At 68.8% G+C, this 108,406-nt stretch carries 111 protein-coding genes, 1 tRNA gene and 1 riboswitch (2 of these 113 running past the window's edge); of the genes, 64 read left to right on the top strand and 48 right to left on the bottom strand.

The window, feature by feature from the left end; all coding sequences use genetic code 11:
• Both ACYQ0J_RS02375 and greA read left to right on the top strand, forming a co-directional pair.
• Positions 1-18, top strand: the 3' end of a protein-coding gene (locus ACYQ0J_RS02375; RefSeq protein WP_460170590.1) for an aminotransferase class IV. Its footprint begins 729 nt before the window's first position; only the last 18 of its 747 coding nucleotides appear in the window; its start codon lies beyond the left edge, outside the window; it ends in the stop codon at positions 16-18.
• A 56-nt stretch (positions 19-74) separates the two neighbouring features.
• Complete coding sequence (gene greA, locus ACYQ0J_RS02370) at positions 75-545, top strand: transcription elongation factor GreA (RefSeq protein WP_460170589.1); 471 nt, start codon at positions 75-77, stop codon at positions 543-545.
• On the opposite strand, the gene recO is transcribed toward greA, so the two are convergent.
• On the bottom strand, positions 540-1,208 hold the full coding sequence (recO, locus tag ACYQ0J_RS02365; RefSeq protein WP_460170588.1) for a DNA repair protein RecO: 669 nt from the start codon (positions 1,206-1,208) through the stop codon (positions 540-542). The genes greA and recO overlap by 6 nt on opposite strands.
• A gap of 22 nt (positions 1,209-1,230) precedes the next feature.
• On the opposite strand from recO, the gene ACYQ0J_RS02360 reads away from it, so the two are divergent.
• From ACYQ0J_RS02360 to queA, 6 genes are all read left to right on the top strand, one after another.
• Complete coding sequence (locus ACYQ0J_RS02360) at positions 1,231-1,461, top strand: hypothetical protein (protein ID WP_460170587.1); 231 nt, start codon at positions 1,231-1,233, stop codon at positions 1,459-1,461.
• A gap of 83 nt (positions 1,462-1,544) precedes the next feature.
• On the top strand, positions 1,545-2,033 hold the full coding sequence (locus tag ACYQ0J_RS02355) for a DsrE family protein (protein WP_460170586.1): 489 nt from the start codon (positions 1,545-1,547) through the stop codon (positions 2,031-2,033).
• Between the two features lie 37 nt (positions 2,034-2,070).
• Positions 2,071-2,829, top strand: coding sequence for a TIGR00282 family metallophosphoesterase (locus ACYQ0J_RS02350; protein ID WP_460170585.1), 759 nt, complete (start codon positions 2,071-2,073; stop codon positions 2,827-2,829).
• A gap of 5 nt (positions 2,830-2,834) precedes the next feature.
• On the top strand, positions 2,835-5,408 hold the full coding sequence (locus tag ACYQ0J_RS02345; protein ID WP_460170690.1) for a phosphoenolpyruvate carboxylase: 2,574 nt from the start codon (positions 2,835-2,837) through the stop codon (positions 5,406-5,408).
• A gap of 37 nt (positions 5,409-5,445) precedes the next feature.
• Entirely contained in the window at positions 5,446-5,982 is a 537-nt protein-coding gene (locus ACYQ0J_RS02340) for a LabA-like NYN domain-containing protein (protein ID WP_460170584.1), read from the top strand.
• Positions 5,979-7,016, top strand: a complete 1,038-nt coding sequence (queA, locus tag ACYQ0J_RS02335; protein WP_460170583.1) for a tRNA preQ1(34) S-adenosylmethionine ribosyltransferase-isomerase QueA — start codon at positions 5,979-5,981, stop codon at positions 7,014-7,016. The genes ACYQ0J_RS02340 and queA overlap by 4 nt, the downstream gene beginning before the upstream one ends.
• On the opposite strand, the gene ACYQ0J_RS02330 is transcribed toward queA, so the two are convergent.
• Positions 6,983-8,248 carry an ADP-ribosylglycohydrolase family protein gene (locus tag ACYQ0J_RS02330; RefSeq protein WP_460170582.1) on the bottom strand — a complete coding sequence of 422 codons (1,266 nt, stop codon included), beginning with the start codon at positions 8,246-8,248 and terminating at the stop codon, positions 6,983-6,985. The genes queA and ACYQ0J_RS02330 overlap by 34 nt on opposite strands.
• A gap of 11 nt (positions 8,249-8,259) precedes the next feature.
• Positions 8,260-9,609 (bottom strand): magnesium transporter, encoded by a 1,350-nt coding sequence (gene mgtE / locus ACYQ0J_RS02325; RefSeq protein ID WP_460170581.1) that lies wholly within the window; start codon positions 9,607-9,609, stop codon positions 8,260-8,262.
• Positions 9,610-9,817: 208 nt separating this feature from the next.
• Between mgtE and ffh the strand changes: the two genes are divergently transcribed.
• From ffh to rplS, 6 genes are all read left to right on the top strand, one after another.
• Positions 9,818-11,122, top strand: a complete 1,305-nt coding sequence (ffh, locus tag ACYQ0J_RS02320) for a signal recognition particle protein (protein WP_460170689.1) — start codon at positions 9,818-9,820, stop codon at positions 11,120-11,122.
• Positions 11,123-11,129: 7 nt separating this feature from the next.
• A complete protein-coding gene (gene rpsP, locus ACYQ0J_RS02315; RefSeq protein WP_460170580.1) occupies positions 11,130-11,384 on the top strand; it encodes a 30S ribosomal protein S16 in 255 nt (84 codons plus the stop codon).
• Between the two features lie 86 nt (positions 11,385-11,470).
• Positions 11,471-11,689 (top strand): KH domain-containing protein, encoded by a 219-nt coding sequence (locus ACYQ0J_RS02310; protein ID WP_460170579.1) that lies wholly within the window; start codon positions 11,471-11,473, stop codon positions 11,687-11,689.
• Positions 11,690-11,728: 39 nt separating this feature from the next.
• Entirely contained in the window at positions 11,729-12,217 is a 489-nt protein-coding gene (gene rimM / locus ACYQ0J_RS02305; RefSeq protein WP_460170578.1) for a ribosome maturation factor RimM, read from the top strand.
• Complete coding sequence (gene trmD, locus ACYQ0J_RS02300; RefSeq protein ID WP_460170577.1) at positions 12,218-12,937, top strand: tRNA (guanosine(37)-N1)-methyltransferase TrmD; 720 nt, start codon at positions 12,218-12,220, stop codon at positions 12,935-12,937.
• A gap of 56 nt (positions 12,938-12,993) precedes the next feature.
• Entirely contained in the window at positions 12,994-13,425 is a 432-nt protein-coding gene (gene rplS, locus ACYQ0J_RS02295) for a 50S ribosomal protein L19 (protein ID WP_460170688.1), read from the top strand.
• 101 nt (positions 13,426-13,526) lie between these two features.
• Here the strand turns inward: rplS and ACYQ0J_RS02290 are convergent, their stop codons facing one another.
• Positions 13,527-14,132 (bottom strand): response regulator, encoded by a 606-nt coding sequence (locus ACYQ0J_RS02290; RefSeq protein ID WP_460170576.1) that lies wholly within the window; start codon positions 14,130-14,132, stop codon positions 13,527-13,529.
• A 46-nt stretch (positions 14,133-14,178) separates the two neighbouring features.
• Here ACYQ0J_RS02290 and sdaAA point away from each other — a divergent pair, with 46 nt between their 5' ends.
• Positions 14,179-15,051 (top strand): L-serine ammonia-lyase, iron-sulfur-dependent, subunit alpha, encoded by an 873-nt coding sequence (gene sdaAA / locus ACYQ0J_RS02285; protein WP_460170575.1) that lies wholly within the window; start codon positions 14,179-14,181, stop codon positions 15,049-15,051.
• Between the two features lie 21 nt (positions 15,052-15,072).
• Here the strand turns inward: sdaAA and ACYQ0J_RS02280 are convergent, their stop codons facing one another.
• Positions 15,073-15,930 carry a sulfurtransferase gene (locus tag ACYQ0J_RS02280; RefSeq protein ID WP_460170574.1) on the bottom strand — a complete coding sequence of 286 codons (858 nt, stop codon included), beginning with the start codon at positions 15,928-15,930 and terminating at the stop codon, positions 15,073-15,075.
• A 254-nt stretch (positions 15,931-16,184) separates the two neighbouring features.
• Between ACYQ0J_RS02280 and ACYQ0J_RS02275 the strand changes: the two genes are divergently transcribed.
• Complete coding sequence (locus ACYQ0J_RS02275) at positions 16,185-16,865, top strand: zinc metallopeptidase (protein ID WP_460170573.1); 681 nt, start codon at positions 16,185-16,187, stop codon at positions 16,863-16,865.
• Entirely contained in the window at positions 16,866-17,114 is a 249-nt protein-coding gene (locus ACYQ0J_RS02270) for a TFIIB-type zinc ribbon-containing protein (protein ID WP_460170572.1), read from the top strand. It abuts the gene before it with no gap.
• A gap of 48 nt (positions 17,115-17,162) precedes the next feature.
• Here ACYQ0J_RS02270 and ACYQ0J_RS02265 read toward each other — a convergent pair whose 3' ends face one another.
• From ACYQ0J_RS02265 to ACYQ0J_RS02230, 8 genes are all read right to left on the bottom strand, one after another.
• Positions 17,163-17,813 carry a peroxiredoxin gene (locus ACYQ0J_RS02265; RefSeq protein WP_460170571.1) on the bottom strand — a complete coding sequence of 217 codons (651 nt, stop codon included), beginning with the start codon at positions 17,811-17,813 and terminating at the stop codon, positions 17,163-17,165.
• Between the two features lie 76 nt (positions 17,814-17,889).
• Entirely contained in the window at positions 17,890-18,216 is a 327-nt protein-coding gene (locus ACYQ0J_RS02260; RefSeq protein WP_460170570.1) for a nucleoside triphosphate pyrophosphohydrolase family protein, read from the bottom strand.
• Positions 18,206-21,241: an AAA family ATPase gene (locus ACYQ0J_RS02255; protein WP_460170569.1), complete on the bottom strand. Its 3,036-nt coding sequence runs from the start codon at positions 21,239-21,241 to the stop codon at positions 18,206-18,208. Before ACYQ0J_RS02255 ends, ACYQ0J_RS02260 begins: the two co-directional genes overlap by 11 nt.
• A complete protein-coding gene (locus ACYQ0J_RS02250; RefSeq protein ID WP_460170568.1) occupies positions 21,238-21,735 on the bottom strand; it encodes a GerMN domain-containing protein in 498 nt (165 codons plus the stop codon). The genes ACYQ0J_RS02255 and ACYQ0J_RS02250 overlap by 4 nt, the downstream gene beginning before the upstream one ends.
• Before the next feature lie 2 nt (positions 21,736-21,737).
• A complete protein-coding gene (locus ACYQ0J_RS02245; RefSeq protein ID WP_460170567.1) occupies positions 21,738-22,883 on the bottom strand; it encodes an N-acetylmuramoyl-L-alanine amidase family protein in 1,146 nt (381 codons plus the stop codon).
• On the bottom strand, positions 22,880-23,314 hold the full coding sequence (gene smpB, locus ACYQ0J_RS02240; protein WP_460170687.1) for an SsrA-binding protein SmpB: 435 nt from the start codon (positions 23,312-23,314) through the stop codon (positions 22,880-22,882). Before smpB ends, ACYQ0J_RS02245 begins: the two co-directional genes overlap by 4 nt.
• Complete coding sequence (locus tag ACYQ0J_RS02235; RefSeq protein ID WP_460170566.1) at positions 23,311-24,021, bottom strand: carbon-nitrogen hydrolase family protein; 711 nt, start codon at positions 24,019-24,021, stop codon at positions 23,311-23,313. Before ACYQ0J_RS02235 ends, smpB begins: the two co-directional genes overlap by 4 nt.
• The gene (locus ACYQ0J_RS02230) at positions 24,022-24,627 is read right to left on the bottom strand and encodes a biotin transporter BioY (RefSeq protein ID WP_460170565.1); all 606 of its coding nucleotides are present in this window, start codon (positions 24,625-24,627) and stop codon (positions 24,022-24,024) included.
• A 201-nt stretch (positions 24,628-24,828) separates the two neighbouring features.
• Here ACYQ0J_RS02230 and gap point away from each other — a divergent pair, with 201 nt between their 5' ends.
• Genes gap through tpiA form a run of 3 tightly spaced genes read left to right on the top strand, consistent with a single transcriptional unit; the run spans position 24,829 to position 27,779 of the window.
• On the top strand, positions 24,829-25,824 hold the full coding sequence (gene gap / locus ACYQ0J_RS02225) for a type I glyceraldehyde-3-phosphate dehydrogenase (protein WP_460170564.1): 996 nt from the start codon (positions 24,829-24,831) through the stop codon (positions 25,822-25,824).
• Positions 25,825-26,994 carry a phosphoglycerate kinase gene (locus ACYQ0J_RS02220; RefSeq protein WP_460170563.1) on the top strand — a complete coding sequence of 390 codons (1,170 nt, stop codon included), beginning with the start codon at positions 25,825-25,827 and terminating at the stop codon, positions 26,992-26,994.
• 32 nt (positions 26,995-27,026) lie between these two features.
• Positions 27,027-27,779: a triose-phosphate isomerase gene (gene tpiA / locus ACYQ0J_RS02215; protein WP_460170562.1), complete on the top strand. Its 753-nt coding sequence runs from the start codon at positions 27,027-27,029 to the stop codon at positions 27,777-27,779.
• Here the strand turns inward: tpiA and ACYQ0J_RS02210 are convergent.
• Positions 27,776-28,171 carry a type II toxin-antitoxin system VapC family toxin gene (locus tag ACYQ0J_RS02210; protein ID WP_460170561.1) on the bottom strand — a complete coding sequence of 132 codons (396 nt, stop codon included), beginning with the start codon at positions 28,169-28,171 and terminating at the stop codon, positions 27,776-27,778. The two genes, tpiA and ACYQ0J_RS02210, sit on opposite strands and share 4 nt — an antisense overlap.
• Positions 28,168-28,392 (bottom strand): ribbon-helix-helix domain-containing protein, encoded by a 225-nt coding sequence (locus ACYQ0J_RS02205; RefSeq protein WP_460170560.1) that lies wholly within the window; start codon positions 28,390-28,392, stop codon positions 28,168-28,170. Before ACYQ0J_RS02205 ends, ACYQ0J_RS02210 begins: the two co-directional genes overlap by 4 nt.
• A gap of 466 nt (positions 28,393-28,858) precedes the next feature.
• Between ACYQ0J_RS02205 and ACYQ0J_RS02200 the strand changes: the two genes are divergently transcribed.
• From ACYQ0J_RS02200 to mnmE, 13 genes are all read left to right on the top strand, one after another.
• Positions 28,859-29,602: a c-type cytochrome gene (locus ACYQ0J_RS02200; protein WP_460170559.1), complete on the top strand. Its 744-nt coding sequence runs from the start codon at positions 28,859-28,861 to the stop codon at positions 29,600-29,602.
• A gap of 139 nt (positions 29,603-29,741) precedes the next feature.
• Positions 29,742-31,205, top strand: coding sequence for a hypothetical protein (locus tag ACYQ0J_RS02195; RefSeq protein WP_460170558.1), 1,464 nt, complete (start codon positions 29,742-29,744; stop codon positions 31,203-31,205).
• 230 nt (positions 31,206-31,435) lie between these two features.
• Positions 31,436-32,545 carry a radical SAM protein gene (locus ACYQ0J_RS02190; protein WP_460170557.1) on the top strand — a complete coding sequence of 370 codons (1,110 nt, stop codon included), beginning with the start codon at positions 31,436-31,438 and terminating at the stop codon, positions 32,543-32,545.
• 715 nt (positions 32,546-33,260) lie between these two features.
• Positions 33,261-33,503 carry a hypothetical protein gene (locus ACYQ0J_RS02185; RefSeq protein ID WP_460170556.1) on the top strand — a complete coding sequence of 81 codons (243 nt, stop codon included), beginning with the start codon at positions 33,261-33,263 and terminating at the stop codon, positions 33,501-33,503.
• Positions 33,503-34,417 carry an ABC transporter ATP-binding protein gene (locus ACYQ0J_RS02180; RefSeq protein ID WP_460170555.1) on the top strand — a complete coding sequence of 305 codons (915 nt, stop codon included), beginning with the start codon at positions 33,503-33,505 and terminating at the stop codon, positions 34,415-34,417. Before ACYQ0J_RS02185 ends, ACYQ0J_RS02180 begins: the two co-directional genes overlap by 1 nt.
• 45 nt (positions 34,418-34,462) lie before the next feature.
• On the top strand, positions 34,463-35,581 hold the full coding sequence (locus ACYQ0J_RS02175; RefSeq protein ID WP_460170554.1) for a pyridoxal phosphate-dependent aminotransferase: 1,119 nt from the start codon (positions 34,463-34,465) through the stop codon (positions 35,579-35,581).
• Positions 35,578-36,618, top strand: coding sequence for a pyruvate dehydrogenase (acetyl-transferring) E1 component subunit alpha (gene pdhA, locus ACYQ0J_RS02170; protein WP_460170553.1), 1,041 nt, complete (start codon positions 35,578-35,580; stop codon positions 36,616-36,618). Before ACYQ0J_RS02175 ends, pdhA begins: the two co-directional genes overlap by 4 nt.
• Positions 36,612-37,607, top strand: a complete 996-nt coding sequence (locus tag ACYQ0J_RS02165) for an alpha-ketoacid dehydrogenase subunit beta (protein ID WP_460170552.1) — start codon at positions 36,612-36,614, stop codon at positions 37,605-37,607. Before pdhA ends, ACYQ0J_RS02165 begins: the two co-directional genes overlap by 7 nt.
• Before the next feature lie 12 nt (positions 37,608-37,619).
• Positions 37,620-38,153, top strand: a complete 534-nt coding sequence (locus ACYQ0J_RS02160) for a Uma2 family endonuclease (RefSeq protein WP_460170551.1) — start codon at positions 37,620-37,622, stop codon at positions 38,151-38,153.
• Positions 38,154-38,205: 52 nt separating this feature from the next.
• On the top strand, positions 38,206-39,183 hold the full coding sequence (locus tag ACYQ0J_RS02155) for an arsenic resistance protein (RefSeq protein WP_460170550.1): 978 nt from the start codon (positions 38,206-38,208) through the stop codon (positions 39,181-39,183).
• 50 nt (positions 39,184-39,233) lie between these two features.
• Positions 39,234-40,508 (top strand): glutamate-1-semialdehyde 2,1-aminomutase, encoded by a 1,275-nt coding sequence (hemL, locus tag ACYQ0J_RS02150; RefSeq protein WP_460170549.1) that lies wholly within the window; start codon positions 39,234-39,236, stop codon positions 40,506-40,508.
• 9 nt (positions 40,509-40,517) lie between these two features.
• Entirely contained in the window at positions 40,518-41,729 is a 1,212-nt protein-coding gene (locus ACYQ0J_RS02145; RefSeq protein ID WP_460170548.1) for a potassium/proton antiporter, read from the top strand.
• The gene (gene mnmE / locus ACYQ0J_RS02140) at positions 41,713-43,017 is read left to right on the top strand and encodes a tRNA uridine-5-carboxymethylaminomethyl(34) synthesis GTPase MnmE (RefSeq protein ID WP_460170547.1); all 1,305 of its coding nucleotides are present in this window, start codon (positions 41,713-41,715) and stop codon (positions 43,015-43,017) included. The genes ACYQ0J_RS02145 and mnmE overlap by 17 nt, the downstream gene beginning before the upstream one ends.
• A 6-nt stretch (positions 43,018-43,023) precedes the next feature.
• Here mnmE and metX read toward each other — a convergent pair whose 3' ends face one another.
• Positions 43,024-44,166: a homoserine O-acetyltransferase MetX gene (gene metX / locus ACYQ0J_RS02135; protein ID WP_460170546.1), complete on the bottom strand. Its 1,143-nt coding sequence runs from the start codon at positions 44,164-44,166 to the stop codon at positions 43,024-43,026.
• Complete coding sequence (locus ACYQ0J_RS02130) at positions 44,163-45,428, bottom strand: O-acetylhomoserine aminocarboxypropyltransferase/cysteine synthase family protein (RefSeq protein ID WP_460170545.1); 1,266 nt, start codon at positions 45,426-45,428, stop codon at positions 44,163-44,165. The genes metX and ACYQ0J_RS02130 overlap by 4 nt, the downstream gene beginning before the upstream one ends.
• Before the next feature lie 122 nt (positions 45,429-45,550).
• A riboswitch (SAM riboswitch) is annotated at positions 45,551-45,687 on the bottom strand.
• Between the two features lie 115 nt (positions 45,688-45,802).
• On the opposite strand from ACYQ0J_RS02130, the gene ACYQ0J_RS02125 reads away from it, so the two are divergent.
• From ACYQ0J_RS02125 to ACYQ0J_RS02105, 5 genes are all read left to right on the top strand, one after another.
• Positions 45,803-45,879 (top strand) — tRNA-Pro (locus ACYQ0J_RS02125).
• Positions 45,880-45,919: 40 nt separating this feature from the next.
• Positions 45,920-47,410 carry a PhoU domain-containing protein gene (locus ACYQ0J_RS02120; RefSeq protein WP_460170544.1) on the top strand — a complete coding sequence of 497 codons (1,491 nt, stop codon included), beginning with the start codon at positions 45,920-45,922 and terminating at the stop codon, positions 47,408-47,410.
• 115 nt (positions 47,411-47,525) lie between these two features.
• Entirely contained in the window at positions 47,526-48,041 is a 516-nt protein-coding gene (locus ACYQ0J_RS02115) for an RsmD family RNA methyltransferase (RefSeq protein WP_460170543.1), read from the top strand.
• Positions 48,042-48,521, top strand: coding sequence for a pantetheine-phosphate adenylyltransferase (coaD, locus tag ACYQ0J_RS02110; RefSeq protein WP_460170542.1), 480 nt, complete (start codon positions 48,042-48,044; stop codon positions 48,519-48,521).
• 39 nt (positions 48,522-48,560) lie between these two features.
• Positions 48,561-50,153, top strand: coding sequence for an aldehyde dehydrogenase family protein (locus tag ACYQ0J_RS02105; protein WP_460170541.1), 1,593 nt, complete (start codon positions 48,561-48,563; stop codon positions 50,151-50,153).
• 7 nt (positions 50,154-50,160) lie between these two features.
• Here ACYQ0J_RS02105 and aroH read toward each other — a convergent pair whose 3' ends face one another.
• Entirely contained in the window at positions 50,161-50,529 is a 369-nt protein-coding gene (gene aroH, locus ACYQ0J_RS02100; protein ID WP_460170540.1) for a chorismate mutase, read from the bottom strand.
• A gap of 59 nt (positions 50,530-50,588) precedes the next feature.
• On the opposite strand from aroH, the gene ACYQ0J_RS02095 reads away from it, so the two are divergent.
• Positions 50,589-51,251, top strand: coding sequence for a PIG-L deacetylase family protein (locus ACYQ0J_RS02095; protein WP_460170539.1), 663 nt, complete (start codon positions 50,589-50,591; stop codon positions 51,249-51,251).
• Here the strand turns inward: ACYQ0J_RS02095 and ACYQ0J_RS02090 are convergent.
• The 7 genes from ACYQ0J_RS02090 to ACYQ0J_RS02060 are packed head-to-tail and all read right to left on the bottom strand — an operon-like array spanning position 51,139 to position 57,797.
• Positions 51,139-52,515, bottom strand: coding sequence for a chloride channel protein (locus tag ACYQ0J_RS02090; RefSeq protein WP_460170538.1), 1,377 nt, complete (start codon positions 52,513-52,515; stop codon positions 51,139-51,141). The genes ACYQ0J_RS02095 and ACYQ0J_RS02090 overlap by 113 nt on opposite strands.
• Entirely contained in the window at positions 52,515-53,624 is a 1,110-nt protein-coding gene (locus tag ACYQ0J_RS02085; RefSeq protein WP_460170537.1) for an amidohydrolase family protein, read from the bottom strand. The genes ACYQ0J_RS02090 and ACYQ0J_RS02085 overlap by 1 nt, the downstream gene beginning before the upstream one ends.
• Positions 53,605-54,387 carry a GNAT family N-acetyltransferase gene (locus ACYQ0J_RS02080; RefSeq protein ID WP_460170536.1) on the bottom strand — a complete coding sequence of 261 codons (783 nt, stop codon included), beginning with the start codon at positions 54,385-54,387 and terminating at the stop codon, positions 53,605-53,607. The genes ACYQ0J_RS02085 and ACYQ0J_RS02080 overlap by 20 nt, the downstream gene beginning before the upstream one ends.
• A complete protein-coding gene (gene menC, locus ACYQ0J_RS02075) occupies positions 54,360-55,469 on the bottom strand; it encodes an o-succinylbenzoate synthase (protein ID WP_460170535.1) in 1,110 nt (369 codons plus the stop codon). Before menC ends, ACYQ0J_RS02080 begins: the two co-directional genes overlap by 28 nt.
• Positions 55,460-56,728, bottom strand: a complete 1,269-nt coding sequence (gene serS, locus ACYQ0J_RS02070) for a serine--tRNA ligase (protein WP_460170534.1) — start codon at positions 56,726-56,728, stop codon at positions 55,460-55,462. Before serS ends, menC begins: the two co-directional genes overlap by 10 nt.
• Positions 56,729-56,730: 2 nt before the next feature.
• Complete coding sequence (gene gatC / locus ACYQ0J_RS02065) at positions 56,731-57,003, bottom strand: Asp-tRNA(Asn)/Glu-tRNA(Gln) amidotransferase subunit GatC (protein ID WP_460170533.1); 273 nt, start codon at positions 57,001-57,003, stop codon at positions 56,731-56,733.
• A 50-nt stretch (positions 57,004-57,053) separates the two neighbouring features.
• A complete protein-coding gene (locus ACYQ0J_RS02060) occupies positions 57,054-57,797 on the bottom strand; it encodes a DUF554 domain-containing protein (protein ID WP_460170532.1) in 744 nt (247 codons plus the stop codon).
• Between the two features lie 20 nt (positions 57,798-57,817).
• Between ACYQ0J_RS02060 and mnmD the strand changes: the two genes are divergently transcribed.
• A complete protein-coding gene (mnmD, locus tag ACYQ0J_RS02055) occupies positions 57,818-58,471 on the top strand; it encodes a tRNA (5-methylaminomethyl-2-thiouridine)(34)-methyltransferase MnmD (RefSeq protein ID WP_460170531.1) in 654 nt (217 codons plus the stop codon).
• Here the strand turns inward: mnmD and ACYQ0J_RS02050 are convergent.
• Both ACYQ0J_RS02050 and ACYQ0J_RS02045 read right to left on the bottom strand, forming a co-directional pair.
• A complete protein-coding gene (locus ACYQ0J_RS02050) occupies positions 58,368-59,561 on the bottom strand; it encodes a polysaccharide deacetylase family protein (protein WP_460170530.1) in 1,194 nt (397 codons plus the stop codon). The two genes, mnmD and ACYQ0J_RS02050, sit on opposite strands and share 104 nt — an antisense overlap.
• Positions 59,552-60,718: an MFS transporter gene (locus tag ACYQ0J_RS02045; RefSeq protein ID WP_460170529.1), complete on the bottom strand. Its 1,167-nt coding sequence runs from the start codon at positions 60,716-60,718 to the stop codon at positions 59,552-59,554. Before ACYQ0J_RS02045 ends, ACYQ0J_RS02050 begins: the two co-directional genes overlap by 10 nt.
• A 14-nt stretch (positions 60,719-60,732) precedes the next feature.
• Between ACYQ0J_RS02045 and ACYQ0J_RS02040 the strand changes: the two genes are divergently transcribed.
• Positions 60,733-61,416 carry a glycosyltransferase family 2 protein gene (locus ACYQ0J_RS02040; protein ID WP_460170528.1) on the top strand — a complete coding sequence of 228 codons (684 nt, stop codon included), beginning with the start codon at positions 60,733-60,735 and terminating at the stop codon, positions 61,414-61,416.
• Here ACYQ0J_RS02040 and ACYQ0J_RS02035 read toward each other — a convergent pair.
• The 3 genes from ACYQ0J_RS02035 to ACYQ0J_RS02025 are packed head-to-tail and all read right to left on the bottom strand — an operon-like array spanning position 61,355 to position 64,324.
• Positions 61,355-62,566: a glycosyltransferase family 4 protein gene (locus ACYQ0J_RS02035; protein WP_460170527.1), complete on the bottom strand. Its 1,212-nt coding sequence runs from the start codon at positions 62,564-62,566 to the stop codon at positions 61,355-61,357. The genes ACYQ0J_RS02040 and ACYQ0J_RS02035 overlap by 62 nt on opposite strands.
• Positions 62,567-62,573: 7 nt before the next feature.
• Positions 62,574-63,749, bottom strand: a complete 1,176-nt coding sequence (locus ACYQ0J_RS02030) for a lipid-A-disaccharide synthase-related protein (RefSeq protein ID WP_460170526.1) — start codon at positions 63,747-63,749, stop codon at positions 62,574-62,576.
• A complete protein-coding gene (locus ACYQ0J_RS02025; RefSeq protein ID WP_460170525.1) occupies positions 63,746-64,324 on the bottom strand; it encodes a pyroglutamyl-peptidase I in 579 nt (192 codons plus the stop codon). The genes ACYQ0J_RS02030 and ACYQ0J_RS02025 overlap by 4 nt, the downstream gene beginning before the upstream one ends.
• Before the next feature lie 61 nt (positions 64,325-64,385).
• On the opposite strand from ACYQ0J_RS02025, the gene ACYQ0J_RS02020 reads away from it, so the two are divergent.
• Complete coding sequence (locus tag ACYQ0J_RS02020) at positions 64,386-65,222, top strand: DegV family protein (RefSeq protein WP_460170524.1); 837 nt, start codon at positions 64,386-64,388, stop codon at positions 65,220-65,222.
• Between the two features lie 25 nt (positions 65,223-65,247).
• A complete protein-coding gene (mfd, locus tag ACYQ0J_RS02015) occupies positions 65,248-68,184 on the top strand; it encodes a transcription-repair coupling factor (RefSeq protein ID WP_460170523.1) in 2,937 nt (978 codons plus the stop codon).
• Here the strand turns inward: mfd and ACYQ0J_RS02010 are convergent.
• Positions 68,181-68,735, bottom strand: coding sequence for a lipoprotein (locus ACYQ0J_RS02010; RefSeq protein ID WP_460170522.1), 555 nt, complete (start codon positions 68,733-68,735; stop codon positions 68,181-68,183). The two genes, mfd and ACYQ0J_RS02010, sit on opposite strands and share 4 nt — an antisense overlap.
• A gap of 10 nt (positions 68,736-68,745) precedes the next feature.
• Positions 68,746-70,092: a hypothetical protein gene (locus ACYQ0J_RS02005; protein WP_460170521.1), complete on the bottom strand. Its 1,347-nt coding sequence runs from the start codon at positions 70,090-70,092 to the stop codon at positions 68,746-68,748.
• Between the two features lie 121 nt (positions 70,093-70,213).
• On the opposite strand from ACYQ0J_RS02005, the gene ACYQ0J_RS02000 reads away from it, so the two are divergent.
• The 4 genes from ACYQ0J_RS02000 (at position 70,214) to ACYQ0J_RS01985 (ending at position 76,493) form a co-directional block, all read left to right on the top strand.
• Positions 70,214-72,505, top strand: coding sequence for a 3-hydroxyacyl-CoA dehydrogenase/enoyl-CoA hydratase family protein (locus ACYQ0J_RS02000; protein ID WP_460170520.1), 2,292 nt, complete (start codon positions 70,214-70,216; stop codon positions 72,503-72,505).
• Between the two features lie 10 nt (positions 72,506-72,515).
• Entirely contained in the window at positions 72,516-73,709 is a 1,194-nt protein-coding gene (locus ACYQ0J_RS01995; protein ID WP_460170519.1) for a thiolase family protein, read from the top strand.
• 10 nt (positions 73,710-73,719) lie between these two features.
• Complete coding sequence (locus ACYQ0J_RS01990; protein WP_460170518.1) at positions 73,720-75,453, top strand: acyl-CoA dehydrogenase family protein; 1,734 nt, start codon at positions 73,720-73,722, stop codon at positions 75,451-75,453.
• Positions 75,454-75,770: 317 nt separating this feature from the next.
• Positions 75,771-76,493: a hypothetical protein gene (locus ACYQ0J_RS01985; protein ID WP_460170517.1), complete on the top strand. Its 723-nt coding sequence runs from the start codon at positions 75,771-75,773 to the stop codon at positions 76,491-76,493.
• A 344-nt stretch (positions 76,494-76,837) separates the two neighbouring features.
• On the opposite strand, the gene ACYQ0J_RS01980 is transcribed toward ACYQ0J_RS01985, so the two are convergent.
• The 6 genes from ACYQ0J_RS01980 to cysS all read right to left on the bottom strand — a co-directional run bounded on the left by ACYQ0J_RS01980 (position 76,838) and on the right by cysS (position 85,134).
• Positions 76,838-78,085, bottom strand: a complete 1,248-nt coding sequence (locus tag ACYQ0J_RS01980; protein ID WP_460170516.1) for an ArsR family transcriptional regulator — start codon at positions 78,083-78,085, stop codon at positions 76,838-76,840.
• 11 nt (positions 78,086-78,096) lie between these two features.
• Positions 78,097-78,867 (bottom strand): LamG-like jellyroll fold domain-containing protein, encoded by a 771-nt coding sequence (locus ACYQ0J_RS01975; protein ID WP_460170515.1) that lies wholly within the window; start codon positions 78,865-78,867, stop codon positions 78,097-78,099.
• Between the two features lie 131 nt (positions 78,868-78,998).
• Positions 78,999-80,309: a S8 family peptidase gene (locus ACYQ0J_RS01970; protein WP_460170514.1), complete on the bottom strand. Its 1,311-nt coding sequence runs from the start codon at positions 80,307-80,309 to the stop codon at positions 78,999-79,001.
• Between the two features lie 63 nt (positions 80,310-80,372).
• A complete protein-coding gene (locus ACYQ0J_RS01965) occupies positions 80,373-81,500 on the bottom strand; it encodes a peptidase S8 and S53 subtilisin kexin sedolisin (RefSeq protein WP_460170513.1) in 1,128 nt (375 codons plus the stop codon).
• A 202-nt stretch (positions 81,501-81,702) separates the two neighbouring features.
• Positions 81,703-83,412 carry a tetratricopeptide repeat protein gene (locus ACYQ0J_RS01960; RefSeq protein WP_460170512.1) on the bottom strand — a complete coding sequence of 570 codons (1,710 nt, stop codon included), beginning with the start codon at positions 83,410-83,412 and terminating at the stop codon, positions 81,703-81,705.
• Positions 83,413-83,688: 276 nt separating this feature from the next.
• Complete coding sequence (gene cysS, locus ACYQ0J_RS01955; protein WP_460170511.1) at positions 83,689-85,134, bottom strand: cysteine--tRNA ligase; 1,446 nt, start codon at positions 85,132-85,134, stop codon at positions 83,689-83,691.
• Between the two features lie 36 nt (positions 85,135-85,170).
• On the opposite strand from cysS, the gene hslO reads away from it, so the two are divergent.
• The 11 genes from hslO to ACYQ0J_RS01900 all read left to right on the top strand — a co-directional run bounded on the left by hslO (position 85,171) and on the right by ACYQ0J_RS01900 (position 92,628).
• Positions 85,171-86,196 (top strand): Hsp33 family molecular chaperone HslO, encoded by a 1,026-nt coding sequence (gene hslO, locus ACYQ0J_RS01950; RefSeq protein WP_460170510.1) that lies wholly within the window; start codon positions 85,171-85,173, stop codon positions 86,194-86,196.
• A 94-nt stretch (positions 86,197-86,290) separates the two neighbouring features.
• Positions 86,291-86,704, top strand: a complete 414-nt coding sequence (locus ACYQ0J_RS01945) for a universal stress protein (protein WP_460170509.1) — start codon at positions 86,291-86,293, stop codon at positions 86,702-86,704.
• Positions 86,705-86,713: 9 nt separating this feature from the next.
• Positions 86,714-87,952 (top strand): aminotransferase class I/II-fold pyridoxal phosphate-dependent enzyme, encoded by a 1,239-nt coding sequence (locus tag ACYQ0J_RS01940; protein WP_460170508.1) that lies wholly within the window; start codon positions 86,714-86,716, stop codon positions 87,950-87,952.
• On the top strand, positions 87,953-88,381 hold the full coding sequence (locus ACYQ0J_RS01935) for a heavy metal-responsive transcriptional regulator (RefSeq protein WP_460170507.1): 429 nt from the start codon (positions 87,953-87,955) through the stop codon (positions 88,379-88,381). It abuts the gene before it with no gap.
• A gap of 9 nt (positions 88,382-88,390) precedes the next feature.
• On the top strand, positions 88,391-88,600 hold the full coding sequence (locus tag ACYQ0J_RS01930) for a heavy-metal-associated domain-containing protein (RefSeq protein ID WP_460170506.1): 210 nt from the start codon (positions 88,391-88,393) through the stop codon (positions 88,598-88,600).
• Positions 88,597-89,970, top strand: coding sequence for a mercury(II) reductase (merA, locus tag ACYQ0J_RS01925; RefSeq protein WP_460170505.1), 1,374 nt, complete (start codon positions 88,597-88,599; stop codon positions 89,968-89,970). The genes ACYQ0J_RS01930 and merA overlap by 4 nt, the downstream gene beginning before the upstream one ends.
• 413 nt (positions 89,971-90,383) lie before the next feature.
• Positions 90,384-90,563, top strand: coding sequence for a YHS domain-containing protein (locus tag ACYQ0J_RS01920; RefSeq protein WP_460170504.1), 180 nt, complete (start codon positions 90,384-90,386; stop codon positions 90,561-90,563).
• The gene (gene merB, locus ACYQ0J_RS01915) at positions 90,544-91,026 is read left to right on the top strand and encodes an organomercurial lyase (protein WP_460170503.1); all 483 of its coding nucleotides are present in this window, start codon (positions 90,544-90,546) and stop codon (positions 91,024-91,026) included. Before ACYQ0J_RS01920 ends, merB begins: the two co-directional genes overlap by 20 nt.
• Before the next feature lie 9 nt (positions 91,027-91,035).
• Entirely contained in the window at positions 91,036-91,572 is a 537-nt protein-coding gene (locus ACYQ0J_RS01910) for a TlpA family protein disulfide reductase (protein WP_460170502.1), read from the top strand.
• 10 nt (positions 91,573-91,582) lie between these two features.
• Positions 91,583-91,882: a TlpA family protein disulfide reductase gene (locus tag ACYQ0J_RS01905; protein WP_460170501.1), complete on the top strand. Its 300-nt coding sequence runs from the start codon at positions 91,583-91,585 to the stop codon at positions 91,880-91,882.
• A complete protein-coding gene (locus ACYQ0J_RS01900; protein ID WP_460170500.1) occupies positions 91,879-92,628 on the top strand; it encodes a cytochrome c biogenesis CcdA family protein in 750 nt (249 codons plus the stop codon). The genes ACYQ0J_RS01905 and ACYQ0J_RS01900 overlap by 4 nt, the downstream gene beginning before the upstream one ends.
• Before the next feature lie 393 nt (positions 92,629-93,021).
• Here the strand turns inward: ACYQ0J_RS01900 and ACYQ0J_RS01895 are convergent, their stop codons facing one another.
• Positions 93,022-93,378: a DsrE family protein gene (locus ACYQ0J_RS01895; RefSeq protein WP_460170499.1), complete on the bottom strand. Its 357-nt coding sequence runs from the start codon at positions 93,376-93,378 to the stop codon at positions 93,022-93,024.
• Positions 93,379-93,452: 74 nt separating this feature from the next.
• Between ACYQ0J_RS01895 and ACYQ0J_RS01890 the strand changes: the two genes are divergently transcribed.
• Positions 93,453-94,199, top strand: a complete 747-nt coding sequence (locus ACYQ0J_RS01890) for a Crp/Fnr family transcriptional regulator (protein ID WP_460170498.1) — start codon at positions 93,453-93,455, stop codon at positions 94,197-94,199.
• On the opposite strand, the gene ACYQ0J_RS01885 is transcribed toward ACYQ0J_RS01890, so the two are convergent.
• The 3 genes from ACYQ0J_RS01885 to ACYQ0J_RS01875 are packed head-to-tail and all read right to left on the bottom strand — an operon-like array spanning position 94,196 to position 96,134.
• Entirely contained in the window at positions 94,196-94,678 is a 483-nt protein-coding gene (locus tag ACYQ0J_RS01885) for a cytochrome P460 family protein (RefSeq protein WP_460170497.1), read from the bottom strand. The genes ACYQ0J_RS01890 and ACYQ0J_RS01885 overlap by 4 nt on opposite strands.
• A 56-nt stretch (positions 94,679-94,734) precedes the next feature.
• Entirely contained in the window at positions 94,735-95,961 is a 1,227-nt protein-coding gene (locus tag ACYQ0J_RS01880) for an aminopeptidase (protein WP_460170496.1), read from the bottom strand.
• 32 nt (positions 95,962-95,993) lie between these two features.
• Positions 95,994-96,134 carry a hypothetical protein gene (locus tag ACYQ0J_RS01875; protein WP_460170495.1) on the bottom strand — a complete coding sequence of 47 codons (141 nt, stop codon included), beginning with the start codon at positions 96,132-96,134 and terminating at the stop codon, positions 95,994-95,996.
• An 84-nt stretch (positions 96,135-96,218) separates the two neighbouring features.
• On the opposite strand from ACYQ0J_RS01875, the gene nifJ reads away from it, so the two are divergent.
• Both nifJ and ACYQ0J_RS01865 read left to right on the top strand, forming a co-directional pair.
• Positions 96,219-99,722, top strand: a complete 3,504-nt coding sequence (gene nifJ, locus ACYQ0J_RS01870; protein ID WP_460170494.1) for a pyruvate:ferredoxin (flavodoxin) oxidoreductase — start codon at positions 96,219-96,221, stop codon at positions 99,720-99,722.
• 9 nt (positions 99,723-99,731) lie between these two features.
• Positions 99,732-100,730 (top strand): dihydroorotate dehydrogenase-like protein, encoded by a 999-nt coding sequence (locus tag ACYQ0J_RS01865; RefSeq protein ID WP_460170493.1) that lies wholly within the window; start codon positions 99,732-99,734, stop codon positions 100,728-100,730.
• Here the strand turns inward: ACYQ0J_RS01865 and ACYQ0J_RS01860 are convergent.
• Entirely contained in the window at positions 100,696-100,944 is a 249-nt protein-coding gene (locus tag ACYQ0J_RS01860) for an HTH domain-containing protein (protein WP_460170492.1), read from the bottom strand. The genes ACYQ0J_RS01865 and ACYQ0J_RS01860 overlap by 35 nt on opposite strands.
• Before the next feature lie 32 nt (positions 100,945-100,976).
• Between ACYQ0J_RS01860 and polX the strand changes: the two genes are divergently transcribed.
• Positions 100,977-102,704 carry a DNA polymerase/3'-5' exonuclease PolX gene (gene polX, locus ACYQ0J_RS01855; protein ID WP_460170491.1) on the top strand — a complete coding sequence of 576 codons (1,728 nt, stop codon included), beginning with the start codon at positions 100,977-100,979 and terminating at the stop codon, positions 102,702-102,704.
• Here polX and ACYQ0J_RS01850 read toward each other — a convergent pair.
• Entirely contained in the window at positions 102,682-103,341 is a 660-nt protein-coding gene (locus tag ACYQ0J_RS01850; RefSeq protein WP_460170490.1) for a type-5 uracil-DNA glycosylase, read from the bottom strand. The genes polX and ACYQ0J_RS01850 overlap by 23 nt on opposite strands.
• A complete protein-coding gene (locus ACYQ0J_RS01845) occupies positions 103,341-104,906 on the bottom strand; it encodes an acyl-CoA carboxylase subunit beta (RefSeq protein WP_460170489.1) in 1,566 nt (521 codons plus the stop codon). Before ACYQ0J_RS01845 ends, ACYQ0J_RS01850 begins: the two co-directional genes overlap by 1 nt.
• A gap of 70 nt (positions 104,907-104,976) precedes the next feature.
• Here ACYQ0J_RS01845 and ACYQ0J_RS01840 point away from each other — a divergent pair, with 70 nt between their 5' ends.
• Entirely contained in the window at positions 104,977-105,396 is a 420-nt protein-coding gene (locus ACYQ0J_RS01840; protein WP_460170488.1) for a hypothetical protein, read from the top strand.
• A 24-nt stretch (positions 105,397-105,420) separates the two neighbouring features.
• On the opposite strand, the gene ACYQ0J_RS01835 is transcribed toward ACYQ0J_RS01840, so the two are convergent.
• The 3 genes from ACYQ0J_RS01835 to ACYQ0J_RS01825 are packed head-to-tail and all read right to left on the bottom strand — an operon-like array spanning position 105,421 to position 108,277.
• Positions 105,421-106,365, bottom strand: coding sequence for an electron transfer flavoprotein subunit alpha/FixB family protein (locus tag ACYQ0J_RS01835; RefSeq protein ID WP_460170487.1), 945 nt, complete (start codon positions 106,363-106,365; stop codon positions 105,421-105,423).
• A 9-nt stretch (positions 106,366-106,374) separates the two neighbouring features.
• Positions 106,375-107,118 (bottom strand): electron transfer flavoprotein subunit beta/FixA family protein, encoded by a 744-nt coding sequence (locus ACYQ0J_RS01830; RefSeq protein ID WP_460170486.1) that lies wholly within the window; start codon positions 107,116-107,118, stop codon positions 106,375-106,377.
• 13 nt (positions 107,119-107,131) lie between these two features.
• Positions 107,132-108,277, bottom strand: coding sequence for an acyl-CoA dehydrogenase family protein (locus ACYQ0J_RS01825; RefSeq protein WP_460170485.1), 1,146 nt, complete (start codon positions 108,275-108,277; stop codon positions 107,132-107,134).
• Between the two features lie 101 nt (positions 108,278-108,378).
• Between ACYQ0J_RS01825 and ACYQ0J_RS01820 the strand changes: the two genes are divergently transcribed.
• Positions 108,379-108,406, top strand: the 5' end (the start) of a protein-coding gene (locus tag ACYQ0J_RS01820; protein ID WP_460170484.1) for an ATP-binding protein. It continues 2,867 nt past the right edge of the window; only the first 28 of its 2,895 coding nucleotides appear in the window; its start codon is at positions 108,379-108,381; the stop codon falls past the right edge of the window.

Below are 108,406 nucleotides of genomic sequence, written 5' to 3'. Positions count from 1 at the left end.
GGCTGCTATACTAAGTAGCGGTACCTCCAGCCCAGCGCCTTGGGCTGGTGCCCCTTTTTACGCGGAGGGAAGGGATGAAGAAACCGGTCTACCTCACCCCGGAAGGCTACAGGCGCCTTCAGGAGGAGCTCCACCACCTTAAGACCACCAAGCGGCAGGAGATCTCCGCCGACTTTGAACAGGCCCTGGAGGAAGGGGACCTCAGGGAGAACGCAGGCTACGACGAGGCCCGGCGGGCCATGTGGCAGAACGAGGCCCGGATCGCCCAGCTGGAGGACCTCCTCGCCCGGGCGGTGGTGGTGGAGGGAAACGGCTCCTACGACCAGGTGGCCCTGGGTTGCCAGGTGGAGCTGGAGACCGAGGCCGGGGAGAGGCTTTCCCTGGCCATCGTGGGCAGCCACGAGGCCGACATCTTCAGCGGCAAGATCTCCGACGAGTCCCCCCTGGGCCAGGCCCTTCTGGGCAAGAAGGTGGGGGATGTGGTGGAGATCCGCGGCAAACGGGGGGCCCAGGTCTACACCATCCTGGAGATCAGGCCCCTATAGGGCGGAGGCGGTGCGCAAGGGGCCCACGGTCTCCTCGGCGTGCGCCTTGAGGGCCAGGAAGAGGCGATCCAAAGGCGCCGCTTCCAGGTAGGGTAGGGCCTCTCCCCCAGGGAGGTGGAGGATGGCCCTGAGGGCTTCCACCCCCTTCTCCCCCAGGTAAACCCCTTCCCCTCCCAGGCGCCCCCCCTGCAGGTGGAGGCCTTGGCCCAGGAGGCTTGGGGCGAGCCCCCCCGCCTTCACCACCCGCCAGCCCGCCCAGACCAGGGGAAGGAGGGGGTTTTCCCACTTGGCGATGCCCCTCAGGCCGGAGACGAAGACGGGGTAGAGCCTGGGGGCCGCCTCCGGGGAGGCCAGGCGGTAGGCGAGTTCGGCCAGAAAGGAGGCGAGGAGGAAGCGCCGGGGCTCCTCCAGGCCGTGGAGCCTGCCCAGGAGCTCCACCTGGGTGAGGGTGGGCAGGCCCTCCGCCTTACCCTCCTTGGCGTACACCTGGAAGCGCACGTGGTGGAAGAGGGAGAGCCGCCCCGAGCGGCCCGAGGGGCGCAGGCCCTTCTTGGCCACGGCCTCGAGGCTCCCCTTTGGGGTCAGGAAGCGGAGGAGCAAGTCGCCCTGCGGTAGGGCTCGCCGCCCCACCACGATGCCCTCCTCCAGGCGGTAGCGCTCCACCTTTCCAGTGTATGCTGGAGGCATGGAACGGAGCCTGCGCGACATCCTGGAGTGGGTGGTCCTGGGCCTTTTGGTGGTGGTGGGGGTCCTGCTCGCCCTCTTTGTGGGAGGGTGGGTCTTCACCTTCTTGGGCAAGGTTCTTCTAGCCCTCTCCGGGCTTATCTGGAAGCTTCTCCAGTACGCTATTCCCCTCCTCATCCTGGCGGGGATCGGCTACGGGGTGGTCTACTTCTTGCAAAAGCGGAACGCCTAAACCCTTGACACCTTATGGCAAAAGGGTATACCCTCCTTTCTGACCGAAAGGGGGAAGGGATGGGACCCATTGACCGCCGGTTCTTGTTCAGGCTGAGCGCGCTTCTCGGGGCGGGCGCTTTACTCCGCGCCCAGGCCAACGAGCGGGTGGAGTACCGGGAGTTCAAAAAGGAGACCCCCATAGCCGTGGTCTATCACCTGGACTTCGGTGACCCGGGCCGCTTCGGGCAGATGCTCACCAACATCAGCAACCACCTGTCCGTCTACGACAACGATCCCTTCAAGATCAAGATCGTGGTGGTGGCCCACGGGGCGGGGGTGCAGTTCTTCCTGAAGGACCTGGAGGGCACGCCCTGGGCTTCGGCCCAGTACGACCGGGAGGCCCTCTTTAGCCGCGTGAAACAGCTGGCCCAGCTGGGGGTGGAGTACTACCTCTGCGAGATCACCTTCAGCCGCAACAACATCCCCAAGGACAAGCTCCGCCCCGAGGACTTCCTCAAGTGGGTGCCCTCTGGGGTGGGTGCCTTGGGGGAACTCCAGGCTAAGGGGTATGCCTACATCAAGGTAGGGTGAACCTCCCGGGGCCCCTGGGGGTGCGTATAATGCCCCCATGCGGGTTCTTTTCATCGGGGACGTCATGGCCGAGCCCGGCCTCCGGGCGGTAAGCCTGCACCTGCCCGACATCCGCGACCGCTACGACCTGGTCATCGCCAACGGGGAGAACGCCGCCAAGGGGAAGGGGCTGGACAAGCGAGCCTACCGCCTCCTGAGGGAAGCGGGGGTAGACCTCGTCTCCTTGGGCAACCATGCCTGGGACCACAAGGAGGTCTACGAGCTCTTGGAGAAGGAGCCGGTGGTGCGCCCCCTCAACTATCCCCCCGGCACCCCGGGGCGGGGGTGGTGGCGGCTTAGCGCAGGGGGCGAGAGCCTCCTCTTCGTCCAGGTGATGGGGCGCGTCTTCATGGACCCCCTGGACGACCCCTTCCGCGCCCTGGACCGCCTCTTGGAGGAGGAGAAGGCGGATTACATCCTGGTGGAGGTGCACGCCGAGGCCAGCAGCGAGAAGATGGCCCTGGCCCATTACCTGGACGGCCGGGTCTCCGCCGTCCTCGGCACCCACACCCACGTGCCCACCCTGGACACCCTCCGCTTCCCCAAGGGCACCCTCTACCAGACGGACGTGGGCATGACCGGCACCTACCAGTCCATCATCGGGGGGGAGGTGGAAACCTTCCTGGCCCGCTTCCTCACGGGGCGCCCCCAGCCCTTTCGGCCCGCCCAGGGCAAGGCCCGCTTCCACGCCACGGAGCTCTTCTTTGAGGGGGGTAAGCCCGCGTCCCTGAGCCCGTACGTTTGGGAAGAGCCGTGAGGGGGATGGACCAGGCCTTTGACCAGCTGCGCGCGGAGGTGGACCTCCTGGGCCGCCTCCTGGGGGAGGCCATCCAGGCCATCTCGGGGGAGCGCTTCTTCCGGCTGGTGGAGGAGGTCCGGCTTTTGGCCAAGTCCCGGCGGCAGGGGGAGGAAGGGGCGGGGGAGGCCCTGCTGCGGCGGGTGGAGGGGTTGTCCGTGGAGGAGGCCGAGGCCTTGGTGCGGGCCTTCACCCACTACTTTCACCTGGTGAACCTGGCGGAGGAACGCCACCGGGTGCGGGTGAACCGCCTGCGGGCGAAGGCGGAGACCCTGGAAAACCCCAGGCCCGAGGGCTTCCTGGCCCTGGCCAAGGCCCTAAAGGAGCGGGGGCTCTCCCTGGAGGAGGCCGAGGCCCACCTCAACCGCCTGGAGCTCCTCCTCACCTTCACCGCCCACCCCACGGAGACCCGCCGCCGCACCCTCAGGCACCACTTGGAGAGGCTTCAGGAGGAGTTGGAGGCGGAAGACCGCGGCCCTTTGGCGGCCAGGGTGGCGCTCCTTTACGCCACCGAGGAGGTGCGCAAGGCGCGCCCCAGCGTGGAGGACGAGATCAAGGGGGGGCTCTATTACCTGCCCACCTCCTTGTGGCAGGCCATTCCCAAGGTGGTGGCGGGCCTCGAGGCCGCCCTGGAGAGGGTCTACGGCAAGCGCCCCCGCCTGCGGAGCCCGGTACGCTTCAGGAGCTGGATCGGCGGCGACCGGGACGGCAACCCCTTCGTCACCCCCGAGGTCACCGCCTTCGCCGCCCGCTACGCCCGCCAGGTGGCGCGGGAGAAATTCTTGGAGGCCTTGGAGAACCTGGTGCGGGACCTTTCCCTCTCCGAGGCCAAGGTGCCCGTGCCCCGGGAGGTGCGGGAGGGGGGCGAGGGGGTGGGGCGCTTTCCGGGCGAACCCTACCGCCGCTTCTTCGCCCGGCTCTACGCCCGGCTGGAAGGGGGGGAGGCCAGCACCGAGGAGCTCTTGCGCGCCTTCCGCGTGGCGGAGGCGGGTTTGGCCTCGGTGGGCCTGGGGGCGGTGGCGGCGAGCCTCCTCCGGCCCGTGGAGGCCCGCCTATGGGCCTTCGGCCTGGAGCTCGCTCCCTTGGACCTCAGGGAGGAGTCAGGGAAGCTTCTAGAGGCGGCGGCGGAACTCCTCGCCCGGGGTGGGGTCCACCCCGACTTGCTCGCCCTCTCCCCCGAGGCCCAGGAGGACCTCCTCACCCGGGAGCTAAAGACCGCCCGCCCCCTCCTCCCCGTGGGGGAGGCCCCCCAGGGGGAGGCCCTGCGGAGGGCCCTGGGGGCCCTCGGGGCCTGGCAGGACAAGGGGGCCCACGTGGTCTCCATGACCCACCATCCCGCAGACCTCCTCGCCGTCTTCCTCCTGGCCCGGGAGGTGGGCCTCTACCGCCCGGGCCGGCCCCTGCCCTTTGACGTGGTCCCCCTCTTTGAGACCCTGGAGGACCTGCGCCGGGCCCCGGAGGTACTCCGCCGCCTCCTCAAGAACCCCGTCTTCCTGGCCCACGCCCGGGGGCGGGGCGGGGTGGAGGTGATGATCGGCTACTCCGACTCCAACAAGGACGCGGGCTTTCTCATGGCCAACCTGGCCCTCTACCAGGCCCAGGAGGCCTTGAGCCAGGTGGGGCGGGAGGTGGGGCTTTCCGTCCACTTCTTCCACGGGCGGGGCACCTCCACGGCCCGGGGTGGGGGTTCGGCGGGGCGGGCCATCGCGAGCCTCCCCCCCCGGAGCGTGGGCCACCGCCTGCGGCTCACGGAGCAGGGGGAGGCCCTGGCGGACCGCTACGCCCACCCGGACCTGGCGGTGCGCCACCTGGAGCAACTCCTCTTCCACTTCGCCCAGGCGGCCCTGGGGGAGGGGGTGGAGCCCAAGCCCCCCTGGCGGGAGGCCCTGGCCCAGGCGGCCGAGGAGAGCATGGCCCGCTACCGGGCCCTCCTCGCCGAGGAGGGCTTCTTTCCCTTCTTCGAGGCCTTCACCCCCATCCGGGAGATCGGGGAGCTCCCCATCGCCAGCCGCCCCGTGTACCGCCACGGCCGGGTGCGGGACGTGCGGGACCTCAGGGCCATCCCCTGGGTCATGGCCTGGACCCAGGTGCGCCTCCTCCTGCCGGGATGGTACGGCCTTTCCGCCCTGGAGGTCCTCCCTTTGGACCTGTTGCGGACCATGTACCGGGAGTGGCCCTTCTTCGCCTCCACCCTGGAGAGCGCCGCCATGGCCTTGGCCAAGGCCGACCTGGGGGTGGCAAGGCTCTACCTGCGCCTGGTGCCCGAGGCGCTTCACCCCCTTTTCCACCGCATCGCCGAGGAGTATGGGAAGGCCTTTTCCCTCCTGGAGGCCATCTTCCAGGCCCCCCTCCTCCACAATCAGAAGACCCTGGAGCGGCAGATCGCCCTGCGCAACCCCTACGTGGACCCCATCAACTTCGTGCAGGTGGAGCTTTTGCGCCGCTACCGCGCCCCGGGGGGCCGGGAGGACGAGGCCCTGAGGCGGGCCCTCCTTCTCTCCCTCCTGGGGGTGGCGGCGGGCCTCAGGAACGCGGGCTAGGGGCCTCCCACCCCCAGGCCCCGTATGATGGGAGCCGATGGAGATCCTCGGCCAGCACCCCGAGCAGCGGGTGGGCGTCTTCGTGGACACCCAGAACCTCTACCACTCGGCCCGGGACTACTACGAGCGTAACGTGAACTTTGAGAGCCTCCTGCGCTTTGCCGTGGGGGGAAGGCGCCTGGTCCGGGCCACCGCCTACGTGGTGGAGAAGGAGGGGGACACCTCCGCCTGGCCCTTCATCTACAAGCTCTCCACCATCGGCTACAAGGTGCGGCGCATGTACCTCACGGTGAAGGAGCTGGGGGAGGGGGGCAGGCCCATCTACGAGGGGAACTGGGACATGGGCATCGCCGCGGACATGGTGCGGCTCATGCCCCACCTGGACGTGGTGGTCCTGGGGAGCGGGGACGGGGACTTCGTGGAGATCCTCGAGGTCCTCATGGAGCGGGGTATCCGGGTGGAGGTGATCGCCTTCCGGGAGACCACGGCCCAGAGGCTCATCGACGCGGTGGACCGCTTCACCCACCTCCCCGAGATCCCTAACCCCTTCATGGAGCCCAAGAACCAAGGATGACGGACCTTTCCCTTTACGACTACCCCCTCCCCCCGGAGCAGATCGCCCAGGAGGGGGTGGAGCCCCGGGACATGGCCCGGATGCTGGTGGTCTACCGGGAAGGCCCCTTCCGGGTGGCCCACAAGCGGGTGCGGGACCTCCCCGAGTTCCTGCGCCCGGGGGACGTCCTGGTCTTCAACGAGAGCAAGGTGATCCCGGCGAGGCTTCTCGCCAGGAAGCCCACGGGGGGAAAGGTGGAGGTCCTCCTGGTCCGGGAAAGGGTCCCCGGGCTTTGGGAGGCCCTTCTGGGCCCCGCGCGGAAGGCTCCCCTTGGCACGAGGCTTCTCCTCCTCTCCCCCAAGGACCTGGCCCCGGTCCCGGGCCTCGATGCGGAGGTGGTGGGGGTGGAGGAGGACGGTGTCCGCCTCCTCCGCTTCCGGGGGGACCTCCTGGCCCACCTGGAGGCGGTGGGGGAGGTGCCCCTCCCCCCCTACATCAAGGCCAAGGTCCCCATGGAGCGCTACCAGACGGTCTACGCCCGGCGGCCGGGCTCCGTGGCCGCCCCCACCGCCGGGCTCCACTTCACCCCTGAGCTTCTGGAAAGACTTCGTGAAATGGGGGTGGAGCTTCGCTTCCTCACCCTCCACGTGGGTCCCGGCACCTTCCGCCCGGTGAAGGGGGATCCCGAGAAGCACGAGATGCACGCCGAGCCCTACGCCATCCCCGAGGAGGTGGCGGAGGCTGTCAACCGGGCCAAGCGGGAGGGGAGGCGGGTGGTGGCGGTGGGCACCACGGTGGTCCGGGCCCTGGAGAGCGCCTACCGGGAAGGGGTCAGGGTGGTGGCGGGCGAGGGGGAGACGCAGCTCTTCATCCGCCCCCCCTATACCTTCAAGGCCATAGACGCCCTCTTCACCAACTTCCATCTGCCCCGCTCCACCCTCCTCATGCTGGTGGCGGCCTTTTTGGGGAGAGAGCGCACCCTTGAGGCCTACCGCCTGGCGGTGGGGGCGGGCTACCGCTTCTACTCCCTGGGGGACGCCATGCTCATCCTGTAGAGCGCGAGGGCCAGGGCCTCCATCTCCTCCCGCAGGTGGAGGGCCTTAAGCCACCTCTCGGGGATGGCCTCCTTGCCGTAGTACGCTCCGGCGAGCTCGCCGTAGACCGCCCCCACCGTGTCCGCGTCCCCGCCCAGGTTCACGGCCAGGACCATGCCTTCCTCAAAGTCCCGCCCCCGGGCGAAGGCCCAAAGGGCCGCGGCCAGGGTGCCCGGGGCGTAGCCCGGCCCCTCCTCCGGCGCCTCCCAAAACCCTCCTGCCACCACCCGCCTCAGGGCGGGATGGAGGTCGGCTTCCCGGAAGGGCTCCAGGGCGAGGAGGTCCGCCTTGGAGGCCCCTTCCAGGGCCCCCTGGAGGAGCCAGGCCAGGATCTCCGTGGCCTCGAGGGCCTCCCTCGCCCCGTGGGTGGTGCGGGCGGAGAGGCGGGCCAGCTCCCGGAGCCTTGGGCTTTTCCGGTAGGCCAGGACCAGGGGGGCGAGGCGCATGAGGGGGCCGTTTCCCGCCCCCTCCTCGTCCCCGGCGTAGGGCTCGCCCGTGGTCGCATACCGCTCCAGGGCCCTCCTGGTGGCGTGGCCTATGTCAAAGCAGGTCCCCGTGGCGCTCCGGTACCCCTCCCGGTACCAGCGCAGGTAACGGTCCATCTGGTCCTTGGGGTCGAACCCCTTCTCCAAGAGGCTTTCCGCCAGGCACAAGGCCTGGCTCGTGTCATCCGTCCAGAAGCCAGGGGGCAGGCGGTGGGGCCCTCCGCCCCGCATCTCCCTGACCTCCGGGAAGGTCCCCCTCGCCTGGAACTCCACCTGGGCCCCCAGGGCGTCCCCCACCGCCAGGCCCAGGAGGGCCCCCAGGTAGCGGTCCTGCTCCTCCTTTAGACCCTTCACCCACGCCTCCGCCTCCTCAGGCCCCAAGAGGGTGGGCCTGCGTTCCGGGGGAAACCAGGCGAGGAGGCGGGCGGCCTCCTGGGGGTCCAGGCCCCGGGGGCTTCGGGCCAGGAGGAGCTTGTGGTCCCCGTCCGCCAGGGCCACCATGCCCAGCAAAAAGCCCTCCACCCCCGCTCCCGGGGGAAGGGGAGGCCCCAGGTAGACGGCGTCCACCTCCTCCCCGTCGGCGGGGTTCAGGAGGCCCGGGATGAGGCCGTAGTTCACCGGGGCCGGGCTTTCCACCCGGTCCAAGAGGAGCCTTCCCCCCTTCCAGGCGTAGCGCAGGGGGCTATCCTTGCTCCACTCCACGCGCATGCTCAGCCGCCTCATACCAGCCTCAGGAGGGCCTGGGCCACGGAGAGGTAGATGAGGAGGCCCGTCACGTCGGTGAGGGTGGCGATCAGGGGGTTGGAGAGGAGGGCCGGGTCCACCCCCAGCCGCCTCAGGAGGAAGGGCAGGAGGGCCCCCACCAGGTTGGCGAAGAGCACGATGAGGAAGAGGGCGAGGCCCACCACGGGCAGGAGGAGGGGGTGGCCGTCCCAGTAGACCTTGCCCAGGAGGAGGAGGCCCAGGGTGAGGCCCAGGAGGAGGCCCACCGCGCTCTCCTTGGCGGCCACCCGCCGCCAGTCCCTCAGGTCCAGGTCCCGGGTGGCCAGGGCCCGGATGATGAGGGTGGCCGACTGGTTGCCGGTGTTGCCCCCGGTGCCCAGGAGGACGGGCACGTAGAAGGCCAGGGCGGTGGCCGCCTCCAAGACCCTCTCAAAGCCCTGGAGAATGGTGCTGGTAACCATTCCCGTGAAGATCAGGATCACGAGCCAGCGCACCCGGGCCAGCCAGAGCTGCACCGGGGAGGCTTGGCTGTAGACCAGGTCGGGGACGTCCACCGCCGCCAGCCGGTGGATGTCCTCCGTGGCCTCCTCCTCCAGCACGTCCAGGACGTCGTCCACCGTGACGATGCCCACCAGCCGCCCCTCCTCGTCCACCACGGGGAGCACGGTGAAGTCGTAGTCGGCCATGAGGCGGGCCACCTCTTCCTGGTCGGTGTCCGTGCGCACGAACACCACCTTGGGGTTCATGATCTCCGCCACCCGCGTCCTGGGGTCGGCCACGATCAGGTCCCGTAAGGAGAGCACCCCCTTCAGGCGGCCCTCCCCGTCCACCACGTAGATGTAGTAGATGGTCTCGGCATCGGGGGCGGCCCGGCGCAGGAAGCGGATCACCTCCTCCACGGTCATCCCCTCCCGCACCGCCACGTACTCCGGGGTCATGAGGCCGCCCGCCTCGTCCTCCTCGTAGCGGGTGAGCTCCTCCACCTCGGCCCGGGTCTTGGGGTCCAGGGCTTCCTTGAGGCGGTGGGCGAGCACGGGGTCCTCCTCCTCCACCGCCTGGAGGGCGTCCGCCAGGTCGTCCAGGGAGAGCTCCTCCAAAAGCTCCTGCACCCGCCAGGGCGGGAGGGTCTTCAGGTACTCCGCCTGCTCCTCCGGTGGGAGGTTGGAGAAGACCTCGGCCGCGCGGTCTTTGGGAAGGAGGGTGAGGACCACGTAGCGGTGCTCCCCCCGGAGGTCGTCCCAAAGCGCCAAGAGGTCCTGGGGATGGGTGTCTTCCAGGAGCTTCTGCAGGGTCAGGGTGTCGCCCTCTTCCAGGGCTTGGCGAAGGGGGGAAAGGGTCGTCTCCACAGGCGGCCTCCTTTCTTCAGCGAAGGCCGCCCGGGGGCGGCCTTCAGGGCCTAGGACTCGAGGGCAGAGCCTCTGGCATACCACTTCTAGCCTAGGGGGCCGGGCCGGGAGCGTCAACCGCGCCCACTAGAAATGTCGGAAAAATTGAGGTTGACACGCTCAAGGGGTGTGCCCTATCCTGGAGCCCGGCCTTGGGGCCGGGAGGCGCATGTTCGGACAGCTGGCGGCACGACTGCAGGAGGCCATAGACCGGCTAAGGGGCCGGGGCCGGATCGGCGAGGAGGACCTGAAGGCGACCCTCCGGGAGATCCGCCGCGCCCTCATGGACGCCGACGTGAACCTGGAGGTGGCCCGGGCCTTCGTGGAAGGGGTACGGGAGCGGGCCTTGGGGCAGAAGGTCCTGGAGTCCCTGACCCCCGCCGAGGTGATCCTGGCCACGGTCTACGAGGCCCTGAAGGAGGCCTTGGGCGCCGAGCCCCGCTACCCCGTCCTCAAGGACAAGAACCTCTGGTTCCTGGTGGGCCTCCAGGGCTCGGGCAAGACCACCACCGCCGCCAAGCTTGCCCTCCACTACAAGGGGAAGGGGCGCCGGCCCCTCTTGGTGGCCGCGGACACCCAGCGCCCCGCCGCCCGGGAGCAGCTTAGGCTTCTGGGGGAGAAGGTGGGGGTGCCCGTGCTGGAGGTGATGGACGGGGAACCCCCGGAGTCCATCCGCCGCCGGGTGGAGGAGAAGGCGAGGGCGGAGGTGCGGGACCTCATTCTGGTGGATACCGCAGGCCGCCTCCAGATCGACGAGCCCCTCATGGAGGAGCTCGCCCGCCTGAAGGCGGCCCTGAAGCCGGACGAGGTCTTGCTGGTGCTGGACGCCATGACCGGCCAGGAGGCCCTCTCCGTGGCCCGGGCCTTCGACGAGCGGGTGGGGGTCACGGGCCTGGTCCTCACCAAGCTGGACGGGGACGCCCGGGGCGGGGCGGCCCTCTCCGCCCGGCACGTCACCGGGAAGCCCATCTACTTTGCCGGCGTCTCCGAGCGCCCCGAGGGCCTCGAGCCCTTCTATCCGGACCGCCTGGCGAGCCGCATCCTGGGCATGGGGGACGTGGCCACCCTGGCCGAGAAGGTCAAGGCGGCGGGGTTAGAGGCGGAGGCGCCCAGGTCCGCCAAGGAGCTCACCCTGGAGGACTTCCTCAGGCAGATGCAGAACCTCAAGCGCCTGGGCTCCTTCTCGGAGGTCCTGGGGATGCTCCCCGGGATGGGACGGCTTTTGCCCCAGGGGGTCCAGGTGGACGACCGGGCCCTGAAGCGCCTCGAGGCCATCGTCCTCTCCATGACCCCCGAGGAGCGGAGGGACCCCCGTATCCTAAACGGCTCCCGCCGCAAGCGCATCGCCAGGGGAAGCGGCACCACGGTTCAGGAGATCAACCGCTTCATCAAGGCCTTTGAGGAGACCAAAGCCCTGATGAAGTCCCTGGAAAAGAAGCGTGGCCGGGGACTCATGGGAATGTTCAGGAGGTAGGAGGAAAATGGTCAAGATCAGGCTTTCCCGGTTCGGCTCCAAGCACAACCCCCATTACCGCATCGTGGTCAGCGACAGCCGCAAGAAGCGGGATGGGGCCTATATAGAGAAGATCGGTTACTACGACCCCCGCAAGACCACCCCGGACTGGCTCAAGGTGGACGTGGAGCGGGCCAAGTACTGGCTCTCCGTGGGGGCAAAGCCCACGGACACCGCCCGGAGGCTCCTCCGCCAGGCGGGGGTTTTCCGGCAGGAAGGCTGACACCCCCCATGCTGGCCTGGGCCAGCATGGGGCCCCCGAGCGCCGGACGGGTTTCCCGTGCGGCCTTTTCCCGTTAGCATGGGGCCATGAGGGACCTGGTGGAGTACCTGGCGAAAAACGTGGTGGACCAGCCGGAGCGGGTCCGGGTGCAGGAGCGGCGCACCCGGGAGGGGCCGGTCTACGTGGTGGAGGTGGCTCCCGAGGACAAGGGCCGCCTGATCGGCAAGCAGGGCCGGGTCATCGAGGCCATCCGCACCCTGGTGCGGGCCTACGCCAAGCGCAAGGTGGGGGTAGAAGTCCGCTGAAGCGCCCCCTTGTGCCATAATGCGTATTGGGCTAAAGGCATGCGCCTGGTGGAGATCGGCCGGTTCGGTGCCCCCTACGCCCTCCAGGGGGGCTTAAGGTTCCGCGGTGAGCCGGTGGTGGCTCACCTGGAGCGGGTCTACGTGGAAGGGCATGGCTGGCGGGCGGTGGAGGACCTCTACCCGGTGGGCGGGGACCTGGTGGTCCACCTGGCGGGGGTCGGCACCCGGGAGCTGGCCGAGGCCCTGGTGGGGCTCCGGGTGTACGCGGAGGTGGCGGACCTCCCTCCCTTGGAGGAGGGGCAGTACTACTACTTCGCCCTCATGGGCCTCCCCGTTTACGTGGAAGGGCGGCAGGTGGGGGAGGTGGCGGACATCCTGGACGCCGGGGCCCAGGACGTGCTGGTCATCCGGGGGGTGGGGGAGAGGCTCCGCGATCAGCGGGAGCGCCTTGTCCCCCTGCAGGCCCCCTACGTGCGGGTGGCGGAGGATGGGATCCACGTGGAGCCCATCCCGGGGCTCTTTGACTAGATGCGCTACTCCATCCTGACCCTCTTCCCCGGCCTTATCCGGCCTTGGCTCTCCGAGTCCCTCCTGAAGCGGGCGGCGGCAGAGGGGCTGATTCAGGTGGAGGTGGTGGACCTAAGGGCCTTCGGACTCGGCCGCCACCGCAGCGTGGACGACACCCCTTACGGGGGTGGGGCGGGCATGGTGATCCGGCCCGACGTGGCCGTGGCGGCGGTGGAGTCCGTCCTTCCCGCCGACGAGGTGATCCTCCTCTCCCCGGCGGGGGAGCCCTTCACCCAGAGGGTGGCCGAGGAGCTCGCCACCCGGGAGCACCTGGTCCTCCTCTCCGGGCGGTACGAGGGGTTTGACGCCCGGGTGGAGGCCTTCGTGACCCGCGCCCTCTCCATCGGGGACTACGTGCTCATGGGGGGGGAGGTGGCGGCCTTGGCGGTCCTGGAGGCCACGGCCCGCCTCATCCCCGGGGTCATCGGCGATCCGGAAAGCCACCGCCAGGACTCCTTCGTGCGCGGCCTCCTGGACTACCCCCAGTACACCCGTCCCCCGGAGTTCCGAGGCCTCGTTGTCCCTCTGGTCCTGCGCTCCGGAAACCACCAGGAGGTGGAGAGGTGGCGGCGGAAGGAGGCGCTGAGGCGCACCCTGGCCCTGCGCCCGGAGCTCGTGCGGCAGGCCAGGCTGGGGGCGGCCGAGGCCCTTTGGCTTGCAGAACTGGACCGGGAGGGCTAAACTTAGGGCTGTTGCCCATGAACCCCTTAGGGTTCCTCTGGGGCGGGAGGCGAGCGATGAACCGAGGAGCGCTTTTAAAAGTGGTGGAGTCCCGATACACCCGCACCGACCTGCCCGAGTTCCGCCCGGGGGACACCGTGCGGGTGGCCTACCGGGTGAAGGAGGGTAACCGCACCCGGGTGCAGAACTTTGAGGGGATCGTCATCAAGGTCAAGCGGAACGGCTACAACACCAGCTTCACCGTGCGCAAGGTGAGCTACGGGGTGGGGGTGGAGCGCATCTTCCCCCTCAACTCCCCCTTGATTGAGAAGGTGGAGATCGTCCAGCGGGGACGGGCCCGCCGGGCCAAGCTCTACTTCATCCGGGAGCTTTCCGAAAGGGAGATCCGCCGCAAGCTTCGCGCCGACCGCAAGCGCATCGGCCAGGACCAGGAGCAGGCCAGGGCCGCCAAGGAGGCCGCCGCCGAAGGGGAAGCGCCCCAGGAATAGCCCGGGGCCACCTCATACCACCCCATGCTGGCTTGGGCCAGCATGGGGCCCCGGTCGAAGGGCTTCTGGAGTGCGGAGGGCGCAGGGGGTGAGGCCGCCCCCTAGTTCTTTTCCTTGAGAAACCCCAGGGCCCTGGCCCTCTCCAGGGCTTCCACACGGTTCTTGGCCAGGAGTTTTCCGTAGATGCTTTCCAGGTGGTCCTTCACCGTGTCCGGGGAAAGGCGGAGGGCCTTGGCCATTTCCTTCACGGAAAGCCCCTGGGCTAAGAGCCCGAGCACCTCCATTTCCCTGGGGGTGAGGGTGGGGAGGTCCGGGGGGCGGAGGCGCTCTTCCCCTCGAGCCACCCGCAGCAGGCGCCTTTTCAGCTCGGCGGCGGAGAGCTCCTTGGAGAAGTAGGCGTCTGCCCCGGCCAGGAAGGCCTCCCGCACCAGGGCCGGCTCCTGGTAGGTGGTGAGGAGGGCGATGAGCCCCCCGTAGCGGGCCTCTCGGAGCCTCCGGGTGCACTCCAGGCCGTCCATGCCGGGCATCTTAAGGTCCAGGAGGACGGCCTCGGGGGCTAGGGCCAGGGTCTTGGCCAGGGCCTCCTGGCCCGTGGCCGCCTCCCCCACCACCAGAAGCCCCTCGCCCTCGAGGCCCGCCCGCAGGCCCAGGCGGAAGAGGGGGTGGTCGTCGGCGATGAGCACCCGGAGGCTTTCCACGGCCCCCATCTCCCCCCTAGCATACCCGCGCCAAGGCGGGGCCTATACTGGAGGCATGTCCTTGACCCTGAACGGCCTGGCCCAGCTCTCCGGCCGGGCCTCGGAACACGTGCTCCGGGAGGAGGTGGAGGAGACCGGCCTCGCCCCCGAGGTAATCCTGGAAAAGCTTCGGGAGCGCCTTCTCGTCATGCGGGACTCCATCCGGCGGGGCCTGGCCTCGGATGCCCCCAGCGTGGCCGGGTTGGTGGGCAAGAACGCCAAGACCCTCTGGGAGGCCCCAGATCCCCTGCGGGACCCCCTCCTCAAACGGGTCCAGGCCTACGCCATGGCGGTGAACGAGGAGAACGCCCGCATGGGGCGCATCGTGGCCGCCCCCACCGCGGGAAGCGCGGGCACCCTGCCCGGAGCCCTCCTGGGGGTGGCCGACCACCTGGGCATCCCCGACGAGGAGTTGCTCCTGCCCATGGTGCTGGCGGCGGGGGTGGCCAAGATCATCAGCCGGCAGATCTACATCGCCGGGGCCAGCGGGGGGTGCCAGGCGGAGATCGGCTCCTCCGCGGCCATGGCCGCGGCCGCGGTGACCGAGCTCCTCGGGGGTAGCCCGGAGGCCTGCGCCCACGCGGCCGCCCTGGCCCTGCAGAACACCCTGGGCTTGGTCTGCGATCCCGTGGGGGGGTTCGTGGAGGTGCCCTGCGTGATGCGGAACGGTTTTTATGCGGTCCACGCGGTGAGCGCCGCCTCCATGGCCCTGGCCGGGATCCGGAGCGTCATCCCCCCAGACGAGGTCATCCTGGCCATGGCGGGGATCGGGCGCTTGCTGCCCTTGGAACTCAAGGAAACGGGCCTGGGAGGGCTCGCAGACACCCCCACGGGGCGGAGGCTTGCGGCCAGGGCCCAGGAGGGGAAGCCGGAGGACACCCCCTCCTGAGCCCCGAGACCCTTGGCCAGGCTACTCCTCGCCCTTGGCCACGGGCACCCCCACCAGGTTTCCCCACTCCGTCCAGGAGCCGTCGTAGTTCTTCACGCGGGGGTAGCCCAGGAGGTACTTGAGCACGAACCAGGAGTGGCTGGAGCGCTCGGCGATGCGGCAGTAGACCACCACGTCCTTTTCCCGGGTGACCCCCAGGGGTTCGTAGAGGGCCCGAAGTTCCTCGGCGCTCTTGAAGGTGCCGTCGGGGTTCACCGCCTTGGCCCAGGGGATGTTCTTGGCCCCGGGGATGTGGCCGGCGCGGAGGGCCCCCTCCTGGGGGTAGTTGGGCATGTGGGTGAGCTCGCCCCGGTACTCCTCCGGGCTCCGCACGTCCACCAGCACCCCCTTGCCCTCCTTTACCTTGAGGATGTGCTTTAACACCTCGTCCCGGTACGCGCGGATGGACTCGTCCCGGTAGGGCACCTGGTACTGGCCCCGGGGGTAGCTGGGCACCTCCGTGGTGAGGGGGCGGCCCTCCTCCAACCACTTCTGTCTTCCCCCGTTCATGAGGCGCACGTCCGGGTGGCCGTTGTACTTGAAGAACCAGAAGGCGTAAGCCGCCCACCAGTTGTTCTTGTCCCCGTAGAGGACCACGGTGGTGTCGTTGGAGATGCCCAAACGCTCCATGAGGGCGGCAAACCCCTCCTCGTCCACGAAGTCCCGCACCACCGGGTCCCAGAAGTCCCGTTGCCAGTCTATCTTCTGCGCCCCCGGGATGTGGCCGGTCTCGTAGAGGAGGATGTCCTCGTCCACCTCCAGGATCCGCACCTGGGGGTCGTCCAGGTGGTTCGCCACCCATTCGGTGCTCACCAAGACCTCGGGATGGGCGTAGCCCATGGCCTCACCTCCTCAGGGCACTATACCCCTGAGCAAGGTGGTGGCAATGGCGGGGCTCACATTTGCCCCAGAAGGGCTTGTGGCGGGGGGTGGTTTTTGGTATAAAGACCCCTGGGGAGTAGCCGCCCCGAAACGGGGCCAGCCGGCCGTCAGTACGGGAGGTTTCCCCGGTCGGCTGGGGCGCCTAAAGGCGCATGGCGAGACCACCTGTACGGGTGGCCTCGAGGTTTTTGCTACTCCCAAAGGAGGTGGCGATGGACGTACTGGCGCTGGTACTCATGGGGTTGGTCTTCGTGGCCAGCCTGCTCATCCAAGGTGGTCTGCAGGCGACCTTTGCCCGCTTCAGCCGGGTGGCCAACAGCCGGGGCCTCACCGGGGCCCAGGTGGCCCGGGCCATCCTGGACGCCCACGGGTTAAGCCACGTGCGGGTGGAAGCGGTGCCCGGGGCCCTCACGGACCACTACGACCCCCATGCCAAGGCGGTGCGGCTCTCCGAGCCCAACTACGCCTCGCCGAGCCTGGCCGCCCTGGCGGTGGCCGCCCACGAGGTGGGGCACGCGGTGCAGGATGCGCACGGGTACGCCTGGCTGAGGGTGCGGGCAAGCCTCTGGCCCGCGGCCAGCCTCGGGAGCAACCTGGGGCCCATCCTGGTCCTGGCGGGGTTGATGCTGGGGGCCTTTGGCCTCGCCAAGCTGGGCCTCTACCTCTACCTGGCCGTGGCCCTCTTCCAGCTCGTCACCCTGCCCGTGGAGTTCGACGCTTCCCGCAGGGCCTTGGAGTTCCTCCGGCGCATGGGCTTCCTGAGCCAGGGGGAGATGGGCCCTGCCCGCCAGGTGCTCACCTGGGCCGCCCTCACCTACGTGGCCGCCTTGGCCAGCTCCTTGGCCACCATCCTCTACTACGCCAGCCTGCTCATGGGCCGGCGGGAGGAGTAGATGCCCCTGCTCCTCTGCCCCAACTGCCAGGTGGGCATGAGGGAGGTGGAGCGGCGCGGCGTCCTGATAGATGTCTGCCCCCGGTGCGGCGGGGTGTGGCTGGACAAGGGGGAGCTGGAAAAGCTCCTTGCCGAGGCCAAGGAGGTGGAGCGCCGCTACGAGGAGGAGCTGGAGGGCTTCTACCGCAAGGAGGGTAAGCCCTACAAGAAGAAAAGGGGATTTTTTGACCTCTTTGACCTCTTGGACTAGGCCTTGGAAAGGAACCCCCGGGGAGCTTGCCCCGGGGGTTTAGCCGCTCTACTCCGCCTTTTTAAGCCGCAGGTACCAGCGGCGGTACTCGGCGTACTCGCCCTTCTTGGCCTCGTCGGCCTTCAGCTCGGAGAGGGTGGCCGGGGGCTTGACGATGCCGGGGTCGCCGGGCTGCCAGTCGGCGGGGGTGTTGAGGCCGGTGCGGTCCGTGAACTGAAGGGCGCGGATGAAGCGCAGGATCTCGTCTATGTTGCGGCCCGTGGTGAGGGGGTAGTAGAGCATGCCCCGGAGGATGCCGTTGGCGTCGATGATGAACACGGCCCGCACCGCAGCCGTTTCGCTGGCGGCGGGGTGGATCATGCCGTAAAGCTTGGACACCTTCATGTCCAGGTCGGCGATGACCGGGAAGCCGATGGTGATTCCCGACATCTCCTCCAGGTCCTTGAGCCAGGCCAGGTGGGCGTGGATGGAGTCAATGGAGAGGCCCACGAGCTGTACCCCCAGCTCCTCAAACTCCTTCTGCCTCCGGGCGAAGGCCAGGAACTCCGTGGAGCAGACCGGGGTGAAGTCCGCGGGGTGGCTGAAGAGGACCACCCACTTGCCCTTAAGGTCGGAGAGGCGGAGCTCTCCCGCGGTGGTTTTGGCCACGAAGTCGGGGGCCGGCTCGTTCAGACGGGGTAGGGTGAAGGTTTCCTCCATGGGTTTCCTCCTTCGGCTGGTGGGCCAGCCGAAGGCCACTATACCCCATCGGGGTATAGTGTGCAAGTGATTCTCGTTAGCGAAAGTCGCCCGAGCCGCCGATCTGCCCCCGTTCCCACCGGGAGCGGAGCTTTTCCAGGTTGGCCTGGGCCACGGCCTCGAGGCTCACCCCCAGGTCGGTGGCCACCTGGGCCACGTACCAAAGCACGTCCCCAAGCTCGGCCAGGAGGGCCTCCCGGGCCTTGGGGGTGAGGCTTCCGCCCTCATCCCGCAACACCTTCTTCACCTTGTTGGCCAGCTCCCCCGCCTCCCCCACCAGGCCCAAGGTGGGGTAGAGGAGGCGGTAGGCCTCGGGATAAAGGGCCGTCTTCTGGGCTTCCCTCTGGTACTCCTCAAGGGTCATGGGCCACCTCCTTGCGGATGGAATACACCCGGCTCACCCCTCCCTCCGCGGTCACGCCGTAAAGGGCGTGGCAGGCCTCCATGGTGCGCTTCTGGTGGGTCACCAGGAGGAACTGCCGCCCCGAGGCCAAAAAGCGGGTGAAGCGGAGGAGGTTGGCCTCGTCCAGGGCCGCATCCACCTCGTCCAAAACCGCCAAGGGCAGGCCCCCTTGCAGCTCCCCCAGGGCGAAGAGGAAGGCCAAGGCCCCCAGGGTCTTCTCCCCCAGGGAGAGGAGGCGCAGGTCCTGGGTGCGCTTGCCCGGGGGGACCAGGAGGAGGCGCAGGCCAGGGCCTTCCCGCCGGGCCTCGGCCCTGGCCCCGAGGAGGGCCAGGGCATGGGTCCGAAAAGCTTCCTGGAAGCGCAGAAAGCTTTCCCTCAGGCGCTCCCCGTATTCCCGCTCCACCCCCTTGACCTCGGCCTCGAGGCGGAGGAGGGCCTCTGAGGCCTCGGCCACCTCCCGCTCCTTGGCCTCCAGGAGGGGCCTAAGGGTTTCCAGCTCCCGTTCCGCCAGGGCGTTCAGCGGGCCCAGGGCCGCCTGTTCCCGCTCCACCTGGGCGAGCCGGGCCTGCAGGGCCCTAGGGGTGCCGGGGTGGCGGGGGCCAGGGGGGAGGGCGGCCACCTCCCGGGCGAGTTCCTCCGCCAGGGCCTCCCTTCGGGCCAGGGTGAGGCCCAGGCCTTCCCGTTCCGCCAGGAGGCCGTTCCAGCGGGCCAGGGCCTGGGCCAGGGCCTCCTCCGTGCGGCGCCTTTCCCGGCGCACCTGGGCCAGGGCCTCCTCCAGGGCCCCTGCCTCCGCCTCCAGGGGGGCGAAGGCCTTCAGGCGGGCTTCCAGCCCTTCCAGGCGCTCCCGCACCCGGCGGGCCTCCGCCTGGGCCGCTTCCCAGGCCTCCCGGGCCTGGGCGAGGAGGCGCCAGCGCTCGTGGGCCTCCGCCTGGGCCAGGGCCTCCTCCAGGGCCGCCCTTTCCCGCCAGAGGGCCTCCAGGCGCCCCTCGTCCCAGCGCGCCTCGGGGGGGCTTGGGGGCCTGGGAGGAGGGGGGGGCGGGGTGGCGAGCCGGCCCCTTAGGGCGGCCACCTGGACCCGCAGGCCCTCCAGGGCCCGGGGCTCGGGGAGGGGGGCCAGGGCCTCCCGGAGGGACCCCGCCTCCTCCTCCAGGCGGGCGAGTTCCCGGGAGGCCTCCTCCAGCCGCAGGCGGAGGCGCAGAGCCTCCCCGCCCCCCCGCACCCTCCCTCCCGTGAGGGCCCCGCTCCGCTCCAGGACCTCGCCCTCCAGGGTCACCAGGCGCTCCCACCCCCCCGCCTTCCGGTAGGCCAGGGCCGCCTCCAGGTCCCGGAAGACCAGGGTGTCGGCGAGGAGGGTGCGGAGGACGGCCTCCTCGGGGAGGCCCGAAAGCCGCAGCCGGGCCAGTCGGTAGGCCGGGCCCAAAAGCCCCTCGGCCCGGCGGGGCGGGGGCGGGGGTGGGGGGTCTAGGAGGGTGAGGGGCAGGAAGGTGGCCCGCCCCCCGTGGGCCTTGAGGTGGGCGATGGCCCCCTTGGCCGCCTCCTCGTCCTGGGCCAGGACCCACTGGAGCCTGGGGCCCAAGGCCACCTCCAGGGCCAGCTCCAGGCCGGGCTCGGGGCGGACCAGATCGGCCACCACGCCCAGGATGCCGGGAAGGCTTCGGGCCCGCCTCGGGCCTTCCTGGAGGTCGGCGCCCGAGGCCAGGAGGTCTTGCAGCCGGGCCACCTCCCGCCTCAGGGCCTCCGCCTGGGCCAGGGCTTCCCGAAGCCGCGCCTCCAGGGGTTGCCGCCGCCCCACCTCCTTCTCCAGGGCCTTAAGGGCCCCCTCCTTGGCCGCGAGTTCCGCCTCGAGGCGGGCCCGCTCCGCCAGGGCCTCCTGGTGGGCGCGCAGGCGCTCCTGGTGGCGGGCCGCCTCCAGCTCGTAGCGGCGGTAAGCCTCCTCCAGGCGGCGCTTTTCCCCAAGCAGCCTGGCCTCCGCCTCCCGCAGGGCCTTGAGGCGGCGCCGGGCCTCCTCCCGGCCCAAGGGGGGCGGAGGGGGTGGGGGGCCCGGGTCCTCGGGGGGTGGGCGGTCCAGGGTGCGGAGCACCCGGGCGAGCTCCCGGGCCTCCGCCTGGAGGGCTTCCTTCTCCCGGAGGCCCAGGCGCACCTCCTCCAGGCGCCCCCTAAGGGCCTCCTCCTCCCCCGCCAGGGCCTCCCGGCGGGCCTCCAGGGCCTGGCGCTCCGCCTTAAGCCTTTCCTCCTCCTCGGCCAAGGCCTTCAGGCGGCTTCTGGCCCCTTCCGCCTCCTTCTCCGCCTCCTCCTTGCGGGCCAGGAGGAGGCTTCGCCGCAAGTCCACGGCCAAGGCGGCGAGCTCCCGGGCCCGGGCGGCCCGCCCCGCCTCCTCCTCCAGGGCGTGAAGCCTTTCCTTGAGGGTATGGAGTTCCTTCTCCTTGGCCTCGAGGAGGGCGTGGGCCTCCTTGAGGCGGGCCTCCGCCACGCGGGCGGCCTCGGCCACGGGCCTTAACCCCGAGGCCTCCTCCAGGTGGGCCAGGAGGGTTTCCTCCGGGGCCTCCAAAAGGGCCCCAATCTCCCCCTGGCCCACGATGGCGTACCCGCCCCGGCCGAGCCCCGTGCCCGCCAGGTGGAGGGCCAGGGCCTTGGCGCTCAAGGGGCGGCCGTTCACCTGGAAGAGGGAGCGCTCCCCTTCAATGCGGCGCTCCACCACCAAGCGCTCCCGGCCCCGGGAGAGCTCGAGGCGCACCTCGGCCATCCCCTGGGAGGGGCGCCCCTCCGCCCCGTGGAAGAGGAAGCTCTGGAGCTCCTGTCCCCTTAGCTCCTGGGCCCGGGCCCCGGTGACGAAGCGCAGGGCCTCCACCAGGTTGCTCTTTCCGGAGCCATTGGGCCCGATGATGCCCGTGACGGGATCGGGGAAGTCCAATAGGGTGCGGTCCGCGAAGGACTTGAACCCCTGGAGGACCAGGCGGTCGATGCGCCAGGTGGGCCCGTCCTTCATGGCAGGCGGATGGGTTGGCGGAGGTCCAGGTGGGCCAGGCCCGGGCTGGGCTGGCCCTCCACCAGGAAGAGGACCTCCTCCCCCTCGGGGAAGGTGGCGAGAAGGGTGTAGGCCAGGCTGTAGAGGCGGTAGACCTCCTGGGTGGCGTCCAGCCCTTGGACGAAGTCGCCGGGGAGGTCCACCACCAGGCGCTTGCCCTGGCGGAAGAGGGCTTTGGGCACGGGGGCCCCCAGGGCCTCGGCCCACACGTCCAGGGCCTTGGCCTCGGCGGTTTCCCCGGGGGCCAGCTCCAGGTTCCGGACCTCCTTGAGGAAGCCCTGGGGCGGGTTGGGCCGGTAGAGGGTCAGGGCCAGCTGGTTGGGGGCTGCGGGCTCTCCTGAGGGCAGGGGGAGGGCCCCGGCGGCCTGGTGCCCTTGGCCTTGCCAAAAGGCCAGGGCCCCCAGGAGGAAGAGGAAGAGGCCGAGGAGGTTCCAAAGGGTCAGCACGCGCCGCATGGTTACTCCAAGTAGGTGCGGATGGCCTGGGCGATGGCCTCGGCCACCTGGTCGCGGGAGGCCTGGGTCTTGAGGCGCTCCACCCCCACCTCCAGCAACACCGCGGCCCCGGGGACGTCGGTGAGGGCGTAGGGGCCCTCGGCCTTGGCCACCACGATGCCGAGGGCGGAGAAGGCCCTTTCCAGGGCCTGGGCCAGGAGGCGGGGGTCCCCCGCGTGGGCCTTGAGCAGGGCCACCTGCTCCGGGGGGGCCGTGCGCAGGAGGGCCTCGGCGTTTCGCCCGAGGGGCGCGGAGCGGGCCTGGAGCAGGTAGAGGTTCACCGCGCTCCCTTGGGTCACGTGGAGGGAGACCACCACGGAGGCGGTCTCCGCCTGGCGCAGGCGGGCCTCGAGGGGCACCTCCTGGTCGCCCTGCCGGGTGAGGCGGCTTCCCGGAACCCGGGCCGCCACCTTCCGGGCCAGGTCCAGGGTGAGGTCCTTCTCCAAAAGCCCGGCTTGGGCGATGCCGGGGTCCCTGCCCCCGTGGCCGGGGTCCAGGAGGACCAGGGGCCTGGGCCGGGGCAGGGGGCCCCACTCCAAGGCCACCCGGCCACCCCCAGGGTAGTAGAGGCGGCTCGGGGGCGCCTCCAGGGCCAGGCGAAGCCCCAGGGCCTCCTGGGCGAGCCCCGCCCCCTCCCCCTGGGCCAGGAGGAAGAGGACGCTGTTGCCCTCGAGGAGGGCGTTCACCTCCCGGGAGAAGCGCAACACCATTCTCCCCGCCCCCCGCTCCGCCTCGAGGAGCCGGGCCCAGGGGAGGGTCAGGAAGATGCCCTCCTGGGCCCGGTACGTGAGGCCCAAGGCCTCGGCCAGGGGGCGCAAGGGAACCCAGGCCTCCTGGCCCCGCTGCCAGGCGGCCCCCGCCCTCGCCGCCTGGGCCTCGTCCTCCACCAGGGGGAAGGAGCGGTAGCGGCTCCCAAGCCCCAGGGCCACCTTTCCCTCCCCCTGCCACAGGGCGAGCCCCAGGCCCCGGGCCACCAGGCGCGCCTCCCCGTAGGCCACGCCCCGGCCCCCAGGGTAGAGGGCCTGGCCCACCTCGCTCCCCACCTTCAGGGGCTTGGGGGCCTGGGCCAGGGCGGGAAGGAGCAGGAGGGCCACCGCCAAAAGCCTCATAGCTCCTCCAAGGCCCGGCGCACCGCCTGCCTTTTGTCGTCTTCCTTCTTCTGGTAGGCCTTCTTCCCCCGGGCTAGGCCCAGGAGCACCTTGGCGTAGCCGCGCTCGTTGAAGTAGATCTTGAGGGGCACCAGGGTGAGGCCCCGCTGCTCCACCTTGCCCCGGAGCCGGTTGAGCTCGTGGCGGTGGAGGAGGAGCTTGCGCTTTCTGCGGGGGTCCACGTTGCTGTAGGACCCCTTTTCGTAAGGGGCGATGTAGAGGTTTTCCAGGTAGAGCTCGCCGTCCTCAAACTTGGCGAAGCTTCCCGTGAAGTCCACCTTGCCCGCCCGCAGGGACTTCACCTCCGTGCCCCGAAGCGCGATCCCCGCCTCGTAGGTTTCCAGGATCTCGTAATCGTGCCGCGCCCGGCGGTTCTCCAGCACGGAGCCTATCTTAACCGATAGGCCTGGGGGCGGCGGTGCGCCAAGAGCGGGTAGCGCTTCCGGTAGGCCCGGAGAAACCCCCAGTCCGGTTCCGCCAGGAGGAGCCCCTCCTCCTCCCTGCGGCCCAAGACCTTCCCGTCGGGGCCGATGAAGAGGGTGGGGCTTCCCGTGTCGGCGCGGCTTGCCAGGAAGAGGTAGGCCTGGTTCTCCGCCGCCCGGGCCCGGGCCAGGACCTCCATGAGCTCGGCGTAGGCCCCGGGCCAGGCCGCCCCCACCAGGAAGGCCTCCGCCCCCATGAGGGCGTGGCTCCGGAAGAGCTCGGGGAAGTCCAGGTCGTAGCAGAGGGCAAGCCCGAAGCGGATCCCCTCCCAGAGGAAGGCCACGGCCTCCTCCCCGGGGAGGAGGCCCTGGTCCCCCTCCTCCTCCTCGGGGAGGTAGAGGTGGACCTTGTCGTAAAGGGGCCCCCCGGGGAAGACCTGGAGGCGGTTCCTGGGCCCCTCCGCCAGGTGGCCCACCGCCAGGAGGACCCCCGTGTCCTGGGCCAGGGCCCCCAGGGCCTCGGGGAGTTCGGGAGAGGGGCGTTTGCCCAGGGTGAGCTCGGGCAGGAGGAGAAGCCCCGCCCCCTCCTCCCGGGCGGCCCGGGCCAAGGGGGCGAGGGCCCGAAGGAGCTCCTCCAGGCTTTCCCGCCTGCCCAGGTGGGCCAGGGCGAGGCGCATCTACCTCCGGCCCAGGAAGCGCCAGGCGCTGGGGAGGAGGAGGGCGGCCAGGACCGCCTTCACCAGGTCGCCGGGGATGAAGGGGAAAAGCCCCATGGCCAAGAGGGCGGAAACGCCCCCGAACTTGCCCGCGCCCATGAGCCAGGCGGCCAGCCAAGGAAGCCCCACCAGGTAGAGGAGGGCGTTCCCCAGGAGCATGGCGAGGAGGGTGCCGAGGAAGTGCCGGTCCAGGCCGAACCGCTCCACCAAAAGCCCCACCAGGCCCGCCGCCAGGGGGAAGGCCAGGAGGAAGCCCCCGGTGGGGCCTAGGATCTTGGCGACCCCCCCCGTGCCCCCGGCGAAGACGGGAAGGCCCATGGCCCCCTCCAGGAGGTAGGCCAGGAGGGCCAGGAAGCCCAGGCGGCTTCCCAAAGCCGCCCCCACCAGGAGGAGGCCCAGGGTCTGCCCGGTGATGGGGACCGGGGTGAAGGGAAGGGGTAGGGCGATCTGGGCGGTGAGGGCCACGAAGAGGCTTCCCGCCAGGATGAGGCTCAGGTCGCGGGCCAGGGAGCGCCGGGGCCAGAGGGTCTTGGCCAAGGGGGTATAGGCGAGGGTTTCCGTTTTCATCCGCACCTCCCGTGCCGCCTGCGGGCGGCTGTCAACCAAAATAGGCGAGGGTGGTTGACGGGTCAAGGGAAAGGCCCCCCTGAACCCGGTGGGGGCAGGAGCTTATGGAAGGGGCGGTATACTGAAGCCGTGGCCTTTGCCCCTTCACCCCCGGCGCCGGGGGACAAAGGGCTTGGAGCCTTTCCATCCAGGAGGTGGACTATGAAGGTAGGCATCAACGGGTTCGGCAGGATCGGCCGCCAAGTCTTCCGCATCCTCCACCAGCGGGGGGTGGAGGTGGCCCTCGTCAACGACCTCACCGACAACAGGACCCTGGCCCACCTCTTGAAGTACGACTCCATCTACCACCGCTTCCCAGGCCAGGTGGGCTACGACGAAGCGAACCTCTACGTGGACGGCAAGGCCATTCGGGCCACCGCCATCAAGGACCCCAAGGAGATCCCCTGGGGGGAGATGGGGGTGGGCGTGGTCATTGAGTCCACGGGGGTCTTCACCGACGCGGAGAAGGCCCGGGCCCACCTCGAGGGAGGCGCCAAGAAGGTCATCATCACCGCCCCGGCCAAGGGGGAGGACATCACCATCGTCATGGGGGTGAACCACGAGGCCTACGACCCGGCCCGGCACCACATCCTCTCCAACGCCAGCTGCACCACCAACTCCTTGGCTCCGGTGATGAAGGTTCTGGAGGAGGCCTTCGGCGTGGAGAAGGCCCTCATGACCACGGTCCACTCCTACACCAACGACCAGCGGGTCCTGGACCTGCCCCACAAGGACCTCAGGCGGGCCCGGGCGGCGGCCATCAACATCATCCCCACCACCACGGGGGCGGCCAAGGCCACGGCCCTCGTCCTCCCCTCCCTCAAGGGCCGCTTTGACGGCTCTGCCCTCCGGGTGCCCACGGCCACGGGGAGCATCTCCGACATCACCGCCCTTCTCAAGCGGGAGGTCACCGCCGAGGAGGTGAACGCGGCCCTGAAGGCGGCGGCGGAGGGACCCTTGAAGGGGATCCTGGCCTACACCGAGGACGAGATCGTCCTCCAGGACATCGTCATGGACCCCCACTCCTCCATCGTGGACGCCAAGCTCACCAAGGCCATCGGCAACCTGGTGAAGGTCTTCGCCTGGTACGACAACGAGTGGGGGTACTCCAACCGGGTGGCGGACCTGGTGGAGCTGGTCCTCAAGAAGGGGGTCTAGATGCGCACCCTCAAGGACCTGGACCCCAAGGGCAAGCGGGTCCTGGTGCGGGTGGACTACAACGTTCCCCTAGGGGATGGGAAGGTCCAGGACGAGACCCGCATCCGGGAAAGCCTCCCCACCCTGCGCCACCTCCTGGCCGGGGGGGCCTCCTTGGTCCTCCTCTCCCACCTGGGCCGCCCCAAGGGGCCTGACCCCAAGTACTCCTTGGCCCCCGTGGGGGAGGCCCTGAAGGCCCACATTCCCGAGGCCCGCTTCGCCCCCTTCCCCCCGGGCTCGGAGGAGGCCAGGCGGGAGGCGGAGGCCCTGAGGCCCGGGGAGGTCCTCCTCCTGGAGAACGTCCGCTTTGAGCCCGGGGAGGAGAAAAACGACCCCGAACTCGCCGCCCGCTACGCCAGGCTTGGGGACGCCTTCGTTCTGGACGCCTTCGGGAGCGCCCACCGGGCCCACGCCAGCGTGGTGGGGGTGGCGCGGCTTCTCCCCGCTTACGCGGGCTTCCTCATGGAGAAGGAGGTGCGGGCGCTTTCCCGCCTTCTTATGGACCCCGAGAGGCCCTACGCCGTGGTCCTGGGGGGGGCCAAGGTTTCCGATAAGATCGGGGTTTTGGAAAGCCTTCTCCCCCGCATAGACCGCCTCCTCATCGGGGGGGCCATGGCCTTCACCTTCATCCGCGCCCTCGGGGGAGAGGTGGGGAAGAGTCTGGTGGAGGAGGACCGGTTGGAGCTGGCCCGGGACCTCCTGCGGCGGGCCGAGGCTTTGGGGGTGAGGGTCCACCTTCCCCAGGACGTGGTGGCGGCGGAGCGCATAGAGGCGGGGGTGGAGACCCGCACCTTCCCCGCGGACGCCATTCCCATCCCCTACATGGGGCTGGACATCGGGCCCAAGACCCGGGAGGCCTTCCGGGAGGCTTTGGCGGGGGCCAGGACCGTCTTCTGGAACGGGCCCATGGGGGTCTTTGAGGTCCCTCCCTTTGACGAGGGGACCCTCGAGGTGGGCCGGGCCGTGGCCGCCCTCGAGGGCGCCTTCACCGTGGTGGGGGGTGGGGACTCGGTGGCGGCGGTGAACCGCCTGGGCCTCGGGGCCCGCTTCAGCCACGTGTCCACCGGGGGTGGGGCCAGCCTGGAGTTCTTGGAGAAGGGAACCCTGCCGGGCCTGGAGGTGCTGGAGTAGAGGAGGCCACGCCCCTCCTTTATGATGGCCCCATGCGCCGGGTACTGGTGGCAGGCAACTGGAAGATGCACAAGGTTCCCTCGGAGGCCCGGGTCTGGTTCGCAGAGCTGAAGCGCCTTCTGCCCCCCCTGGCCTCGGAGGTGGTCGTCCTCCCCGCCTTTCCCATGCTCCCCGCGGCCAAGGAGGTGTTTGCCGGCACCCAGGTGGCCTACGGGGCCCAGGACGCCTCCGCCCACAAGGAAGGGGCCTACACCGGGGAGGTGTCGGCCCGGATGCTTTCCGACCTGGGGTGCCGTTACGCCATCGTGGGCCACTCGGAGAGAAGGCGGTACCACGGGGAAAGGGACGCCCTGGTGGCCGAGAAGGCCAAAAGGCTTTTGGAGGAGGGGATCACCCCCATCCTGTGCGTGGGGGAGCCCTTGGAGGTGAGGGAGAGGGGCGAGGCGGTGCCCTACACCCTAAACCAGCTCCTGGGGAGCCTGGAGGGGGTAGAGCCCGGAAGCCCCGACCGCCTGGTGGTGGCCTACGAGCCCGTCTGGGCCATCGGCACCGGCAGGAACGCCACCCCCGAGGACGCGGAGGCCATGCATCAGGAAATCCGCAAGGCCCTCGCCCGGCGGTACGGGGAGGCCTTCGCGGGCAGGGTTCGCATCCTCTACGGGGGCAGCGTGAACCCCAAGAACTTCGCCGACCTCCTCTCCATGCCCAACGTGGACGGGGGGCTCGTGGGCGGGGCGAGCCTGGAACTGGAGAGCTTCCTGGCCTTCCTCCGGATCGCGGGTTAGGGGAGCACCCGGATGGTGCCCTCCTGCGCCACCACGTGAAAGTGCCGGTCCAGGCTTAAAACCAGGCCCCCACTCCGCTCCGCCACGGCGATGACCGCGGCATCGGCGAAGCCCAAGGGCAGGTCCCGGTACCGGGCCACGAGCGCCCTGACCCGGGGCAGGTCCTCTTCCCCGCACTCCAGGGAGAAGGCCCCGGCCTCGAGGTCTTGGAGGAAGGCCTCGAGGGCCGCAAGGCCCAGGCGTCTTTCCGCCAGGTGGGCGATCTCGGGGAGGATGCCCATGGGCACCAGGTAGGGACCAGGATCAGAAAGAAGGAGCGCCTTGACGCGGCCGTGGTCCGGGTCCTTCCGGTTCAGGAGGGCGAAGAGGGCGGAGGTGTCCAGGGTGATCATCGCTCAAGCCAAGCCCTTTCCAGCCACCCCTCGGAGGTGCGCCCGGAGAGTTCCTCGTCCTCGCCCATGCCTAAGGAACGAAAGGTGGGTCTTTGGCGCTGGGCAAGGTAGGCGGCCAAGGCCTCCCGGATGAGCTCTGCCTGGCTTTTGCCCTCCCGCCGCGCGGCTTCCTTTAGGGCGCGGTGAAGCTCAGGAGGGAGGTAGAGGGTCGTCTTCTCCATGCCTTCGCTTTACACCACATATGGTAGCCATCATATCAGCTCAAGGGTTGGATCCGAAAGGACCACGGTCGGTCAACACCACTGAGACTGGGAGCGGTTTTTCCTCAAGAACTCCAAGAGGGCCAGCCCCCCTAAGGCCGTGCGCCGTCTTCGGCGGTAGGAAGTGGTCTGGCACCAATTTAGGTTACCTGGTTCTTGAGGAGCTTCCACGTTCCGGTGGTGGCCCAGGTGGGCTCGACCACGCTTCCTGGCCGAGGCCATGGTGTGGGGGTGCGGCCCGGCTGCGGGAGGGGAGACGGACGGCGGGGTTCTTATCCCCCGCCTGCCGGTGCTTTTCCTCGACTGGCCCACCGGGTTGAGGGCAACGGGTGCGGGCTTATGTGGAAGGTGCCAGTCTTGGGCCAAGGGCAAATGTCCCTTGTACCCCACATTGTTTTTCCCCTAGGATGCGGGAGGAGGTGAAAGTATGAGGGGGCGCTTTCTAAAATGGCTCCTTTTTTGCGTGATCGGCGGGATGGTGGTGGCGGCGGCGCAGGGGGCGGTGGACCCGTGGCGCGTGATGCGGGGAGGGACGCTTTACGACCACTGGATCAAGGCCAAGGGCGTGGAAACGCCAGCGGGAGACCACCCCCTGTGGGCCTTGCAGAGCACCAACACCCGTAAGGGCACGGACACCTGGCGGTGCAAGGAGTGCCACGGTTGGGACTACCTGGGCAAGGACGGGGCTTACGGTTCCGGCTCCCACTATACGGGGTTCATTGGGGTGTTGCAGGTCAAGGACCAGCCCCTGGCCGAGATCCTGGCCATGCTGAAGGGGAGCACCAACCCGAAGCACGACTTCTCCCGTTACCTTAGCCAGGAAGACCTCGAGGACCTCGCCCTTTTTCTGAAGTACGGCACGGTAGACATGCGCCTCCTGGTGGACTACCGCGCCAAAAAACCCCTTAAGGCCCAGCCCGACTTGGCCGTGGGCCGGGCCATCTACCGGGTGTGCGCCTCGTGCCACGGGGAGCAGGGCAAGAACATCAACTTCGGCACCGCAGACGCCCCCGAATACGTGGGCACCCTGGCGAAGAGCAACCCGCAGGAGACCCTTCACAAGCTCCTCAACGGCCAGCCAGGGAACTTCGTCATGCCCGGCATGTGGTTCCTGAGCCCAGACCAGCTCCAGGACCTCTTGGCCTACCTGCAGACCCTGCCGGAGAAGTAAGGAGCTGAGTGCCCCGCCGCGGCTTTTGCCGCGGCGGGGGACCCTTGAGCCCGGCCCCGGGCTTGGCTAACCCAACCCAAAAGGATAGCAACCCCTATTTGGTGGCCCAGGGGGGTTGGCAGCTGGCTAAAATGGCCCCGTGGCCCTGGATTTCCCGGCAAGCCCCCTGGCCCCGGTCCTCCGACTCCTGGAAAGGGGCCAGGAAAAGGAGGCGGAAGCCCTCCTCCAAAGCCCCCAAGAAGGCCTCCCGGAGGCCGAGCGCCTGGCCCTCCTGGGCTTTCTTGAGGGCCGCAAGGGGAACCTCGCCGCCTACCGGGCCCTGGCCCTGGAGGCCGCCCAAAGGGCCCAGACCCCCCTCACCCTCTACCACCTGGGCCTGGCCCTGCCCCCAAGGGCGGGGGCCCTGGCCCTGGAGGAGGCCCTGCGCCGCTTCCGGGGGGACCCCAAGGGGGAGGCCCGGCTCGCCTTCGCCCTGGCCCGCACCTTGAGGCGGCTCGGCCGCCTACGGGAGGCCTTGGGCTACGCTGCCCTGGCCCTTTCCTGGGGCTTTGGCCCCTTCGCCCTCCTGGAGTGGGCCTGGCTCACCCTCCTCGCCGAGGAAGACCCTCCAATCCCCGACCTCCTCCGCCAGGTGGAACTCCTGGCCCTGGAGGGGGGCACGGGGCTCTACGCCCGCTTCCTCATGGCCCACCTGCGCTTCCTCCAGGGGGAGGAGGCCTCGGGGAGGGCCTACCTGCGCAAGGCCCTGGAGGAGGCCCCCCTGCCGAGCCTTCCCTACCTGGCCCCCGCCGGGGTGCGCCTCCTGGGGAAGGAGGCCCTCCCCTTCCTCCAGGCCGCCCGGCCCTGGGCCAAGGAGGGCCTCTCAGGGGCCCTCCTCGCCCTGGCCGAGGGGCTCTACCGGGAGGAGGAGGAAGGGGTGGCCCGGGCCCTTCCCCTCCTCCTGGAGGAGGCGGGGGAGGAGGCCCTGAGAGGGCTGCTCTTCCTGGGAAGGCCCCATCCCCTCCTGGGGGAAGTCTCCCAAAGGGGACGGGGGCTCCTTTGGCCCGCGGTCCCCTCGCCCCACTTCCAGGCCCTGGGGGAGCCCAGGCTTAACGGGGAGCCCCTGCCCCTGCGCCAGGCGGAGCTCCTCACCCTCCTCCTCGCCCGGCGGGAGGGGTGGAGGGGGGAGGACCTGGCCCTGGCCCTCTACGGGGAGGCCAACGGGCCGGCCCTCCGCATGGAGGTGCTGCGCCTGAGGCGGCGGGGGCTTGCCCTGCAAAGCCACCCCTATCGCCTGGCCCAGGCCCTTTCCGCGGACTTCCTGGAGGTGGGGGAAGCCCTGGTCCAAGGGAACCTAAGGAGGGCCCTGGCCCTCTACCGGGGCCCCCTCCTCCCCCGAAGCCAGGCCCCGGGGGTGGAGGCCCTGAGGGGGGAGCTGGAAGGGGCCCTGAGGCGGGCGGTCTTGGCCCGGGGCGACACGGAGAGCCTCTTCCTCCTGGCCGAACGCCTGGGGGAGGACCTGGAGGTGTGGGAGGCCCTCCTGGAGAGGCTACCCCCCCAGGACCCCCGCCGCCCCATCGCCCAGGCCCGGGTGGAGAGGCTCAGGGGGGAATGGGGCCTCTAGAGCCCCGGCCCCGGGGGCAGGCAGTGGGGGGTGAGGCACTGGGGAAACATCCCAGAACCCCCGAGGAAAGCGAGGAGAAGCCACAAGAGCCCCATGCCCCAAGGTTACCCGGGCCCACGTAACCTCCGCGTAACGCCGAAGGGCCTTTATGAGGGCTTCATGAGTTACGCGGGCGTTACCTCCCCCCTGCTACCCTGGGGCCCAGGGATGACCCAGGGGGATGGATAGCCATGCAAGACGGAATGTTGCAGCTACCCGTGGTGAACCTCCAGGAACACGCCCAGGCACCAGCCCGGGGAGGGATGAACTACAAACCAAGCCGCTTTAACCACTTCCACACCCTGCCTACGGGCGAGAAGCTCGCCTACAACTCCCTCTCCGGGGGCCTGGCCGTCCTGGACCCGGAGGGGTGGGCGCGTTACACGGCCCTGGCCAAGGGAGCGCCCCTGGACCCCAGCAACCCCGTGGACCAGGGGCTCTTGGAAGGCCGTTTCCTGGTTCCCGAGGCCTTTGATGAGGTCGCCTACCTTAAGACCCTCCACCTGCGGCAACGCTACGCCGCGGAGACTTGGAGCCTAACCATCTGCCCCACCATAGACTGCAACTTCGGCTGCGACTACTGCTTCCAGCGGCACCGGGTCAGCCGCATGACCGAGGCGGTTCAGGCCAAGCTCCTGGACATCTTTGCCCAAAAAGCCCCCCGCCTTAGCAAGTTCTTCGTCACCTGGTTTGGCGGCGAGCCCACCCTGGCCTGGGATGTTGTCCAGAGGCTATCCCAGGGGTTCTTGGAGGTAGCCGAGAAGAACCGCGTGGAGTACAGCGCGAGCCTCATCACGAACGGCTACCTCCTGGACGAGGGGAAGGTGGCGGACATGGTCCGTTACCGCATTCACCTGGTCCAGATCACCCTGGATGGCGACGCCCCCTACCACGACCAGCGCCGCCACCTCCTTTCCGGGGAGGGGAGTTTTGAGCGCATTCTGGCCAACCTGCGCCTCTTCCTAGGCCAACCCGTCTTCGTCCATATCCGGGTCAACGTGGATGTGCGAAACCAGGAGGGTGTGCCTGCCCTGCTGAAGCGTCTGGCCGAGGAAGGGCTGGCCCACCAGGGGAACCTACGGGTCTACTTTGCCCCCGTGACCTCCACCGCCCCGCCAAGCCACGGGGTCAAAGGGTTCTGCTTTACCCGGAAGGACTTCGCCAGGATTGAGCCCGAGTACTTCACCCTGGCGGAAAGCCTTGGCCTGGCCACCTTCAAGTGGAACTGGAAGCGTACCTTTACCTTGCTAGCTGAACGTGCAGGCGAGGCGGAGCCGGCACCTCGCCCCTGCACGGGCTAGGGAAGGAGGTGAGGAGGATGCGGTGGGTGGTGAAGCCTGGTCTGCGTATAGCTCCTAGCGGCGATTGTGGCTACAATTGTGGGCAGAATTCGGGCTGCGTCCACAACACCAAGCTTTGGTAGCTGAGGCTTAAGTAAGGAGGCCAAGGTAGCCTGTGTAGCGAAGAAATCAAGGTGCCTTGGCCTCATACTCCGGAATAGCGATGAGCCGGTTCCAGTGGTTGGCCGAAGTAAGGTTGATGTTGGAGCACTATAGGCTATATTGGCTCAACTTCCTCTCCGGCATATTGGCAGATGTATTGTTTTTCTATGCCATTTTAATCGGCCTGAAAAGCGTAACGAAGACATCTCTATCAAACCTAGACCTAGGCTCTCTGCTCGCCCTATACGGTGTCTCCACATTCACAGGGGCCCTTTGGCGAACATTTGCTTCGAATATTTTGAACGAGAGCTTGCTCGGAACCATAGAGCACCTCTCTCTAGCAAGGGGAGGGCTACTTACCCAGCTAACGGTAAGGGCCTTTGTCCTGGGCCTAAACGGGGGGCTATATGCTGCGGTGGTGCTCCTGGTGCTCTACTGGGTGAGCGACATTTCCTTCCAACCCTCCTGGTGGTGGCCGCTTGGCGTGCTGGCCTTCCTTCCACTAAACCTCGGCTTAGCTTTCCTCATGGGATCCTTGGGACTTCTCTTTAGACGGGTAGATAGCCTTTTTGTTGTGCTCAATTTCATACTGCTCCCCTACTTTCTTTCCCTCACCCAATGGCAGCCCTACATGGCCTACCTCCCCTTCGCCCCGGGAGCCCACCTGGTGCGGCTCGGGTTCACGGGCGGGGAGTTTGACCGGGAGATCTTCCTCCTGGCCCTCCTCCAGGGCCTCCTCCTCTTGGGGGCGGGCCTTTGGGCCATGACCTCCATGTACCGGCTGGTGCGCAGGCGGGGCACATTCGGGAGGTACTGATGCGGCTTATCGCCAGGGACATCCACAAGCGCTACGGGAAGCTGGAGGCCCTCAAGGGGGTGAGCCTGGAACTCGCCCAGGGGGAGATCCTGAGCCTCCTCGGCCCCAACGGGGCGGGGAAGACCACCCTGGTCAAGATCCTCCTGGGTCTCCTCCTGCCCGACGCGGGGGAGGTGGTGCTGGAGGAAGGCCCCGTGCGGCGCAGGCCCCAGGGCCACGAGTTCGGGGTCCTCCTGGAGGGAAGCCGCAACCTCTACGTAAACATGAGCCCCCTGGTGAACGCCCTCTACTTCGGGGGCATCCGGGGGCTTGCCCCCAGGGAGGTCCGCCCCCGGTTTGAGGCCTGGATGGAGCGCTTCGGCCTCCGCGACAGGCTCCACGCCCCCCTCGCCTCCCTCTCCCGGGGCATGCAGCAGAAGGCGGCCCTGGCCCTGGCCTTGGCCCTGGAGCCCAAGTTCCTCCTTCTGGACGAGCCCACCCTGGGCCTGGACCCCGTGAGCCGGAGGGAGTTTGAGGGGATCCTCCTGGAGCTCAAGGGGGAGGGCTGGGGCATCCTCCTCACCTCCCACGACCTGGACGGGGTGGAGCGGGTGAGCGACCGGGTGGCTTTCCTCCACGGGGGGGAGGTGCGGAAGGAGGGCCCCACCCGGGCCCTCCTCCGGGACTGGGCGGGGGAGGGGTACCGGGTGCGCCTGGGGGAGCCCAGGGCGGAGGCCCTCCTTGGGGCCCTCGGGCCCGGCTGGCGCGCGGAGGGGCCCGAGGTCCTCTTCTTCCAGGGGCCGTGGGGGGCCCTCAAGGAGGCCCTGAAGGGCCTTCCCGTGGAGGTCCTGGAGGTTTCCCGGGGGACGCCGAGCCTGGAGGCCCTCTTCCTCCACCTCTTCGGGAAGGGGCCTGCCCAGGGGGCAAGGGGGTAATCCCTGCTCCTCCCAGGCGGCTTGAGGTTGCGCTAACCTATCCCCATGCGCCTCCACCCCCGCACCCAAGCCGCCAAGGAAAGCATCTTCCCCAAGATGAGCGCCCTGGCCCAGCGCTTAGGAGCGGTGAACCTGGGCCAGGGGTTTCCCTCCAGCCCCCCGCCCGCCTTCCTCCTGGAGGCGGTGCGGCGCGCCTTGGGGCGGTACGACCAGTACGCCCCCCCAGCGGGGCTTCCCGCCCTTAGGGAGGCCCTGGCCGAGGAGTTTGGGGTAGAGCCCGAAAGCGTGGTGGTCACCTCCGGGGCCACGGAGGCCCTCTTCGTCCTCCTGCAAAGCCTCCTGGGCCCGGGGGACGAGGTGGTGGTCCTGGAGCCCTTCTTTGACGTCTACCTGCCGGACGCCTTCCTGGCGGGGGCCGAGGCCCGCCTGGTGCGCCTTGCCCTCACCCCGGAGGGCTTCCGCCTGGACCTCGCCGCCCTGGAGGGGGCCATCACCCCGAGGACCCGGGCCCTCCTCCTCAACACCCCCATGAACCCCACGGGGCTTGTCTTCAAGGAGGCGGAGCTACGGGCCATCGCCCTTCTCGCCCGGCGCCATGACCTCTTCCTCATCTCCGATGAGGTCTACGACGAGCTCTACTACGGGGAGCGGCCCAGGCGCCTGAGGGACTTCGCCCCCGAGCGTACTTTCACCGTTGGGAGTGCGGGCAAGCGCCTCGAGGCCACCGGCTACCGGGTGGGCTGGATTGTGGGCCCTGAGGAGTACATGCCCACCCTGGCGGGGATGCGCCAGTGGACCAGTTTTTCTGCCCCGAGCCCTTTGCAGGCGGGGGTGGCGGAGGCCCTGAAGGCGGCGAGGCGGGAGGGGTTCTACGAGGCCCTGCGGGAGGGCTACCGGAGAAGGCGGGACCTCCTGGCCGGGGGGCTTAGGGCCCTGGGGCTTCGCGTTTACCTGCCGGAGGGCACGTACTTCCTCATGGCGGAGCTACCGGGCTGGGACGCCTTTCGCCTCGTGGAGGCGGCCCGGGTGGCCCTGATCCCCGCCACCGCCTTCTACCGGGAAGACCCCCCCAAGAACCTCTTCCGCTTCGCCTTTTGCAAGGGGGAGGAGGAGCTTCACCTGGCCCTGGAGCGGTTGGGCGCCGTGGTAAACTCCCCCTTGTGAAGCCTAAAGTGGTGCGGTATCTGGAAAAGGACGGCTTCCCCCTAGGGGAGGAGGAGGCCCAAAGGCTCTACCGGGCCATGCGGCGGGCCCGGTTTTTTGACGAGAAGGCCCTGACCCTCCAGCGCCAGGGGCGGCTTGGCGTCTACGCCCCCTTCATGGGCCAGGAGGCGGCCCAGGTGGGGGTGGCCCTGGCCCTGGGGGAGGGGGACTGGGTGGTCCCCAGCTACCGGGAAAGCGCCATGCTCCTCGCCCGGGGGCTTCCCATCCACACCCTGATCCTCTACTGGCGGGCCCACCCTGCGGGCTGGGGCTTCCCCGAGGGGGTCAGGGCCGTGAACCCCTACATCCCCATCGCCACCCAGATCCCCCAGGCGGTGGGGCTCGCCTTGGCGGGGCGGTACCGGGGGGAGAACTGGGTGGTGGCCACCTCCATCGGGGACGGGGGGACGAGCGAGGGGGACTTCCACGAGGGGCTGAACTTCGCCGCGGTCTTCGGCGCCCCCGTGGTCTTCCTGGTCCAGAACAACGGGTATGCCATCAGCGTCCCCCGGAGCAAGCAGATGCGGGTGGACTACATCGCCCGGCGGGCCGAGGGGTACGGGATGCCCGGGGTGGTGGTGGACGGGAACGACGCCATCGCCGTCTACCTGGAGGCCAGGAAGGCGGTGGAACGGGCCCGCAAGGGAGAAGGCCCCACCCTCCTCGAGGCCCTCACCTACCGCCTCGCCCCCCACACCACCTCCGACGACCCCACCCGCTACCGCTCCAAGGAGGAGGAGGAGGCCTGGCGGGCCAAGGACCCCCTCCTCCGCCTGAGGAAGGCCCTGGAGGCGCGGGGCCTGTGGGACGAGGAGGCGGAAAAGGCGCTCCTTTTGGAGCTTGAGGAGGAGTTCCAAAGGGAGCTCGCCCTGGCCGATGAGGCCCCCGAGCCCAGGCCCGAGGAGATCGTGGAGCACGTCTACGCGGAGATGGGCCCCGACCAGAGGCGGGCCTGGGAGGCGCTTAGGCGGGGCCTGCACGTGGAGGAGGCATGGTGAGGGAGAAGACGCGCGTCCTCAACCTGGTCCAGGCCATCAACGAGGCCCTGGACCTGGCCCTCGCCCGGGACGAACGGGTTTTGGTCTTCGGGGAGGACGTGGGGCGGCTCGGGGGGGTCTTCCGGGTCACGGAGGGCCTGCAGGAGAAGTACGGGGAGAAGCGGGTCTTTGACACCCCCCTGGCGGAAAGCGGCATCCTGGGGCTCGCCATTGGCCTGGCCATGGGGGGGATGCGGCCCGTGGCCGAGATCCAGTTCGCTGGGTTCCTTTACCCCGCCCTAGACCAGATCCTCTCCCACCTGGGCCGCTGGCGCCACCGCTCCCGGGGGCGGGTGGGGCTTCCCGTGGTGGTGCGGGCCCCCTATGGCGGGGGCGTCCACACCCCGGAGCAGCACGCGGACTCCCCCGAGGCCCTCCTCGCCCACACCCCCGGGGTCAAGGTGGTGATCCCCTCAAGCCCGGAGAGGGCCAAGGGGCTCCTCCTCGCCGCCATTGAGGACGAGGACCCGGTGTTTTTCCTGGAGGCCATCAAGCTCTACCGGGGCGCGAGGGCCGAGGTGCCCGAGGGGTACTACACCCTGCCCCTGGGCAGGGCCCGCGTCCTCCGGGAGGGGAAGGCGGCCACTTTAATCGGCTACGGGGGCATGGTGGAGGTGATGCTGGAGGCGGCGGAGGTGGCGCAAAGGGAGGGGGTGGAGGTCATGGTGGTGGACCTGGAGACCCTCGTCCCCTTGGACGAGGACACCCTGCTTTCCGCCGTGAGGGAGACGGGCCGGGCCATCGTGGTCTACGAGGCCATGCGCACCGGGGGCTTCGGGGCGGAAATCGCCGCCCGCATCGCGGAAGGGGCCCTGGACTACCTCCAGGCCCCCGTCCTCCGGGTGGCGGGCTACGATGCCCCTTACCCGCCCTTCAGCGCCATCGAGCACCTCTACCGGCCAAACGCGAGGCGGGTGCTCGCCGCCCTGAGAAAGGCGCTAACCTACTAGGGAGGAGGCCCCATGGTCAAGACCCGCCTGAAGGCCGAGGAGTTCTTCGCCCTGCCTCTAGAGCGGGGGGAGCTCGTGGACGGGGAGGTCCGGGAGGAGATGCCGCCCAAGCCGGAGCACGGAAGGATCGCGGGGGAGGTGTTTTTCCGCATTCGCCTTTGGCTGGAAGAAACGAGGCTCGGGGTGGCCGGGGTGGAGGGGGGCTTTGTCCTCCGCCGGGACCCCGACCGGGCGCGAAGCCCCGCCGTCTGGTTCCTCTCCCACGAAAGGCTCAAGGAGGTGGCCCGGGAGGGTTTCTACGAGGGGGCCCCGGACCTCGCCGTGGAGGTGGTCTTCTCCGGAGAGGAGGCGGAGGGACTTTTGGCCAAGGTGCTGGACTACCTGGAGGCGGGGGCCAAGGCGGTGTGGCTGGTCTACCCCGAGCTCAAGGCGGTGGAGGTCTACGGGCAAGGCGGGGCGGGGCGGCTTCTCCGCGCCCAGGAGGTGCTGGAAGGGGGTGAGGCCCTACCGGGCTTCCGGTTGCCCCTGGAGGCCCTTTTCTCCTGAGCGCCCGCACCTTGGGTTCACGATTCCCGGAAGGCGAAAGCGGGGAGGCGCGGTGAGCCCGGCTAGGGAGGCGCTCGAGCGGCACCAGGTGGTCATCTACCTGGCCGCCATCGCCGCGGGGAGCGCCCTGGGGCTTGCCTGGCCCCAGGAGGAAGCGCATCTGGAACGCCTGATCTACCCCGCGCTGACCCTCCTCCTTTACGCCTCCTTTTCCCAGGTGCCCTTCGCCGCCTTACGCGAAGCCCTCAGGGACAGGCGCTTCATGGGCGCCTTGCTCGTGGCCAACTTCGTGGCCGTGCCGCTTTTGGTGCTAACCCTAGGCCCCCTCCTGCCGCCGGATGCCGGCCAGAGGCTAGGTGTCTTCCTGGTGCTCCTCGCTCCTTGCACCGACTGGTTCGTGGCCTTCACCCACCTCGGCAAAGGGGACGTGCGCCGCGCCGTGGCCGCCCTCCCCTGGCTCTTGCTCCTGCAGCTCATATTGCTTCCCGTGTACCTCTGGCTCTTTCTGGGCGAGGCCTTTGTGGGTGTCGCCGATGCCACGGCGTTCGGGCGCGCCTTCGCCCAGTTCATCCTCCTCCCCCTTGCCCTCGCTTACCTCACCCAGCGCCTGGCGCGCCGCCACCTGGCCTTAAGGGGATTCCTCCACCGCCTCGCCTGGTGGCCGGTGCCCCTCCTGGCCCTCACCCTGTTCCCGATCGCGGGCTCCCATGTGACGGCGGTCCTCGAGGGGGGAAAGCTCCTCGCCCAGGTCGTGCCGGTCTTCGTCCTCTACGCCCTTCTGGCCGCCCCCCTGGCGCGGTTCGTGGCCGCCCGCTTCGGGCTTCCGCCGGAGGCGGCGCGAACCCTCGCCTACAGCCTCGGCAGCCGCAACTCCTTCGTGGTGCTCCCCCTCGCCCTGGCCCTTCCCGAGGAACTCTCCTTGGCGGTGGCCACCATCGTCATCCAGTCCCTCGTGGAGCTTGTGGCCCTCACGGTGTACCTGTGGTGGGTACCAGGCGTCCTGATCCCCGGGCCCGGAAGACGGCCGTAAGGGCCATCGGGGCTACCCTTTTCCGGGGAAAAGCCGCTAGAGTGGAGGGGATGGAACGGCCCATCTCCGAGGCCTACTTTCAGGAGGCGCAAAGGCACATCCCGGGCGGGGTGAGTAGCCCCGTGCGGGCCTTCAAGGCCGTGGGGGGCACCCCGCCCTTTTTGGTGCGGGGCGAGGGGGCCTACGTGTGGGACGCGGACGGGAACCGCTACCTGGACTACGTGATGAGCTGGGGGCCTTTGATCCTGGGCCACGCCCACCCCAAGGTCCTCGCCCGGGTGCGGGATACCCTGGAAAGGGGCCTCACCTTCGGGGCGCCAAGCCCCCTGGAGGTGGCCCTGGCGAAGAAGGTCAAGCGGGCGTACCCTTGGGTGGACCTGGTGCGCTTCGTGAGCTCGGGGACCGAGGCCACCATGAGCGCCCTTCGCCTCGCCCGGGGGTACACGAAGAGGCCCTACATCGTCAAGTTCCGGGGCAACTACCACGGCCACGCGGACGGCCTCCTGGTGGAGGCGGGCTCGGGGGCCCTCACCCTGGGCGTCCCCTCCTCCGCCGGGGTGCCCGAGGAATACGCCCGGCTCACCCTGGTCCTGGAGTACAACGACCCCGAGGGCCTGCGGGAGGTGCTGAGGCGGCGGGGCGAGGAGATCGCCGCCATCATCTTTGAGCCGGTGGTGGGAAACGCCGGGGTCCTCGTCCCCACGGAGGACTTCCTCAAGGCCCTCCACGAGGCCAAGGCCTACGGGGTCCTCCTCATCGCCGACGAGGTGATGACGGGCTTCCGCCTGGCTTTTGGGGGGGCCACGGAGCTTCTTGGCCTTAAGCCCGACCTCGTTACCCTGGGGAAGGTCTTAGGCGGGGGGCTTCCCGCGGCGGCCTACGCGGGGAGGCGGGAGGTCATGGAGATGGTGGCCCCCCTGGGCCCCGTCTACCAGGCGGGCACGCTTTCCGGCAACCCCTTGGCCATGGCGGCGGGCCTCGCCACCCTGGAGATCCTGGAGGAAAACCCCGGCCACTACCGCTACCTGGAGGACCTGGGGGCCAGGCTCGAGGCGGGCCTTAAAGAGGTTCTCGCGCGAAAGGGCATCCCCCACGCGGTGAACCGGGTGGGCTCCATGATCACCGTCTTCTTCGCGGAAGGCCCCGTGGTCACCTTCCAGGACGCCAAGCGTACGGACACGGAGCTCTTCAAACGCTTCTTCCACGGCCTTTTGGACCGGGGCATCTACTGGCCCCCCTCCAACTTCGAGGCGGCCTTCCTCTCCGTGGCCCACACGGAAGAGGACGTGGAAAGGACCCTGGAGGCGCTAGGCGAAGCCCTTTAGAATGAGGGCATGGCCGGCGCCGTTGCCGACCTTTTCTTGTTTGGGGCCTCGGTCCTCCTTCTCTTAAGCATTCTCCTGAGCCGGGTTTCCCAGCGCTTCGGCATCCCCGCCTTGCTCTTTTTTCTCGCCCTGGGGATGCTGGCCGGTTCCGACGGTCCCGGGGGCATCTACTTTGACGATGCCCGCCTGGCCCAGGGCCTCGGGGTGATGGCCCTGGCCTTCATCCTGTTTTCCGGCGGCCTGGACACGGAGTGGGGTAAGGTGCGCCCGGTCCTCCTTCCCGGGGTGGTTCTCGCCACCTTGGGCGTGGTCCTCACCGCTTTGCTGGTGGGCTTCTTCGCCAGCCTGATCCTGGGATTTTCCCCTTTGCAGGGACTGCTCCTCGGGGCCATCGTCTCCTCCACGGATGCGGCCGCGGTGTTCAGCGTGCTCCGAAGCCAGGGGGTGCGGCTTAAGGAGCGGCTCAAGGCCCTTTTAGAGCTGGAGTCCGGGATTAACGATCCCATGGCCGTCCTCCTCACCGTGGGCCTCACCCTCCTTCTGCTGGGCGCGGCGCAGCCCAAGGACCTGGTCTGGATGGGCCTCAAACAGCTGGGCCTGGGCCTGGTCCTGGGGTATGCCCTGGGCCGGGGCATCGCCTGGGCTTGGGGCCAATGGGGCTTCCAGTACCGGGGCCTAGGGCTACTCCTGAGCTTTTCCTTGGTGCTTTTCAGCTACGGCCTTACGGCCGTCCTGGGGGGAAGCGGCTTCGCCGCCGTCTATGTGGCCGGGTTGGTGGTGGGCTACCTCTCCCTGAGGCAGAAGGAGGAGCTCCTCCTCTTCCACGATGGCGTAGCCTGGATCATGCAGGTGGTGATGTTTCTGGTGCTGGGCCTCTTGGTCTTTCCCTCGGAGCTTCCCGCGGTGGCCCCCAAGGGGGCCCTCCTCGCCCTCTTCCTCATGTTCGTGGCCCGTCCCTTGGCCGTGGCGCTTTGCCTTCTCCCTTTCCGGTGGTCTTGGCGGGAGGTGCTCCTGGTGGGGTGGGTGGGCCTGAGGGGGGCGGTGCCCATCGTGCTCGCCACCTACCCTCTCTTGGCGGGGCTTCCCGGGGCCGCCACCCTCTTCAACCTGGTCTTCTTCATTGTCCTCTTTTCCGTGGCCCTGCAGGGGCCCACCCTGGGGTTTTTGGCCCGGAGGTTGGGCCTAGAGGAGGAAAAGCCCGCGGATGCGTGCCCTTCGTGACCCCATCTGCGCCATCGCCACGCCCCCGGGGAAGGGGGCCATCGGGGTGGTGCGGCTTTCCGGGGAAGGCGCCCTGGAGATCGCCGCAAGGGTGTGGCGGGGGAAAGACCCCAGGCGCCTCAGGGGGGGCCGCTTCACCCTGGGGGAGGTGGTGGACCCCAGGACGAGGGAGGTCCTGGACCAGGCCCTCCTCCTCGTCTTCCGCGCCCCCCGCTCCTACACCGGGGAGGACCTGGTGGAGTTCCAGACCCACGGCTCCCCGGCGGTCCTGAGGCGGGTCTTGGAGGCCCTCTTGGCGGTGGGAGCCCGGCTTGCTGGGCCTGGGGAGTTCACCTTTCGCGCCTACATGAACGGTAAGCTGGACCTGGCCCAGGCGGAGGCGGTGCTCGCCCTGGTCCAGGCGGAGGGGGAGCTTGCCCGGAGGCAGGCCCTGAGGGCGCTGGAGGGGGCCTTTTCCCGCAGGATCGCCGCCCTGGAGGAGGGGCTCCTCCGCCTCCTCGCCCACATCCAGGCCCTTTTGGACTACCCCGAGGAGGGGGTGGAGCCCGTGGAGGCGGAAAGGACCATAAGGGAGGTCCTCGCCCAGGTGGAGGCCCTCCTCTCCCAGGCCAAGGCCTCCCGCCTGGCCCAGAAGGGGGCGCGGCTTGCCCTCATCGGGGCCCCGAACGCCGGGAAGAGCTCCCTCCTGAACGCCCTTTTGGGGTACGAACGGGCCTTGGTTTCCCCCATCCCCGGCACCACCCGGGACTACCTGGAGGCCCCCCTGGAGCTCTTCGGCATCCCCCTGGTGGCCGTGGACACCGCCGGGGTGCGGGAGACGGAAGACCCCCTGGAGCGGGCCGGGGTGGAGCGGGCCCTGAGGATCGCGGAGGAGGCGGACCTCGTCCTTTATGTGGTGGACCGCTCCCTCCCTAGGCCCGCCCCGCCCCCCCTTCCCTGGGAAAGGACCCTCCGGGTGGCCACCAAGGGCGACCTCCCCCCGGCCTGGGACGACCCTGCCTTCCTCCCCGTCTCCAGCCGCACCGGGGAGGGGCTGGACCGGCTGCGGGAGGCCATCGGGCAAGCTCTCCTGGGGGAGGGTGGGGGGGAGGTCCTCCTCACCGAGCGCCAGGTGGAGGCGCTCCAAAGGGCCAGGGAGCGCCTCCTGGAAGCCCTCACCTTGCCGGAGGACCTCAGGGGGCTTGCCCTCCAGGAGGCCCTCGAGGCCCTGGCCGCCCTTAGGGGTGAGGGCCAGGTGGCCGAGGCGGTGGTGGCCCGGGTCTTCCAGAACTTCTGCGTGGGGAAGTAGCCCCCTTTAGGGCAGGAAGGCCTCCAGGATCTCCTCCACCTGGTCGGTCTCTATGAGGAAGGCGTCGTGCCCGTGAGGGCTCTTGATCTCCCGGTAGCGGGCCCCCGCCATCCTGGCCGCCTGCCGCACCTCCCAGGCGGGGTAGAGGAGGTCGGTGTCAATCCCCACGAAGAGGGAAGGGATGCCGCGAAGGCGCTTCAGGGCCTCTTCCACCCCGCCCCGGCCCCGGCCCACGTCGTGGGTGTCCATGGCCCGGGAGAGGACCAGGTAGCTCTCCGCGTGGAAGCGCTTTAGAAACCTCTCCCCCTGGTAGTCCAGGTAGGTCTCCCCCCGTTCGGGCTCCCCGCCCCAGCGGGCCTCAAACCCCTCGGGGGCCCGGTAGCTCATCATGGCGATGGCCCGGGCCAGGGCCATGCCCTTGGGGGCGGGGTGGCCCCTTTGGTACTCGGGGTCTTGCAGGATGGCCTGGCGGGAAAGGTGGTTGAAGGCCCGGGCCCAGGGCCCGTGCCGGGCGGGGGCCGCCAGGACCACGAGCTTCTTCACCCTCTCCGGGTACATGAGGGCGAACTCCAAGGCCACCATCCCCCCGAGGCTTCCCCCGATCACGGTGGCCCGCTCCACCCCTAAGTGGTCCAGAAGCCTCGCCTGGGCCCGGGCCAGGTCGCGGATGGTGAGGGGCGGGAAGTCCTTGCCGTAGGGCTTCCCCGTGCGGGGGTCTAGGGAGAGGGGGCCTGTAGAGCCGTAGCAGCTTCCCAGGTGGTTGGCGGAGACCACGTAGTAGAGGGCGGGGTCCAGGATCCGCCCGGGCCCCACCAGGCTGTCCCACCACCCTTCCCGGCCGAAGGCCTTTTCCAGGGGGGAGAGGCTTCTAAAGGTTTCCTCGTCGTAGGTCCCCGCCAGGTGGGCGCTTCCCGTGAGGGCGTGGAAGACCAAAACGGCGTTATCCCGCCTGCGGGAGAGGGTCCCGTAGGTCTCAAAGCGGAGGCGCACCTCGGGGAGGTACCCCCCAAGCTCCGTGTAGAACCCCTCCCGCCTGGGGAAGAGGACGGCGGTGCGGGGCTTGGGCGGGGGGATGGAGAGGGGGGAGCGGGGGGGCTTGAGGAGGAGGGCCTCGTGCTCCCCCCAGGCCTCGAGGGCGATCTCGCTCATGCCAACGCCTCCTTGAGCTCGGCCTTTAGGTCCTCCACGTGCTCCAGGCCCACGCTAAGCCGCACCGTCTCCGGAGAAACCCCCGCTAGGGCCTGCTCCTTGGGGGAAAGCTGGGAATGGGTGGTGGAGGCGGGGTGGATGGCGAGGGTGCGGGTGTCCCCCACATTCGCCAGGTGGGAGATGAGCCTGAGGCGGGAGATAAAGCGCTTGGCCGCCTCGTACCCGCCCTTAAGCCCGAAGGTGAGGACGGCCCCGGGCTTCCCCTTGAAGTACTTCTGGGCCCTCCTGAAGTGGGGGTGGTCCGGGAGTCCAGGATAGTTCACCCAGGCCACCTTGGGGTGCTCCCTGAGCCAGTGGGCCAGGTGTAGGGTGTTCTCCACGTGGCGTTCCGCCCTCAAGGAGAGGGTCTCCATCCCCAGGAGGACCACCCAGGCCTCAAAGGGCCCCAAGGCCTGCCCCTGGTCGCGGAGGCCGTCCACCCGGGCCTTGACGATGAAGGCCAGGTCTCCGAAGGCCTCCGTGAGCCTCAGGCCGTGGTAGCCGGGCTGGGGCTCCGTGAGGAGGGGGTAGCGGCCGTTTTCCCAGGGGAAATGCCCTCCGTCCACAATGGCCCCGGCGATCACCGCCCCGTGCCCCCCCACCCACTTGGTGAGGGAGTGGGTGACCAAGGCGGCCCCCCAGGCCAAGGGCCTCAGGAGGTAGCCTCCCATGCCGAAGGTGTTGTCCACCATGAGGGCCACGCCTGCCTCCCGGGCGGCCTGGGCCAGGGCCTCGAGGTCGGGGATGTTCAGGGCGGGGTTGCCGACGGACTCCACCCACCAGGCCCGGGTCCTTTCGTCGGTGAGGGCAAGGAACTCCTCGGGGTGCTCCTCGCGGGAGGTGAAGCGGACCTCAATCCCAAGCCGCCTCAGGGTCACCTTGAACTGGTTGAAGGTGCCCCCGTAGAGGTTGGGGGTGGAGACGATGTTGTCCCCCGCCTGGGCCAAGGTGGTGAGGGCCAGGAACTGGGCGGCGTGGCCGCTTGCGGTGGCCAAAGCCGCCTTGCCCCCCTCCAGGGCCGCCAGGCGCCTCTCCAGCACCTCCACCGTGGGGTTCATGATGCGGGAGTAGATGTTGCCGAACTCCTTGAGGGCGAAGAGGTTCGCGGCGTGCTCGGGGCTCTTAAAAGCGTAGCTGGTGGTGGGGTAGATGGGGACCTGGCGGCTAAGCGTGGTGGGCTCGGGCTCGTAGCCCGCGTGGAGCTGCAGGGTCTCAAAGCGCATCCTTGGCCTCCTTTCCAAAGTCCCGGCCTGGGGCGCTTGGGCTTGGAAGGGGCCATAAAAAGCCCCTTCCCGGCAAGACCGTTCTCTCGCCAAGAAGGGGTTGGGCGTGGCGCTTACCCCCTCTCTTATCGTCCCCGGGCGTTTCCCCCGCCCGGGCCGGCCTTGGCACCAGCCCCGCCCGCATCCGGCCATGCAACGGAAGGGGCGGGAGGTTGCCGCGGTTTCACAGGGCCGTACCCTCCACCGCTCTGGATAAGAGAACGGGCTGGTTTTCGCCGCGCCCCGGCGCGGTTAGGAGCCAGTGTAGGGAAAAACGAAGGGGGCGTCAACCCCTTTGACCTTTGCCCGGCCATGCCCTATACTGGCATCCGCTACGGGGAGTAGCGCAGCCCGGTAGCGCACCTCGTTCGGGACGAGGGGGTCGCTGGTTCAAATCCAGTCTCCCCGACCAGAAGGCCGGCCTCGAGGCCGGCTTTCGTATACTGCATGGCATGGGCTTTTTGGCCGGGATGGCCCTCTTCCTCTTGGGCCTCCACCTTATCGCCGAGGGGCTTTCCGCCCTTAAGGGCAGGCGCTACCTGCTCTCCCGAACCTTGGGGCGTCCCTGGGGGCTTCTGGGGACGGGCCTTCTCTTGGGGCTTCTTTCCGGGAGCGGAACCGGCCTGTCCCTCCTGGCCCTGGCCCTCCTGGAAGGGGGGGTTCTCCCCTTCGGCCAGGCGGCCCTCCTCGCCCTGGCGGCCACCGCCGGGGCCACCGCCTGGGTGGGGGTGGTGGCCCTGGCCCAAGAGGGGCTCGCCCAGCTCTTCTTGGCCCTCGGCCTCCCCCTTTTCTTGCTCCAGGGAACGCGGCGCCTGAGCCTCCTCCTCCTGGGCCTGGGTCTGCTCTTCCTGGGCTTTCTGGGGATGGGCCGGGAGGCGGGGGGGCTTTCCCCCCTCCTCGCCGGGCTCCACCTGTCCGGGGCCTTTTGGTACGGGGTGGGCCTCCTCCTGGCCTTCCTCCTGGGGACGGCCAACGGGGTGGCGGCCCTGGCCCTGGCCCTTCTGCCCGCCCTGGGGCCTTTGGGCGGCATGGCCCTGGCCCTGGGGGCGGGGGTGGGGGTCTCGGGGGCCCTCTTTGTGGCCGCCCTCACGGGGAGGCGGGAGGCGGTGGCCCTGGGGGCGGCCCTTTTCCTGCACCGCCTTGCCTTCTCCCTTCCCTTTCTTTTGCTCCTCCCCTGGCTGCAGGGCCTCGGGGTGGTGGGGCTCCACGCGGCCAGCCACCTGGTCTACGCCTTGGCCTTTCCCTTTCTGGCGGGGGGGTACGAGGGCCTTTCGGCGCGCCTATTCCCCAAGCGCACGGTGAGCCCCAAGTACCTCTCCCGGGAGGCCTTGGAGACCCCTTCCCTGGCCCACGCCCTGGTGCGGCGGGAGCTGGGCCGGGTGGCGGATGCGGTGCGGAACATGCTGGCCAAGGCGGTGCGCATCCTGAGCCAGGAGGAGGGCGGGGAGGTGGAGCTGGAGGCCCTGGAGGAAAAGGTGGACCGCCTCACCCGGGAAGTGGTCCTCTACACCGCGGAGCTTTCCACCCGCACCCAGGACGAGCGGGCGGTGCGCTTTTTCGTGGCCGCCTCGGAGCTTGAGCACCTGGGGGACCTGGTGCGCCGGGTGGTGCGGCAGGCGGAGAAGCTCTGGGCCCAGGGGCTCACCTTCAGCCAGGAGGGCAAGGAGGACCTCCTGGAGGCGGCCAGGCGCCTCCTGGGCCGGATGGAGCGCATGGCGGCGGCCCTCGCCATCGGGGAGAAGGCCCTGGCCCAGGAGGTGCTTGGGGAGGGCCCTAGGATGGCGGAGTTCCTGGACCGCCTGCGCCGGGCCCACCTGGCCCGCCTCGAGGGGGGGCGCCCCGAGAGCCGGGCCACCACCTTGGCCCACCTGGACCTCCTCATCACCCTGGAGGAGCTAAATGGCGGGGTGGAGAGGCTTTGCCGCCTGGTGCTGGAGCTTTAATACCACCCCATGCCGGCTTGGGCCAGCGTGGGGGCCCGGGTAAGGGGCCTGGGGCGGAGCTTTCGGGACCCCGCAGGGCGGGGAAAACGGGAAGAAAGGGTATAAGCTAAGGGGCGTGGTGAGGATCCTGGGCGGCAAGGCCAAGGGGGTGCCCCTGAAGGTGCCCGCCTCGGCCAGGCCCTCCCCCGTGCGCCTCCGGAAGGCCCTCTTTGACTACCTCCGCCTCCGCTACCCGAAGAGGGGCCGTTTCCTGGACCTCTATGCGGGAAGCGGGGCGGTGGGCCTCGAGGCGGCCAGCGAAGGGTGGGAGGCCACCCTGGTGGAGAAGGACCGGGAGGCGGTGGCCCTCCTCAAGGAGAACGCCCGCCGAACGGGGCTCAGGGTGCGCATCGTCCCCCTGCCCGTGGAGGCCTTCCTCCTCGAGGCCAAGGCCCGGGGGGAGCGCTACACCGTGGCCTTCATGGCCCCGCCTTACCCCACGGACCTGGTGTCCGCCTTCCAGGCCCTCCTGGAAAGCGGCTTGGTGGAAAAAGGGGGGCTTTGCGTCCTCCAGCACCCCAAGGACCTGCACCTTCCCTTCGGGGAGCGCCGGGTTTACGGGGAAAACGCCCTCACCTTGGTGGAGGTCTAGATGCACGTGGTCTACCCGGGAAGCTTTGACCCCCTCACCAACGGCCACCTGGACGTGATCCAGCGGGCGAGCCGCCTCTTCTCCAGGGTCACCGTGGCCGTGCTGGAGAACCCCAACAAGCGGGGCCAGTACCTCTTCAGCGCCCAGGAGCGCTTGGACATCATCCGCGAGGCCACGGCCCACCTGCCCAACGTGGAGGCCCACACCTTTTCCGGCCTCCTGGTGGACTTCGTGAGGCGGGTGGGGGCCCAGGCCATCGTCAAGGGCCTGCGGGCGGTTTCCGACTACGAGTACGAGCTGCAGATGGCCCACCTGAACCGCCAGCTCCTCCCCGGGCTGGAAACCCTCTTCATCCTGGCCGCCACCCGGTACGCCTTCGTCTCCAGCACCATGGTCAAGGAGATCGCCCGCTACGGGGGGGATGTGTCCAAGCTGGTGCCCCCGGCCACGCTCCGGGCCCTGAAGGCCAAGTTCGGCTAGCGCCCCCTCCTCCGGGTAAAATGCCCCACGGAGGTCACCATGAAGGCTTTCCCCAGCAAGTACGGCAACGCCTTGGAGTTCGGCCACCTTATCGGGGGCGAGGAGGTCTTTGAGGGCGAGCCCCTGGAGCGGCGCAACCCCTCGGACCGGGAGGACCTGGTGGCCCGCTTCCCCGAGGGCACCAAGGAGACCCTACGCAAGGCGGCCCGCAAGGCCCAGGAGGCCTTCCGCGAGTGGAGCCGCACCCCGGCCCCCGTGCGGGGTCAGGTCCTCTTCAACCTGGTCAAGATCCTGGAACGGGAAAAGCCCACCCTGACCCGCCTCATGGTGCGGGAGGTGGGGAAGACCCCCAAGGAGGCGGGCGGAGACGTGCAGGAGGCCATTGACACCGCCCTCTTCTTCGCCTCCGAGGGGCGGAGGCTCTACGGCCAGACCGTGCCCAGCGAGATGCGGGACAAGGAGCTCTTCACCTTCCGTCGCCCCCTGGGGGTGGTGGGCATGATCACCGCCGGCAACTTCCCCATCGCCGTGCCCAGCTGGAAGCTGGTCCCCGCGGTGCTGGCGGGGAACACGGTGGTCTGGAAGCCCTCCGATGATTCCCCCACCCTCTCCTACCTCTTCGTGAAGCTCTTTGAGGAGGCGGGCCTGCCCCCCGGGGTCATCAACGTGGTCTTTGGGGGCGGCAAGGACTCCACGGGGCAGTGGCTGGTGGAGCTCATGGACGAGGGCCTCCTCCAGAAGTTCGCCTTCACCGGCTCCACCAAGGTGGGGCGCTGGATCGGTGAGGTGGCGGGGCGGAACCTGATCCGGCCCACCCTGGAGCTCGGGGGCAAGAACCCCCTGGTGGTCATGCGGGACGCCGACCTGGACCTCGCCGTGGAGGGGGCCTGGTGGAGCGCCTTCGCCACGGGAGGGCAGCGGTGCACCTCCGCGGGGAACATCCTGGTGGACGCCCCCATCTACGAGGAGTTCAAGCGCCGCTTCTTGGAGCGCACGGAGGCGACCCTGGTGGGCAACCCCCTCCTCCACCCGGAGGTCACCTACGGGCCCTTCCTCAACGAGCGGCTCTTCCAGCGCTGGCAGGAGCATTACGCCTGGGGGGAGGAGGACGGGGCCAGGCTCCTCTTCGGCCGGGGGCGCATCACCCGGGAGAACCCTTACCCCCACTTCCTGGGGGACCCCGAGGCGGGGCTTTTCGGCTGGCCCACGGTCTGGGAGGCCCGGCCCGGGATGCGGCAGTTCGCCGAGGAGATCTTCGGCCCCACCATCAACCTGGTGAAGGTGGACGGCATAGAGGAGGCCATCGAGGTGGCCAACAGCACCCCCTACGGCCTCTCCAGCGCCATCTACACCAACCACCGCCACTGGGCCTACCTCTTCAAGGTGGGCATCCGGGCCGGCATGACCAGCATCAACAACACCACCGTGGGGGCCGAGGCCCATCTGCCCTTTGGCGGGGTGAAGGCCAGCGGCAACGGGGCCCGGGAGTCGGGGATCTGGGTTCTGGAGGAGTACACCTACTGGCACGCGGTGAACGAGGAGTACTCCGGCAGGCTCCAGCTGGCCCAGATGGACACGGGCTACGTGAGCCCCAAGGCGGCCACCGACTGGGGGCGGGTCCTGGGGATGTGAGGCCCCGCTATTGGGCGCTTTCCAGGTCGGGCCGGAGCTTCACCGCCTCCTTGAGGTACACGTGGCGCACCCGGTCCTGGGGGGTGTCGGTGTTCCAGAGGGCCAGGACCCGGATCACCCGGGGCAGGCTTCCCGGCACCGGCACCTCCCGGGCGGAGAGGAGGGGCACCCGGTGCATGCCGATCTGCCGGGCGGCCTCGGCGGGGAAGGCGGAGGTGAGGTCTTCGGTGACGGTGAAGATGATGGCGGCGAGCTCCCCGTAGCTTTGTATGCCGTTCGCCTCCAGCATCTTCAGGAGAAGCTCCCGGGTGGCCTGGTGGATGGCCTCTGGGCTGTCCTCCTCCACGGTGATGGCGCCCCTGATGCCCCTGACCATAGTTAGGCCCCATGCTAAGGGGTTTCCCCCCTGGGGGCAAGGCGGGTAGACTAGCCCCCATGAACCTTCTGGCGGTCTTCGCCCATCCCGACGATGAGATCGGCGCCGCCGGCACCCTGGCCCTTCACGCCCGGAAAGGGGACCGGGTGATGCTGGTCTGGATGACCCGGGGAGAGCTCGCCAGCCAGTTCGGGGACACCCCTCCCGAGGAGGTGGCCCGGATCCGGGAAGGGCACGGGGCCCACGTGGCGGGGCTCATCGGGGCTGAGCACCGCTTCCTGCCCTTCCAGGACACCCTGCTCACCGGGGGCCGGGAGGAGGCCCTGGCCCTGGCCCGGCTCATGGCCGAGTTCAAGCCCGATGCCCTGATCACCTGGGACCCCCTGGACGTCCACCCCGACCACCGGGCCACCCACCAAGCCGTCCTTTCCGCCTTGAAGCTTTGCCGCATCCCCAAGCTGGTGGGGGAGGCCCACCGGCGGCCTGTTCGCCTTTACCACTACCCGCGCCGCGACCTGGCCCGCCCTTGGGTCTACGTGGACACCACGGGGACGCAGGAGGTGGCGGAGGCGGTCTTCAGCTTTTACCAGGCCTTCTACCGCTGGCCCTTCACCCTGGAGGAGTTTCGCGCCCGCCGGCGGCTTCTGGGCCGGGAGGCGGGGGTTCGCTTTGCCGAGGCGTTTCAGACGGACTCGCCCCCGGCCTGGCCCCTTCTTCCCTGAGCCCCTCCTCCGGGTCGGGAGCGGGGGTGAGGACGTAGGCCAGGACCACGGCGGGGAGGACCAGGGGCAGGGTGGCGTACCCTCCCCACTCCGCGGCCAGCACGGTGGCGGCGAAGGGGGCGCGGGCCACCCCCGCCAGGAGGGCGGCCCCCCCCGCCAGGGCCAAGGCCTCCGGGGGCAGGGTGAAGGGACCGGGGAAGTGGGCCAGGAAGGCGCCCAAAAGCCCCCCCAGGACCAGGGCCGGGGTAAAGGGGCCCCCGTAGGCCCGCACCCCCGCGGCCAGGACCAGGAGGAGGAGCTTGGCCAAAAGCAGGGAGAGGATGGCCCCTGGGGGCAGGAGGGGCGTGGTGGCCACCGCCACCCAACCCAGGCCGCTCCCCAGGGCCTCGGGGAGGAGGAGAAGGGCCAAGGCCAGGGCCAGGCCCAAGAGGCCGTGGCGCCAGGGGAAGGGCAGGGGGCGGAGGCGCCCTTCCAGAAGCCTCGCCCCTTCGGTCCACAAGGTGGCCAGGGCGGCGGCCACGAGGCCGAGGAGCGCCCCGGCGGGCAAGGCCTCCAGGTCCATCCGCACCGCGAAGGGGAGGAGGGGGGTGTACCCGTAGAAGGCCCCGTACACGGCGAAGCCGGAAAGGGCCCCGATGAGGGCCGGGGTGAGGGCCCGGGCCTCGAGGAGAAGGCTCCGGTAAAGGATCTCCGTGGCCAGAAGGGCCCCGGCCACGGGGGCGTGGAGGCTTACCCCGAGGCCCGCGGCCAGGCCGGCGAAGGCCAACCCCCCTCCCAGCCGGGGAAAGCGGCGGTCCAGGGCCGTGCCCAGCCAGAGGCCTAGCACCCCGAAGGGGCCCTCCCGGCCCATGGGGGAGTAGAGGGCGAGCTGCAAGGTGCCCCCGGCCACCGCCCGGGGGTGCGCCCAGGGGGGCGGGGCCTGGCCCTCCCGCACCCGCCGGAGGAGGGCGGAAAGCCCCTGGCCGGTGCCCAGGAGGCTGGTCAGGGCGAAAAGGGGGGGGAGGAGGAAGGCCAGGAGGGCGAAGCTGGGCCCGGTGAAGGCCTGGGCCAAGCCCCCCTCGCCCGGGGCCTCCGGCACCAGGTAGCCGAAAAAGAGGCCAAAGGCCTGGGTGAGGGCCCGCAACAGGGCGTTCAAGAGGGCCAGCAAGAGCCCCGCCACGGCCCCGGTGAAGGCGCTGTAGAGGATGAGGGGTCCGGTCTGGCGCACCTCCTCGTCCCAGAGGGGGGGAAGGGTGCGCTGGGAGCCCCTGCCAAGCGGCCGCATCAGAGGGAGTGTACCAGAGCCAAGGGGGTGCCCCGGGCAAGCCGGGGGGTGGAGAGGCCTAAGGCCCGGTACCCTCCCCGGGTGAGGGCCCGCACCAGGAGGCGGGGGTCGGCCTTGCCCCAGAGGAAGAGGGCCTCGTTTTTCACGTCCAGGTCGGGGCTACTGGCCCTGGAGTCCGTGCCCAGGGCGAGTTCCACCCCGTGCTTGGCGTAGAGGGCGAGGGGCGCCTCCCCCACCTCCAGGTTCGCGTTGGACCGGGGGCAGAGGACCACCTTGGTGCCGGTTTCCGCCAGGAGCCTGGCCTCCTCCTCGTCCACCTGGACCCCGTGCACCAAGGTGGTGGTGGGGCCCAGAACCCCCAGGGCGTGCAGGTAGCGCACGGGGGTGAGGCCCGGGGGCTCCCAGGGCCTGGCGCTGAACCGGCGGTGGACCTCGGCCAAGGGGCCTTCCCCGCGAAGGAGGAAGGCCACCTCCTCGGGGCTTTCCCCCGCGTGGACCATGAGGGGGATGCCCTCGGCTTGGGCCCACGCCGCGAGCCTCCTCATGAGGGGGGGGCTCACGGAATAGGGGGCGTGGGGGGAAAGCCCCACCTTCACCCGGCCCTCATACCGGCGCCAGGCCTCCACCTTCCGCCGCACGGCCTCAAAGACCTCCTGGGCGAGGGAGGGGTCGGGGGCGAAGACCTCGTAGTAGGCCACGCCCGGCAAGGGGCTTTCCCGGAGGAGGAAGTCCATGACCTCCTCCTCGAAGACGATGTCCGCGAAGGCCCCCGCCCCCGAGGCCAAGAGCTCCTCCAGCCCTCGCTTGGCCCCCACCAGCCCCCGCTTCTCCCGGTGGGCCACCACGTGGGGGATGAAGCGGGCAAAGGGCCCCTGGTACAGGGGCACCAGGGAGAGGTCCAGGTGGGTGTGGGCGTTCACCGGGGGCGGGAAGAGGGCCTTCCCCTTGTGGACCACCTCCGCCCCGGGAAAGCGGCCCCTTAACTCCTCCAGGCTCCCCTGGCCCACCACGTGCTGGCCCTGCACGGCGATGGCCCCGCGGAGCATAGGGGTGCCGAAGCCGGTGTACACCACCTCGGCCGTCCAGAGCTCAGTCCTTAGCCAGAACATAGCGGTTGGGCCCGCGGGCGAAGTCCAGGGCCCGGTACCCCCGGGCGAAGTAGTGGCCGAGGACCAGGCGGCTGTGTTCCCGCCAGCGCCGGGCCAGGTCCTGGTCTTCCCGGAGGATCTTGCCCCAGTCCTCGGGGATCTGGAAGAGGAGACGCCCTGCCTCCAGGTCCAGCCTCGCCTCCACCGGCACCTCCCCCTCCACCCGGTTGGCCTGGGGTAGCCCCGCCACCTCGGGCTCCCCGGGGGGGTCGTAGATGCGGGCGTAGACCCTTTCGGAGAGGAGCTCCCACTCCGCCAAAAGCCGGTCCGAGGGGGCCCCCGCGTTGATGCCCGTCATGGGCCCGTAGTGGTCCACCAGGTAGGTGCGGGCGGTGGCCCCGAGCTTCCTCAGGTTGAAGTTGGCGTTGGGGCCCCTTAAGGGGTCAAAGGTCCAGACCACCTTCCGGATGCCCCGGGCGAGGCACCAGTCCCGCTGGAACCGCTTCAGGAGGAGGGCAGCCCCCGTGCCCCTGTAAGCCTCCAGCACCCCCAGCATGTGGGAGTGCTGCAGGGTGGGGTCTTTTGTGGGAAAGCCGAAGACGAAGCCCACCATCTCCCCTCCCGCGAAGGCCCCCGCCACCAGTCCCCCTTCGTCCTGCACGGCGATGAGGAGGCCCCGGGGCACCAGGTCGCTTTCCGCCCGCCCCCAGACCTGGCGCTGGAGCTCCACCACCTTTTCCATCTCCTCGGGGCCCTTTAGCTCGCGGACACGTACCTCTGCCATAGGGTGATCCGCTCCACGAAGGAAAGCTTCAGGTGCACCCCGATGCCCAGGCCCTCGGGCACGGGCATGAGGCCCTCTTTGGCCTCCAGGGCCTCCTCCACGATGTCCTCCTTCCAGTAGCGGCTGGCCGAACTCACGTCCCCGGGCTTGGTGAAGCCGGGAAGGGTCGCCAGGTGGAGGTTGTGGGCCCGCCCCACCCCCGCCTCCAGCATTCCCCCCATCCACAGGGGGATCCCCGCGCTTTGGGCCAGGGCGTGGACCTTGAGGCTTTCCCCGTGCCCGCCCAGGCGGGCGGGCTTGACGTTGAAGACCCGGCCCGCCCCAAGCTCAATGGCCTTCCTGGCCTTCTCCGCCCCGGTGAGGCTCTCGTCCAGGCAGATGGGGGTGGAAAGCTCCCGCTGGAGCTTGGCGTGGTCCAGGAGGTCGTCGTAGCCCAGGGGCTGCTCTATGTAGTCCAGGTGGAGTTCGTCCAGGCGCCTAAGCCGGGCGAGGTCCGCTAGGCTGTAGGCGCTGTTGGCGTCGGCGGTGAGGGTGGCCTCGGGGAAGGCCCCTCGCACCGCCTTCAGGACCTCGTAGTCCCAGCCCGGCTTGATCTTGAGCTTGATGCGGCGGTAGCCCTCCCCCAGGTGTCTCTCCACCACCTTGAGGGTTTCCTCCACCGAGGGCTGGATGCCCAGGGAAACCCCCACCTCCACCGCCTGCCGCACCCCCCCCAGGACCTGCCAGAGGGGCTTCCCCAGGCCCTTGGCGTAGAGGTCCCAGAAGGCCATCTCCAACACCGCCTTGGCCATGGGGTTGCCCCGGAAGGGCGCAAGGGCTTCCCGGAGGGCCTCGGGGTTGGGAAAGTCCCCCCCCAGGACCCGGGGCAGGAAGACCTCCTCCAGGAGGTAGCGGGCCCCCGCCACCGTCTCCTCCCGGTAGAGGGGAAGCCGCTCCATCACCCCTTCCCCCAGGCCCTCGAGGCCTTCCCCGAAGAGCCTTAAGAGGAGGATGGTCCTCTTGGTCTGCACCCCGAAGCTGGTCTCAAAGCGGAACTTCAGGGGGAGCTCCAAAATCCTAAGCTCTGCGGCCTCTATCCGCACGGCTCCAGCACCTCCTTGCCCAGGTAGGGCACCAGGGCCTCGGGCACCCGCACCCGGCCGTCCGGGAGCTGGTGGTTTTCCAGGAGCATCACCAGGATCCTCGGGGTGGCCAAGGCGGTGTTGTTCAGGGTGTAGGCGTAGCGCACCTTGCCCTCCCCGTCCCGGTAGCGGAGGCCCGTCCGCCGGGCCTGCCAGTCCAGGAGGGCGGAGGCGGAGTGGGTTTCCCGGTAGCGTCCCTCGGAGGGGACCCAGACCTCGAGGTCCACCTGGCGCCACTTGCCCGGCCCCATGTCCCCGGTGGAGACCTCCAGCAGGCGGTAGGGGAGTTCCAGGAGCCTTAGGATCGCCTCAGCGTTCTCCAGGATCTCCTGGAAGGCCCGGTCGGAGGCCTCGAGGCTGGCCTCGGTCATGACGTACTGCTCCACCTTGTGGAACTGGTGCACCCGCATGAGGCCCCGCACGTCCTTGCCGAAGCTCCCCGCCTCGGAGCGGAAGGCGGGGGCGTAGCCCGCATAGCGCTTGGGAAGCTCCTCCGCCCTCAGGACCTCCCCCATGTGCAAGGCGTTCAGCACCACCTCCGCGGTCCCCGTGAGGTAGAGGTCGGTGCCCGCGATGGGCCACACCTGGTCCCGGGCGGCGGGAAAGTGGCCGGTGCCGATGAAGGCCGCCTCCCGGGCGTAGGAGGGGAGGGTCATGGGGACGAAGCCCTTCTTCACCATGAAGTCCATGGCGAAGCGGAGGAGGGCGAGTTCGTAAAGGGCCAGGTCCCCCTTAAGGGCGTAGGTCCGGCTCCCCGAGACCTGGCTGATCCTGGGCTCCCACCAGCCGTTTTTCTCCAGGAGGGCCACGTGGTCCAGGGGAGGGAAGGGGAAGGCCTTGGGCTCCCCCACCCGCTTGATCTCCACGTTGGCCGAGTCGTCCGGGCCCACGGGCGCCCCCGGCCAGGGGGGGAGGGGCACCTGCAGGAGAAGCTCCCAAAGCCTGGCCTCCCGTTCCCGCAGGGCCTCCTCCACGGCCTTCGCCTCCTCCGCCAGGGCCTTCCCCCTGGCCACCAGAAAGGGCCTTTCCTCCGCCGGGGCCTGGGGCACCTGCTTGGCGATGCGGTTGCGTTCCGTCTGGATGTCCTGAAGCTTTTGCTTAAGCCCCTGCACCTCCTGGTCCAGGGCCAGGACCTCGTCCAGGTCCAGGGGGATGCCCTTGAGGCGGATGGCCTCCCGGAAGAGGTCGGGCTCTTGGCGTAGCCGTTTGAGGTCCACCATGGCTACTCCAGCACCCTGGGCACGCGGAAGAAGCCCTCTTCCTGGGCGGGGGCCACGGAGAGGGCCTCGGCCTGGGGAAGGGAGGGGCGGGGCTCGTCCTCCCGCAGGCGCCCCTGTCCCTCCCATTCCCCTGGGACTTCCTCCACCTGGGGGAGGGCATCCACGAACTCCAGGATGCGCTTGAGGTCCTCGAGGAGAAGGGCCTCCTCCTCAGGGGAGAGCCGCACCTTGGCCAGGCCCTCCAGCTTGCGGAGAAGCTCGGGGGTAAGCTCCATGCCGGTCATTCTACGCCGCCAGGGCCCGGGCAGGAAGCGCGGGGGCGCCCTCAGGAGAGGAGGTCGGCCAGCCACCACACCAGGGGGGCGAGGAGGAGGGCGGGGAGGAAGGAGCCCACCCGCACCTTGGTGAGGCCCAGGAGGTTGATGCCCACCCCCAGGACCATGAGCCCGCCCACCCCGGTGACCAGGAGGACCCGGGGGTCTTGGGCGGGGTCGGGGAGGGCCTGGCTCAGGGTTCCGGCGAGGAGGGCCACCCCTCCTTGGTAGAGGAGGATCACCAGCACGCTGAACCCCACCCCCACCCCGAAGGAGCTGGTGAGGGCGATGGCGGAAAGGCCGTCCAGGGTGGCCTTCAGGAGGAGGAGGCTGGGGTCGCCGGTGAGGCCGTTCTGGATGGAGCCCAGGAGAGTCATGGGGCCCACGCAGAAGAGGAGGCTTGCCGCCACGAACCCCTCGGTGAAGCTGCCCCCACCCCTTACCGCCCGCTTGATCTTCTCCCCGAGGCCCTCGAGGCCCTCCTCTATCCGGGCCCACTCCCCGAGAAGCCCCCCGAGGACCAGGGCCATAAGCCCCAGGACCACCCCGTCCACCGCCCCGCCCTTGGCCCTTCCCAGGGCCTGGGCCATGGCGAGGCCGATGAAGAGGGTGGTGAGCCCCACCCCCTGAACCATGATGCGGGCCATGCGTTCGGGGAGCCTGCCCCGCAGGGCCAGGCCCAGGCCCGTGCCCAAGGCCACGGTGGCGGCGTTCACCAGGGTCCCCGAGAGTTTGTCCAGGAGGGTGAGTTCCATGGGGGGTATTCTAAATGGGAATGGAGCGCCTCCTCACCGCGGACGGCACCCCCACCCTCTTCCACCCCGCTTACGGGGAGGCCTACCACCCCAGGCAAGGGGCCCTCCTCCAGGCGAGGAGGCTTTACCTGGAAAGGACCCTCACCCACCTCCACCCTGCCCCCCGGGTTTTGGAGGTGGGCTTTGGGCTTGGGGTGAACTTCCGCGTGGCCCTGGAAAGCGCCCTCAGGCGGGGGAGGCGGCTTTGCTACCTGGCGGTGGAAAGGGAGCCCTTGCCCCAGGAGGTCCTAGCCCAGATCGCCTTGCCCCTTCCCGGGGCCGAGGCGGTCTTCGGGGAGATCCTCTCGGCCTGGCCGAGGGAGCGTTTCCTCGGCCCTTGGGGGGAGCTTCGCCTCCTCTTCGGGGACGTGCGGGAGGTGCGCCTGCCCCGCCGCTGGGCCACCGCGGTCTACCTGGACCCCTTTAGCCCCAAGGCCAACCCCGAGGCCTGGTCCTTCCCCGTCCTTCTCAAACTCCGGCAAAGCCTAAAGCAGGGGGGGAGGCTTGCCACCTACTCCGCCCAGGGAGCCCTCAGGCGGGCTCTCCGGGAGGCGGGGTTTGCCGTCCACCGGGTGCCGGGGGTGGGGAAGCGGGAGTGGACGGTGGGTATAGCGCAAGGAGCTCCTCCCGGCTGAGGTAGGCCATCCGGGCCGGGGGCCTTTTCCCCTTGGGGAGCTCCCCGCGGTAGAGCCAGAGGAACCAGGCGCTGGCGAGGCCCGCCGTGAGCCTTGGCCAGAAGGGGAGGTCTAGGGTCTTGAGGCCCAGGATCCTTCCCCCGTCCGCCAGGTAGGTGTACCCGTAGACGAGGCGCACCTCGGGGTCTTCGACCACCTTCTCCGCCACCTTCCCGAGGCTTCGCCGCAGGTGGCGGACCGCCTCAAAGGGGGCAAGCTCCATGAGCCTCTGGCTTTCCAGGTGGAGCTCAAAGGCTGGGGTGCCCTTGGGAATCCCCGGGAGATCGGGCCCGGGGAAGGGCTTCTTCTCCACCCGGAAGAGGTCAAAGGGGCCGTACCCCGCCCGCTCCACCCTGTGGCGCCCGTTGTAGCGCTCTTCAAACCCCTGCAGGCCCCGGATGAGGGCAAGCCTTGGGGTGAGGGGAAGGGGGGAGAGGGCATCCAGGGTCACGGGCTGGTAGCCGAGTTCCAGCATCCGGGGCAGGGCCAGCTCCAGGACCTCCAGGGTGCGCCTGGGCCCATCGTGGAGGAGGACGATGGACCCGGGGCGCAGGTAGTAGAGGAGCCTCTCGGCGAGCTTCGCTGCGGGCAGGTCCAGCCAGTCCTTCCCCTCCAGGTCCCATAGGGCGATGCGCTTCCCCAAAAGGCGGGCAAAGAGGCGGGTGAAGGGGGTGTGGAGGCCGTGGGGCGGGCGGTAGTAGCGCCCCGGGGTTTGCGCCATGTGCCGCCACTCCACCCAGGGGAGGAGGAGCTTGAGGGGTTGGTGGTAGGCCCCGTGGTCCTCCACCTGGTGCCCTTCCCGCCTTAGGGCCTCCACCAGGTCGGGCCGTCGCCTGGCCTTTTCCCCCGTGAGGAAGAAGGTGGCCTTGACCCCGTGCCTCTTGAGGAGCTCCAGGAGGGCTTCCGTCCTTTCCGAGGGGCCGTCGTCGAAGGTGAGGGCCACCTTGGGTTCCCGCCTCCTCCCGTGGGCGTAGGCCCCGAGGCCCAGGAAGCGGAAGAGGAGGTCGGAGAGGCCGTAGAGGAGGAGCGCCAGGCCCAGGGCTAGCTCCATCGTCCCCTCCCAAAGAGCAGGGCGTAGAGGAGGCTAAGGGCCAGGAACACCGCCCCGCCCGCCAGGAAAGGGGCCTGGGGCCCGAAGGCTTCCCAGAGCACCCCCCCCAAGGCGGGCCCCAGGGCCACCCCCAGCCCCTCTGCGGTCATGAGCCCGCCCCAGACGGCCGCCCGGTTCTCCTCGGGAAGGTTCCGGGCCAGGAAGCCGTTCCAGCCGGGCATGAACAGGCTGAAGCCCAGGCCTCCGAGCAAGGTGAGGAGGACGACCTCAGCCCAGGCGGGCCCCAGGGCCAGGCGCAGCATGACGAGGCCTAAGAGGGCGAGCCCCCCCACCAGGGCCAGGCGGTACCCCTTTCGGTCCACCAGCCTCCCGGTGAAGGGCAGGAGGCCGAAGGCCAGGCCGCCTCCCAGGAGGAGGAGGCCCCCCAAGGCGATGGGCTCGAGGCCCAGGCTTTCCTTGGCGTACCGCAGGATGAAGAGGGAAACCAGGGCTGGGGCGAAGGTTTGGCCGAAGGCCGCGGGCAAGAAGAGGAGGAGGCGGCCGTAGGGGTAGGGGGTCCGGGCGCTCCTGGGAATGGGGATGCGGAAACGGAAGAGGCTTAGGGTTAGGAGGAGGGCCACCCCTTGGGCCACGAGGAGCACGCCCAGGGCGGCCTCGGGGTGCCGCTGCGCCACCTGGCCCACCCCCACCAGGCCGATGCCCACCCAGGGAAGGACCAGGGTGAAGGTGAAGGAGAGGGCCCGCGCCTCCCTGCCGGGTACGGCGATCCGGCTCGCCAGGGTCATGAGCCCCGGGTAGAGGGTGGACATAAAAAGCCCCCAGAAGAGGGCCAGGCCCCAGAGGATCCAGGCGGCCTTGGCGCCGGGCGTGAGGGAGAGGGCCAAGAACCCGGCCAGGGCGGCCAGGCTGGCGGTGCGCCCGAAGCCCACCCGCTCCGCCAGGAGCCCCCCCAGGGTCTTGGAAAGGTTTTCCGAGAGCTGGTGAAAGGTGAAGGCCAGGGTGAAGATGGCGGGGCTAAGCCCCAGGTGCTCGGGGGCGTAAAAGGGCAGGAGCCCGGCGAAGAAGCCGCTGCGCACCCCCTCCATGAGGCCCACGGCAAGGACCAGGCGCAGGAAGACGGAAAGCCCCTCCCTGGCCCACGGCAGATAGCGAAACACGCTAGAGTATACCCGTGCGCATCAGCGTGGTGATCCCCGCCCACAACGAGGAGGCCACCCTTCCCGCCTGCCTGGAGGCGCTTCGGGCGCAGACCCTCCCGCCCCTCGAGGTCCTGGTGGTGGACAACGCCTCCACCGACCGCACCCGGGAGGTGGCGGAAGCCTTTGGGGTGCGGGTGGTCTACTGCGGCCAAAGGGGGGTGGCTCATGCAAGGCAGGCGGGGCTTCTGGCCGCCCGGGGGGAGTGGGTGGCCATGACCGACGCCGATTCCCTCCCTACGCCCGCCTGGCTCCAGGCTCTCGCCCGGAGGGCGGAGGGCGCCGTGGCCGTCTACGGCCCCTTGCGCTTCTTCGGGGTTTCCCCCATCGAGGCCGCCTTTTCCGAATGGGGCTACCGGGCCTTCCTCAACCTCATGGCCCTTTTAGGGCGGCCCAACCTGGCCGGGGCCAACATGATGGTGCGGAAGGAGGCGGCCTTGAAGGTGGGGGGCTTTCCCCCGGTGGAGGCCCGGGAAGACGTGCTCTTGGGCTGGAAGCTCAAGGCCTTAGGCCCGGTGCGCTACGCCCCGGAGGCCCTCGTCCTCACCTCCGCCCGCAGGCTCAAAGGGGGGTGGATGCGGTTCCTCTGGCGCCAGGCTAGAAACCTCCTGGGCGATCCTCGAGGGTACTTCGGGGAAGACGGGGGAAAGGGAAGATGAGCCTCCTGGGCTCGGCCCTCAGGATCTCGTTGGCCTCGTCGTACACGGCCACCACCCTCTCGGCAATCCGCTCCGCCGAGCGCTCCAGGGCCCAGGCGCGGGCCTGGAGGCTGAAGCGCCGCCGCTTCTCCTCGTCCTTGAGGAGCTCCAGGGCCTTTTCCGCCAGGGCCCGGAAGTCCCCGGGGGGGACCAGGTACCCGGTCTTGCCGTCCTCCACCCCCTCCAGCACGCCTTCCGCCCCCACCGCCACCACGGGGACCCCCATGGCCTGGGCCTCCCAGATGACCAGGCCCTGGGTCTCCGTCTCGCTGGCGAAGAGGAAAAGCTCCGCCATGCGGTAGTAGCCGCCGATCTTCCTGTAGGGCACGGGCCCCAGGAAGCGCACCCGCTCGGCGATGCCAAGCTCCCTGGCCAAGGCCTCCAAGGGGCGGAGCTCGGGCCCCTCGCCGATGTGGACCAGGAAGACCTCCGCCTCCTTGGCGAGCTCCGCCACCGCCTTTAGCACCACGTCAAAGGACTTCTCCTTGCCCAAGCGGCCCACGGTGATGAGCCGGCGCGGGCCCTCCGGCCAGGGCGAGGGGGAGGGAAGGGGTGCTTCTTCCAGGAGGCGGTTGTCTATCCCCGTGGGGATGACCCGGATGGGGCGCTCTATGCCGTAGCTTTCCGCCAGGCGCCTCACCGGCTCCGTGGGGGCGATGACCACCTCCACCCGGTTGTAGAAGGCCTTGGCCAGGCGGGGGACGATGCCCGTGTACTTGTCCAGGATGGCCAGCCCCGGCACGTAGTGGGCGTACTTCTCGTAGTGGGTGTGGAAGGTGGAGACGTGGGGAAGGTTTTTGTTGCGGGCGATCCTCAGGCCCCAGACCCCCAGGGTGAGGGGGGTGTGGGTGTGGATGAGCTCAAACTCCAGGGGCAGGTACCGGGCGGAGGGCAGGGCGATCTGCTGCCCCTCGTAAAAGGGGTAGGCCACCGAGGGCACGCGCACCACCCCTTCCTCGTTCTCCGGGGCCTCGGGGTGGGCCGGGGCCAGGACCCAGGCCTCGTGCCCCATGCGCCGGAGTTCCCTTAGGAGAAGGTAGACGCTGGTGGTGACCCCGTTGGGGTTGGGAAAATAGACGTCGGTGAAGAGGCCTACGCGGTAGAGGCGCATGCGTGGCTTAGCATAACGCATGGACCCGTCCCAGGCGGTGCAGGTCCTCCTGGATGTGGCGGGCCGCTCCCAGGATGCCCCCTGGGGGTCCGATCCGCTCCCGACCAGCCTGGCTGGCCCTTCGGTACAAGCCTTCTTCGCTCAGCAGGACGAGGGCTTGCTCGGCCACGCGCTTGGGGTCAGGCTCCGCCAAGTGCAGGGCTTCTCCGAGAAGCCTCTTCTGCCTCTTGGCGAAGGCCCGGGTGTACTGGGGGCCCGGGGTGGGGAAGGCCACCACGGGGATGCCAAGGCCCGCCGCTTGTTCCGTGGCCGTGCCCGCGGTGGCCAAGGCCAGGCGGCTACGGTGCAGGATGGCCGAGAAGGCATCCCGAAGGACCCATGCGGTCTTGCCCTCCTTCTCCAGGCGCAATGCGCCGGGACCCGCCTCCTGGCCTTGCCAGCCCGGAAGGGTGGGGAGGGCTTCCCAACCTTTGGCCCAGGCCACGGCGGGGGTCAGGGGAAGGTGGAGCGCCGCCTCCAGCATGAGGGGGAGGCTGAAGGCCTCGTCCCCCCGGGTTCCGGGCAGGAGGGCCAATAGGCCTCCTTCGCCCACCCAACGGGTGATGTCGCGTTCGGGTGGGGGCAGGAGGTCCAGGGCGAAGCTTCCGTACCAGTAGGCGTGGGCGATGCCCAGGCTCCGGAGGCGCTTCAAGCTGGGTTCATCCCGCACAAAGACCGCCCGGGCTTTCCGGTGCAGAAAACGCTCGTAGGGGGTGAAGTCGCTTCCGCCCCAGTCCAGGAGGAGCTCCAGGGGCCTGGCTCCTTCCAGATAGTGGGCCGAGACGAGGGGGTTCACGTGGTAAAGGGGTCTTCCCCGGGCGGCCAAGGCACCCACGCTCAGGGCGTAGGCGTCTCCCACCACCACCACGGCCTCGGGCTGAGCGGAAAAAGCAGCCTGCCACTGGGCGAGGCTCATGGAGAGGAACCCGGCCTTCAAGTCCAAGAGGGCGTTTCTGAGGCTACCGAAAAGGAAGCCACCAGAGGGCATTTCTTTCCTCGGTCCCAGGATCTCCCGGACCACGCCCTCGTACGCCCGTCCCCGGCCCACCAGGGGTAAGGCCCTGGCTTCGTGGCCCAGGGAAGCGGCGATGCGTGCGCCGATGGCATCCTCGGTGGGGCCGTTGGAGACGAACAGGAGCCTCACAGGACCTCCAGAAGCAGGCCTACCGCCCGCGCCTGTTCGCGCAAGGGGACGTAGGCTCCCCCTCTTTCCCCGGCCAGGGACTCGTCGGGGGGAAGGTGCACGAAGCCCACGGGGACCTCCTGCGGAAGTTGGTGGAGGGAGAGGTAAAAGGCCTGGTTGCAAAGGTAGCTCCCCGCGGAAAGGCTCTGCCGGGCGGGCACGCCGGCCTCCTTGAGGCGGCGGAGGGCCTCCTTGATGGGGAAGCGGGCCTCGAGGGCCAGGGGCCCCCCAGGCACCACAGGGGTATCCTCCAGCACCACCCCCCGGTTGTCGGGGCGGTGGAAGTCCAGCAGGTTCACCGCAAGGCGCTCCAGGGTGACCAGGGGCCTTCCCTCCGCCAGGCCTAGGTGCAAGACGGCTTCCGGCCCCAGGGCGTGGAGGGCCCTCAGGGCTTCGGGAAGCGCCTGGGCATCCACGGGGAGGAGGGCCTTGTGGAGGGTCCTCCCCCCCACCCTCTCGGGGAGGAGGGGCAGGAGGGCGGCCGAGGGGTTGTGCTTTAGGCCGCCAAAGGGCTCAAAACCGGTGACCAGGATCATGGGCCAAATCCGCCTGCCATTATAGCCCTGTTCCTCTTTGACCCGGTATAGGATGGGGAGCGTGGAACTCGGCCTCGTAACCGACACCGCGGCGGATCTCACCCCTAGGGTGCTCCAGGAGGAGGCGGTGGGCCTCGTCCCCATTTACGTGCACCTCGGGGGGCGCAGGTACAAGGACTGGCAGGAGCTCGCCCCCGATGCCCTCTACCAGGCCATGCGGGCAGGGGCTGAGCCCGTGACCGAACCCCCCAGCGTGGAGGACTTCGCCGAGGTTTACGAGCGCCACCTCCAGGTCTACGACCGCCTGCTTTCCATCCACGTCTCCGGGGAGCTGTCCAAGACCGTGGAGCGGGCCCGGGAGGCGGCCCTCAAGGTGGCCCCCACGCGGGTCCGGGTGGTGGACTCGGGGATGGTGTCCGCGGGGCTTGGGGCCATGGTCCTCCGGGCGGTGGAAATGCTGAAGCAGGGGGCGGAGGAGGCGGAGATCGTGCGGGAGCTGGAAAGGATGCGGCGCTCCAGCCTCTACTTCAGCGTGGCCGACCTCTCCCACCTGGCCCGGAACGGCCGGCTCCCCCGCTTTGGGGAGGTGGTGGGCAACCTCCTGGGCCTGAGGCCCATCCTGCGCATTGAGAAGGGGCACATCCGCTTCCTCAAGGTGGCCCGGGAAGGCGCCGTGCCCGAGGCCTTGGCCCGGCTGGTGCTGGAGGAATTCAAAGGGCGCGCGGCCCGGATTACCATCGCCCACACCGACGCCCGGAGCGAGTGGCTGGAAGGCTTGAAAAAGAGTTTGGAAAGCGCCTTGCGCCTGGAGCGGGGCCGCATCACCCGTTCGGGGGCCACCATCGCCGCCAACGTGGGGCTTGGGGCTTTGGCGGTGCACGCCTATGCGGTAGAATAGCCTTTGGCCTTTGGGCCTTTAGCCCATGGAAATCGCCCGGGAGAAGCTTTACGGCCACCGGCTTGCCTTGCCCCAGGTGGCCTCGGCCTGGCTCTTGGCCCAGGAGGGGCTTCCGGCCGTCCTCCTGGCCCCAGAGGACCGGCTTTGGCGTTACCGGGACCTCTCCGCCTTCGGGGTGCGGGTCTACCTGAACCCGGGCCTCGAGGCCCTGGAGGAAAAGGCCCTCTTCGCCTTCTCCTACGAGGAGGCCCTGGGCCCCTTCCCCGAGGACCCCGAGGCCTGGCGGCTTTTGCTGGAGGTGGGCCGGAGCTACCCCCGGGAAGCCCTCCTCTCCCGGCTCCTCAAGTTGGGCTACGCCCGGGACGAGGACTACCGGGTCCTGGGGGAGGTGGTGGAGTTCGGGGAGGTGCGCCTGGAGTTTTTTGGGGAGGAGCTGGAAAGGCTTCGGGTGGGGGGGGAGGAGAGGAGGCGGCACGTCCTCCTGCCCAAGCCGGGCAAGGCGGAGGCCTTCACCTCCCGAAAGATCCTCCACTTTCCCGGCCCCCTTTACCTGGACACCCCCGCCCTGGCCCCCGAGGCCCTCTGGCCGCTCCTTTCCGGGAGGCCTTTGGTGGCCTTGGGGGGCGGGGTGGAGCTTCCCCCCCTGGACCTCGGCGCTAAGCCCCTTCCCCCCTACCGGGGAAGCCTCAAGGCCCTGGAGAAGGACCTGGCCCGCTGGCTCGCCGAGGGAAAGCGGGTCCACCTCTTCGTGGGCCACGGGCGCACCCTGGACTACCTGAAGCGGCGCCTGGCCGCCTTCTCCCCCCTGGTCCTGGAGCGGTTTCCCGGGCCCAAGGGGAGGCTTGCCCTCCTCCCCGGGGCCTTTGAGGGGGGGGTGGCGTGGGGTGAGTGGGTCCTCCTCACCGAGGCCCTGGTCTTCGCCACCGGGGGGGCGCGGGCCAGGCTCAGGGCGGGGGAGGGGCTTTCTGATCCCGGGGCCCTTTCCCCGGGGGACTTCCTCATCCACCCCGAGCACGGCATCGGCCAGTACCTGGGCCTGGAGACCCGGGAGGTCCTGGGGGTGAGGCGGGACTACCTGGTCCTGCGCTACAAGGGGGAGGGAAGGCTTTACCTGCCCGTGGAACAGCTTCCCCTTCTCAAGCGCCACCCCGGCACCACCGACGACCCCCCGGAGCTCTCCTCCCTGGGCAAGGGGGAGTGGCAGCGGGCCAAGGAGCGGGCGAGGAAGGACGTGGAGGAGCTCGCGGGGCGCCTCCTCGTCCTTCAGGCCAAGCGCAAGGCCACCCCGGGCCGGGCGTTCCCCCCTCTGCCCGAGTGGGACCCCTTGGCGGAGAAGGGCTTCCCCTACGAGCTCACCCCCGACCAGAAGCGGGCCCTGGCGGAGGTGCTCCGCGACCTGGAAAGCCCCCACCCCATGGACCGCTTGGTCTCCGGGGACGTGGGCTTCGGCAAGACGGAGGTGGCCCTTAGGGCCGCCCACCGGGTGGTGGGGCACGGGGCCCAGGTGGCCTTCCTGGTGCCCACCACCCTCCTGGCCGAGCAGCACGGGAAGACGTTTCGGGATCGCTTCCAAGGGCTTCCCGTGAGGGTGGGGGTCCTCTCCCGCTTCACCCCGCCCAAGGAGGAGGAGGCCATCCTAAGGGGCCTGGCGGAGGGGACGGTGGACATCGTCATCGGCACCCACCGCCTCCTCCAGCCGGACGTGCGTTTTAGGGACCTCGGCCTCCTCATCGTGGACGAGGAGCACCGCTTCGGGGTGGCCCAGAAGGAGCGGATCCGCGAGCTCAAGGAGAACGTGGACACCCTCTACCTCTCCGCCACCCCCATCCCCCGCACCCTTTACTCCGCCCTGGTGGGCCTCAAGGACCTCTCCAGCATCCAGACCCCACCCCCGGGCCGCAAGCCCATCAAGACCTTCCTCGCCCCCTTTGACCCCCTCTTGGTGCGGGAGGCCATCCTCTTTGAGCTGGAGCGGGGGGGGAAGGTCTTCTACGTCCACGACCGGGTGGCCTCCATTGAGGCCAGGAGGCGCTACCTGGAAAACCTGGTGCCCGAGGCCCGCTTCGGCGTGGTCCACGGGCAGATGCCGGAGTCCTTGGTGGAGGAGACCATGCTCCTCTTCGCCGAGGGGGCCTACGATGTGCTTTTGGCCACCACCATCCTCGAGGCGGGCCTGGACATCCCCGAGGCCAACACCATCCTCATAGAGCGGGCGGACCGCCTGGGCCTCGCCACCTTGTACCAGCTCCGGGGCCGGGTGGGGCGGAGGGAGGAGGAGGCCTACGCCTACCTCTTCCACCCGCCTCGCCTTACCGAGGGCGCGGAGAAGCGCCTGGCCGCCATCGCCGACCTCTCCGATCTGGGCTCGGGCCACCTCCTGGCGGAGAAGGACATGGAGATCCGGGGCGTGGGGAACCTTTTGGGCCCCGAGCAGCACGGGCACATCCGGGCCCTCTCCCTGGAGGTCTACACCGAGCTCTTGGAGGAGGCCATTCGGAGGCTCAAGGGGGAGGTGCGGGAAGAGCGCCCCCACGTCACCGTGGACCTGGCCCTTTCCGCCCGCCTTCCCCCGGAGTACGTGGGGAGCCTCGAGGCCAGAAGCCGCTACTACAGCCGTTTCGCCGAGGCGAAAAGCCTCGCCGAGGTATCCCGGCTTTTGCGGGAGCTCAAGGAGCGCTACGGGCCTCTCCCTGAGGAGGCGGAGAACTTCGTGGCCCTCGTCCGGCTCCGCCTGGTGGCGGGAAGGAAAGGGGTGCTCTCCCTCACCGAGGACCTCACCCACCTGCAGGCGGTCTTCGGCCACTGGCCCTTGGACTACGACGCCAGGGGGCTTAAGAACCTTCCCTTCCGCGTGGAGCTCGTCCAGTACCCTCCGGGCTTCCGCCTGGAGAAGAGGGGCCTGAGGCCCCGGGACTACCCCGAGGCCCTCATGGAGGCCCTTTACCTTTTCGCCGACCGCTAAGGGCTCGGGATGAGGTTGAAGAGTTTAAGGCGGAGGGTGATCCCGGCTTCCTCCAGGGTGTAGCGCACCTGCTCCCCGGAGAGGCTGAGCCGGGCCCCGATGCGGAAAGCCCCAGACCGGATCAGGTCATGGGCTTGGCTTCCGGGTTGGATGTCCAGGGCTAGCGCAAGGGGTTGTTCCTCACCTGGGTTTAGGTTCAGGGAGACCTCTTTGGCCTGGAAATCCCCCCCCGTGCCATCGTAGAGGTCGGTGTCGTTCTTGGGTCCCATCCGGACCTCCAGGGCCAGGCTTGCGGGGGTACTCCCCGTGTTTTGCACGCGGGCGCGCACCCGAATGCTCCCTTCCAGGAGGGCCTCGCTCCCCGGCACGCTTACCTCCTGCCCCGCGGGATCCTCGGGCATCCGCACCGTTGCTTGGGCCAAGTCCAGGGTTCCGGAGCGATGGTCCTCGGGAACGTAGCTCAGGAGGTCTATCTCCACCCGGTGTACCGTGTGGCCGCTACAGGCGGCCAAGAGGAGCATTAGGCTCGCCAGGAACAGGATCCGCTTCATCCTCTGCCTCCTAGAAGCTCACCGCCAGGGCTAGGCCAAAGACCGTTTCCCCCACCAGGGGTGCCCCGTGGGTGGTGAGGGCCAGGTCCAGGCCCATCCCCGCCAGGTCCAGACCCGCGCCCACGCCGAAGCGGAGGCCGCCCTCGAGGCCCAGCCCCAACCGCAAGGCCAGGGCACCCAAGGCGTACTCCGCGCCCAGGTGGAAGGCGGGGGCCGTGCTGCCGAACCGGGCATCCGCCGCCAGGAGGAGGTTCCCTGCCTCTAGGGGTATGCGGTAGGCCCCGTTCAGGAAAAAGCTCGGGGCGAGGGAATCGCTCCTTTTGGTGGCGGGCGTACGCGTCTCCCCCCCCTCGTCCCCGGAGACCTCTACACCGCTCCACTCGGCGAAGCCCAAGAGGTTTTGGACCCCGAAGCCCAAGGCCCACCCTCCCCCGTCCACGGCCACGCCCACGTCCCCTCTTAGGCCATAGCCCCGTCCCCCAGCCCCCTGGCCCAAGGACCCCTCCAGGAAATCCGCGTAGCTCAGGAAGTAGCGGTAGCGGTAAGTCGCCCCTGCGGGGTTGCCGTCCTGGTCAAAGGTGGGGCTGGCCTGGGCGCTGGCCTCGGCATAGGCGAGGCCGTAGAACCCTTCCCCCCGCACGCCCACGTACACCTTGCCCAGGCCCGGAACCTCGGGAAGAGGCGTGGCGAAGCCCAGTCCCAGGCTCAGGCCCGCGCTAAGGCTCCCGCTGGCCTCCAGGGCGCAAGGGGAAGGGTTCTGGTCCTTACAGGGGGCCAAGGTTCCCTTGGCCAAGGCCTCGGCCAGGGCGGCGTTGGGGCTCACCCGCACGCCCTGCACCCCATAAAAGGGCCCAAAGGAGAGGTAGGTTCCGGGGCCCAGCTCCAGGGAAACGGGTAATAGGGGAGCAGGGATAAGGGCTTGAGGCTTTTCCGGCGAGGTGCCCGCCTGGAAAGAGGGCACCAGGTTCCTCCCCGAGCCATCCGTGATGGAGATCCCATCGGCCCGTACCTGAAACACCACCTCGTCGGGGCTTCGGGCGGGGTTTATGAGGAAGCTGTCCAAGTGGGTGGTCTGGTCGTAGAAGCTGAGGAGGTCAAACCCCGTGCGGAAGGTCCCTGGGTCCGTGAAGTAGGTGAAGGGGCTGGTGTCGGGGAAAAGGGGAAGAAGGCGTAAAAGGCCCAGGGGGAGGGCCTGGCCCTCCCGGTCCCAGTTGCCGGGGAAGGCGGCGTAGGCGGGGTTGGCCCAGGCATAAGCCGGGCCGGGAAGGGCTACCCCGCCCATGCCGAGGCTCCGCACCCCTTGGGCCTGGCCTAGGCTGAGAAGCGTAACCGCCAGCCACAAGAAAGTTCTTTTCATAACAAACACAGCTTATGCGTCCCCGAGGGGACCTGTCAACCTTAAGCCCGGCAAAGTGCCCGCCCCCTTTGACAGGCTGGGGGTGGAGGGATAAACTTTGACTCAGTATAAGGAGGTGGCCATGATCCAAAAGGTAGGCGTGGTGGGCGCGGGCACCATGGGTAGTGGGATCGCCGCCCTGGTGGCGAGCGCGGGCATCCCCGTGGTCCTCCTGGACATCCCCGGCAAGGAGGACCGCAACGAGTACGCCAAGAGGGGTTTGGAGCGGGCCCTGAAGGCTAGGCCAGCGGCCTTCATGGACCAGGACCTGGCCCGGTACGTGGAGATCGGCAACACGGAGGACCACCTGGAAAAGCTCAAGGACTGCGACTGGGTGGTGGAGGCCATCATTGAGAAACCCGAGCCCAAGCGGGCCCTCTACGAGCGTCTAGAAGTCATCCTGAAGCCTAGCGCCATCGTCAGCTCCAACACCAGCGGCATCCCCATGAAGGTCCTCCTGGAAGGGCGGTCCGAGGCCTTCCGCAGGCGCTTCCTCGGCACCCACTTCTTCAACCCGCCCCGCTACCTGCACCTTCTGGAGCTCATCCCCACCCCCGAGACCGACCCCCAGGTCCTGGAGGAAATCCGCCGCTTCGGGGAGCGGATCCTGGGCAAGGGGACCGTCCTCGCCAAGGACTCCCCCGGCTTCATCGCCAACCGGCTGGGGGTCTACGGCATGGTCCAGGCGGTGCGCCTGATGGAGAAGCACGGCCTCACCATTGACGAGGTGGACGCCCTCACCGGCCCCCTCCTGGGCCGGCCCAACTCCGCCACCTTCCGCACCGCCGACCTCACGGGGCTGGACGTGCTCAAGCTGGTCACGGAGGAGCTAGCCCAAGCCACGGGGGAGGACTTCGCCCTCCCCGAATGGGTCCTGCGCCTGGTGGCGGAGGGCCGCCTGGGGGAGAAGGCGGGGGCCGGGTTCTACAAGCGGGTGAACGGGGAAATCCACACCCTGGACTACAAGACCCTGGACTACGCCCCCAGGGGCAAGCTGGACCTGCCCGAGCTTCGGGCCCTCCGCGACCTCCCCTTGCGGGAGCGGCTGGCCAAGGTCCTGGACCTCCCCGGGAAGTACGGGGCGTTCCTCCGGGAGCTCTTCGCCAAAACCGCCCACTACACCCTGGAGAAGGCGGAGGAGATCGCCTACGACCCCGTGGCGGTGGACCAGGCCCTGGAGTGGGGCTTCGGCTGGGAGGAGGGGCCCTTCAAGAACATGGACGCCGTGGGCCACGGACGCATCGAGGGGCTCCTGGCGGAGCACGGCCTCCCTGTCCCCGGCCTCCTCAAGAAGGCCCAGGGAGCTTTCTACCGGGACGGGACCTACCTGGGGTTTGACGGGGCCTACCACCCCCTGCCCAAGCGGGAAGGGGTTATCTCCCTGAAGGCCCTCAAGGCCGAGGGCAAGACCCTCCTGGAGGGCAAGGAGGCGGCCCTTTTGGACCTGGGGGACGGGGTGGCCCTCCTGGAGTTCCGCACCAAGATGAACGCCATCGGGGAGGGGGTCATCCGCATGCTCCAGAAGAGCCTGGAGTTCGTGGAGGAGAAGGGCTACCTGGGCCTGGTGATCGGCAACGAGGACCCCAGGGCCTTCTCCGCCGGGGCCAACCTGGCCCTCATCCTCTCCCTGGCCCAGGAGGGGGACTGGGACGAGCTGGCGCTGGCGGTGCGCCAGTTCCAGAAGGCCTCCATGTCCCTCCGCTATAGCCCCTTCCCCGTGGTGGTGGCCCCCTTTGGCCTCACCCTGGGGGGCGGGGCGGAGTTCACCCTGCACGCGGACCGGGTCCAGGCCCACGCGGAGCTCTACATGGGCCTGGTGGAGGCGGGGGTGGGGCTCCTGCCCGCCGGGGGCGGCACCAAGGAGATGCTCCTCCGCTTCACCCAGGAGCTTGCCCCTTACGAGGAGGCGGATCCCTTCGAGGGGGTCAAGCGGGCCTTCAACCTCATCGCCTTGGCCAAGACCTCCACCAGCGCCCTCGAGGCCCGCAAGATGGGCTTCCTCCGGGACCGGGACGGGGTCAGCATGAACCGGGACTTCCTCATCGCCGACGCCAAGCGGCGCGTCCTGGAACTGGCCCCCGACTACCGCCCGCCCCTGCCGCCGAGGATCCGGGTGCTGGGGAGCGAGGCCCTGGGCAATCTGCGCTACGCGGTCTGGGCCTTCCGGGAGGCGGGGGAGATCACGGACCACGACATGAAGATCGGCCTGGAGATCGCCTACGTCCTCTCCGGGGGCGAGGGTCCGGCGCGGGAGGTCTCCGAGTGGGACCTTTTGGACCTGGAGCGGGAGGCTTTCTTAAAGCTCCTCGGCACCCGGAAGACCCAGGAGCGCATCGCCTACACCCTGAAGACGGGCAAGCCCCTCAGGAACTAGAGGTGGGACCATGCAGGAAGCCGTAATCGTGAGCGCGGTTCGTAGCCCCGTGGCCCGGGGCAAGAAGGACGGGGCCCTGGCCACCCTCCACCCCGTGGACCTCTCCGCCCAGGTGATGCGGGCCGCAGTGGAGCGCATCGGCCTGGACCCTAGGGAGCTTGAGGACGTCCTCTGGGGGTGCGCCATGCCCGAGGCGGCCCAGGGGCTTAACATCGCCAGGCTCGCCCTCCTCCGGGCGGGCTTCCCCGTGGAGGTGGCGGGGGCCACCATTAACCGCTTCTGCTCCAGCGGCCTCCAGACCATCGCCATGGCCGCCCAGGCGGTGATGACGGGGATGGCGGAGGCCGTTCTGGCGGGTGGGGTGGAGATGATGAGCCAGGTGCCCATGTCGGGCTTCCACACCAGGCTCCACCCCGACCTGACCCCCACGGAGTGGAGCGCGGAGGGTTACTCCACCTACATCGGCATGGGTTACACCGCCGAGCGGGTGGCGGAGCGCTTCGGCGTAAGCCGCGAGGACCAGGACAGGTGGGCCCTGAGAAGCCACCAGAGGGCGGCCCGGGCCTGGGCGGAGGGGCGCTTCCCTGAGGTGGTCCCCATCCGGGTGCCCAAGGTCACCTACCGGGGGACCAAGAAGGAGGTGGGGGAGGTCCTCTTTGACCGGGACGAGACGGTCCGCCCCGACACTTCCTTGGAGGCTTTGGCCAAGCTCCGCCCCGCCTTCAAGAAGGGGGGCACGGTGACCGCGGGGAACGCCAGCCCCTATTCCGACGGGGCCGCGGCGGTGGTGGTCATGAGCCGGGAGAAGGCCGAGGCCCTCGGCTTGAAACCCCTTGCCCGTTTTGTGAGCTTCGCTGTGGCCGGGGTGGAGCCGGACGTGATGGGCATCGGCCCGGTGAAGGCGGTGCCCAAGGCGCTGAAGCGGGCAGGCCTTACCCTGGACCGGATTGACCTCATCGAGTTCAACGAGGCCTTCGCCGCCCAGGTCCTGGCGGTGATGCGGGCCCTGGAGATGCCCGAGGAGAAGACCAACGTGAACGGGGGGGCCATCGCCTTGGGCCACCCCCTGGGGGCCACGGGGGCCAAGCTCACCGCCCAGCTTCTGAGCGAGCTATCCCGGCGGGGCGGGGGGTACGGCCTCGTCACCATGTGCATCGGGGGCGGCATGGGGGCCGCGGGGATTTTTGAGGTGTATCCAGCTTAGGAGGAGGACCATGACCGAGGAGAAGAAGCTTTGGCAAAAGGGCGGCGGCTGGCTCTTGGAGAGCCCTGAGCGGATTTACACGCCCGAGGACTTCGACGAGAGCGTGAGGGAGATCGCCCGCACCACCCGCACCTTCGTGGAGCGGGAGGTGCTGCCCCTTTTGGAGCGCATGGAGCACGGGGAGCTGGAGCTCAACGTGCCCCTGATGCGGAAGGCGGGGGAGCTGGGGCTTCTCGGCATCGAGGTCCCCGAGGAATACGGGGGCCTGGACCTGCCCAAGGTGATCTCCACGGTGGTGGCCGAAGAGCTTGCGGGAAGCGGGGGGTTTTCCGTCACCTACGGAGCCCACACCTCCATCGGCACCCTGCCCCTCGTCTACTTCGGCACGGAGGAGCAGAAGCGGAAGTACCTCCCCAGGCTGGCGAGCGGAGAGTGGATCGCCGCCTACTGCCTCACCGAGCCCGGCTCGGGCTCGGACGCCCTTTCCGCCAAGACCCGGGCCACTTTAAGCGAGGACGGGAAGCACTACGTGCTGAACGGGGTCAAGCAGTGGATCTCCAACGCCGGCTTCGCCCACCTCTTCACCGTCTTCGCCAAGGTGGACGGGGAGCACTTCACCGCCTTCCTGGTGGAGCGGGACACCCCCGGCCTCGCCTTCGGCCCCGAGGAGAAGAAGATGGGCATCAAGGCCTCCAGCACCCGCCAGGTGATCCTGGAGGACGTGAGGGTGCCCGTGGAAAACGTCCTGGGGGAGGTGGGCAAGGGGCACAAGATCGCCTTCAACGTCCTCAACGTGGGCCGCTACAAGCTGGGGGCAGGGGCGGTGGGCGGGGCGAAGAAGGCCCTGGAGCTTGCCGCCAAGTACGCCAAGGAAAGGCACCAGTTCGGCCGCCCCATCGGCCGCTTCGGCCTCATCCAGCAGAAGCTGGGGGAGATGGCGAGCCGCGTCTTCGCTGCGGAGAGCGCCGTCTACCGCACCGTGGGCCTCATCGACGAGGCCCTTTTGGGCAAGAAGGGCCCCGAGGCGGTGATGGCGGGCATCGAGGAGTATGCGGTGGAGGCCAGCATCATCAAGGTCCTGGGCTCGGAGGTGCTGGACTACGTGGTGGACGAGGGGGTGCAGATCCACGGGGGCTACGGCTACTCCCAGGAGTACCCCATTGAGCGGGCCTACCGGGATGCCCGCATCAACCGCATCTTTGAGGGCACCAACGAGATCAACCGCCTCCTCATCCCCGGCATGCTCCTCCGCCGGGCCCTTAAGGGGCAACTTCCCCTCTTCCAGGCGGCCGTGAAGCTGCAGAAGGAGCTCCTGGAGCCAAGCTTTGAGGAGCCGGAGGACGCGGAGCTTTACCAGATCCAAAACCTCAAGAAGCTGGCCCTCATGGTGGCGGGCCTGGCGGCCCAGAAGTACGGGCAGCAGGTGGAGGAGGAGCAGGAGGTGCTGGGGGCGGTGGCGGACATCCTCATAGACGCCTACGCCGCCGAGAGCGCCCTCCTTCGGGCGAGGCGGGTGGGGGGCATCGCCTTGGGCATGGCCCGGCTCTACCTGGCCCAGGCCCTGGACCGGGCCCAGGTGGGAGCCCTCGCCGTCCTGCCCAGGCTCGTGGAGGGGGATGAGGCCCGCGTGGTCTACTCCGCGGCCCGCAGGCTCACCAAGCGCGAGCCCCAGGACCTGGTGGCCTGGCGCCGCGAGGTGGCGGGGGCGGTGTTGGAAAGGGAAGGCTACCCCCTGGCCCGCTAGGGTACATCCGGAGGCGCCCCGGAACTTTCCGGGGCGCAAGGGCTTCCTTCAGCCAGCTACCCTACCATCTGCTGCGCGTGCTACCTAGACAGCCCCAGGCGCTTCTCCCGTACCCGCCATGCCTTGTATGCTTTTCTTGGAATCGGTTCGGTTACATTTCCGGTGTTGGCTGTGCCATACTTGGGTCCTTGAGGCCCCTGGGGACCCCCGTTAGGCGACCGAAGGCTTCGGCAGCGCGTTCTCCTTTTTGCCTCCGCGAAGGCCAAAGCAGGAAACGGCAGCTTGCAGGCGGCTTCGCCGCCGGTATAAATTGGATAATGAGGGTTTGGGCGGTGCCAAGGTTCACCCTGAGGCTAGGGGTTTTGTCGGTTTTGGTGGCCCTGGCGGCGTGTTCGGGAGTTCCCCCCATTTTGCCCTTCACCGCCGGGTCGGTGGGCACGTGGAACCGGGAGGGCGAACCCCCAGGCTTGGCCTTCATCGTGGCCGCCTCGCCTGTGGAGCGGGGCACGGTACGGGTGATCCTGACCACTCCAGATCCCGAGGTGCTGCAGCGGAGCCTGGATGTCCGCCCTCTCGGCGGCTCCCAGCCCGTTTCCGGTTGGTGGGTGGATGGCCTAGCCCCCCGGTTGGGGACATACCGCCTCGAGACCTACTTCCCTGGGGGCCGGTCCCTGAGCCGTGAGATGCCGGTGGATCCGCTGGCCCTGCTACCTCTTGCAGGAAGCCCCTCTCTTACGTTCGGAACCCAAGACCTGCTCCTTCGCTGGCAGGCTGCGGCGGGGGCCCGGGTCTATTATGCCGAGCTCTGGCGCTTTGGCGATGGGGACCAACCCGAGGCCTCCTACCCCCTGTTCGTCACCAAGGCGTTGGAGATTCGGCTTGATGCTCGCGCGCTCTCCCTCCCTCCGGGCCGCTACCGCGGCCGGATCTTTGCGCTGAGCGCCGATCCAAGTGACTTTGGCCATCTTGAGGAATGGCTCTCCCTTCCTTTCAACGTCTCGTCGGTCTGGACACCCGTGGCCTCTTGGGGTTTACCGTGAATCCAAAGAAGCACTAGACGGGGCTGCGTACGGAAAATAAGGATCCTACCCCACATTCCCACCCCTTCCCCGAAGCGGCTTTCCCAGGAGCCTAGCGCCGAAGCTACAAGGGTCCCTGCCTCGCATCCCGGCCATTATCGCACCTTCCAGCCCCTCGAGCGCCACCCCCTTGGTTCACCGCAAAGGTAACCCGCCCTGGCCCCTCACGCCAGCACCGGCCTTGCCCCGCCAGGGGTAGCACAAGGGCCTGCTCTGAAGGCTCAAGATGGGGCCAAAGGTGGCCCGTGCCCCTTGGTCATCGGTCACCACGGCCAGGGAGCGGTAGCCGATTCCGAAGGGAAGCCTCACCAGGTGAAGGAACTCTGTGAGAGGGCAGCTTCCAGGTGCACCGGCCACATCCGATCCAGGAAGAGGGTGTGGCCAGGGAGGGTCTCCTCTGGGATGGGCCGGGCGGCGAGGAGGGCGCTTAGGGGCTGGTCCCCGGCGAAGGCGGTGGCCCGGAGCTGGACGCTGCTCCCGGAGTTGGGCACCACCCCGTTGAAGCCGGTGGCCTGCTGCACGTCCACGTAATAGCTCGTGGCGCTTCCCAGGGCCCTGGTGCTCAGGAAGTGCCGCCAGTAGCGCACCCCAGGTTCCCCCAGGAAGAGGGTGTAGCCCAGGAAGCTGAGGTTGGGGCTAAACCCTCCCGAGGCGATGTTGCTGAAGGTAGGCAGGGTGCTTGAGGTGTGGTTCTGGTTGCCGGAGAAGCTTAAGGGAGGCACAGAGAGGTTTAAGGAGGCGGAAGGTGCCACCATGGGGTCGTTAGCATCTTTGCGCAGGAGGGCGCAGCTCAACCCGTGGCAGGTCCAGAACTGGAAGAGGTCGCCGCCAAAGAGGGAACTGGGCCGGGCCACGGGCTGGGGGCTTCCCGTGCCCGTCCAGCCCGGAGGGACCAGGTCCACCGGGACGAAGGTGAAGAGGACCAGACCGGCATATGTGAAGAAGCCCGCCGGGGTGGTGAGGCTGAGGGTATTTGTAGGGCTTACGGGGACGGAAACCGCGGTAGGCGGGATGTTGACAGGTCCGGTGCGGCCGAAGTATGGGGTGCCCCCACTATTCCCGAAGACCGCAACCTCCCGCCCCTGCCCCGTGGGTGCGTTGAGCCCGGCAAAGCTTCCTCCACTGAAGCTCTGTACACCCCGGGCTGAGAAGGCGGTCCCGGAGCCGAGGGCCGGGGAGACAGTCCCGGTTACCGCCGCTGTAGGACTCGCATAGACCACAGGACAGCGCACCATCAGGTTGCTTCCCAGCTCGCTCCGCATCAGGTCCAGGCTCACATAGAAATCGGCACCGCTTAAGCTGGGGCAGCGGAAAGCCACCTGGAACCGGCTATTGGCGAGGAGGGGAAGGCTCCAGCTGGACTGCCCTGTGGGCAGGGCGTTCCAGGGCAGGCCTGAAGAGGAAGGAGGAGGGCCGAGCCGCCAGGCTGCGGCCAGGGGCTGCAGCGGCTCGCCGATGCCGTCCACCAGGGTCACGTTCAGGGTGGAGATGCCCCCGCCACCACACGCGGCGAAGAGCAGCAGGAAAGGGGAAAATAGCCAGGCGCGTTTCACGGTTGTCTCCTTTACGGGGTGCTAAAGGTGGGGTTTACCGTACCCATTTTCAGCTCGTCCAGGGCGATCTCGCAGTGGTAGAGGCCCGGAGGGGCCGTGTGCAGGGCGCCGATCCAGAGAGGAAGGGTGTTGTTGGTAGCGCCTGCTGGAGCGGTGAAGGTGCCTGCAGGGCTGCCGTTGACGTAAAAGACCCCACTGGCGCCATCCACCTTGACCCCTACCTTGGTCCAGGTGCCCGTGGAGGGGGGCTGGAAGTTGGCGGGGAAGGTCTGGGTGGAGGTAAAGGTCCCCCCGCCGAGTCTGAGGGCCAGCCGCACCTGTCCCGGCGCCACGCCCTCCAGGTAGAGGGTGTACCCGTTTGCACCCGCTGGGTCCCACTTATCCAGGATGGGGTAGTAGGCCCCGGCCCCGCACTGCACCGGGGCCACGTAGGTTTCTAGGTAGAGGCTCCCGTAGCTTAGGTTGAGGTCAGGGGTAGAAGGTACCTCCACGTAGGTGGCCCCATTGCCCGGGAAATAGAAGGCCCCGCCGGATTGCCCGCTCACCACGCTGGGCCCGGAGAAGCCGGGCCAGGCCACCACGGGCCCGGGCTTAGGTGTGCCGATGTTGAAGATAGGACTCGCCACCACGTCCTGGACCTGGGTGGCCCCTGCGGCCTCGTTCAGGGGCCAGTGGGCTTTGAGGCAGATGGGCGTGGTGCAGACCGACGTGGGCCCGGAGCAGGCGGCCAGGTAAAGGGCCAAGAAAAGGGCAAGGGTTCCTAAAAGCCAGGGTTTACGCATCGTCGTCCTCCTTTGAGGTCTTGGGTTAGGACCTCGGGTGGTAAGGTAGCAAAGGGGGTCTGAACGCTCCCTTAATGGCTCGTGAGCAGGAAAACCCCTGCGCCGGGGCGGGGGTGGGAGGGGGAGGGGTATCAAGGGGCCTGGGAGAGGTCCACCATCCCCTTACCCACCTCCTGCGAGGAGAAGGGTAAAGGTTGAGCGTGGTTCTCCAGGCTTTGCTGGAGGTGGGCGGGGGTGAGGTTCGGCTGGGCCGAGAGCCAAAGCGCCATGGCCCCCGCCACCAGGGGCGTGGCGAAGGAGGTCCCTGTACAAAGGCCTTGGCCTCCCCCAGGGGTTATGCACTCTAGGGCGGTGCCCGGGGCCGCCAGGTCCACGTAGGCCCCCCGGGTACTGTAGGGCGCTGGCTTCAACCCGCCCTGGGTGGGGCTTTGTTCCAGCGCCCCCACCGCCACCAGGCCCGGCAGGTCAAAGGCCGCAGGGTAGTGAGCCGGACTTCCCTGGTTTCCCTGGTTGCCTGCGGCGGCGGCCACCGGGATGCCCTGGCTTAGGGCGGCCTGCAATGCCAGCTTTAGGGCCTCCACCGGGGTGTCGCCCCCCAGGCTCAGGTTCATGAGGGTGAGCCCCTGACGGTGTTGCACCACCCAGCACACCCCCCGAACCACCCGGCTGGCGCGGCAGGTACCCTGGGCGTCGCAGACCCGCACCGGAAGGATCTCAGCCGCAGGAGCCACCTCCTTCACCAGCCCGGCCGCGCCCGTGCCGTGGCCGCCGGGGAAGGCGTCCTGAGGGGTGGTATCGCCTTCTACAAAGTCGTAACCGGGGATTTGGGGGATAACCGCATCCACCCCGGTGTCCAGCACCGCCACCTGCACCCCATTGCCGCCGCGGCCCCGGTTATGGGCCAGGGGCGCTCCAATCGCCTCACCTCCCCAGCTGCTCAGACTCCAAAGGCTCTCCGGGTCGGCCTTGTAACTTGGGTCCTGGGCTTCCAGCTCCTCCAGGGCCCGGCCCAGGGCCTGGCCGCTGTAGCCCAGCTCGACCAGGGTAAAGCCACAGGCCTGGAGGTCATCCAGGCGGATGAGGGTGAAGTCTGGGGGTAACCGGGGGGCCTGGTTCGGGGGGAGCCGCAGCAGCACCCGGCTGGGGTCCACGTTGCCCAGCACCCCCAGGGTGGCCTGGGCCTCTTGTCCCCCGGCCACTACGCGTACGGTCTGGGGGCCACCGGGGATGTTGGGCACCAAAAAGCGGAGCGTGTTTCCCTCACGTGCCGTCACCCTAGCCTCGTTCCCGCCCACGAAGACCTGGGCCCCCTCCGGACTCATCCCGCTGAGCCGGGCCTCCACCTCCTCCCCCAACGCGGCCCGGCTGGGAAAGAGGCTCAGGCTGGGGGAGGGGGTACATGCGGAAAGCAGGAGAAATGCGAGCCAGAACCATCTGCGCATGGGGCACCTCATCGCCATAGAGAACGCTACACCCGCTCAGGTCCAGCACCCAGGCAGGCATGGCTAGGGAAGAGTGATGGGGCCACCGCCTATGGTATAGCTGTTGGTTTGAGCGATGGCCCCCTGAAGGTAGTCCCCTGCCTGGAAAGCGCTAGGATAGTTGGGGTCGAGGGCGAATAGGCTCTTGTTGCTTAGGATGGCAGAGACCTCAAAGCTGCCCGATCCTGTAGGAGGAGTGTACCCCAGCAGACTGGAGGCCGAGAGATCGGGAAGAGTATAGCTGGTCGTGTTCCCCAGCCAGTTCTTGATAAGGCTAGCGGTGTAGTAGATCTGGGCCGGGATCTGGAGGTAGATTTGGTAGCCTTGCAGGCCGCTATCGTTCCGAGAAAGGCCGCTTACATTGGGGTGAGCTAGCTGGTTCACGCTGAGGGTACCGGAGAGCCACGGCGCGGGCAGGCTCAGGTTAGGGCTACCAGAGTTGAAAACCTGAATGCCCAGCAGCGAGGCGTTGGTACCACTAGCCTGAACCAGGGCCGCGTAGCGGTCCCCACCCCCAAACCCGCTCACGGGCCGGTAGCTGGTGAGCGAGGCGTTCACCACACCACCACCGGTGTTGCTCGAACTAAAGTAGAAGACGAGCGCACCCGTGGGACCCGTATAGCCCGCAGGCGGTGTGGGCAGGGTCAGGCTAACTGGAGCAAGCTGGTCGGTGGCGGTTAGGCTGGCGTTGGTACTGCCCCCACTGCTTACGTTTACGTTTTTGACTACCTTGGCCACCTTGACCCAGCTGCCGCTCACCAAGGTCACCAGAAAATCCTGATTGCCGGCTCCGGTGTTGAATGTTACCGCAACACCCCCACTCCCGGGCACAGGCTGGCAATTAGCGTTGTTCACGCACACGGAATCTCCGCTCGCAAGCAGGCTAGCGTGTACGCTCACGTTCACCGTGAAGGGGACGGTCGTGGGAGGGTTGCCGTTGCATTCCAGCTTGGGATTGGGAAGCTCGCTAGCGGTGGCCTGGATCACTAGGACCACCAGGCTGCTGCACCGCACGGCAACGCCGTATTTGCTTTGGCCTCCCAGATTAAAGGTGCCGGTCTTGGTGGTAGTGCCGCTCACGGAAAGGGGCTGCCAGCTCCCGAAGCCCACCTGATAGGCTGCCGCGTTGAAGTTGCCCATTGGGTCTTCCACGGTGAGGGTGATGCTGCTCGGGGGCGGGGGTGTACCCCCGCCGCAGGCCGCAAGGAAAAGGGCCAGGCCTGTGGCCAAAAGCGCTTTTGCGTTCGGCATCCTTCGACCTCCTTAAAGAGTCGCCTCGACTGCCAGCTTGAGCGGATCTCCAACCGCAGGAGCCGGGCCCGCCGAGGGTGCTTAGAGGGTAGCAAAGGGGGTCTTAACTGGGCCTGAACGCCTCGAGCCGGCTTCGGTAACGCTCAGCCAGTACGGTATAGCGGGCTTCTTCCAAGAGGGCAATGGCTTCCTCTAGGCTGGCGTGGTCGCCGGTAAGCTCGGCCAAGTTGGCCAGCACGGCAGCGGTCAGCACCCACTCCTGACCTGCCTTCGCCAGGCTTAGGGCTTCCTGGTAGGCAGCTTTGGCCTCGGCCAACCGCCCCTGGCGGTGGTAAAGGGCGCCCAGGTTGTTCCAGGCCCGCCCCATGGCTTCCAGGTTGCCGTGAGCCAGGGCCAGCGACTCCCGATAGAGCCGTTCCGCCTCCGCGGGCTGGCCTTGGCGTTCCTTGATTACCCCTAGGTTGAGATAGACCCGTGCCCGCAGGCCCTCGTGCGGCCCAATGGCCTCGAGCACCTCAGCAAAGGCCCCTTCCCCCTGGCCCAACTCGGCCAAGGCCACGGCACGGTTGCCCAAAGCGCCCAAGTGGCGTACTTCCTCCCCGGCCATCAAAAAGCGTACCGCTGCTCGGCTGAAGGCTTCGGCGGCCTCCTGGAAGCGGCCTTGTGCCAGGAGCATCATGCCCTGGAGGTTAAGGGCTTCAGCCTGCGGATAAACCCCTCCCCGGGCGGCCGCCTCGGCCTCGGCCTGGGCCTCGGCGAACTGCCCCAGCCGCAAGAGCACGCTACCCCGCAAAGCGCTCTTCTCGGGGCTACTGGGTAGCTCGTCTAAGACTTCCAGGGCCTCCTTGTAGCGGCCCAGCCGCTCTAGGGTGCGTGCCCGCAGCAATAGGAGTTCTGTATCCGGAGCCAGATCGTGCAACAGGGCCAGGGCTTCCTGGGGCTGCTCTTCCACCTGGGACCGGGCCAGCCGCAATAGGGCGGCCCGCCCCCGCATGCAATCGGCCTCTTCCCAGTGGGCCCTAGCCACCTGGTATAGGGGCGCGGCCTCGCCCAGAGGGAGCTTGCGGGCCAGCTCCAGAGCTACCCTACGGCCTTCGGCGCTAAGGGGCACTTGCTGCACGGGTTGCCCATAAGCGTCCAGAAGCCCTTTTGCCATGAGTAGGTCAAGCGCTTCCGGCTTCAAACCCAAAAGCTCCACTGCCCGCGTGAGTCCGACTGCTTGCACCGCAAAGTAGGCCCGCTGCACCTCAGCTGGGAAGACTTCCAGCCGAGGCTCGTTCTCGTCCTCGAGCACGCCGGCCACGCCCGGTAAGGTGCGGGCACCTTGCAAAAGCGCCTCGGCCTCTTCGGTCCAGCCCAGGCCGTGTAGGGCTTCGGCCCGCCGCAGGTGAGCCACCCATAGCGCCTGGGCCAGGGCCTCACGTTGGGCCCAGACCCACTCCTCGAGTTCGGGCGGCAACCCCTCGTCGGCTCCCTCCAAAAAGCGCCCCCCATAGAGGTTGCGCGCTTCCTCGAGCTCTCCCCGGGCGAGGGCACGCTGGAGTCTTAAAGCGTCGCAGTCCACCTCGGCCCGTAGGACATCCTCGCCTTCTACGCGTACGCCCGCGGTACGAAGCTGGGTCAGGGCCACCGACAGGCTATTGCGGGCGTCGCTGGCGCCCGGCCAAAACAGCTCGGCCAGATGACGCCTCGAGCAAGGTCCTTCCAAGACCAAATAAGCCAGCAGTAGCAGGGGCTTTCGTTTTCGGAAATCCTTGGGGTGGGTACCCTCTAAAGCCAGTGCTCCCAGGGTACGCAACGCTGGATTGCCCATTACAGGTAGATTATCACAGAGCTTCGGTCGGGTCGTGTACGGTATTCCTTCGCAAAGTGCCTCATCGCCCCACCGCGGCTATCTTGAGCGTCGGCCGAGGCCTCTTTTCGGCTAGGCCTCTAGAACCACATAGGCTAAAGGCAAAAGGCGCAAGCCAGGAGGCTTCTTATACCACCCATGCTGGCGCAAGCTAGCATGGCGGCCCGGCAAAAGGGTCCGGCGGGGGTTTCCCCGGAGCCAACAGGGCGAGGGAAACAAGAAAAGGGGGAAAGTTTTTTAAAGAAGTTCCAGCCGCCACTTGGGGCCTTCCTTGGTGTCCTCCACGATCACCCCCAGGGCTTTCAGCCTTTCCCGGATGAGGTCGCTCTTGGCGTAGTCCTTGGCCCGCCTTGCCTCTTCCCTGAGATCCAGGAGCAACTCCACGAGGCCTTCCAGGAGGGGGCCGGAAAGCCGGTCCTCCAGAACCCTCGCCGGGAAGAGGCCCAAGATGCCCTCCCCCAGGGTGTGGAAGACCGCCTCCGCCCGGGCCAGGGTATCCCCCTTGGCCTCGGCAAGGAGCTTGTGGAGCTCGGGGAGGAAGGAGAAGAAGGCGGCCAGGGCCTCGGGGGTGGAGAGGTCGTCCTCTATAGCCCCCATGAAGGCCTTTTCCAGGGCGTCCAGGGCCCTTTCCAGCCCGGGGGTCGTGCCGGAGGAGGCGGTTTTCCTCCGCTGCCGCACCTCCCGGTAGGCCTGGAGGAGGCGGGCGTAGCCCCGCTTGGCGCTTTCCAGGCCCTCCCAGGTGAAGTCCATGGGGCTCCGGTAGTGGGTCTGGAGGAGGTAGAAGCGAAGGGCCATGGGCTCGTGGGCCTTCAGGAGGTCGTGGAGGAGGACCAGGTTCCCCGTGCTCTTGGCCATTTTTTCCCCCTCCAAAAGCACGTGGTTGTGGTGCATCCAGTGGCGGGCGAAGCGGAAGCCTGCGGCCTCCGCCTGGGCGATCTCGCACTCGTGGTGGGGGAACTGGAGGTCAATCCCGCCCGCGTGGAGGTCAAACCCCTCCCCCAGGTACTTGAGGCTCATAGCCGTGCACTCGATGTGCCAGCCGGGATACCCCTCCCCCCAGGGGCTCTTCCAGCGCATGAGGTGGCCGGGCTCCGCCGCCTTCCAGAGGGCGAAGTCCAGGGGGTCTTCCTTCTCCTCCCGCACCTCCACCCTGGCCCCCGCCCTCAGCTCCTCCAGGCGCTTCCCCGAGAGCTTGCCGTACTGGGGAAAGGCCCTTACCCGAAAGTAGACGCTTCCTTGGCGCTCGTAGGCGTAGCCCAGCTGCAAAAGCCTTTCCGCAAGCTCGATTTGCTCGGGGATGTGGCCGCTGGCCCTGGGGGCGATGGAGGGGCGGAGGACGTTTAGGGCGGTGATGGCGTCAAAGTAGCTCCAGGTGTACTTCTCCGCCACCTCCATGGGTTCCAGGCGCTCCAGCTTGGCCCGGCGCTCGATCTTGTCCTCCCCCTGGTCGGCGTCGTCGGTGAGGTGGCCCACGTCGGTGATGTTGGAGACAAAGCGCACCCGGTACCCCTTGTGGAGGAAGTAGCGCCTCAGGACGTCGTAGACCACGGGCCCCCGGGCGTGGCCCAGGTGGGGGTCGGAGTAGACCGTGGGGCCGCACACGTAGATGCCCACGTGGCCTGGGGTGGCGGGTTCAAAGGGCACCTTGGCACGCCTAAGGGTGTCGTAGATGACGAGGCCCATAGGGCGATTATAGGGCCCGTGGCATAATGGCGGGGTATGGGACGGATCCTTAGGGGCCTCGCCGGGGAGGGGACCTTGAGGGTGGTGGCCGCCGAAACCCAGGACGTGGTGGAGGAGGCGAGGCGCCGCCACGGCCTTTCCCCCACGGCCACAGCTGCTTTGGGCCGGGCCATGACGGGGGCGCTCCTTCTGGCCCAGCTTCTCCTCAAGACCCCCAAGGAGCGCCTCACCCTGCGGATAGAGGGCACCGGGCCTTTAGGGGGCTTGGTGGCGGAGGCGGATGCCCAGGGCCAGGTGCGGGGGTACGTCAAAAACCCCCGGGCGGAGGTCCCCTTGCGCCCCGACGGCAAGCTGAACGTGGGGGAGCTCGTGGGGGCCGGGGTTTTGCGGGTGGACCGGAGCCTGCCTAACGGGGAGGTTTACACGAGCACCGTGCCCCTGGTTTCCGGGGAGATCGCCGAGGACCTGGCCCACTACCTCTGGCAGTCGGAGCAGATCCCCTCCGCCGTGCTCCTGGGGGTGAGGGTGGCGGGGGAGGGGGAGGTGGAGGTGGCGGGGGGTGTGGCGGTGCAGGTGATGCCCGGGGCCAAGGAGGAGGTCTTGGGGCGCCTCGAGGCCAACCTGAAGGACCTCCCCGGGATCACCCCGCTTCTTCGGGAGCGGGGCTTGGAAGGGGCCTTGGCGATCCTCCTGGAGGGCCTGGGCTTTGAACGCACCGACCTCCGCGCCCTGGGCTATGCCAGAAACGAGATCCCCGCCCGCTTCCGCTGCCGTTGCAACCGGGAGAAGGCCCTGGAGGCCCTGGTCTTCTTCACCCCGGAGGAGCGGGAGGACATGATCGTGAAGGACGGGGGAGCGGAGGTGGTCTGCCACTGGTGCGGGGAGGTCTACCGCTTCTCCCCGGAGGAGATCCGCTCCCTGGTGGCCGAGGTGCGCTGCCCCGACTGCGGGACCCTCTGGCTCTACCCCCGCGCCGACGGCACCCTTTTTCGCATAGAAGGGGAGACCTGCCGCTGCGGCCGCAGGGTGGAACTCCCCGCGGAAGGGCGGCCCCAGGCTTGACTGCCCCCTGCTGGCCTGGGCCAGCATGGGGACCCCGGAGGAGGGTCCGGTGGGCCTTTCCACCGGGGGCCAAGGAAGCGGGTAAACTGGGAGCATGTTCAAGACCATTCTCCTGGCTTACGACGGCTCGGACCACGCCAAGCGGGCGGCGGAGGTGGCCAAGGCCGAGGCGAAGGCCCACGGGGCGAGGCTTCTCGTGGTCCACGCCTACGAGCCCGTCCCCGACTACCTGGGGGAGCCTTATTTTGCCGAGGCCCTAAAGCGCCGCCTGGAGCGGGCGGAGAAGGTGCTGGCGGAGGCTTTGGCCCTCACGGGGGTGGCCAAGGAGGACGCCCTCCTCCTGGAAGGGGAGCCTGCCCGGGCCATCCTGGAGGCCGCCTTGGGAGAGCGGGCGGACCTCATCGTCATGGGCACCCGGGGGCTTGGGGCTTTGGGGAGCCTCTTCCTGGGCAGCCAAAGCCAAAAGGTGGTGGCCGAGGCCCCCTGTCCCGTGCTCTTGGTGCGCTAGGGGGTGGGCATGCGCTACGAGACCCTGGCCGTGCTTTCCGGTCTCCCGGAAGACCCCCACGGGGCGGTGGGCCTCCCCATCTACGCGGTGGCCGCCTACGGCTTCGCCACCCTGGAGGAGGGCCAGGAGCGCTTCGCCACCGGGGAAGGGTACGTCTACGCCAGGCAGAAGGACCCCACGGCAAGGGCCCTGGAGGAACGGCTTAAAGCCCTGGAAGGGGCGCTTGAGGCCGTGGCCTTGGCCTCGGGGCAGGCGGCCACCTTCGCCGCCCTCCTCGCCCTCCTCCGCCAGGGGGACGAGGTGGTGGCGGCCAAGGGGCTCTTCGGCCAGACCATCGGGCTTTTCCAGCAGGTCCTCGGGCTCATGGGGGTCAGGGTGCGCTACGTGGACCCCGAGCCCGATGCCGTGCGCGGGGCCTTCACGGAAAGGACCCGGGTCCTCTTCGTGGAGACCGTGGCCAACCCCGCCCTCCTCGTGCCCGACCTCGAGGCCCTGGCCACCTTGGCGGAGGAGCGGGGGGTGGCCTTGGTGGTGGACAACACCTTCGGGGCGGTGGGGGCTTTGTGCCAGCCCCTGCGGTGGGGGGCCCACGTGGTGGTCCAAAGCCTCACCAAGTGGGCCTCAGGGCATGGCTCGGTGCTGGGCGGGGCGGTGCTTTCCCGGGAGACCGGGCTGTGGCGGAACTACCCCCAGTTCCTGGAGCCCGACCCCAAGGGCCAGATCCCCTGGGAGGCCCTGGGGGCCCGGTGCTATCCGGAGAGGGTCCGGACCCTGGGGCTCTCCTTGGCGGGGATGAGCCTTTCCCCCTTTAACGCCTACCTCCTCTTCCAGGGCCTGGAGACCGTGGCCCTACGGGTGCGGCGCATGAGCGAGACGGCGGCCCTTCTCGCCCAGGGCCTCAAGGCCCACCCCAAGGTGAAGGCCCTCCGCTACCCGGGCCTTCCCGAGGACCCCGCCCACAAGAACGCCCGGAAGTACCTGGCCTCGGGCGGGCCCATGCTCACCCTGGACCTGGGGAGCCTGGAGGCGGCTAGCCGCTTCCTCCGGGCCATCCGTCTCCTCAAGGCGCCCAACCTGGGGGATGCCCGCACCCTCCTCGTCCACCCCTGGACCACCACCCATAGCCGCCTCAAGGAGGAGGCCCGCCTCGAGGCGGGGGTCACCCCGGGGCTCGTGCGGGTCTCCGTGGGCCTGGAGGACCCCGGGGACCTTCAGGCCCTTTTCCAAGAGGCTTTGGAGGCGGTGTAGATGCCTTACACCATCGGCCAGCTCGCCCAGGAGTTCGGGCTCTCCCCGGACGCCCTCCGCTACTACGAAAGGCTTGGCCTCCTCGCCCCGGAGGGCAGGACGCCTGGGGGGTTTCGCCTCTACGGGGAGGAGGCCAGGCACCGCCTCCGCTTCATCCGGGAGGCCCAGGCCGCCGGGCTCAGGCTGGAGGACATCCGGGAGGTCCTGGGGGTCATGGCGGTGGGCAACCCCCCCTGCCGCCACGTGCGGGAGGCCCTGGGAAGGCGCTTGGAGGAGGTGCGGCGCAAACTTGGGGAGCTTCAGGCCCTAGAGAGAGCCCTGGCCGAACGGCTTGCCTACGCCGAGGCCCACCCTGACCCCGCTTGCGACGGCAAGGACCACTGCGTCTACCTGGACCCCCTTGACCCTGGAGCCCGCTCCAGGGTCTAGCCTGGGGGCGTGGAGAAGAACCGCTACCGCATCAAGGTGCCCGGCATCCACTGCGCAGGCTGCATCCGCGCGGTGGAGACGGCCCTTAGCCGGGTTGAGGGCGTGGAGAAGGTGCGGGTGGACTACCTGAGGAAGGAGGTCCACGTGGTGGGGGAGGCGCTTTTGGCGGAGCTTCTCGCCGCTTTGGACCGGGTGGGCTATCCGGGGGAGGCGGTATGAGCTACGACCTCCTCATCGTGGGCTCGGGCTCGGCCGGGGTGGCGGCGGCCTTGGAGGCTTTCGCCCTCGGGGCGAAGGCGGCGGTGGTGGAGGCGGGCGTCTTGGGGGGTACCTGCGTCAACGTGGGCTGCGTGCCCTCTAAGTACCTCCTCCGGGCGGCGGAGGCCTACCACCGGGCGGGCCACCACCCCTTCCGTGGCCTCCAGACCCGGGCCCTGGAGGTGGACCTGGAAGCGGTCATCCGCCAGAAGGACCGGCTCGTGGAGGGGCTACGCCAGGAGAAGTACGCGGAGGTTTTGGAGGGGGCGGGCGTGCCCGTCCTCCGGGGCGAGGCCCGCTTTCTGGACGGGGAGACCCTGGAGGTGGCGGGAAGGCCCTTGAAGGCGGGGCGTTACCTCCTGGCCACCGGGGCCTACCCCGCCCTGCCCCCCGTCCCCGGCCTGGCCGAGAGCCGGCCCTGGACCTACCTCGAGGCCCTCTCCCCGGACCTCCTCCCCCAAAGCCTCCTGGTGATCGGGGGAGGGCCCATCGGGCTGGAGCTCGCCCAGGCCTACGCCCGCTTCGGCACCCGGGTCACGGTGTTAGAGGCTTTGCCCCACCTCCTGCCCGCCGAGGACCCTGGGCTTTCCACCCTGCTTCGGGGCTACCTGGAGGAGGAGGGCCTGGAGGTCCACACCGGGGTGCGGGTTCTCCGGGTGGAGCGGGGGGAGGGCTACCGGGTGGAAACGGACCGGGGCGCCTTCGCGGCGGAAAGGCTCCTGGTGGCCACGGGCCGCAGGGCCCGCACCGAGGGGCTTGGGCTGGAGCGGGCCGGGGTGGAGCGGGACGGGCGAGGCTTCGTGCGGGTGGATGAATACCTGAGGACCAGCAACCCCAGGGTCTTCGCCGCGGGGGACGTGGCGGGCCTGCCCCAGTTCGTCTACGTGGCCGCCCTCTCGGGCCGGGTGGCGGCAAAGAACGCCCTCGGCGGGAACACCCCCTTGGACCTCTCCGCCCTGCCCCGGGTCACCTTCACCGACCCCGCCCTGGCCGCGGTGGGCCTCACGGAGGAGGAGGCCAGGAAGCGGTACGGCGAGGGGGTGCGGGCGGCCACCCTCCCCCTTGCCCAGGTGCCCCGGGCCCTGGTGGGGCAGGACGTCCGGGGGGCCTTCAAGATCGTGGTGGACGGGGAAGGGGTGGTCCTAGGCCTCCACGTGCTGGCCCCCGAGGCGGGGGAGGTTCTCCAGGAGGGGATCTTGGCGGTGAAGTACGGCTTAAGCTACCGGGACCTTATAGACACCTTCCATCCCTACCTGACCCTGGCCGAGGGGGTGCGGCTCGTGGCCCAGGCCTTGGACACCGACCCCAAAAAGCTTTCCTGCTGCGCCTAAGGGGGTAGGGATGGTCCGGCTAGAGTCCGCCTTGCGCTGTGCGGTGTGCCAACGGAGGATCCCCGGGCTACCCCTGTGGGTAGAGGTAGAGGGGGTGCGCTACCCGGTAGAGGACGAAGCCTGTGCCCGGTTTCTTAAGGAGGCTCCGGTGGCTGCCCTGGGGCCGCGGGCGGAGCTTCTTTACCGGCCGGATTGTCCGGCTTGCATGGTTAAGGTGGCCCTCTGGCGCGAGGCCGCGAGGCACCGGCCCCTCCGCCTGAGGCTCAGGCCGGTGGCCGGGCCTCCGTGCCCACGCCTTTTCCTGGAGGGCGAGGAAGACCCGGTGACGCTGGAGATCAAAAATCTGGAGGAGCTTTTGCTTTGGCTCTGGGTTCAGTACCCGGGTTTTTACGGGTGCTGTTAGGAGGTCAGCCATGGCCCAGTTTGTGAAGGATCCCGTGTGTGGTCGCACGGTCAACGCGGAACGCTCCCAGTTTTTTGCCGAGTACCGGGGGAAGACCTACCATTTCTGCTGCGCTCATTGCCGGGAGGCTTTCCTTAAGGAGCCCGAGCGCTACGCCAAGGAGGAGCGCCGTGAATCCCCAGAAGGCTAGCCTGCGGGACCTGAGCCGAGAGGAACTTCTAAAGCGTATCCAAAGCCCGAAGCCTACCCCTTACCGGCTCCTGGGGGAAGAGGAAGAGGTCTACGTGTACTGCGCCTTTGACGCCCTGCTCTACCCCCTCCTCACCGGGAAGCGCTGGACCGTGGAGGCGAGGCCTCCCGGGGGTGGCTTCTTGCGGCTGACGCTAACGCCCAATGGCCCTGAGGAAGGCGGTCTTTGGGTTTCCTTCATCGGGCCTGAGGCCCCTTTGCCCGAGGCGCCGGGGATGCCCGCAAGCCGCTGCCCCTACCTCCACTTCTTCGCCACGTGGGAGGAGCTTTGGGCCTGGCGGGCCACCCTGCCCCCTGAGGTCCGCGCCCTGGTCCAGGCCCTCCCCCTCTCCGAGGCCGTCCGGCTGGCCCAAGTGGCCCTGGAGGGTCTTCCGGAAGAGGGCGAATCCGCAGGTTGCTGCTAGGAGGCGAGCGTGAGGCCACGCCAGTGGGTCCTACTCCCGGCCGCCCTAGTCCTCCTGGCGGGGGCCTGGGTCCTTTTCCCCCGCCCTCCCTCGGGCAGCGAGGGCCTCGCCGTGGGCCAACGCCCCCCAGACTTCCGGCTCACCGACGCTTTTGGCCGCGCCATCACCCGTGACAGCCTGGTGGGGGACCGTCCAGGCCTGATCTTCTTCACCGCCACCTGGTGCGTCCCCTGCATTGAGGGGCTGCGCGACCTTCTGCGCTTCCAGCAGGAGGTTCAGTCCCCCTTCCGGGTCCTCGTCGTCTTCATTGACCCCAACGAGACCGAGGCCGACCTCCGCACCTACAAGGTCCGCTATGGCTTCCCGGATGAGTGGTACTACGCCCTGGACCGCGATGGAATGCTCACCAAGTACCAGGTCCGCTACCTGGACACCAAATTCCTCTTGGACGCAGGAGGCATCATCCGCTACACCGACTTCCGTCCGGCGAACTACGCCACCTGGAAGCTGGCCTTCTCCAAGCTGGGCCTTGGGAAAGGAGGTTAGCTTGCGCCTGATGGCCTGGATCCTTAAGCCCGCAATCTGGATACCCCGGAGCGTGCCGGGTTTCCTCATTCTCTCGGTCCTGTCGTTTGGGGTGGTGGCCCGAGCCCGTATCTTCCCAAGCTCCAGGTTCGCTGAACCTGTAGGAGGTGATGGTGTGTGGAACAAGAGCCTTCGGGTAGCCGTGGATAAGTACCGTCTCCAGGCCATGCCCACCACGCTGATCTTCGATAAGCAGGGCCGGAAGGTGAAGGAACTGCGGGGTGAGGTCTCGGCCGAGGCCCTTTGGGCTTACCTGGGAGGTCTCCTGTGAGCTTCCTCGTCTACGCCTTTACCGCCGGGGCCCTGGCTACCTTGAACCCTTGCGGCTTCGCCATGCTGCCTGCGGTGTTGGGCCGCTTTCTGGCCCGGGGCCAAGGGGGTGCGCGGGCGGGGGTTGTTTTGGGGCTTCTCCTGAGCCTGGGGGCGCTCACGGCCTTTGGGGGCATGGGCCTCCTGCTCACCCTGGTAGGCACGGCCTTGAGCCGCTATTTGCCCTACGTAAACCTGCTCCTCGGCCTCTTTCTCCTCATCCTGGGAACCTTCACCCTGGCCGGGCGGGGGGTGGGGCTCGGGGTGGATCTCAGGGCCCCGGAGGGCCGGGGGTGGGGTGAGTTTTACCTCTTCGGCCTCCTCTATGGTCTGGCTAGCCTGGGCTGTACCCTGCCGGTCTTCCTGGCGGTGGCTGGTGTGGCCCTCTCCCGGGGGCCCCTAGAGGGGCTCTTTGCCCTTTCGGCCTACGGCCTTGGCATGGGGGCGGTCCTGACGGGGGCGAGCCTCTTGGTGGGCCTGGGGAAGGAGGAGCTCTTGAAGGGGCTCAGGCGGGCCGGGCTCTACCTGGAGCCCTTGGGCGCAGGGCTTCTCCTCCTGGCCGGGGGGTACCTTCTGGCCTACTGGCTCACCTTCCTGAGCGGGAGTCCTGGCCTGGCCCGAACCGTAGGACTTCTGGTCGGGATCCTGGCGCTTTGGCTCGGCTTTTGGCTCAAGCGGCGGGCTACCCGCCAGGGTGCGGAGGCCTGAGGCATGGGTAAGGACCCCCGCGCGTATCTGGCTTTGATTGGGGCACTCTTCCTCGCCCTCCTCTGTTGCCTTATTCCCCTCCTGGCTTCCCTGTTGCTTCCCTTCCTGGTGAGCCTGGCCGGGTGGTTTGGCCCCTTGCTTCCGTCGTGCGCTTTCGGCCGAGACTGCGGGCGGTCCAAGCCAAAGCTGCCGGTCTACCGCCCTTTGCTTTACGGGCTGCTGGGTGAACCGGGAGAGGCCTGGACCCTGTCTCCGTACCGCATGGTGCGGAGCCCAGAGGATGGCCAAGCCTGGAAATGTTCGGGAAAAGTTCGCTTTCTGGGGGCTTAGGGGCCTCCGCGGATGACCCCACCCTGGCTGGGGCGGGGATGGGGTTTGGAGCGAGGTTGCGGCTTAGAACGTCACGAGCTGGTACCCGCCCTCCAGGAGGCTCCGTAGGCTCGGGTGGTCACGAAACTCCGAGAGGAAGGGAAAGCCCAGGGCCTCGAGGGTCTCCTTGACCCCGAAGGCGCGGGCGCAGTAGGCGCAGGCCCCCTGGATGCGATCTCTGACTGCGAGGAGGAGGGCGTGGGCCCGGTGGCCAGGGTCGGAGAGGGCAGCAAGCCCCTGGGTTCCGGCTCCATCGAAGATGATCCTCACCTCGTCCCCGCTGCCCTTAAGCTCTTGGGCCAGCATCAGGGCGTTCACCAAGCGGCCCAAGCCCTCGTGGGTTTCCGTTCCTGCCAAGATAATGATGGCGATCTTCCGCATCTTGCCTCCTTCTGCCCCGAGGGGCAGGGTCCAGGTTATGGGGGCCGGGCGCTTAGGGCTGTAAACTCTTGAACATGCCCCCGTGGGAGCCCCACGCCCTCCTTCGCCTCCTTCGGGGCAGGGCTCCGAAGCCCTTCGGGGCCTTCGTCGTGCCCGGGGCCCGCTTCCCGGAAGGCCTCGCTCCGGAGGAGCGCAAAGAGGTGGAGGCCATCTGTCCGCCCCGGAGGCTTTTCCGCGGTGAGGCCGTCTTTCGCCAGGGGGATGAGGCGGAAAGCCTCTACATCCTGGTGGAAGGGCGGGTGCGGCTTCTGCTGGAGACCCCAAAGGGCGACCGGACCTTGGCCCTCCTGGGCCCAGGAGACCTTTTCGGTGAGTCCTTTCTCACCGACCGCCCGCGCCAAGGGGTGACCGCCTTGGTACAAAGCCCTGAGGCGGTGGTTTGCCCTGTTTCCCGAGACCAGTTCCTGGCCCTTTGCCGGCACGTTCCCGAGGCAGCGCTAAGGCTTTGTGCGGTTCTGGCGGAGCGGGTTACCCTCCTCTCCGAGGAGTTGGCGGAGGCTACGCTTCCCGCCCCTGTCCGGGTCGGCCGGCTTCTTCTCTCCTTGTGCCGGCGCTTCGGGGACTCGCATGGGGACGGGGGCGTGCGTCTGGACGTGGGTCTGACACAGGAGGAGCTGGGCTCCCTCTGCGGGGTGAGCCGGGTAAGCGTGGCCTACGCCCTGCGGCTTTTCCGGATGGAGGGGGCCTTGCAAAGAGAAGGGGCCGGGTACCTGGTCTACCCGGCCCGCCTAGAAGGCCTGTTGCAGCGCCTGATCTTCTAACGGACAGCGGTGCTGAACACGTAGTCCTGGTTCCTCACCTGGGCATGGCAAGCGGCGCAGGCCGCCACCTTCCCCGCCGCTTCCGCCGTGCCGTTGGGGAGGTACTTGGCCCAGAACCAGTCGCCGCCTTCGGGATAGTAGCCCTCCGACATCTTCAACATCACGGTGACAGCTGCTAGGGTGCCGTCAGGCATATGGTTGTCCTTAACCAAGACAGCGCCCACCGGGTACCGGCCTACCTTAGCCCGGATGGCATCGTAGGCGATGTCGTTGACAAAGGTGCGAAGAATAGCGCCGTGGGGCTCGCTTCCCTTGTAGAAGCCCATGGGCTTGCCCGGGATGTAGTGCCAGGTCAGGCGGTAGTCCTGGCCGGAGAAGCCCGCAAGAAGCTGCCAGAGGCGTTTCGCCAGGTCCTCCCCTTGCTGGGCAAGGGCCAGGAGACCGAGGACCAGGAGGCCACCAAGGAAGGTTCTTATCATTCTTCACCTCCACGCCCCAGCCTAGGCGGGGCATGGAGGTGGAGCTGTAAAGGCCTTTACACCACCCACCTTCCCCGCCGCATGAGGGGAGTGCGGGTGCCGTCCTCGTGGAGCCCGTCCACGTCCATCTCCTCCGAGCCCACCATCCAGTCCACGTGGATGAGGCTCTCGTTCCCGCCCCGCCTCCGGAACTCCTCCCCCGAGGGGCGGCCCTCCAGGTTTTCTGCGTAGGCCTGGCCGAAGGCGATGTGGCTGGCGGCGTTCTCGTCGAAGAGGGTGTCAAAGAAGACGAGGCCCGTCCTGGCGATGGGGTTGTCCGCGGGGACCAGGGCCACCTCGCCCAGGCGCCTCGCCCCCTCGTCGGTGGCGAGCACCTTTAGGAGCACCTCCTCCCCCTTCTCCGCCCCCACCTCCACGGCGAGGCCTCTTTCAAACCGGGCCCAGATCCCCTCCACCAGGGTGCCCCCCAAGGCCAGGGGGCGGCTAGAGCGCACCACCCCCTCCACCCGCTCCCGGTGGGGGGCGGTGAAGACCTCCTCCGTGGGCAGGTTGGGGTTGCAGAGAAGCCCTTTCTTCGTAGGGGCGGCCCCGCCCTGCCAGAGGTGCCCCTCGGCGAGGCCCACCAAGAGGTCCGTCCCCGGCCCCCGGAAGTGGAGGGCGTGGAAGCGGCGGGCGTTTAAGTAGGCCACCTTCTCGTGGAGGGCGCGGTTGTGGGCCTCCCAGGCCGCCACGGGGTCTTCCCGGTCGGCCCGGGTGGCCTGGAAGATGGCCTCCCAGAGCTTCTGCACGGCTTCTCCCTCGGGAAGCCCCGGAAAGACGGCCCTGGCCCAGCCGGGGTGGGCGAAGGGGACGATGGTCCAGTTGGTGGCGAACTCGGTGATGGCCTCCAGGGCGGGCTTGTAGGCGCGGGCGTTCGCCTGCTGGGCCCGGCCCACCCGCTCCGGGGGAAGCCCCTCTAGGGCCTTGGGGTCGCTTCCGGAGACGGCAAGCCTCGCCGCCCCTTCCCGGTAGGCCCTGGCCATGCCCTCGTAGAGCCAGGCTGGGGCCCGGTCCAAGGCCTCCTCCGGCACCAGGGAGAGGCGCTTGCGGGCGAGGTCATGGTCCCCGTAGATCACGGTGAAGAGGCTCGCCCCCTCCCGGTAGGCCTTCTCCGCCAGGAGGCGCACGAAGTCCACCGCCTCTATGGGGGCAGTGGCGATGACCTCCTGCCCCTTCTCCAGGTTGAGCCCCACCCGGACGGCGAGTTCCGCCAGCTTTTCCAAGTTCCTGGCAAAGGTGTCCACGCCCCCAAGTCTCTGCCCGGAAGGGCCTTCCGTCAAGGCCTGGGGCAGCTTCGGGGCCGGAAGAGGAGAAGGACGAGGCCCGCGAGGACTAGGAGGAAGGGGCGGTAGGCCTCGAGGGCCACCCCCAGGGCCACCAGGAGGAGGGCCAGGACGTAGCGCCAGCGGGGGAGCATGCCCCCATTATCCCCCCAAAAGGGGCCAACCCCGGGACATTCCTCACCCGGGGGAGGGAATAGGGTAGGGTGGAGGTGAAGCCTATGCGCCCCATCACCGTGGACGGGAACGAGGCGGTGGCCCGGGTGGCCTACCGCTTGAGCGAGGTCATCGCCATCTACCCCATCACGCCCAGCAGCCCCATGGCCGAACTCTCCGACGAGTGGGCGGCCAAAGGGGAACCCAACCTCTTCGGCCTGGTGCCCAAGGTGGTGGAGATGCAGTCCGAAGGGGGGGCGGCCGGGGCCTTGCACGGGGCCTTGCAGGAGGGGGTTCTGGCCACCACCTTCACCGCCAGCCAAGGCCTCCTCCTCATGATCCCCGACATGTACAAGATCGCGGGGCAGGCCCTTCCCGGGGTGATCCACGTGGCCGCCCGCTCCTTGGCCACCCACGCCCTCTCCATCTTCGGGGACCACCAGGACCTCTACGCGGTGCGCCCCACCGGCTGGGCCATCCTGGTTTCCGACTCGGTGCAGGCGGCCCAGGACCTGGCGGCCGTGGCCCACGTGGCGGCCCTGGAGGCCAGCCTTCCTTTCCTGCACGCCATGGACGGTTTCCGCACCTCCCACGAGGTGCAGAAGATCGCGCCCCTCTCCGACCGGGAGCTCAAGGCCCTTTTCCCCTTCGCCGCCCTCGAGGCCTTCCGCAAGCGGGCCCTCACCCCCGAGGCCCCCGTGATCCGGGGCACCGCGCAGAACCCCGACCACTACTTCCAGAACCGCGAGGCCATCAACCCTTACTACCTGCGCCTCCCCCAGGTGGTCCAGGAGGCCATGGACCGCTTCGCCGCGGTCACGGGGCGGCGTTATAGGCCCTACGAGTACTTCGGCCACCCGGAGGCGGAGCGGGTGGTGGTGGTCATGGGCTCCGCCTCCTTGGCGGTGGAGGAGGCGGTGGCCTACCTGCTTAAGCGGGGGGAGAAGGTGGGGATGGTGCGGGTGCGCCTCTACCGCCCCTTCCACCCGGAGGGCTTCCTGGCGGCCATCCCGGCCACCGCCCGCAAGGTGGCGGTCCTGGACCGGGGGAAGGAGCCGGGGGCTGTAGGGGAGCCCCTCTTCCAGGAGGTGGCGGCCGCCTTCGCCCTGCGGGGCCAAGGGGTGCCCCTCCTGGTGGGCGGGCGCTACGGGCTTTCCTCCAAGGAGTTCACCCCGGCCATGGCCCTCGGGGTCTACGAGGAACTGCAAAGGGACCGGCCCCGCCACGGCTTCACCGTGGGCATCGTGGACGACGTCACGGGCACGAGCCTCGCCTACCCCGAGGTGGACTTCGAGGACCCCGCCTCGGTGCGGGCGGTGTTCTTCGCCCTGGGGGCGGACGGGACGGTTTCCGCCAACAAGAACAGCATCAAGATCATCGGGGAGGAGACCCCCCTCTTCGCCCAGGGCTACTTCGTCTACGATTCCAAGAAGTCTGGCTCCCGCACGGTGAGCCACCTGCGCTTCGGCCCCAACCCCCTGAACAAGCCCTACCTGATCCAGCGGGCCAACTTCGTGGGCATCCACCAGTGGGGGTTTCTGGAAAGGCTCCCCATGCTAGGGGTGGCCGAGGAGGGGGCCACGGTCCTCCTCAACAGCCCCTACCCCAAGGAGGAGGTGTGGGACCGGCTGCCCCGGCCCGTGCAGGAGGAGATCCTGCGGAAGAACCTCAAGGTCTACGTGGTGAACGCCTACGAGCTGGCCCGGCGGGTGGGCCTGCCCGGGCGCATCAACACCATCATGCAGGCCGCCTTCTTTAAGCTCTCCGGCGTCCTCCCCGAGGAGGAGGCCAAGGCCCGCATCAAGAAGGGCATAGAGAAGAGCTACGGCAAGCGGGGCAGGACCGTTTTGGAGCGCAACTTCCAGGCGGTGGAGCTGGGCTTTGCCGCCGTGGAGTCCCTTCCCATCCCGGGAAGGGTTACCTCGGAAAGGGGGCTCCTGCCCCCCATGGTGGGGGAGGCCCCGCCCTTCGTGCGGGAGGTGCTGGGGCCCATCGCCCTGGGCCTGGGGGATGGGCTACCCGTCTCCGCCTTTCCCCCGGACGGCACCTACCCCACGGGCACGGCCCGCTACGAGAAGCGGGGTATCGCCGAGTTCGTGCCCACCTGGGACCCCAACGTGTGCGTGCAGTGCGGGAAGTGCGTTCTGGTCTGCCCCCACGCCGTGATCCGGGCCAAGGTGGTGCCGGAGGAGGCCCTGGCGGGCGCTCCCGCGGGCTTCCCCCACCGCAAGGCCATGTGGAAGGAGCTTTCCGGGGAGTTCACCCTGGCCATCAGCCCCGATGACTGCACGGGGTGCGCCCTCTGCGTGGAGGCCTGCCCCGCCAAGGACAAGACCAACCCCAGCCGCAAGGCCCTGAACATGGCTCCCCGCCTCGAGGTGCGGGAGGAGATGAACCGGCACTGGGACTTCTTCCTCTCCCTGCCGGAAACCCCGAGGGCAGGCCTCAAGCTCCACACGGTGAAGGACGTGCAGCTCCTAGAGCCCCTCTTTGAGTTCCCCGGGGCCTGCGCGGGCTGTGGGGAAACCCCCTACCTGAGGCTCCTCTCCCAGCTCTTCGGGGACCGGCTGGTCATCGCCAACGCCACCGGTTGCAGCTCCATCTACGGGGGAAACCTCCCCACCACCCCCTGGAGCAAGAACCGGGAGGGCCGGGGCCCCGCCTGGGCCAACTCCCTCTTTGAGGACAACGCGGAGTTTGGCCTGGGCATGCGCCTGGCCCTGGACAAGAAGGCGGAGTACGCCAAGAGGCTTCTTCCCGAGTTCCAAAAGGTGCTGGGCGAGGAGCTCGTGGCCCGCCTCCTGGGGGAGGTGGGCCCGGACGGGGTGGAGGAGAGGCGGCGAGACGTGGCCCGCCTGCGGGAAAGGCTCGCTCCCCTGGACGATCCCCGGGCGAAGGACCTCCTGGCGGTGGCCGATGCCCTCATCCCCCACTCCGTTTGGATCGTGGGCGGGGATGGCTGGGCTTACGATATCGGCTACGGGGGCCTGGACCACGTTCTGGCCAGCGGGGCCAACGTGAAGGTCTTGGTCCTGGACACCGAGGTCTACTCCAACACTGGCGGCCAGGCCTCCAAGGCCACGGGCCTGGGGGCGGTGGCCAAGTTCGCCATGGCGGGCAAGCCCACCCCCAAGAAGGACCTGGCCTTCATGGCCATGAGCTACGGGCACGTATACGTGGCCCAGATCGCCATGGGGGCCAACGACGCCCACACGGTGCGGGCCTTCCTCGAGGCCGAGGCCCACCGGGGCCCCGCCCTCCTCATCGCCTACAGCCACTGCATCGCCCACGGGATTGACATGGCCAAGGGGATGGAGCACCAGAAGCTGGCGGAGCGCACGGGGTACTGGCCCCTCTTCCGCTACCTCCCAGGCCAAGGGCTCTTCCTGGACTCCAAGCCCCCGACCCTTCCCTTACGGGAGTACCTCTACGCGGAAAACCGTTACCGCCTCCTCCTCCAGACCCACCCCGAGGAGGCCGAGGCCTTCTTGCGGGCGGCGGAGGAGGCGGTGCAGGAAAGGTGGCAGAGGCTTGCCCGCCTGGCCGCGCGGGAGGCGGTGGCGGGTTAGGAGGTGGGTATGGACGTGAGGACCACGTATTTGGGCTTGGAGCTGGCGCACCCCTTGGTGGCTTCGGCCTCCCCCCTCACGGAGAAGCTGGACGGGTTTTTGCGCCTGGAGGACGGGGGGGCGGCGGCCATCGTCATGCACTCCCTCTTTGAGGAGCAGGTGACCCTCGAGGAGGAGATGCTGGACCACTACCTCCACTACGGCCACGAGAGCTACGCGGAGGCCCTGACCTACTTCCCCAAGGCCCACGAGTACCGCCTCACCCCCGAGCGCCACCTGGACCTCCTGGCCCGGGCCAAGGAGCGGGTTTCCGTCCCCATCATCGCCAGCATCAACGGGGTGAGCCGGGGCGGGTGGGTGGAGTACGCCAGGCTCCTGGAGGAGGCCGGGGCGGACGCCTTGGAACTCAACCTCTACTACATCCCCACCGACCCCGCCCTTTCCGGGGCGGAGGTGGAGGCCATGTACCTGGACACCATCCGGGCGGTGGTGGAGAGCGTGCGCCTTCCCGTGGCGGTCAAGGTGGGCCACGCCTTCACCGCCTTCGCCCACTTCGCCAAGGGGGTGGAGGCCACGGGGGCCAGGGCCCTGGTCCTCTTCAACCGCTTCTACCAGCCGGACTTTGACCTGGAGACCCTTTCCGTGGTGCCTACCCTGAGCCTGTCCCGCCCCTACGAGGCCCTCTTGCGCCTCCACTGGGTGGCCCTCCTCTACGGGCGGGTGAACCTGGAGCTGGCGGTCACGGGGGGGGTGCACTCGGGGAAGGAGGCGGCCAAGGCCCTGCTTGCGGGGGCCCAGGTGGCCATGATGACCTCCGCCGTCCTGGCCCACGGCCCGGGCCACTTCCACACCGCCCTCGCCGAGCTCAAGGCCTTCATGGAGGAAAAGGGCTATGCCAGCGTGGAGGAGATGCGGGGCGCCCTGAGCTACCAGCGGGTGGCAGAGCCCGCCGCCCTCGAGCGGGCCAACTACCTCAAGGTTCTGGGCTCGTACCGCCTTCTTCCCTGAGGCCGTAAAGCCCTTCCCCCAGGGCCACCACCGGGCTCCGGTGCCAGCGGGCCAAGGCGGAAAGGCGGATCTTGGCGATTTTCTCGGGCTCCCGCACCCGGGCCCAAAGCCCCATCTCCTTGAGGCGGCGGCCCACCTCCGTGTAGTGCAGGGGGCGGCCTTCCTCCCGGAGGAGGTGGATCACGGCTCTGCGGAACCGGTCCGGCCTGGGCATGGCTAGGCCCAGTATACCCGTATAGTGAGGCCATGAGGAACCAGGAGCTGGCCCGCCTTTTTGAGGAGATCGGGCTGATGAGCGAGTTTCTGGGGGATAATCCCTTCCGGGTCCGGGCCTACTACCAGGCGGCCCGCACCCTCTTTGACCTGGACACCCCCATTGAGGAGATCGCCAAGAGGGGCAAGGAGGCCCTTTTGGCGCTTCCCGGGATCGGCCCCGACCTGGCGGACAAGATCCTGGAGTACCTGCGCACGGGGAAGGTGGGGAAGCACGAGGAGCTTTCCCAGAAGGTCCCGAGGGGGGTCCTGGCGGTGATGGCGGTGCCGGGGGTGGGGCCCAAGACGGCCCGGCAGCTCTTCGAGGAGCTTGGCATAGACTCCCTGGAGAAGCTTAAAGCGGCCCTGGACCGGGGCGACCTCCTCCGCCTCAAGGGGTTTGGCGCCAAGAAGGCGGACCGCATCCGGGAAGGCTTAGCCCTGGCCCAGGCGGCGGGGAAGAGGCGCCCCTTGGGGGCGGTGCTCTCCCTGGCCCGAAGCCTCCTTGAGGCCATCCGGGAGCTTCCCGGGGTGGAAAGGGCGGAGCTATGCGGCTCGGCCCGGCGCTACAAGGACACCGTGGGGGACCTGGACTTTTTGGTGGCGAGCCGGGAGGGGGAGCGGGTGGTGGAGGGCTTCGTGCGCCTCCCCCAGGTGAAGGAGGTCTACGCCAAGGGGAAGGAGAGGGCCACGGTCTTCCTGAAAAACGGCCTCCAGGTGGACCTCCGGGTGGTCCCCCCCGAAAGCTACGGCGCGGGCCTCCAGTACCTCACGGGGAGCAAGGAGCACTCCATAAAGCTCAGGGCCTTGGCCCAGGAGAAGGGGCTGAAGCTCTCCGAGTACGGGGTCTTCCGCGGGGAGGAGCGCCTGGCCGGGGAGACGGAGGAGGGGGTCTACGCCGCCTTGGGCCTCCCCTTCATCCCGCCCCCCCTCCGGGAGGACCAGGGGGAGATCGAGGCGGCCCTGGAAGGGAGGCTTCCCAAGCTCCTGGAGCTTTCCCAGATCAAGGGGGACCTCCAGGTCCACTCCACCTACTCCGACGGCCAGAACACCTTGGAGGAGCTCTGGCAGGCGGCCAAGGCCCTGGGCTACCGGTACCTGGGGGTCACGGACCACTCCCCCGCGGTGCGGGTGGCGGGGGGGCCTTCCCCCGAGGAGGCCTTAAAGCGCGTAGAGGAGATCCGCCGCTTCAACGAAACCCACGGCCCCCCCTACCTCCTCGCCGGGGCGGAGGTGGACATCAGGCCCGACGGCTCCCTGGACTACCCGGACTGGGTCTTAAGGGAGCTGGACCTGGTTTTGGTCTCCATCCACTCCCAGTTCAAGCTCTCCAAGGCGGAACAGACCAGGCGCATCCTGAAGGCCTTGGAGAACCCCTTCGTCCACGTGCTGGCCCACCCCACGGCAAGGCTTCTAGGCCGCCGCGCCCCCATTGAGGCCGACTGGGAGGCGGTCTTCCAGAAGGCCAAGGAAAGGGGCGTGGCCGTGGAAATAGACGGCTACTACGACCGCATGGACCTCCCCGACGACCTGGCCCGCATGGCCTACGGCATGGGGCTTTGGGTAAGCCTCTCCACCGATGCCCACCAGACCGAACACCTGCGCTTCATGGAGCTCGCCGTGGGCACGGCGCAGAGGGCCTGGATCGGCCCCGAGCGGGTGCTCAACGCCCTGGACCACGGGGCGCTTTTGGCCTGGCTCAAAGCCCGGCGAGGCGCTTAGCCTCCTTCAGGACCTCCAGGAACATCTCCCGGGTGAGCTTCCCCGTCTGGGTGTTCTGCCGGGAGACGTGGTAGCTCGCGAGGAGGTGCTTTCCCCGAGGCAGAGCGTAGTGGGCCCCGTGGCGGAAGGGGTAGGCGCTTTTTGATAGGCCGAAGTGGGCGAGGAGGGCCTCGAGGGCCACCCTCCCCAGGGCCAGGTAGACCCGTACCCCGGGGAGGAGGCCGAGCTCCACCTCCGTCCAGCGGGCGCAGGCCCTTAGCTCCTCCCGGGTGGGCTTGTTCTTCGGCGGGGCGCACCGCACCGCCGCGGTGAGGTAGACGCCGTGGAGCCTGAGGTCGTCCCCGGGGTGGCTTTCCCGCTTGCTGGAGAGCCCCGCCTCGTAAAGGAGGGGGTAGAGGAAGGCCCCGGAGGCGTCCCCGGTGAAGGGGCGGCCCGTGCGGTTGGACCCGTGGGCCCCGGGGGCGAGGCCGAAGAGGAGGATCTTGGCCTCGGGGTCCCCGAAGCCCGGAACCGGCCTCGCCCAGTAGGGCTCGCCCCGAAAAGCCCGCTTCGCCCCCACCACCCCCTCCCGCCAGGCCACGAGCCTGGGGCAGAGGCGGCAGGCGGTCAAGGCTTGGACGAAAGCTTCCCGGTCCATCACAGGGGGATGTTGTCGTGCTTCTTCCAGGGACGGTCCTCCTTCTTGTCCCAGAGCATCCGGAGGTGCTGGTAGAGGATGCGCCGGGTGTGGGCGGGGTCTATGACGTCGTCAATGTAACCCCTCCCCGCTGCCACCCAGGGGTTATCGAAGGCCCGCTTGTACTCCTCGATCTTCCGCCTGCGGGTCTCCTCGGGGTTTGGGGAGGACTGGATCTCCTTGCGGTAGATGATGTTGGCCGCGCCCTCCGCCCCCATGACCGCCACCGCCGCCGTGGGCCAGGCCAGGACCACGTCCGCCCCCATGTCCTTGGAGTTCATGGCGAGGTAAGCGCCCCCGTAGGCCTTGCGGGCGATGAGGGTGATCTTGGGCACCGTGGCCTCCGCGTAGGCGAAGAGCATCTTGGCCCCGTGGCGGATGATCCCCCCGTGCTCCTGGGCCACCCCGGGCAGGAAGCCGGTCACGTCCACCAGGGTGAGGAGGGGGATGTTGAAGGCGTCCATGGTGCGGATGAAGCGGGCCGCCTTGTCCGAGGCGTTGATGTCCAGGGCCCCGGCCATGAAGCGGGGGTTGTTGGCGATGACCCCCACAGGGTACCCGCCGAGCCGCCCCAGGCCCACGATGATGTTCCGGGCGAAGCGGGGCTGGATCTCCAGGAACTCCCCCTCGTCCAGGAGGGCGCGGATCACCTGGTGCATGTTGTAGGGGCGGCGGGCGTCGGGGTGGACGATGTCCAGGATCTCCGGGGTAAGGCGGAGGGGGTCGTCCTTGGGGTCGGCCACGGGGGGCTTTTCCCGGCTATTTTGAGGGAGGTAGGAGAGGAGCTTCTTGACGAGGTCCAAGACCTCCTTGTCGTCCTTCCCCTCCAGGTGGGCCACCCCGCTTTTTTCCATGTGGACGTCGGCCCCGCCCAGTTCCTCAAAGCTCACCTCCTCCTTGGTGACGCTTTTGATCACCTCGGGCCCGGTGATGAACATGTAGCTCTTCCCCTGGCTCATGAGGACGAAGTCGGTCATGGCGGGGCTGTAGACGGCGCCCCCGGCGCAAGGCCCCAGGATGGCGGAGATCTGGGGGACCACCCCGGAGTAGATGGCGTTGCGGTAGAAGACCTCCCCGTAGCCGGAGAGGCTGTCCACCCCCTCCTGGATGCGGGCCCCGGCGGAGTCGTTGAGGCCGATGATGGGGGCCCCCACCTTGGCCGCCAGGTCCATGAGGCTTGCGATCTTGCGCCCGTGCATCTTGCCCAGGGAGCCGCCTAGGACGGTGAAGTCCTGGCTGAAGACGAAGACCAGGCGGCCCCCGATGGTGCCGTAGCCCGTCACCACCCCGTCGGCGGGGGCTTCCAACCCTTCCATGAGCCCGGTCTCCAGGTGCTCGGCGAAGGGCATGAGCTCCACGAAACTCCCCGGGTCCAGGAGGTGGTCTATTCGCTCCCGGGCGGTGAGCTTGCCCTGCTGGTGCTGCTTCCGCACCCGCTCCTCGCCGCCCCCTAGCAGGACCCTTTTGCGCCTTTCCTCCAGCTCCGCAAGAAGCTCGTCCAGGATGAGCCGGGCGTTGTCGGCCATAGGTGAGGGCATGATACAATGCGGAAAGCCTGGGGAAAAGCCCGGGTCCCCAGGGGAAAGGAGGTGTTCCATGAAAAGGTGGCTTTATGCGGGGTTAGGGGTCCTCCTGCTCCTCGCCTTGGGCCTTCTGGGCTACCGGGTCTACGCTTCCTACCAGGCGCTGGCGGCCCGGGTGGCGGGCCTCGAGACCAGGGTCCAGGCCCAGGAGGAGGCCCTCAAGGCCCTCTCCGAGCGCCTCGCCCGGGTGGAGGGCGAGGTGTTCAAGGCCCCAAGCCCCCCCCTGTCCCTCCCCGAGGTGCCCCAGGCGGGGCAGGCCCCCGCTTGGCCCTACGTGGTGGGGGCCTTGGTGGTGCTCCTCCTCGCCTACCTGATCCTCCGCCTCTTCCGCACCCAGGAGGCCCCGGGGAAGGGGAGGGAGGCCCCGGTGAACACCACCCTGGAGGAGGCTCGCATGGAGGAGGAAGGGGCCCCTCCCAAGAAGGAGGGGTAGGGCTAAGTGCCCCGGCGGGGCCCCTCAGTCCTTTAGCTTCTTCACCGCCTGGATGAGGGCGGGAAGCACCTGGTGCACGTCCCCCACGATGCCGTAGTCCGCCTGCTTGAAGATGGGGGCCTCGGGGTCCTTGTTCACCGCCACGATGTACTTGCTCTTGTTCATCCCCGCCAGGTGCTGCACCGCCCCGGAAACCCCTAAAGCGATGTACAGGGAGGGCTGGACCGTCTTCCCGGTCTGGCCCACCTGCTCCGCATAGGGGCGCCAGCCCGCGTCCACCACCGCCCGGGTGGCCCCCACCGCGCCCCCGAGGAGGAGGGCAAGCTCCTCCACGAGGCCAAAGGCCTCCGCGCTCCCCATGCCCCGGCCCCCCGTGACCACCACGTCCGCCTCGGTGAGGGAGGCCCCCTTCTTCTCCTCCTGGAGGCGTTCCAGGACCTCCACCGTGGGCACCTGGGGGACGCTCAGGGCCACCACCTCCCCCTGGGTCCCGAGGGGTTCCGCCAGGGGGGCGGTGTTGGGCTTCACCGTGAGGACCACGGGAAGGGCCGCCTTCACCCTTTGGGTTACCCGGTTCAGGTAGGCGTAGCGGGTGGCGTGGACCTCGCCCCCCTCCACACCGGCCTCGAGGGCGTCCTCAAGGAGCCCCGCCTTCAGGGCGTAGGCCACCCGGCCCAGGTAGGCCCGGCTCTGCCTGGAGGAGGGGGCCACCACCGCCTGGGCCGAGGCGGCGGAGGCCGCCTCCAGGACTCCCGCCGCCCACTTCTCCGCGGTGTAGGGGCCGAGCTTGGCCACGTAAAGGGTTTCCACGTAGCCTCGGGCCTCCTCCACGGGGGCCTCTTCCTCGGCCAGGAGCACCCCCGCCACCTTTCCCCCCAGGGCCTGGGCGATGGCCCTGGCCCGGGTCAGGGCCTCGAGGCTCCCCTTCCTGAGCTTGTTTCCGTCGTGGTCCAAAAGGACGAGAACCATAGGCACCTCCTAGATGACCTTGGCCTCCTCGTGGAGGAGCCGCACCAGCTCTTCCGCTGCCGCCACGGGGTCCTTGCCGTCCAGGATCTTGCCGAGCCTGGCCTTCTCCTGGATCTCCTCGGAGATCAGGGTGACCTTGGGGGTGAGGCTCGCCTGGACCTTCCGGATCTCCTTCTTCTTGGCCTTCATGATCCCGGGCAGGGTGGGGTAGCGGGGCTCGTTCAGGCCCTGCTGCGTGGTGAAGACGGCGGGGAGCCGCACCCTGACCCACTCCGCCCCCTCGTCCAGGTCGTGCTTGGCCTTGGCGGTGTCCCCTTCCAGCTCTATGGCGGTGGTCCAGGCCACCACCGGGACCCCCAGGGCCTCGGCCAAGGCGGCGCCCAGGGCCTGGCTGTCCCAGTCCGCCTGCTGGCCCCCGGTGAGGACCAGGGTGGGGGCCTCCTCCTTAAGGACCCCCGCCAGGGCCTCGGCCGCGGCCACGGGGTCGGCAAAGCCCTCGTGGACCACGTGCACCCCGCGGTCCATCCCCATGGCCAAGGCGGTGCGGATGGCCTCCTCCGCCCGCTCGGGGCCGAAGCCCACCACCACCGCCTCCCCCCCGTGCTTCTCCTTGAGGCGGAGGGCCTCCTCCACCGCATACTCGTCCATCTGGTCCAGGATCAGGGTGGCCCCGGAGAGGTCCACCCGCCCCCCCTGGACCTTGAGCCTGCTTTCCCCGTCGGGGACCTGCCGGATGACCGCCACGAACTTCATGCCTCGCCTCCTTTCACTCCGCCAGGAGGTGCCTGGCGATGATGAGCCTTTGGATCTCGTTGGTGCCCTCGTAGATCTGGTTGAGCTTCACGTCCCTGAGAAGCTTCTCCACGGGGAACTCCCGCACGTACCCGTAGCCCCCGTGGATCTGGATGGCCTGGTTGGCGGCCTCGAAGGCCACCTCCGAGGCGTAGGCCTTGGCGATGGCGCTGGCGTGGGCGTGGGGAAGGCCCTGGTCCGCGAGCCAGGCGGCGTAGTAGGTGTACATCCGGGCCGTCTCCAGGCCGATCATCATGTCCGCCAGCTTGAACTGGATGGCCTGGAAGTTGGCGATGGGTTGGCCGAAGGCCTCCCGCTCCTTGGCGTACTTCCTGGCCTCGTCCAGGGCCCGCCTCGCCACCCCCACGCTCCCCGCCGCCACGGGGATCCGGGTCTTGTTGAGGGTCTGCATGGCGATCTTAAAGCCCTCCCCCTCCTCCCCCAGGCGGTTTGCCACCGGCACCTTCACGTCTTCAAAGACGAGCTCGTAGGTGCCCGAGGCCCTCTGCCCCATCTTCCCGTGGATCTTGACGGCTTTGAAGCCCGGCGTCCCCTTCTCCACCACCAGGGCCACCACCCCCTTGTGGCGGAGCTCAGGGTTAAGGGTGGCGAAGACCACCACCCACTCCGCCTCGCCCCCGTTAGAGATCCACATCTTGGTGCCGTTCAGGACGTAGTGGTCCCCCTGGCGGATGGCCCGGGTCTTTAAGGCGGCGGCGTCCGAGCCGTTTCCGGGCTCGCTTAGGGCAAAGGCCGCCAGGGCCGGCTTCTCCGTGAGGGGCCTGAGGAAGCGCTCCTTCTGCTCCTCCGTGCCCGCGAGGAGCACCGGGGTAATGCCCAGGTCGCTCGCCATGGGGATGGTGTAGATGCCCATGCAGGCGTAGGCCAGCTCCTCCCCCACGATGACCTCGTCCAGCATCCTGAGGCCCATCCCCCCGTATTCCTCCGGGATGATGGCGTTCAGGAGGCCCACCTCGTGGAGCTTCTCTATGACGGGCCAGGGGACTTCCTCCTTCTCGTCGTAGGCCGCCGCCACCGGCAGGATGACCTCCTTGGCGATGCGCCGGGCCAGGGCCTGGAGCTGCTTCTGTTCCTCCGTGAGGCTGAAGTCTATGGGCATAGCTTCCCTCCTGGAAGGCCAAGGGGCCCTACTCTTTGACCAAGTCTAAGATTGTTCCCCCACCCCTTGCAACCCCGGCCCCATGCTACCATTGGAGGCAGATGAGACTGGTGGGGCATCTGGAGGTCC

This window comes from Thermus sp. FJN-A, assembly GCF_054655095.1.
Note: the sequence above shows the minus strand (reverse complement) of the source record. Positions and strands in the feature narration are given on the sequence as shown.

Bases quoted from the DNA above. Each gene is read 5' to 3' on its own strand.
- greA (WP_460170589.1), top strand. From the start codon at position 75: ATGAAGAAACCGGTCTACCTCACCCCGGAAGGCTACAGGCGCCTTCAG.
- ACYQ0J_RS02360 (WP_460170587.1), top strand. From the start codon at position 1,231: ATGGAACGGAGCCTGCGCGACATCCTGGAGTGGGTGGTCCTGGGCCTT.
- ACYQ0J_RS02350 (WP_460170585.1), top strand. From the start codon at position 2,071: ATGCGGGTTCTTTTCATCGGGGACGTCATGGCCGAGCCCGGCCTCCGG.
- ACYQ0J_RS02345 (WP_460170690.1), top strand. From the start codon at position 2,835: ATGGACCAGGCCTTTGACCAGCTGCGCGCGGAGGTGGACCTCCTGGGC.
- ACYQ0J_RS02340 (WP_460170584.1), top strand. From the start codon at position 5,446: ATGGAGATCCTCGGCCAGCACCCCGAGCAGCGGGTGGGCGTCTTCGTG.
- queA (WP_460170583.1), top strand. From the start codon at position 5,979: ATGACGGACCTTTCCCTTTACGACTACCCCCTCCCCCCGGAGCAGATC.
- ACYQ0J_RS02330 (WP_460170582.1), bottom strand. From the start codon at position 8,248: ATGCGCGTGGAGTGGAGCAAGGATAGCCCCCTGCGCTACGCCTGGAAG.
- ffh (WP_460170689.1), top strand. From the start codon at position 9,818: ATGTTCGGACAGCTGGCGGCACGACTGCAGGAGGCCATAGACCGGCTA.
- rpsP (WP_460170580.1), top strand. From the start codon at position 11,130: ATGGTCAAGATCAGGCTTTCCCGGTTCGGCTCCAAGCACAACCCCCAT.
- ACYQ0J_RS02310 (WP_460170579.1), top strand. From the start codon at position 11,471: ATGAGGGACCTGGTGGAGTACCTGGCGAAAAACGTGGTGGACCAGCCG.
- rimM (WP_460170578.1), top strand. From the start codon at position 11,729: ATGCGCCTGGTGGAGATCGGCCGGTTCGGTGCCCCCTACGCCCTCCAG.
- trmD (WP_460170577.1), top strand. From the start codon at position 12,218: ATGCGCTACTCCATCCTGACCCTCTTCCCCGGCCTTATCCGGCCTTGG.
- rplS (WP_460170688.1), top strand. From the start codon at position 12,994: ATGAACCGAGGAGCGCTTTTAAAAGTGGTGGAGTCCCGATACACCCGC.
- ACYQ0J_RS02290 (WP_460170576.1), bottom strand. From the start codon at position 14,132: ATGGGGGCCGTGGAAAGCCTCCGGGTGCTCATCGCCGACGACCACCCC.
- sdaAA (WP_460170575.1), top strand. From the start codon at position 14,179: ATGTCCTTGACCCTGAACGGCCTGGCCCAGCTCTCCGGCCGGGCCTCG.
- ACYQ0J_RS02280 (WP_460170574.1), bottom strand. From the start codon at position 15,930: ATGGGCTACGCCCATCCCGAGGTCTTGGTGAGCACCGAATGGGTGGCG.
- ACYQ0J_RS02275 (WP_460170573.1), top strand. From the start codon at position 16,185: ATGGACGTACTGGCGCTGGTACTCATGGGGTTGGTCTTCGTGGCCAGC.
- ACYQ0J_RS02270 (WP_460170572.1), top strand. From the start codon at position 16,866: ATGCCCCTGCTCCTCTGCCCCAACTGCCAGGTGGGCATGAGGGAGGTG.
- ACYQ0J_RS02265 (WP_460170571.1), bottom strand. From the start codon at position 17,813: ATGGAGGAAACCTTCACCCTACCCCGTCTGAACGAGCCGGCCCCCGAC.
- ACYQ0J_RS02260 (WP_460170570.1), bottom strand. From the start codon at position 18,216: ATGACCCTTGAGGAGTACCAGAGGGAAGCCCAGAAGACGGCCCTTTAT.
- ACYQ0J_RS02255 (WP_460170569.1), bottom strand. From the start codon at position 21,241: ATGAAGGACGGGCCCACCTGGCGCATCGACCGCCTGGTCCTCCAGGGG.
- ACYQ0J_RS02250 (WP_460170568.1), bottom strand. From the start codon at position 21,735: ATGCGGCGCGTGCTGACCCTTTGGAACCTCCTCGGCCTCTTCCTCTTC.
- ACYQ0J_RS02245 (WP_460170567.1), bottom strand. From the start codon at position 22,883: ATGAGGCTTTTGGCGGTGGCCCTCCTGCTCCTTCCCGCCCTGGCCCAG.
- ACYQ0J_RS02235 (WP_460170566.1), bottom strand. From the start codon at position 24,021: ATGCGCCTCGCCCTGGCCCACCTGGGCAGGCGGGAAAGCCTGGAGGAG.
- ACYQ0J_RS02230 (WP_460170565.1), bottom strand. From the start codon at position 24,627: ATGAAAACGGAAACCCTCGCCTATACCCCCTTGGCCAAGACCCTCTGG.
- gap (WP_460170564.1), top strand. From the start codon at position 24,829: ATGAAGGTAGGCATCAACGGGTTCGGCAGGATCGGCCGCCAAGTCTTC.
- ACYQ0J_RS02220 (WP_460170563.1), top strand. From the start codon at position 25,825: ATGCGCACCCTCAAGGACCTGGACCCCAAGGGCAAGCGGGTCCTGGTG.
- tpiA (WP_460170562.1), top strand. From the start codon at position 27,027: ATGCGCCGGGTACTGGTGGCAGGCAACTGGAAGATGCACAAGGTTCCC.
- ACYQ0J_RS02210 (WP_460170561.1), bottom strand. From the start codon at position 28,171: ATGATCACCCTGGACACCTCCGCCCTCTTCGCCCTCCTGAACCGGAAG.
- ACYQ0J_RS02205 (WP_460170560.1), bottom strand. From the start codon at position 28,392: ATGGAGAAGACGACCCTCTACCTCCCTCCTGAGCTTCACCGCGCCCTA.
- ACYQ0J_RS02200 (WP_460170559.1), top strand. From the start codon at position 28,859: ATGAGGGGGCGCTTTCTAAAATGGCTCCTTTTTTGCGTGATCGGCGGG.
- ACYQ0J_RS02190 (WP_460170557.1), top strand. From the start codon at position 31,436: ATGCAAGACGGAATGTTGCAGCTACCCGTGGTGAACCTCCAGGAACAC.
- ACYQ0J_RS02180 (WP_460170555.1), top strand. From the start codon at position 33,503: ATGCGGCTTATCGCCAGGGACATCCACAAGCGCTACGGGAAGCTGGAG.
- ACYQ0J_RS02175 (WP_460170554.1), top strand. From the start codon at position 34,463: ATGCGCCTCCACCCCCGCACCCAAGCCGCCAAGGAAAGCATCTTCCCC.
- ACYQ0J_RS02165 (WP_460170552.1), top strand. From the start codon at position 36,612: ATGGTGAGGGAGAAGACGCGCGTCCTCAACCTGGTCCAGGCCATCAAC.
- ACYQ0J_RS02160 (WP_460170551.1), top strand. From the start codon at position 37,620: ATGGTCAAGACCCGCCTGAAGGCCGAGGAGTTCTTCGCCCTGCCTCTA.
- hemL (WP_460170549.1), top strand. From the start codon at position 39,234: ATGGAACGGCCCATCTCCGAGGCCTACTTTCAGGAGGCGCAAAGGCAC.
- ACYQ0J_RS02145 (WP_460170548.1), top strand. From the start codon at position 40,518: ATGGCCGGCGCCGTTGCCGACCTTTTCTTGTTTGGGGCCTCGGTCCTC.
- mnmE (WP_460170547.1), top strand. From the start codon at position 41,713: ATGCGTGCCCTTCGTGACCCCATCTGCGCCATCGCCACGCCCCCGGGG.
- metX (WP_460170546.1), bottom strand. From the start codon at position 44,166: ATGAGCGAGATCGCCCTCGAGGCCTGGGGGGAGCACGAGGCCCTCCTC.
- ACYQ0J_RS02130 (WP_460170545.1), bottom strand. From the start codon at position 45,428: ATGCGCTTTGAGACCCTGCAGCTCCACGCGGGCTACGAGCCCGAGCCC.
- ACYQ0J_RS02120 (WP_460170544.1), top strand. From the start codon at position 45,920: ATGGGCTTTTTGGCCGGGATGGCCCTCTTCCTCTTGGGCCTCCACCTT.
- coaD (WP_460170542.1), top strand. From the start codon at position 48,042: ATGCACGTGGTCTACCCGGGAAGCTTTGACCCCCTCACCAACGGCCAC.
- ACYQ0J_RS02105 (WP_460170541.1), top strand. From the start codon at position 48,561: ATGAAGGCTTTCCCCAGCAAGTACGGCAACGCCTTGGAGTTCGGCCAC.
- aroH (WP_460170540.1), bottom strand. From the start codon at position 50,529: ATGGTCAGGGGCATCAGGGGCGCCATCACCGTGGAGGAGGACAGCCCA.
- ACYQ0J_RS02095 (WP_460170539.1), top strand. From the start codon at position 50,589: ATGAACCTTCTGGCGGTCTTCGCCCATCCCGACGATGAGATCGGCGCC.
- ACYQ0J_RS02090 (WP_460170538.1), bottom strand. From the start codon at position 52,515: ATGCGGCCGCTTGGCAGGGGCTCCCAGCGCACCCTTCCCCCCCTCTGG.
- ACYQ0J_RS02085 (WP_460170537.1), bottom strand. From the start codon at position 53,624: ATGTTCTGGCTAAGGACTGAGCTCTGGACGGCCGAGGTGGTGTACACC.
- ACYQ0J_RS02080 (WP_460170536.1), bottom strand. From the start codon at position 54,387: ATGGCAGAGGTACGTGTCCGCGAGCTAAAGGGCCCCGAGGAGATGGAA.
- serS (WP_460170534.1), bottom strand. From the start codon at position 56,728: ATGGTGGACCTCAAACGGCTACGCCAAGAGCCCGACCTCTTCCGGGAG.
- gatC (WP_460170533.1), bottom strand. From the start codon at position 57,003: ATGGAGCTTACCCCCGAGCTTCTCCGCAAGCTGGAGGGCCTGGCCAAG.
- ACYQ0J_RS02060 (WP_460170532.1), bottom strand. From the start codon at position 57,797: ATGGAACTCACCCTCCTGGACAAACTCTCGGGGACCCTGGTGAACGCC.
- mnmD (WP_460170531.1), top strand. From the start codon at position 57,818: ATGGAGCGCCTCCTCACCGCGGACGGCACCCCCACCCTCTTCCACCCC.
- ACYQ0J_RS02050 (WP_460170530.1), bottom strand. From the start codon at position 59,561: ATGGAGCTAGCCCTGGGCCTGGCGCTCCTCCTCTACGGCCTCTCCGAC.
- ACYQ0J_RS02035 (WP_460170527.1), bottom strand. From the start codon at position 62,566: ATGCGCCTCTACCGCGTAGGCCTCTTCACCGACGTCTATTTTCCCAAC.
- ACYQ0J_RS02025 (WP_460170525.1), bottom strand. From the start codon at position 64,324: ATGATCCTGGTCACCGGTTTTGAGCCCTTTGGCGGCCTAAAGCACAAC.
- mfd (WP_460170523.1), top strand. From the start codon at position 65,248: ATGGAAATCGCCCGGGAGAAGCTTTACGGCCACCGGCTTGCCTTGCCC.
- ACYQ0J_RS02010 (WP_460170522.1), bottom strand. From the start codon at position 68,735: ATGAAGCGGATCCTGTTCCTGGCGAGCCTAATGCTCCTCTTGGCCGCC.
- ACYQ0J_RS02005 (WP_460170521.1), bottom strand. From the start codon at position 70,092: ATGAAAAGAACTTTCTTGTGGCTGGCGGTTACGCTTCTCAGCCTAGGC.
- ACYQ0J_RS02000 (WP_460170520.1), top strand. From the start codon at position 70,214: ATGATCCAAAAGGTAGGCGTGGTGGGCGCGGGCACCATGGGTAGTGGG.
- ACYQ0J_RS01995 (WP_460170519.1), top strand. From the start codon at position 72,516: ATGCAGGAAGCCGTAATCGTGAGCGCGGTTCGTAGCCCCGTGGCCCGG.
- ACYQ0J_RS01990 (WP_460170518.1), top strand. From the start codon at position 73,720: ATGACCGAGGAGAAGAAGCTTTGGCAAAAGGGCGGCGGCTGGCTCTTG.
- ACYQ0J_RS01985 (WP_460170517.1), top strand. From the start codon at position 75,771: ATGAGGGTTTGGGCGGTGCCAAGGTTCACCCTGAGGCTAGGGGTTTTG.
- ACYQ0J_RS01975 (WP_460170515.1), bottom strand. From the start codon at position 78,867: ATGCGTAAACCCTGGCTTTTAGGAACCCTTGCCCTTTTCTTGGCCCTT.
- ACYQ0J_RS01970 (WP_460170514.1), bottom strand. From the start codon at position 80,309: ATGCGCAGATGGTTCTGGCTCGCATTTCTCCTGCTTTCCGCATGTACC.
- ACYQ0J_RS01960 (WP_460170512.1), bottom strand. From the start codon at position 83,412: ATGGGCAATCCAGCGTTGCGTACCCTGGGAGCACTGGCTTTAGAGGGT.
- cysS (WP_460170511.1), bottom strand. From the start codon at position 85,134: ATGGGCCTCGTCATCTACGACACCCTTAGGCGTGCCAAGGTGCCCTTT.
- hslO (WP_460170510.1), top strand. From the start codon at position 85,171: ATGGGACGGATCCTTAGGGGCCTCGCCGGGGAGGGGACCTTGAGGGTG.
- ACYQ0J_RS01945 (WP_460170509.1), top strand. From the start codon at position 86,291: ATGTTCAAGACCATTCTCCTGGCTTACGACGGCTCGGACCACGCCAAG.
- ACYQ0J_RS01940 (WP_460170508.1), top strand. From the start codon at position 86,714: ATGCGCTACGAGACCCTGGCCGTGCTTTCCGGTCTCCCGGAAGACCCC.
- ACYQ0J_RS01935 (WP_460170507.1), top strand. From the start codon at position 87,953: ATGCCTTACACCATCGGCCAGCTCGCCCAGGAGTTCGGGCTCTCCCCG.
- merA (WP_460170505.1), top strand. From the start codon at position 88,597: ATGAGCTACGACCTCCTCATCGTGGGCTCGGGCTCGGCCGGGGTGGCG.
- ACYQ0J_RS01920 (WP_460170504.1), top strand. From the start codon at position 90,384: ATGGCCCAGTTTGTGAAGGATCCCGTGTGTGGTCGCACGGTCAACGCG.
- ACYQ0J_RS01905 (WP_460170501.1), top strand. From the start codon at position 91,583: ATGGCCTGGATCCTTAAGCCCGCAATCTGGATACCCCGGAGCGTGCCG.
- ACYQ0J_RS01895 (WP_460170499.1), bottom strand. From the start codon at position 93,378: ATGCGGAAGATCGCCATCATTATCTTGGCAGGAACGGAAACCCACGAG.
- ACYQ0J_RS01890 (WP_460170498.1), top strand. From the start codon at position 93,453: ATGCCCCCGTGGGAGCCCCACGCCCTCCTTCGCCTCCTTCGGGGCAGG.
- ACYQ0J_RS01885 (WP_460170497.1), bottom strand. From the start codon at position 94,678: ATGATAAGAACCTTCCTTGGTGGCCTCCTGGTCCTCGGTCTCCTGGCC.
- ACYQ0J_RS01875 (WP_460170495.1), bottom strand. From the start codon at position 96,134: ATGCTCCCCCGCTGGCGCTACGTCCTGGCCCTCCTCCTGGTGGCCCTG.
- nifJ (WP_460170494.1), top strand. From the start codon at position 96,219: ATGCGCCCCATCACCGTGGACGGGAACGAGGCGGTGGCCCGGGTGGCC.
- ACYQ0J_RS01865 (WP_460170493.1), top strand. From the start codon at position 99,732: ATGGACGTGAGGACCACGTATTTGGGCTTGGAGCTGGCGCACCCCTTG.
- ACYQ0J_RS01860 (WP_460170492.1), bottom strand. From the start codon at position 100,944: ATGCCCAGGCCGGACCGGTTCCGCAGAGCCGTGATCCACCTCCTCCGG.
- polX (WP_460170491.1), top strand. From the start codon at position 100,977: ATGAGGAACCAGGAGCTGGCCCGCCTTTTTGAGGAGATCGGGCTGATG.
- ACYQ0J_RS01850 (WP_460170490.1), bottom strand. From the start codon at position 103,341: ATGGACCGGGAAGCTTTCGTCCAAGCCTTGACCGCCTGCCGCCTCTGC.
- ACYQ0J_RS01845 (WP_460170489.1), bottom strand. From the start codon at position 104,906: ATGGCCGACAACGCCCGGCTCATCCTGGACGAGCTTCTTGCGGAGCTG.
- ACYQ0J_RS01840 (WP_460170488.1), top strand. From the start codon at position 104,977: ATGAAAAGGTGGCTTTATGCGGGGTTAGGGGTCCTCCTGCTCCTCGCC.
- ACYQ0J_RS01835 (WP_460170487.1), bottom strand. From the start codon at position 106,365: ATGGTTCTCGTCCTTTTGGACCACGACGGAAACAAGCTCAGGAAGGGG.
- ACYQ0J_RS01830 (WP_460170486.1), bottom strand. From the start codon at position 107,118: ATGAAGTTCGTGGCGGTCATCCGGCAGGTCCCCGACGGGGAAAGCAGG.
- ACYQ0J_RS01825 (WP_460170485.1), bottom strand. From the start codon at position 108,277: ATGCCCATAGACTTCAGCCTCACGGAGGAACAGAAGCAGCTCCAGGCC.